The 115,343-nt window shown below is 49.7% G+C and carries 103 protein-coding genes, 2 tRNA genes, 2 pseudogenes and 1 riboswitch; of the genes and pseudogenes, 85 read left to right on the forward strand and 22 right to left on the reverse strand.

Annotated elements, in window-relative coordinates:
- The first annotated feature begins 822 nt into the window (after positions 1 to 822).
- From B5F07_RS09835 to B5F07_RS09845, 3 genes are all read left to right on the forward strand, one after another.
- Positions 823 to 1,284, forward strand: a complete 462-nt coding sequence (locus tag B5F07_RS09835; RefSeq protein ID WP_087161112.1) for an Hsp20/alpha crystallin family protein — start codon at positions 823 to 825, stop codon at positions 1,282 to 1,284.
- Positions 1,285 to 1,473: 189 nt separating this feature from the next.
- Positions 1,474 to 2,136 carry a YczE/YyaS/YitT family protein gene (locus tag B5F07_RS09840; protein WP_330397788.1) on the forward strand — a complete coding sequence of 221 codons (663 nt, stop codon included), beginning with the start codon at positions 1,474 to 1,476 and terminating at the stop codon, positions 2,134 to 2,136.
- The gene (locus B5F07_RS09845) at positions 2,129 to 3,556 is read left to right on the forward strand and encodes an MATE family efflux transporter (RefSeq protein ID WP_242972493.1); all 1,428 of its coding nucleotides are present in this window, start codon (positions 2,129 to 2,131) and stop codon (positions 3,554 to 3,556) included. The genes B5F07_RS09840 and B5F07_RS09845 overlap by 8 nt, the downstream gene beginning before the upstream one ends.
- A gap of 47 nt (positions 3,557 to 3,603) precedes the next feature.
- Here B5F07_RS09845 and B5F07_RS09850 read toward each other — a convergent pair whose 3' ends face one another.
- The 7 genes and pseudogenes from B5F07_RS09850 to B5F07_RS23570 all read right to left on the reverse strand — a co-directional run.
- A complete protein-coding gene (locus B5F07_RS09850; RefSeq protein WP_087161114.1) occupies positions 3,604 to 5,361 on the reverse strand; it encodes a hypothetical protein in 1,758 nt (585 codons plus the stop codon).
- 17 nt (positions 5,362 to 5,378) lie between these two features.
- The gene (locus tag B5F07_RS09855) at positions 5,379 to 6,284 is read right to left on the reverse strand and encodes an AAA family ATPase (RefSeq protein WP_087161115.1); all 906 of its coding nucleotides are present in this window, start codon (positions 6,282 to 6,284) and stop codon (positions 5,379 to 5,381) included.
- Between the two features lie 103 nt (positions 6,285 to 6,387).
- A complete protein-coding gene (locus B5F07_RS09860) occupies positions 6,388 to 7,263 on the reverse strand; it encodes a hypothetical protein (protein ID WP_087161116.1) in 876 nt (291 codons plus the stop codon).
- A 405-nt stretch (positions 7,264 to 7,668) separates the two neighbouring features.
- Positions 7,669 to 8,610 (reverse strand): zinc ribbon domain-containing protein, encoded by a 942-nt coding sequence (locus B5F07_RS09865; RefSeq protein WP_242972494.1) that lies wholly within the window; start codon positions 8,608 to 8,610, stop codon positions 7,669 to 7,671.
- Complete coding sequence (locus B5F07_RS09870) at positions 8,607 to 9,023, reverse strand: hypothetical protein (protein WP_087161117.1); 417 nt, start codon at positions 9,021 to 9,023, stop codon at positions 8,607 to 8,609. Before B5F07_RS09870 ends, B5F07_RS09865 begins: the two co-directional genes overlap by 4 nt.
- Positions 9,010 to 9,540 (reverse strand): RNA polymerase sigma factor, encoded by a 531-nt coding sequence (locus B5F07_RS09875; RefSeq protein ID WP_204248837.1) that lies wholly within the window; start codon positions 9,538 to 9,540, stop codon positions 9,010 to 9,012. The genes B5F07_RS09870 and B5F07_RS09875 overlap by 14 nt, the downstream gene beginning before the upstream one ends.
- A 204-nt stretch (positions 9,541 to 9,744) precedes the next feature.
- A pseudogene (locus B5F07_RS23570) lies at positions 9,745 to 9,843 on the reverse strand (Uma2 family endonuclease); the annotation flags it as partial.
- A gap of 285 nt (positions 9,844 to 10,128) precedes the next feature.
- Here B5F07_RS23570 and B5F07_RS09885 point away from each other — a divergent pair.
- From B5F07_RS09885 to B5F07_RS09985, 20 genes are all read left to right on the forward strand, one after another.
- Complete coding sequence (locus tag B5F07_RS09885) at positions 10,129 to 10,587, forward strand: hypothetical protein (protein ID WP_087161120.1); 459 nt, start codon at positions 10,129 to 10,131, stop codon at positions 10,585 to 10,587.
- A 256-nt stretch (positions 10,588 to 10,843) separates the two neighbouring features.
- Positions 10,844 to 11,521 carry a metallophosphoesterase gene (locus B5F07_RS09890; protein WP_162613100.1) on the forward strand — a complete coding sequence of 226 codons (678 nt, stop codon included), beginning with the start codon at positions 10,844 to 10,846 and terminating at the stop codon, positions 11,519 to 11,521.
- 83 nt (positions 11,522 to 11,604) lie between these two features.
- Positions 11,605 to 12,558, forward strand: a complete 954-nt coding sequence (locus tag B5F07_RS09895) for a leucine-rich repeat protein (RefSeq protein WP_087161122.1) — start codon at positions 11,605 to 11,607, stop codon at positions 12,556 to 12,558.
- Positions 12,559 to 12,722: 164 nt separating this feature from the next.
- On the forward strand, positions 12,723 to 14,057 hold the full coding sequence (locus B5F07_RS09900) for a VWA-like domain-containing protein (protein ID WP_330397789.1): 1,335 nt from the start codon (positions 12,723 to 12,725) through the stop codon (positions 14,055 to 14,057).
- A 26-nt stretch (positions 14,058 to 14,083) separates the two neighbouring features.
- Positions 14,084 to 15,595, forward strand: coding sequence for an AAA family ATPase (locus B5F07_RS09905; RefSeq protein ID WP_087161123.1), 1,512 nt, complete (start codon positions 14,084 to 14,086; stop codon positions 15,593 to 15,595).
- Positions 15,596 to 15,674: 79 nt separating this feature from the next.
- Positions 15,675 to 16,310 (forward strand): lactate utilization protein, encoded by a 636-nt coding sequence (locus B5F07_RS09910; protein ID WP_087161124.1) that lies wholly within the window; start codon positions 15,675 to 15,677, stop codon positions 16,308 to 16,310.
- An 84-nt stretch (positions 16,311 to 16,394) separates the two neighbouring features.
- Complete coding sequence (gene srtB, locus B5F07_RS09915) at positions 16,395 to 17,276, forward strand: class B sortase (protein ID WP_087161125.1); 882 nt, start codon at positions 16,395 to 16,397, stop codon at positions 17,274 to 17,276.
- Positions 17,277 to 17,376: 100 nt separating this feature from the next.
- Entirely contained in the window at positions 17,377 to 17,565 is a 189-nt protein-coding gene (locus tag B5F07_RS09920; RefSeq protein ID WP_087161216.1) for a DUF951 domain-containing protein, read from the forward strand.
- A 119-nt stretch (positions 17,566 to 17,684) separates the two neighbouring features.
- Positions 17,685 to 17,972 (forward strand): 30S ribosomal protein S6, encoded by a 288-nt coding sequence (gene rpsF, locus B5F07_RS09925; RefSeq protein WP_087161126.1) that lies wholly within the window; start codon positions 17,685 to 17,687, stop codon positions 17,970 to 17,972.
- A gap of 16 nt (positions 17,973 to 17,988) precedes the next feature.
- Complete coding sequence (locus B5F07_RS09930) at positions 17,989 to 18,435, forward strand: single-stranded DNA-binding protein (RefSeq protein WP_087161127.1); 447 nt, start codon at positions 17,989 to 17,991, stop codon at positions 18,433 to 18,435.
- A 38-nt stretch (positions 18,436 to 18,473) separates the two neighbouring features.
- Positions 18,474 to 18,740 (forward strand): 30S ribosomal protein S18, encoded by a 267-nt coding sequence (gene rpsR / locus B5F07_RS09935; protein ID WP_087161128.1) that lies wholly within the window; start codon positions 18,474 to 18,476, stop codon positions 18,738 to 18,740.
- A 416-nt stretch (positions 18,741 to 19,156) separates the two neighbouring features.
- Entirely contained in the window at positions 19,157 to 23,098 is a 3,942-nt protein-coding gene (locus tag B5F07_RS09945) for a DEAD/DEAH box helicase (RefSeq protein WP_087161129.1), read from the forward strand.
- 222 nt (positions 23,099 to 23,320) lie between these two features.
- Positions 23,321 to 24,598, forward strand: coding sequence for a phosphopentomutase (locus B5F07_RS09950; protein WP_087161130.1), 1,278 nt, complete (start codon positions 23,321 to 23,323; stop codon positions 24,596 to 24,598).
- 168 nt (positions 24,599 to 24,766) lie between these two features.
- A complete protein-coding gene (locus tag B5F07_RS09955; protein WP_087161131.1) occupies positions 24,767 to 26,101 on the forward strand; it encodes an ATP-binding protein in 1,335 nt (444 codons plus the stop codon).
- A gap of 177 nt (positions 26,102 to 26,278) precedes the next feature.
- On the forward strand, positions 26,279 to 26,905 hold the full coding sequence (locus B5F07_RS09960; protein WP_087161132.1) for a hypothetical protein: 627 nt from the start codon (positions 26,279 to 26,281) through the stop codon (positions 26,903 to 26,905).
- On the forward strand, positions 26,889 to 27,503 hold the full coding sequence (locus tag B5F07_RS09965) for a nucleotidyl transferase AbiEii/AbiGii toxin family protein (protein WP_087161133.1): 615 nt from the start codon (positions 26,889 to 26,891) through the stop codon (positions 27,501 to 27,503). The genes B5F07_RS09960 and B5F07_RS09965 overlap by 17 nt, the downstream gene beginning before the upstream one ends.
- 114 nt (positions 27,504 to 27,617) lie before the next feature.
- Positions 27,618 to 28,385, forward strand: coding sequence for an ABC transporter ATP-binding protein (locus B5F07_RS09970; RefSeq protein WP_087161134.1), 768 nt, complete (start codon positions 27,618 to 27,620; stop codon positions 28,383 to 28,385).
- Positions 28,375 to 30,354 (forward strand): FtsX-like permease family protein, encoded by a 1,980-nt coding sequence (locus B5F07_RS09975; protein ID WP_087161135.1) that lies wholly within the window; start codon positions 28,375 to 28,377, stop codon positions 30,352 to 30,354. The genes B5F07_RS09970 and B5F07_RS09975 overlap by 11 nt, the downstream gene beginning before the upstream one ends.
- Positions 30,355 to 30,359: 5 nt before the next feature.
- Positions 30,360 to 31,019, forward strand: a complete 660-nt coding sequence (locus B5F07_RS09980; protein ID WP_087161136.1) for a response regulator transcription factor — start codon at positions 30,360 to 30,362, stop codon at positions 31,017 to 31,019.
- Positions 31,016 to 32,023, forward strand: coding sequence for a sensor histidine kinase (locus tag B5F07_RS09985; RefSeq protein ID WP_087161137.1), 1,008 nt, complete (start codon positions 31,016 to 31,018; stop codon positions 32,021 to 32,023). Before B5F07_RS09980 ends, B5F07_RS09985 begins: the two co-directional genes overlap by 4 nt.
- Positions 32,024 to 32,045: 22 nt before the next feature.
- Here the strand turns inward: B5F07_RS09985 and B5F07_RS09990 are convergent, their stop codons facing one another.
- Positions 32,046 to 32,780: a lysophospholipid acyltransferase family protein gene (locus B5F07_RS09990; protein WP_087161138.1), complete on the reverse strand. Its 735-nt coding sequence runs from the start codon at positions 32,778 to 32,780 to the stop codon at positions 32,046 to 32,048.
- Positions 32,781 to 32,919: 139 nt separating this feature from the next.
- Positions 32,920 to 33,507, reverse strand: coding sequence for an HdeD family acid-resistance protein (locus tag B5F07_RS09995; protein WP_087161139.1), 588 nt, complete (start codon positions 33,505 to 33,507; stop codon positions 32,920 to 32,922).
- 269 nt (positions 33,508 to 33,776) lie between these two features.
- On the opposite strand from B5F07_RS09995, the gene B5F07_RS10000 reads away from it, so the two are divergent.
- The gene (locus B5F07_RS10000) at positions 33,777 to 34,313 is read left to right on the forward strand and encodes a TetR family transcriptional regulator (protein ID WP_087161140.1); all 537 of its coding nucleotides are present in this window, start codon (positions 33,777 to 33,779) and stop codon (positions 34,311 to 34,313) included.
- A gap of 19 nt (positions 34,314 to 34,332) precedes the next feature.
- Here B5F07_RS10000 and B5F07_RS10005 read toward each other — a convergent pair whose 3' ends face one another.
- On the reverse strand, positions 34,333 to 35,178 hold the full coding sequence (locus B5F07_RS10005) for a glycosyltransferase family 8 protein (protein WP_087161141.1): 846 nt from the start codon (positions 35,176 to 35,178) through the stop codon (positions 34,333 to 34,335).
- 236 nt (positions 35,179 to 35,414) lie between these two features.
- Here B5F07_RS10005 and ftsH point away from each other — a divergent pair, with 236 nt between their 5' ends.
- A complete protein-coding gene (ftsH, locus tag B5F07_RS10010; protein WP_087161142.1) occupies positions 35,415 to 37,238 on the forward strand; it encodes an ATP-dependent zinc metalloprotease FtsH in 1,824 nt (607 codons plus the stop codon).
- Positions 37,239 to 37,380: 142 nt separating this feature from the next.
- Positions 37,381 to 37,486, forward strand: a riboswitch (TPP riboswitch).
- Between the two features lie 48 nt (positions 37,487 to 37,534).
- Positions 37,535 to 38,200: an energy-coupled thiamine transporter ThiT gene (locus B5F07_RS10015; protein WP_087161143.1), complete on the forward strand. Its 666-nt coding sequence runs from the start codon at positions 37,535 to 37,537 to the stop codon at positions 38,198 to 38,200.
- Positions 38,201 to 38,302: 102 nt separating this feature from the next.
- Here the strand turns inward: B5F07_RS10015 and B5F07_RS10020 are convergent, their stop codons facing one another.
- From B5F07_RS10020 to speB (B5F07_RS10030), 3 genes are all read right to left on the reverse strand, one after another.
- Complete coding sequence (locus B5F07_RS10020) at positions 38,303 to 39,916, reverse strand: putative polysaccharide biosynthesis protein (RefSeq protein WP_087161144.1); 1,614 nt, start codon at positions 39,914 to 39,916, stop codon at positions 38,303 to 38,305.
- Between the two features lie 250 nt (positions 39,917 to 40,166).
- Positions 40,167 to 42,134 (reverse strand): agmatinase, encoded by a 1,968-nt coding sequence (gene speB / locus B5F07_RS10025; RefSeq protein ID WP_162613101.1) that lies wholly within the window; start codon positions 42,132 to 42,134, stop codon positions 40,167 to 40,169.
- A 13-nt stretch (positions 42,135 to 42,147) separates the two neighbouring features.
- Positions 42,148 to 43,137, reverse strand: a complete 990-nt coding sequence (gene speB, locus B5F07_RS10030) for an agmatinase (protein WP_087161146.1) — start codon at positions 43,135 to 43,137, stop codon at positions 42,148 to 42,150.
- Positions 43,138 to 43,502: 365 nt separating this feature from the next.
- On the opposite strand from speB (B5F07_RS10030), the gene B5F07_RS10035 reads away from it, so the two are divergent.
- The 17 genes from B5F07_RS10035 to B5F07_RS10115 all read left to right on the forward strand — a co-directional run bounded on the left by B5F07_RS10035 (position 43,503) and on the right by B5F07_RS10115 (position 61,235).
- Complete coding sequence (locus B5F07_RS10035; protein WP_162613102.1) at positions 43,503 to 44,450, forward strand: ABC transporter permease; 948 nt, start codon at positions 43,503 to 43,505, stop codon at positions 44,448 to 44,450.
- 26 nt (positions 44,451 to 44,476) lie between these two features.
- On the forward strand, positions 44,477 to 45,415 hold the full coding sequence (locus B5F07_RS10040; RefSeq protein ID WP_087161148.1) for an ABC transporter permease: 939 nt from the start codon (positions 44,477 to 44,479) through the stop codon (positions 45,413 to 45,415).
- Positions 45,412 to 46,407, forward strand: coding sequence for an ABC transporter ATP-binding protein (locus B5F07_RS10045; RefSeq protein ID WP_087161149.1), 996 nt, complete (start codon positions 45,412 to 45,414; stop codon positions 46,405 to 46,407). The genes B5F07_RS10040 and B5F07_RS10045 overlap by 4 nt, the downstream gene beginning before the upstream one ends.
- Before the next feature lie 4 nt (positions 46,408 to 46,411).
- Entirely contained in the window at positions 46,412 to 47,419 is a 1,008-nt protein-coding gene (locus B5F07_RS10050) for an ABC transporter ATP-binding protein (protein ID WP_087161150.1), read from the forward strand.
- Entirely contained in the window at positions 47,416 to 49,056 is a 1,641-nt protein-coding gene (locus B5F07_RS10055) for an ABC transporter substrate-binding protein (protein WP_087161151.1), read from the forward strand. The genes B5F07_RS10050 and B5F07_RS10055 overlap by 4 nt, the downstream gene beginning before the upstream one ends.
- 25 nt (positions 49,057 to 49,081) lie before the next feature.
- The gene (locus B5F07_RS10060) at positions 49,082 to 50,761 is read left to right on the forward strand and encodes an ammonium transporter (RefSeq protein ID WP_087161152.1); all 1,680 of its coding nucleotides are present in this window, start codon (positions 49,082 to 49,084) and stop codon (positions 50,759 to 50,761) included.
- Between the two features lie 76 nt (positions 50,762 to 50,837).
- Positions 50,838 to 51,854 (forward strand): agmatinase, encoded by a 1,017-nt coding sequence (gene speB / locus B5F07_RS10065; protein WP_087161153.1) that lies wholly within the window; start codon positions 50,838 to 50,840, stop codon positions 51,852 to 51,854.
- 15 nt (positions 51,855 to 51,869) lie between these two features.
- Positions 51,870 to 52,859, forward strand: coding sequence for an agmatinase (speB, locus tag B5F07_RS10070; protein WP_087161154.1), 990 nt, complete (start codon positions 51,870 to 51,872; stop codon positions 52,857 to 52,859).
- A complete protein-coding gene (gene speB, locus B5F07_RS10075) occupies positions 52,860 to 53,840 on the forward strand; it encodes an agmatinase (protein ID WP_087161155.1) in 981 nt (326 codons plus the stop codon).
- Between the two features lie 18 nt (positions 53,841 to 53,858).
- Positions 53,859 to 54,707 (forward strand): MerR family transcriptional regulator, encoded by an 849-nt coding sequence (locus B5F07_RS10080; protein ID WP_087161156.1) that lies wholly within the window; start codon positions 53,859 to 53,861, stop codon positions 54,705 to 54,707.
- Positions 54,708 to 54,730: 23 nt separating this feature from the next.
- Positions 54,731 to 56,137 (forward strand): MATE family efflux transporter, encoded by a 1,407-nt coding sequence (locus B5F07_RS10085; protein WP_162613103.1) that lies wholly within the window; start codon positions 54,731 to 54,733, stop codon positions 56,135 to 56,137.
- A gap of 13 nt (positions 56,138 to 56,150) precedes the next feature.
- On the forward strand, positions 56,151 to 56,843 hold the full coding sequence (gene ureA / locus B5F07_RS10090) for an urease subunit gamma (protein ID WP_087161158.1): 693 nt from the start codon (positions 56,151 to 56,153) through the stop codon (positions 56,841 to 56,843).
- Complete coding sequence (gene ureC, locus B5F07_RS10095; RefSeq protein WP_087161159.1) at positions 56,836 to 58,548, forward strand: urease subunit alpha; 1,713 nt, start codon at positions 56,836 to 56,838, stop codon at positions 58,546 to 58,548. The genes ureA and ureC overlap by 8 nt, the downstream gene beginning before the upstream one ends.
- A 28-nt stretch (positions 58,549 to 58,576) precedes the next feature.
- Positions 58,577 to 59,101 (forward strand): urease accessory protein UreE, encoded by a 525-nt coding sequence (locus tag B5F07_RS10100; protein ID WP_162613104.1) that lies wholly within the window; start codon positions 58,577 to 58,579, stop codon positions 59,099 to 59,101.
- Positions 59,094 to 59,777 (forward strand): urease accessory protein UreF, encoded by a 684-nt coding sequence (locus B5F07_RS10105; RefSeq protein ID WP_162613105.1) that lies wholly within the window; start codon positions 59,094 to 59,096, stop codon positions 59,775 to 59,777. The genes B5F07_RS10100 and B5F07_RS10105 overlap by 8 nt, the downstream gene beginning before the upstream one ends.
- Positions 59,778 to 59,836: 59 nt before the next feature.
- Entirely contained in the window at positions 59,837 to 60,445 is a 609-nt protein-coding gene (ureG, locus tag B5F07_RS10110) for an urease accessory protein UreG (protein WP_087161162.1), read from the forward strand.
- 4 nt (positions 60,446 to 60,449) lie between these two features.
- Complete coding sequence (locus B5F07_RS10115) at positions 60,450 to 61,235, forward strand: urease accessory protein UreD (protein ID WP_087161163.1); 786 nt, start codon at positions 60,450 to 60,452, stop codon at positions 61,233 to 61,235.
- A gap of 14 nt (positions 61,236 to 61,249) precedes the next feature.
- On the opposite strand, the gene B5F07_RS10120 is transcribed toward B5F07_RS10115, so the two are convergent.
- The gene (locus tag B5F07_RS10120) at positions 61,250 to 63,349 is read right to left on the reverse strand and encodes a glycoside hydrolase family 3 C-terminal domain-containing protein (protein WP_087161164.1); all 2,100 of its coding nucleotides are present in this window, start codon (positions 63,347 to 63,349) and stop codon (positions 61,250 to 61,252) included.
- A 293-nt stretch (positions 63,350 to 63,642) separates the two neighbouring features.
- Between B5F07_RS10120 and B5F07_RS10125 the strand changes: the two genes are divergently transcribed.
- The 10 genes from B5F07_RS10125 (at position 63,643) to B5F07_RS10170 (ending at position 74,991) form a co-directional block, all read left to right on the forward strand.
- The gene (locus B5F07_RS10125; RefSeq protein WP_087161165.1) at positions 63,643 to 64,539 is read left to right on the forward strand and encodes a helix-turn-helix transcriptional regulator; all 897 of its coding nucleotides are present in this window, start codon (positions 63,643 to 63,645) and stop codon (positions 64,537 to 64,539) included.
- Between the two features lie 268 nt (positions 64,540 to 64,807).
- Entirely contained in the window at positions 64,808 to 66,154 is a 1,347-nt protein-coding gene (locus B5F07_RS10130; protein ID WP_087161166.1) for an ABC transporter substrate-binding protein, read from the forward strand.
- Positions 66,155 to 66,278: 124 nt separating this feature from the next.
- Positions 66,279 to 67,193, forward strand: a complete 915-nt coding sequence (locus tag B5F07_RS10135) for a carbohydrate ABC transporter permease (protein WP_087161167.1) — start codon at positions 66,279 to 66,281, stop codon at positions 67,191 to 67,193.
- Between the two features lie 19 nt (positions 67,194 to 67,212).
- Positions 67,213 to 68,055: a carbohydrate ABC transporter permease gene (locus tag B5F07_RS10140; RefSeq protein ID WP_087161168.1), complete on the forward strand. Its 843-nt coding sequence runs from the start codon at positions 67,213 to 67,215 to the stop codon at positions 68,053 to 68,055.
- Between the two features lie 59 nt (positions 68,056 to 68,114).
- Entirely contained in the window at positions 68,115 to 69,698 is a 1,584-nt protein-coding gene (locus tag B5F07_RS10145; protein ID WP_087161169.1) for a glycoside hydrolase family 43 protein, read from the forward strand.
- A gap of 72 nt (positions 69,699 to 69,770) precedes the next feature.
- Positions 69,771 to 71,195, forward strand: a complete 1,425-nt coding sequence (locus B5F07_RS10150; protein ID WP_087161170.1) for an MGH1-like glycoside hydrolase domain-containing protein — start codon at positions 69,771 to 69,773, stop codon at positions 71,193 to 71,195.
- A 34-nt stretch (positions 71,196 to 71,229) separates the two neighbouring features.
- Complete coding sequence (locus B5F07_RS10155; protein ID WP_087161217.1) at positions 71,230 to 72,024, forward strand: polysaccharide deacetylase family protein; 795 nt, start codon at positions 71,230 to 71,232, stop codon at positions 72,022 to 72,024.
- 2 nt (positions 72,025 to 72,026) lie between these two features.
- Positions 72,027 to 72,641: a YesL family protein gene (locus B5F07_RS10160; protein ID WP_162613106.1), complete on the forward strand. Its 615-nt coding sequence runs from the start codon at positions 72,027 to 72,029 to the stop codon at positions 72,639 to 72,641.
- Positions 72,642 to 72,681: 40 nt separating this feature from the next.
- Positions 72,682 to 73,527 carry an AraC family transcriptional regulator gene (locus tag B5F07_RS10165; RefSeq protein ID WP_087161172.1) on the forward strand — a complete coding sequence of 282 codons (846 nt, stop codon included), beginning with the start codon at positions 72,682 to 72,684 and terminating at the stop codon, positions 73,525 to 73,527.
- A 138-nt stretch (positions 73,528 to 73,665) separates the two neighbouring features.
- Positions 73,666 to 74,991: a glycoside hydrolase family 28 protein gene (locus tag B5F07_RS10170; protein ID WP_087161173.1), complete on the forward strand. Its 1,326-nt coding sequence runs from the start codon at positions 73,666 to 73,668 to the stop codon at positions 74,989 to 74,991.
- 8 nt (positions 74,992 to 74,999) lie between these two features.
- On the opposite strand, the gene B5F07_RS10175 is transcribed toward B5F07_RS10170, so the two are convergent.
- Positions 75,000 to 75,863, reverse strand: a complete 864-nt coding sequence (locus B5F07_RS10175; protein ID WP_087161174.1) for an AraC family transcriptional regulator — start codon at positions 75,861 to 75,863, stop codon at positions 75,000 to 75,002.
- Between the two features lie 203 nt (positions 75,864 to 76,066).
- Here B5F07_RS10175 and B5F07_RS10180 point away from each other — a divergent pair, with 203 nt between their 5' ends.
- Positions 76,067 to 77,470, forward strand: a complete 1,404-nt coding sequence (locus tag B5F07_RS10180) for an alpha-glucosidase/alpha-galactosidase (protein ID WP_087161175.1) — start codon at positions 76,067 to 76,069, stop codon at positions 77,468 to 77,470.
- Between the two features lie 17 nt (positions 77,471 to 77,487).
- Positions 77,488 to 78,834, forward strand: a complete 1,347-nt coding sequence (locus B5F07_RS10185; RefSeq protein ID WP_087161218.1) for an MATE family efflux transporter — start codon at positions 77,488 to 77,490, stop codon at positions 78,832 to 78,834.
- A 132-nt stretch (positions 78,835 to 78,966) separates the two neighbouring features.
- Here B5F07_RS10185 and B5F07_RS10190 read toward each other — a convergent pair whose 3' ends face one another.
- The gene (locus B5F07_RS10190) at positions 78,967 to 79,977 is read right to left on the reverse strand and encodes a hypothetical protein (protein WP_087161176.1); all 1,011 of its coding nucleotides are present in this window, start codon (positions 79,975 to 79,977) and stop codon (positions 78,967 to 78,969) included.
- A 407-nt stretch (positions 79,978 to 80,384) separates the two neighbouring features.
- Between B5F07_RS10190 and B5F07_RS10195 the strand changes: the two genes are divergently transcribed.
- From B5F07_RS10195 to B5F07_RS10245, 11 genes are all read left to right on the forward strand, one after another.
- A complete protein-coding gene (locus B5F07_RS10195; RefSeq protein ID WP_087161177.1) occupies positions 80,385 to 82,094 on the forward strand; it encodes an ABC-ATPase domain-containing protein in 1,710 nt (569 codons plus the stop codon).
- 128 nt (positions 82,095 to 82,222) lie between these two features.
- On the forward strand, positions 82,223 to 82,792 hold the full coding sequence (locus B5F07_RS10200; protein WP_087161178.1) for a hypothetical protein: 570 nt from the start codon (positions 82,223 to 82,225) through the stop codon (positions 82,790 to 82,792).
- Between the two features lie 191 nt (positions 82,793 to 82,983).
- Entirely contained in the window at positions 82,984 to 83,931 is a 948-nt protein-coding gene (locus tag B5F07_RS10205; protein ID WP_087161179.1) for an SGNH/GDSL hydrolase family protein, read from the forward strand.
- A 151-nt stretch (positions 83,932 to 84,082) separates the two neighbouring features.
- Positions 84,083 to 85,087 carry an ABC transporter ATP-binding protein gene (locus tag B5F07_RS10210; protein WP_087161180.1) on the forward strand — a complete coding sequence of 335 codons (1,005 nt, stop codon included), beginning with the start codon at positions 84,083 to 84,085 and terminating at the stop codon, positions 85,085 to 85,087.
- Positions 85,071 to 85,937: an ABC transporter permease subunit gene (locus tag B5F07_RS10215; protein WP_087161181.1), complete on the forward strand. Its 867-nt coding sequence runs from the start codon at positions 85,071 to 85,073 to the stop codon at positions 85,935 to 85,937. The genes B5F07_RS10210 and B5F07_RS10215 overlap by 17 nt, the downstream gene beginning before the upstream one ends.
- 13 nt (positions 85,938 to 85,950) lie before the next feature.
- The gene (locus tag B5F07_RS10220; protein WP_087161182.1) at positions 85,951 to 87,456 is read left to right on the forward strand and encodes a Gldg family protein; all 1,506 of its coding nucleotides are present in this window, start codon (positions 85,951 to 85,953) and stop codon (positions 87,454 to 87,456) included.
- 87 nt (positions 87,457 to 87,543) lie between these two features.
- Positions 87,544 to 88,461 carry a DUF4340 domain-containing protein gene (locus B5F07_RS10225; RefSeq protein WP_087161183.1) on the forward strand — a complete coding sequence of 306 codons (918 nt, stop codon included), beginning with the start codon at positions 87,544 to 87,546 and terminating at the stop codon, positions 88,459 to 88,461.
- Positions 88,462 to 88,572: 111 nt separating this feature from the next.
- A complete protein-coding gene (locus B5F07_RS10230; protein ID WP_087161219.1) occupies positions 88,573 to 88,980 on the forward strand; it encodes a hypothetical protein in 408 nt (135 codons plus the stop codon).
- A 47-nt stretch (positions 88,981 to 89,027) separates the two neighbouring features.
- Positions 89,028 to 89,849: a J domain-containing protein gene (locus tag B5F07_RS10235; RefSeq protein ID WP_087161184.1), complete on the forward strand. Its 822-nt coding sequence runs from the start codon at positions 89,028 to 89,030 to the stop codon at positions 89,847 to 89,849.
- Positions 89,850 to 89,872: 23 nt separating this feature from the next.
- Complete coding sequence (locus tag B5F07_RS10240; RefSeq protein ID WP_087161185.1) at positions 89,873 to 90,154, forward strand: nucleotidyltransferase domain-containing protein; 282 nt, start codon at positions 89,873 to 89,875, stop codon at positions 90,152 to 90,154.
- Positions 90,126 to 90,545, forward strand: a complete 420-nt coding sequence (locus B5F07_RS10245) for an HI0074 family nucleotidyltransferase substrate-binding subunit (protein ID WP_087161186.1) — start codon at positions 90,126 to 90,128, stop codon at positions 90,543 to 90,545. Before B5F07_RS10240 ends, B5F07_RS10245 begins: the two co-directional genes overlap by 29 nt.
- A gap of 80 nt (positions 90,546 to 90,625) precedes the next feature.
- Here B5F07_RS10245 and B5F07_RS10250 read toward each other — a convergent pair whose 3' ends face one another.
- A complete protein-coding gene (locus B5F07_RS10250; RefSeq protein ID WP_087161187.1) occupies positions 90,626 to 91,507 on the reverse strand; it encodes a DegV family protein in 882 nt (293 codons plus the stop codon).
- 139 nt (positions 91,508 to 91,646) lie between these two features.
- Between B5F07_RS10250 and B5F07_RS10255 the strand changes: the two genes are divergently transcribed.
- On the forward strand, positions 91,647 to 92,246 hold the full coding sequence (locus B5F07_RS10255) for a TetR/AcrR family transcriptional regulator (protein WP_087161188.1): 600 nt from the start codon (positions 91,647 to 91,649) through the stop codon (positions 92,244 to 92,246).
- 99 nt (positions 92,247 to 92,345) lie between these two features.
- Here the strand turns inward: B5F07_RS10255 and B5F07_RS10260 are convergent.
- Positions 92,346 to 92,419, reverse strand: a tRNA-Val gene (locus tag B5F07_RS10260).
- A gap of 112 nt (positions 92,420 to 92,531) precedes the next feature.
- On the opposite strand from B5F07_RS10260, the gene B5F07_RS10265 reads away from it, so the two are divergent.
- Both B5F07_RS10265 and B5F07_RS10270 read left to right on the forward strand, forming a co-directional pair.
- Positions 92,532 to 92,861: a nucleotidyltransferase domain-containing protein gene (locus tag B5F07_RS10265; protein ID WP_087161189.1), complete on the forward strand. Its 330-nt coding sequence runs from the start codon at positions 92,532 to 92,534 to the stop codon at positions 92,859 to 92,861.
- Positions 92,846 to 93,247 carry a HEPN domain-containing protein gene (locus B5F07_RS10270; RefSeq protein WP_087161190.1) on the forward strand — a complete coding sequence of 134 codons (402 nt, stop codon included), beginning with the start codon at positions 92,846 to 92,848 and terminating at the stop codon, positions 93,245 to 93,247. Before B5F07_RS10265 ends, B5F07_RS10270 begins: the two co-directional genes overlap by 16 nt.
- Positions 93,248 to 93,328: 81 nt before the next feature.
- Here B5F07_RS10270 and B5F07_RS10275 read toward each other — a convergent pair whose 3' ends face one another.
- Together B5F07_RS10275 and B5F07_RS10280 are read right to left on the reverse strand one after the other, a co-directional pair.
- Positions 93,329 to 94,723: an MATE family efflux transporter gene (locus B5F07_RS10275; RefSeq protein ID WP_087161191.1), complete on the reverse strand. Its 1,395-nt coding sequence runs from the start codon at positions 94,721 to 94,723 to the stop codon at positions 93,329 to 93,331.
- Positions 94,724 to 94,853: 130 nt separating this feature from the next.
- A tRNA-Leu gene (locus tag B5F07_RS10280) sits at positions 94,854 to 94,938 on the reverse strand.
- A 267-nt stretch (positions 94,939 to 95,205) separates the two neighbouring features.
- Here B5F07_RS10280 and B5F07_RS10285 point away from each other — a divergent pair.
- From B5F07_RS10285 to B5F07_RS10305, 5 genes are read left to right on the forward strand one after another with little or no spacing between them, the layout of a single operon-like run.
- Positions 95,206 to 96,435: a helix-turn-helix domain-containing protein gene (locus B5F07_RS10285; protein ID WP_162613107.1), complete on the forward strand. Its 1,230-nt coding sequence runs from the start codon at positions 95,206 to 95,208 to the stop codon at positions 96,433 to 96,435.
- Between the two features lie 58 nt (positions 96,436 to 96,493).
- Positions 96,494 to 98,011 (forward strand): WD40/YVTN/BNR-like repeat-containing protein, encoded by a 1,518-nt coding sequence (locus B5F07_RS10290; RefSeq protein ID WP_242972495.1) that lies wholly within the window; start codon positions 96,494 to 96,496, stop codon positions 98,009 to 98,011.
- Between the two features lie 7 nt (positions 98,012 to 98,018).
- Complete coding sequence (locus B5F07_RS10295; protein ID WP_087161193.1) at positions 98,019 to 98,900, forward strand: hypothetical protein; 882 nt, start codon at positions 98,019 to 98,021, stop codon at positions 98,898 to 98,900.
- A 2-nt stretch (positions 98,901 to 98,902) separates the two neighbouring features.
- Entirely contained in the window at positions 98,903 to 99,241 is a 339-nt protein-coding gene (locus B5F07_RS10300; protein ID WP_087161194.1) for a PadR family transcriptional regulator, read from the forward strand.
- Positions 99,238 to 100,578 carry an FtsW/RodA/SpoVE family cell cycle protein gene (locus B5F07_RS10305; protein WP_087161195.1) on the forward strand — a complete coding sequence of 447 codons (1,341 nt, stop codon included), beginning with the start codon at positions 99,238 to 99,240 and terminating at the stop codon, positions 100,576 to 100,578. Before B5F07_RS10300 ends, B5F07_RS10305 begins: the two co-directional genes overlap by 4 nt.
- An 82-nt stretch (positions 100,579 to 100,660) precedes the next feature.
- Here the strand turns inward: B5F07_RS10305 and B5F07_RS10310 are convergent, their stop codons facing one another.
- Positions 100,661 to 101,575: an AraC family transcriptional regulator gene (locus B5F07_RS10310; protein ID WP_087161196.1), complete on the reverse strand. Its 915-nt coding sequence runs from the start codon at positions 101,573 to 101,575 to the stop codon at positions 100,661 to 100,663.
- A 646-nt stretch (positions 101,576 to 102,221) separates the two neighbouring features.
- Between B5F07_RS10310 and B5F07_RS23065 the strand changes: the two genes are divergently transcribed.
- From B5F07_RS23065 to B5F07_RS10350, 8 genes and pseudogenes are all read left to right on the forward strand, one after another.
- Positions 102,222 to 102,692: a hypothetical protein gene (locus B5F07_RS23065; RefSeq protein WP_242972496.1), complete on the forward strand. Its 471-nt coding sequence runs from the start codon at positions 102,222 to 102,224 to the stop codon at positions 102,690 to 102,692.
- Between the two features lie 36 nt (positions 102,693 to 102,728).
- A complete protein-coding gene (locus B5F07_RS10320; RefSeq protein ID WP_087161198.1) occupies positions 102,729 to 103,826 on the forward strand; it encodes an extracellular solute-binding protein in 1,098 nt (365 codons plus the stop codon).
- Between the two features lie 32 nt (positions 103,827 to 103,858).
- On the forward strand, positions 103,859 to 104,884 hold the full coding sequence (locus B5F07_RS10325; protein ID WP_087161199.1) for an ABC transporter ATP-binding protein: 1,026 nt from the start codon (positions 103,859 to 103,861) through the stop codon (positions 104,882 to 104,884).
- Between the two features lie 2 nt (positions 104,885 to 104,886).
- Positions 104,887 to 106,608 carry an ABC transporter permease gene (locus B5F07_RS10330; RefSeq protein ID WP_087161200.1) on the forward strand — a complete coding sequence of 574 codons (1,722 nt, stop codon included), beginning with the start codon at positions 104,887 to 104,889 and terminating at the stop codon, positions 106,606 to 106,608.
- Between the two features lie 22 nt (positions 106,609 to 106,630).
- Positions 106,631 to 107,299: a DUF1868 domain-containing protein gene (locus tag B5F07_RS10335; protein WP_087161201.1), complete on the forward strand. Its 669-nt coding sequence runs from the start codon at positions 106,631 to 106,633 to the stop codon at positions 107,297 to 107,299.
- Positions 107,300 to 107,384: 85 nt separating this feature from the next.
- Positions 107,385 to 108,171: pseudogene (gene udp, locus B5F07_RS10340) on the forward strand (uridine phosphorylase).
- Positions 108,168 to 109,340: a phosphopentomutase gene (locus B5F07_RS10345; RefSeq protein WP_087161202.1), complete on the forward strand. Its 1,173-nt coding sequence runs from the start codon at positions 108,168 to 108,170 to the stop codon at positions 109,338 to 109,340. The pseudogene udp and the gene B5F07_RS10345 overlap by 4 nt, the downstream one beginning before the upstream one ends.
- Before the next feature lie 17 nt (positions 109,341 to 109,357).
- Positions 109,358 to 110,053, forward strand: a complete 696-nt coding sequence (locus B5F07_RS10350) for an MgtC/SapB family protein (protein WP_087161221.1) — start codon at positions 109,358 to 109,360, stop codon at positions 110,051 to 110,053.
- Positions 110,054 to 110,119: 66 nt separating this feature from the next.
- On the opposite strand, the gene B5F07_RS10355 is transcribed toward B5F07_RS10350, so the two are convergent.
- Positions 110,120 to 111,412, reverse strand: a complete 1,293-nt coding sequence (locus tag B5F07_RS10355) for a 6-phosphofructokinase (RefSeq protein ID WP_087161203.1) — start codon at positions 111,410 to 111,412, stop codon at positions 110,120 to 110,122.
- A 186-nt stretch (positions 111,413 to 111,598) separates the two neighbouring features.
- Between B5F07_RS10355 and B5F07_RS10360 the strand changes: the two genes are divergently transcribed.
- From B5F07_RS10360 to B5F07_RS10370, 3 genes are all read left to right on the forward strand, one after another.
- The gene (locus tag B5F07_RS10360; RefSeq protein WP_087161204.1) at positions 111,599 to 112,615 is read left to right on the forward strand and encodes a glycosyltransferase family 2 protein; all 1,017 of its coding nucleotides are present in this window, start codon (positions 111,599 to 111,601) and stop codon (positions 112,613 to 112,615) included.
- A gap of 124 nt (positions 112,616 to 112,739) precedes the next feature.
- Positions 112,740 to 113,342, forward strand: coding sequence for a rubrerythrin (rbr, locus tag B5F07_RS10365; RefSeq protein WP_087161205.1), 603 nt, complete (start codon positions 112,740 to 112,742; stop codon positions 113,340 to 113,342).
- Between the two features lie 144 nt (positions 113,343 to 113,486).
- On the forward strand, positions 113,487 to 115,247 hold the full coding sequence (locus tag B5F07_RS10370) for a S8 family peptidase (protein WP_087161222.1): 1,761 nt from the start codon (positions 113,487 to 113,489) through the stop codon (positions 115,245 to 115,247).
- Positions 115,248 to 115,343: the final 96 nt, after the last annotated feature.

Here is a 115,343-nt window from a genome sequence, read left to right on the forward strand (position 1 = left end):
GCCATAACCTATCCTCCATAATTGTAGTGAAATAGTCTAAATATCTTTCGACTACAATTATAGGTAAAACTTGAGGATCAGGAAATCCGCAGGAATATTTGGCGCTTACCCATAATTAAAAATCCCCATATAAACGGGAGTATGGGCTGGCTAGCTATGTGCCTGTATGGTGGAAACAGATCTGGATATCAAGGTGGTCCAGTAGGTGATGGGACATGCTAACATCAGTGTGACGATGGATGTTTACAATCAAGTTACAGATCAGGAAAGGATCGTCCGGGAGATTGCCAAACTGGATGAGGTTCAGGTCATGTAATGCAGTCTGTCATGGACTTCATGAACTGCGTTCTTTCAGTTGCGGCTGTCGCCTTATAGGTCCCAAATTGAGCATGATTTTTCGTAAGCAAGCTCCCGAAAATCAACTCAATTTCGTCCCTGCATGGCTCGTAGTTTTCGCGGAAATGGTGTAAAAATGGCGTAGTAAGCCATTTTTCGGAAGAACTGAAAATTTGAAAACCCCAAGAAAGCCTGTAAAATCAAGCTTTTTTCAGGCTTTCTAAAAAAATCTTAAAAAAATTAGCACTCACCTCTTGACAGTGCTAATAATCATATGCTATATTACAGCTAGAACAAAGGAAGAGGGATAAAAAGAAGATCCCAGGGAATGATAAAGAGAAAATTCCGAAGAGCTTCGAAAGATTCCGAATCCCTAGTTGCCATAGCTTACAACACTTGAGATTACTTCAGGAGTGCTGATGGCAGCTGCGCAAGCAGCTCATAGATGATTTTCAAATGTTCAAGGATTGAAAGGAGAAATGACTTATGTTAATGCCGAGTATTTTTGGAGAGAATTTATTTGATGATGATTGGATGAACTTCCCGTTTGACAGATTTGAGAAAGATTTCTGGGGTAAAAAGAATCCGCTTTATGGTAAGAACGCGAAGAATATGATGAAGACAGATATCCGTGAGCATGACGCCGGATATGAACTGGATGTTGATCTTCCGGGATTCAAGAAAGATGAGATCAATATTGAGCTTGAGAATGGTTATCTGACCATTTCCGCAGCGAAAGGTCTCGACAAGGACGAGGAAGACAAGAAAGGTAAATATATCCGCAAAGAGCGTTATGCAGGAGCAATGCAGAGAAGCTTCTATGTTGGCGATGCCGTGACAGAAGAGGATATTAAAGCCAAATATGAAAACGGTATCCTGCGGCTGAGCATTCCGAAAAAAGATGCTCAGGCTGTTGAGACGAAAAAGACCATCTCCATTGAGGGATGATCTTACCCGACAGGGCATAAAGCATAAGAGTCAGGCCTGGTACACAAGTACCGGGCCTCTTTTTTTGAGAAATTTGATGTGGAATTTTAATGCATTTTTTCCTGATAGTGCTATAATAAGTACGTTTGAGTGTCAGGTGCTGCGGGTACGGACCCGGAGAGCTGTATTATAAAGAAAGGAATGAGCAAATTGAATAAGTTACCGGTCTATATTCTGAAACGTTATCTTCTTCTGCTGATCGGTCTGGCGATTATGGCGTTTGGCGTGGCTTTCTCGATCAAGGCGAGCCTGGGAACATCGCCGATCTCCAGTGTGCCGTACGTGGTCAGCCTGTTTACGCCGTTGACGGTCGGTACAGCGACGATCATTATGCACTGTGTCTTTATTCTCCTGCAGATTCTTATACTGCGTAAGAAATATCATCCGATTCAGATGATGCAGCTTCCGGTCGCATTTTTCTTCGGATACCTGACGGATTTCGGCGTATGGGCTGTGCGGGGAATCAGTTATGATACATACTGGCAGCAGTGGCTTCTCTGCCTGATCGGCATTTTCCTGGTGGCTGTGGGCGTGAGCCTTGAAGTCAAGGCCGGGGTTGTGGTGCTTGCGGGAGAGGGCGTGGTTCTTGCCATATGTCAGGTGCTCCCGGTGAAATTCGGCTACATGAAAGTCGGATTTGACGTGACCCTGGTCGTCATTGCCTGTGTGCTGTCCCTCTGTTTTACCGGTCAGCTTCAGGGCGTCCGGGAGGGAACGGTCGCTGCCGCAGTCATGGTCGGGCTGATCGCAAAACAGCTTGGAAGGCTGCTTTCACACTGGAAACTGGAGGATATTGAGAGAAAAGATGCATAAGACAAACGGGAAAATGGGAAATGAGAAGAAGGAAAACAAGAAAAAGACAAAGCGGGAAAACGATTTCGGCAGGGACTCCATTCCCCTGCTTGTACTGAAAATATCAGTTCCGTTCATGGTGGCACAGTTTGTAAATGTGCTCTACAGCATTGTGGACCGGATCTATGTGGGAAATATTCCTGTGATCGGCGCGGACTCCCTGGCAGGAGCGGGGGTGTGCGCCCCGATTATCACGCTGCTCTCCTCTTTTGGAACACTTATCGGGATCGGAGGTTCGGTTCTGTTTTCCGTGCGCCTTGGCGCAGGGGACGAGAAGGGCGCCCGGAGGATTCTGGCGAACAGCTTTTCCATGCTGATTATATTTTCAGCGGTTCTGACTGTGCTGTTTCTTCTGATAAAAGAACAGCTCCTGAACTGGTTCGGAGCCAGTGAGGTGACGTTTCCCTACGCGGATACTTATCTGACGATTTACACCATGGGGACTTTTTTTGCCCTGCTTTCCATGGGGATGAATTATTTTATTACAGCCCAGGGCTATCCGATGCTCGGGATGATGACCACATTGATCGGCGCTCTCATTAATATTGTGCTAGATCCGGTATTTATCTTTCTTTTCCATATGAATATCGCAGGTGCGGCGGTGGCGACGGTGATTGCGCAGATGGCGTCCTGCATTTTCGTGCTCTGCACCCTGCGAAGAAAGAAGATGAAGGTACCGCTCGGGATTGTGAAGCCGGAGAAAACGGTCGGAAAACAGATTCTGAAAATCGGATTTTCCCCATTCCTGATTCTGGCGACGGACAGCATTATCATTATTGCCCTCAATGCGGTCCTCCAGTACTATGGCGGAAAGGAATACGGGGACACGCTGATTACCGCGGCAACCATTGTGCAGAGTTACATGCTGCTGATCACTTCGCCCATGCTTGGAATCACGGGCGGTTCCCAGCCTCTGATCAGCTACAACTACGGGGCGGACAATCCGGGACGTATCCGGAAGACCGTCTTCTGGGTGCTTATGCTGTGTATCTGTTTTACGACGGTGATGTTTCTGATTTCACGGATTCTGCCCCAGTATTTTGTGCGGATCTTTACCTCGGATCCGGAGTACACGAAGCTGGCGGTGTGGGGAATTCAGGTGTTTACGCTGATGATTATCCCCTTAAGTTTCCAGTATGTATTTGTGGACGGGCTGACTGCGCTGGGAATGACGCGGACATCCCTGACTCTGTCGTTGATCCGCAAATCCATTTATTTCGGAGCAACGTGTATCCTGCCCCTTATTTTTACCGCGTCCGCAGCGTTTTACGCGGAGCCGCTGGCTGACGGTACTGCGGCAGTGATCTCCACGGTGGTGTTTTATCTGGTCTACAGAAAATATCTCCGCGGTGCGGGAAGGCTGAAAGACATCCGTTTATAAGGAAGCTGCAGCTTCATCGGAGAAAGTTCCATCCTCAGTTGGTGAAGTCACATTCTCATCTGTTCGATCTGCTTCTGGATCATCAGTCCTACCGCATTTGAGAGATCTTCAATCCGCCCGATCCGGGCAAAATCATCTCCGTAGATTTTCCGGGCAGCCTCGGTGCTGCCCTCCTCTCCGTTCAATACTGCCATGACATGGATGCCGCTCTTCCGGAGAGCGCGAACTTCTGCTGCAGTATCTTCGATCCCTGCTTCCCCCGAGTAATCGCGGCTGACATAATGTCCTTCTGACGGATTGGCAGGAATTTTCCGGTCGTCGTTGGGACTGGCGTCGGTGAGAAGGATGAGAAGGCGGTTCCTGGCGGGTGATGCCTGCATCAGATGGGAGGCGCCCCGCAGGGCAAGACCGTCCCGGTTCCATCCTGCCGCAAAATAATCGAAAATGCGCTCCTCCGTCTCATTTCCCGTATAACTGGAGAAAAGCCGCATCACCGTGTAGCCGCGCAGGCTTAAAAAGGAATATACCTGGGCGGGAATTCCGCACAGGTGAAGGCTTCTGGCGATGATGTATCCCTGGGCGGCGATGACCTCCTGGCTCTGGAGTCTTGAGGCGGAGCCGTCCAGCATCAGGTCAACGGAAAAGTCCGGTTCTTCCTCTTCGAATGTATCGGTAAAGACCCGCTCATCGCCCAGGCGGACGGCGCGCCAGATCTCTCCGGGGGCGAGCCGTCCCATCCGGCTCCGTACTTTGAGGGGCTGGGGATAGACCAGAAGGGCGTTTTCGATCTGGGCGGCAAGCTGCCGGATGCTGTTCTGATAAATCCGCCGTTTCTCCTGAAAATGCCTGCGGTTTCGCTCGGCCTGTAGTTTTGCGTCCGCGACTGTCTTGCGGATCAGGGCATCGGATATCCCGGAAGATCCGCGCTCTCCTGCGGTAAAGTAGAGGTGGCAGTTCTGGTGGTTCCCGGTGCAGAGTTCATGTTCGGTCTGAGCGCTGTCCATTTCATTATAGAGAGAAAGTCCGAAACAGTTTTCGATGTAAATGCGGTTGTTCTGTTCTTCGGCAGCGGAGAGCAGATGATCCTTCCCTTTACGCGCAGTGATCAGTCCGGAGCCGGTGATATCGGAAGCGCCGAAGGAGAGATCTTCCGCGCGCATTACTTTTGAAGGGAGCGCCCGGGAGAGGATATGATCTATTTTTCTGCGGACTTTCAGGAGCGGCGAACGGACAGCGCACTCTCTGTCAAAATGAAAATACCGCCGCAGGATATCGCAGAAACGGTTGGAAATTTCTTCGGCAGTCATATCCCCGTGAAATGCCAGTTCCCCAAAGAGACGGTTCTCCCGGGGATTTACCAGACCCGGCGCTTTCCCGAGGACTGTGCGCCACCTGGCTTCCTGCAGGGCATAGACCAGACTGTTCTGGGCCATCCACTGCTGGCGTGACCTGGTCAGCTGCTGCCGGAAAAATGTCTCTGCGCAGGAGGTCCTCAGCTCGGAGAGAACCGGGCGCTCCTTCACTTCCCGCTCGAAGGTACAGTTTTCCAGAGCGATCCAGAGCAGCCCGTCAAAGGTCTCTTTGAGCATGGACAGAGCCAGTGTGTCGAAAAGCTCTTCCATGACACTTCGGTCATACCATTTATGTACATATCCGATAATGGAATCCATATAAAAATCCGGTTCTCCGTCCTGTGTAAATGCCATGAAAACCGGATCAAATCCGTACTCTCCTGCAGCTGTCCAGATGATGTTCAGGGCACGGCGGCGGGCGGAGAGGGGATGAATATTCGTAGAATCAGCCATTTTTTCTTCCCTGCCTGTTAACAAAAGATTGCGTCGCGTCCGCTCTTTTTGGATATCCGCGAGGTAATAATATCCTTTACGAGAGACTGCTCATAGCTGTCAAAGGTCTTGTTTGTGATCCCCATATCCAGTGCCAGATAAGGGGCGAGGCCGTTTTGGATCAGCCGGATGGCATCGAGCAGTCCTCTTAAGTCAAGGACCTTGGCGGTGAGTTCACCGCTTTGGCATTTCTTCTGTATATCGGTGAAGAGTCCGGAAAACTGCTGTACATATTCCTTTTTCATATCCGGAAACTCACGGGTAAGCAGCTTCTCCAGGTTCTCGCGGGTCATTTCCGGCATATGGATCACCATGAAGCGGGAGGAGAGTGCCTCGTTCAATTCTCTTGTTCCTGCGTATCCGTAGTTCATAGTCGCGATGAATCGGGCTGCTCTGTGGACCGGGATGGTCTCATATCCGGGAACATTGATGACCCGGCGGAAATCCAGGACAGAATGCAGCACGGCGAGGGCTTCGTTGCGTGCCATGTTGATCTCGTCCAGAATACAGAAACCTCCCAGTTTGGCGCAGTCGTAGACCGGACCCGGGCGGAATACAACCTCCCCGTTCTGAAAGGTATCGGTTCCGATCATGTAGGAAGCGTCCATATTAATATGAAATGAGACATTGTAACTGGGACGGCCGAAGAGGGCGGCAAGGTTTTCCGCCAGGACATTTTTCCCGGTTGCCTTGGAACCTGCAAGCAGGAGATTCTCCCCGCAGAGGAGGGCCTGTGCTGCCTGCTCCCACACTTCGCGTCCATAGTATATATACCGGGGCTTCCGGCCAGGCGTGCCGCTCGGTGCCGGAAACTGCCTGCGGTAGTCCTCAATCCCCTGTATGATCTTTTCATCTACGTGTTCTTCTCTTAAAAATTCTATCATTGTGTTATCTCCCTGAAATTGCGGATTCTGTCCCTGCTTCTGTCCTTATAGCATGATTATTTCTGGTACACTGTCCCGGGCATGTTCCTGCCCACAGATACTGCTATTCAAGGATTGTCCGCACTTCCTCCGCAGAAATTCCGCATTTTGTGGCGATCTCTTCCTCGGAAACGCCCTGGGCAGAAAGTCTGAGGACAAGTTTTGCCAGACGGATTCCCTCGGTTTTGCCACGCTCCATTCCTTCGGCATGCCCGCGTTTTATCCCCTCAGCAAGACCTTTGTCGCCTGCCTCTTTGATCTCTTCTGCGAGAAGTTCTTTTAATGCATCACACACTTTATTTTCCACCTCCATCTGTTCCCAGTTTGCATGCGTGATCAGATTCATCACGGCAGCATAGTCTTTGGCATTTTTATGTGGCTCGTAATGGTTCAGCAGATTCCGTATCTCAGGCCCTGCTTTCAGGTCCAACCGCAGATTCTGAAGCCAGAAATTTTCCTCCTGTGTCAGTTCTGGTGTGATAAGAAGCTGCATGGGAATTGCATCTCCCTTTAAATAGTAAATTCCGTTATCCCGATATTCTGCTTCGATATTCCGCACTTCTCTCAAATGCCGGAGCAGTTTCCGGGGATACCGGCCGCACGCGAAAGTGATGGTCAGATCTTTTGGGTCGATCTCCTTTACACGGTCAGTATTTGACTGATAAAAACAGGTATATCCGTATACTTTATAAAAATCATTTATGCTCAGATAGTCGTCAGGGGCTTTGTATTCGATGATATTGTGACCCCGGAATATTTTTCCGATCGCTTTGTGCAGAGTGACATCCTGGATCTTTTTAATGATCAGTACATCGATCTGGGGCGGCTTTTTGCTGAGCAGGTATTCTTCGTACATCTCCAGATACTTCATCTCATCCTGCAGAGTAATGCGCAGAGCAGCGTTGAAGCCGGGATGCCACTGTAGTTTTCGTTTCTCCATGTTTCTCCTTCTTTAGTATAGCCAATTCGTTTTACGGTTGCAATATTTTATGCTTCTGCAGCGTATAATCAACGTGTTCTCAATGGCACCCCTCCTCTGCTGTTGGGACATGTCATCAGTGCTGTAAGTACTGATTGTTTACATCTCTGTGAAACGTGCTCTGAATATAGAGCGTGATCTGGTGATTGATTTATCCGTATCTCACGGTAAGATCCGGGCTGAACGCCCTTTCGCATGAGAGATTCAGATGAAGAAAGGATAGCATATCAGAAGGCGGTTGGCAAGCATCGATCTGTGGCATTTATAATAAACAACCTCTGATGAACGGAGACGGATCCGGGAGATCCTTTCCTTTCACCAGAGGCCTTTTTCGCTTGTAGATTCTGCCTTTGCCCGGAGCTTTTTTTACTTTGATACAATCTCAATATCCGACGACACATCTTTTACCCCGTTGATCTGCAGCCGGACAAATATTTTCCCGCTCTCAAATCCGTCGAGAGAATACTCAAGCGGTTCAGACAGATTTGTCACGTCTATGGATTCTGCCTTTTCTCCCTGAACGATCCAGAGCATCAGCGTGGCGCCGTCAGGTACGGTGCCGCAGTGGATGTCGGCAGTGAGCATCTCCTGTTCCGGTTCCTCGAGGATAAATGCTTTTTCTTTGATGAAGCCGTCTGAAGCACTCTTGAAATCAATACTCCACACCCCTCCGAAATTCGTTTCCATGGACATGGTAATAATTCCCGTATTCCATATGCGTTTGTCTGAAGTGACGGAAGTGTTCACACCCCCGTGCGCAACCGTGAAAATGAATCCGATAAAGCAGACGAGCATCAGTATAAGGCTGACAGCTCCGCCGGTGAGATATTTCAGGTGATGAGTTTTTGCAGGCATAACAGGAACCTCCTTTTGTTCGATACGTATTCCACATTCTTCACAGTATTTGGCCTTCAGGGAGATGCGGTGACCGCAGGCGGGGCAGTGCTGCGTGATCTCCGGGCGGCGCAGGAAATAGACGAGCAGCCCGATGAAGGGCGTTGTAAAGAATACAACCACTGCCCAGAGCGCGCCGTCTCCGCCTCTGATCCGGCAGTCCTCATATACCCAGGCGGCGATGAAGCCTTCCATAGCCAGGGCAAAGAAAACAAATCCGAAGAGCAGCAGGGGGACGAGGATGTCTATTCCGTCCAATCCTTCAGAAAAAAGTGCAAATACCAGAAGTCTTGCCGCAAAGCAGAGAAGAATGATTCCGATAATAAGAATGAGCGTCTTTTTCCCCGGCGGATTCTGCCGCCTTTTTATGATGCCGGAGCTTCTTTTTGGTGTGTCGGAATTTTGATTTTTCATGTCAGGGCACCTCTTTTCTCGATGTGAATGGCACATTCCTCGCGCATGTTCGTCCGTTTCATTCCGATTACCGTGAGTACAATTCCCGCAGCCGCGCCATAAGCGCAGCCGAGTACTGCAAAGACCAGCAGAAGCGGGTCGGAAATCAGAAGAAACGAAAGGATTCCGAGCAGTCCGAAGATAATGCAGTTGATGACCATAGGCAGATACCAGAGAGAAATTGTGCGGGTAGGAATTTCTCTGCGCGCGGCATTTTCCCGGGCATACAGTTCTGCTTTAAGAGCGTTTGTAAGCCGCGGCGGCGGTCCGGCGGTCTGACCGGATTTCGCAGACTCGCGGATGAGGGCATCGAATTCGTTTGAATCATTTAAATCATGCACCTTATGCAATTCATGTAACTCATGCTTCTTCATGGTATCCTGCCTCCTTTAATTTTTTTCGGATATGGTCACGTCCCCGCGACAGCCGGCTTTTGACCGTGCCGGCGGGAAGCTTCAGCGTCTTTGCGATCTGTTCCAGCGGAAAGTCAAACTGGTAGAAGAGCGTTACCGGAAGCCGCAGCCTGTCCGGCATGCCGGCGATGATCCGGCTGATCTCGGCGAGCAGTTCCTGTTTCAGAAAGTTTTCCTCAATGTTCTCCCCGGAGCCGATCACAGATGCAGTCTTATCATCAAGAGCGCCGGAAGGGGCAATCGCGTTTCGCCGGGCCGTTTTTCTCATTGTGGTTTTCCAGATGTTGCAGGCGATGGAGAAGAAGAAAGCTTTCGGATTCTGCTCCCAGTCCAGGGTAAGCGGACTCTCCAGCGCCTTGAGAAAGGTCTGCTGATAGAGATCGTCCGCGTCAGAGCGGTCGGCGCACAGCCGCATGCAGAAATGATACACATCCGTGCCGAAACGGTCGATACACTGTTCGATTTCTCTCGCTTCCAAGCGCTCACCTCCCTCGTAATCCATTCAAATGTTTTCGTCCTATATTCGCCGCGGAAAATAAAAAGGTTCCGCAATTTTTGAAAATTTATTTGAGAATAGGGAAAAGATTATAAACCACTGAAAAGCAGCCGTTGATCCCAATCAAATACGGGCGGCTGCTCTTTTGTTTACGATAGAGATATATTATTCGGTTTATCCGTGCTCAGCAGTTCTGTATTTAAACAACTTTATCTGGTAGTCCATACGCTGCCTGGATGGAGAGACGATTTTGATAATCCAGTCCGGAGCACCATTGCATCCTTCCTGAAGCTGTCATAAAAAGAATTCCCCTGATATCTGTGATTATAGAAATGACGCGGGAGCTTGTCAATAAAATAATTATTGTGAAGTGTTGGATTTTTTCTGTATTGAAGAGGAGTCACCCAAAATTGTCTCTCAAAAGCAGTCAGAAAGTGACTTTGACTTGAAAAACAAAGATAACTGCTTATACTGCTGATAGACAGCTTCCCGGCCAGTGCTTCCTGCGGTTGAACTGTTCATAGTTTTGAAGTACAATAAAAGTAAATCGAAAGTTGGTGGAGAAATTCTATGAGCGTATGCACATTTATTGCTTCGGATTTTCCCTTGACGGAAGTTTCACCCGTTCAGGACTATCCATTTGAAATAAATCTTGATAATGGCATAATGTATGACGGTGGCGCAGATGATAACTATTCTCTGCGTTCCTTTCAAGATGTTCAGAACTATACCGACAAGAAAAATGGAGTCTGTCTGGAATGGAACTACTTTACAGAGGGTAGGGCAAAACAAATTATTGAATATATGAAAAATGCCTTGCAGAATACGACTTCCATAGAACTCTGGCATGTGTGGTTAATGGACTACTATGAATTTGAGGACAGACCTGTAATTCATAGGCAGACAGTTTCCATTGATGAACTTACCACAAAACATATCAAGAAAATTGATGATGCAGAGATTTGGAATACTCCCGATAAAATGTATCCGAATAGACCATCATTCTATTGCCTGGAAATAAAACGATAATTACCACTTCCCATTTGTCTTTTCCTTTTCGCTCCTGTTCATGCCGTTTCCGGCGGTTTTCATGCCCTCCCGGATAGCGTCGGCTTGGAAGATAAGAACCAGAAGATGCGTGCAAATAAAAAAGAAAAGGGAGATAAAGGGGAAGGTATACCCCTCACACTTGCAGGTCAGAAAGAAAATATTTATAATAGACAAAACAGCAGGTGCTTTTTATCTGCAGAAAGATCTGTGTTTATGGAACAGGAGGAACATCGTGATGGGACGTACCTATGTGATGTCAGATATACACGGCATGGCGCATCTTCTGGAAGAGATGCTCGGCAGGATCGGCTTTTCCCCGGAAGACTGTCTCTACATTCTGGGGGATCTGATCGACCGGGGGCCGGATCCCGCAGGGGTGCTCGATCTGGTGATGGGAAAGGAAAACATCACAGTGCTCACCGGCAACCATGAGGATGCCTTTGCCTCCTGGTATGAAAGTGAAGCGGACAAGGTGGGAAATCCTTATTATTACAATACATATGAGGTTCTGATGGACAGCAGGAAGACGGAAGAAAAATTGCCGGAGTATGTGCGGTTTGTGAAAGGCCTCCCCCTGTATAAAAAGGTGAAACTGGACGGCATCTGCTATCTCCTGGCCCATGCGTCCACAGAGGAGGCACTGCGGGTGTGGAAGCGAAGGGATCCGTTTATCTGGGACAGCTCCATGGTGGACCGGCAGAGAGGAATCCCCGGCTATGTTTCCATTGTCGGACATGTGCCGACTTTCATTATCCGGGGCTATCCCCATGAGCCTGCGACAATCTGGAGAAGCCCGGACGGCCGCCTGATTGATGTGGACTGCGGAGCGGTATTTCCGGTTATGGGCGGCAGACTCGGGTGTCTCTGTCTTGAGACAGGAGAAGAGTTCTATGTCCAGGATAAGCGGCTTTAAGGACTCTGGCTCTAAGGTCCTGGCTTGCCTCCCATGGACATTCATGGTAAAATTACCGGGAAAGAAGGAAAAGGCGTGGATTTATGAAGATTCATTACAGGGAAAATCAGGGGAAAATCGAGATTGTGCGGTGCTTTGGGAATGACCCGGAGGTGGCGCTGCCGGAGAGCATCGGCGGAAAGCCGGTCGTCCGGACAGCGCCTTATGCATTTTCCGCTAGGAAAAATATGGAAGAGGAAGATGTCCTGGTCTTTGAGACAGAGGATCAGCGGATGTTTGGCGGCGGGGAGCGTCTTCTCGCCGGGGAAGCGGTAGAGAGTGTGATCTTTCCGGACACGATGGAAGAGATCGGAAATTATATATTTTACGGCTGCAGAAACCTCAGGCGTCTGAGCTTTTCGGACCGTCTGCGGGGCGTGGGAAGCGGCGCGTTTACCGGGTGCCGTGAACTGGGATCTCTCAGAGTAAACCTGACGGAGGGGAAAAAGACCTGCGTGAAGGAGATCCTGGGCGATCTCTGGCAGAGGATCGACGTGACATTTCTGCAGGGAGAGCGGGAGATCCGCCTGGTGTTCCCGGAACACTACGAGGAGGCGGTGGAGAACACACCGGCCAGGATTCTTTTCACCCAGCACCACGGCTCCGGCAACAATTACCGGCAGTGTTTCTACGCACGGGAGATGGACTACAGGAAATATGACGAGCTTTTCTATGTGGCAAAAGCCTACGACCGGGTAAATGTCCTCTCGGATATTGCTTTTTCACGGCTCATGTATCCGGAAGATCTGACGGAAAAGGCAGAGCGGGAATATGAGGCGTATATCCGGGAAAATGAAAATCAGGTCCTGGAATATCTGACGGATGCGGAGAAGATGGAAGAAATGCGGGAAATCTCCCGGCGGCGCCTGTGGGAGCGGGACGCTCTGGAGACCGCTGCAGACTATGCTGCGAGGACAGGAAAGAGGGAGATATTGAGCTTCCTGATGGAAGAACAACACAGGTTTTTCCCCGTAAGAAGGAAAAAGTTCGATTTATAGAGAAGAAAAGCAGACCTGGAGAAGAGAGTTTCGTAAATCGGGAAATCGTGATATACTGTCGCTGTGGCAGATAAGAGATCCTCTCATGGAGCATATACAATGCATGTGCAAGCGTTATAGGCAGTTGTATATAATTATATGAAGGCGTACAGGAGGTGCAGAGCGTGCGGGAGATAGAAATCGAGACGGAAGAGAGAAAGGTCCGGATCAGGGAGAAGCTGAACAGCATTGGCGTGCAGATCTTGCGGGCCGCCCGGGATGAGCTGTATTTTTCCATGCGCTTCCTGGATGTGGCGCTGAGCAGTTTTGTCTATGAGATGAACGCCGATGTTTCGCCGGTGGGGACGGACGGCAGGACGATCTTTTTCCATCCGCAGCAGCTCGGCGGACTGTACCGGGAAAACAGGATCCTGGTAAACCGGGCGTATCTGCACATGACTCTGCACTGCATTTTCCGGCATCCGGCGAAAGAAAATGTGGATCTGCGGTACTGGAATCTAAGCTGTGATATCGCCGCGGAGCATATCATCGACGGGTGCGACCTCCGTCCGGTTCGGTTTTCCAGAAGTCTTTTGCGGAGAGAGACGTACCGGAAGCTGGAACAGGAGAAGAAAGTGCTCAATGCCGAGCGCATTTACCGGCAGCTTTCTGACTGGCAGCTGGAAGAGAAGGAGCTCTCTGCTCTGGAAGAAGAATTCTACGTGGACGACCACCGATTCTGGGTGAACCAGATACCGGGAAAACAGCCGGATCCGGAGCTGAACAGGAAGTGGAAGGACATCGATGAGAAGATGGAGACGGATCTGGAGACATTTTCAAAGGAAGCCGCAGAAAAAAGCGGGGACTTCCTGGGGCAGCTCAAGGTGGAAAACCGGGAGCGCCATGATTACCGGGAATTTCTGCGGAAGTTCTCCGTGCTCGGCGAGGAACTGAGACCCGACCCGGATACATTTGACTATGGATTTTACAGCTACGGGCTGTCCCTGTACGGCAATATGCCGCTGATCGAGCCGCAGGAGACGAGAGAAGTTAAGAAGATCGCGGATTTTGTGATTGTGATTGACACTTCCATGTCGGTTTCCGGGGAACCGGTGAAGAATTTCCTGGAAGAGACATACAGCGTGCTGCGGGAGCAGGACAGTTTCTTCCGGAAAGTGAATATTCATATTATACAGTGCGATGAAAAGGTACATTCCGATGTGAAGATCACAGGCAGGGAGGAGCTGGATGATTATATGGAACATTTTCAGCTCTATGGGGAAGGCGGCACGGACTTCCGCCCGGCGTTTACCTATGTGGAGGAACTGATTGCGCAGGGAGAATTTGACGATCTGAAAGGGCTGATTTATTTTACAGACGGATTTGGAATCTACCCACAGAAGATGCCGCGGTACAAAACGGCGTTTGTATTTCTGGAGGAAGATTACCGGGATGCGGATGTTCCGCCCTGGGCGATCCGGCTGATCCTCAGGGAAGAGGATCTTAAGCAGGGAGTATAATATACAGAAAAACAGGAGGACGACAGTTGGATATCAGACGGGCAAAACAGGAAATTAAAGATTCGATAGAAGCGTACCTTGCAAAAGACGAGTTCGGAGAGTACCGGATCCCTGCGGTGCGGCAGAGACCGGTGCTGCTCATGGGACCTCCGGGAATCGGCAAGACCCAGATCATGGAGCAGATCGCCCATGAACTTGAGATCGCCCTGGTGGCCTACACTATCACCCACCACACTAGACAGAGCGCGGTAGGGCTTCCCTTTATCCGGGAAAAGGAATACGGCGGGGAGACCTATTCGGTTACCGAGTACACAATGAGTGAAATTATCGCGTCTGTATATGAGAAGATGGAGAAGACGGGAATCCACGAGGGTATTCTCTTTATCGACGAGATCAACTGTGTATCGGAGACGCTGGCGCCGACGATGCTGCAGTTTTTGCAGGGCAAGACATTCGGCAATCAGAAGATGCCGGAAGGATGGATCATCGTGGCAGCGGGAAATCCGCCCCAATATAACAAATCAGTGCGGGAGTTCGATGTGGTGACTCTGGACCGGCTCAAGAAGATTGATGTGGAAGCGGATTTCCCGGTCTGGAAGGAATATGCCTACCGGCAGGGAATTCATCCCGCAGTGATCTCCTACCTGGAGCTGCGCCGGGAGAACTTCTACCGCATCGAGAATACCGTGGACGGGAAGCAGTTTGTGACGGCAAGGGGATGGGAAGACCTCTCGGAACTGATCTATGTGTATGAACTGCTGGGCAAAACCGTGGACCGGGATGTGGCGTACCAGTATCTGCAGCATCCGACAGTGGCGAAAGATTTTGCAAATTATCTGGAACTTTACTATAAATATAAGAAGGACTACAGTGTGGGCGACGTTCTGGAAGGAAAATGGGAGGACGCTGCTGCAGCGAAGATCAGGACTGCGTCTTTTGACGAGCATCTGAGCATTATCAGCCTGCTGAACGGGAAACTGGGGGAAATGTTTTCCGAGTGCTACCGGATGGATGCTTATGTGTCCAGGCTGTATGAATACCTGATCTGTTACCGGGAGAACCGGGCCACGATGATGCTGGACGACGTGCGGATCATGGCGGAGAAAGATCTGGAGAAGCAGAAAAAGTCGGAACTTCTGACAAAAGAACAGGAGCATATATTCCGCAGAGTGACGGAGGCACTGACACGGTTTACGTCAGAACTGAAAGGAGAGCTGTTCATCGGCGATTCGGCGCTGGACGAGGTGCGCCGCATGTTTGCCGGAGAGACGGGCAAACTGGATGAACTCAAGCAGAAGACCGCGGAAATGCTTGAGAATGCGTTCCGGTTCCTGGAGGAAACCTTCGGAGAGAGCCAGGAGATGGTGGCCTTTGTGACAGAACTCAATGCAAATTATTTCAGTACCTGGTTTATCCGGGAAAACGGCAGCGATATGTATTACCGCTACAACAAAGGTCTCTTGTTCGACGACCGGCAGCAGGAGATCCTGGGCGAGATGGATGAAGCCGAGGGGCTTCTGAACCAGGGAATCAAATAAGCACTTCTTTCTTTCCGGAAAAGAGTGTGCTAGAATAGAACCATGGCAAAATTTCCAGACAGGAAGAGAGGTTGATAACATGGATGTCAGGACAATGAGAAATGAAGCGCTCGGGAAACGCGTGGTAAAGGCACTGGAATCCCGCAATATGGAAGCGTATTATGCAGCGACAAAAGAAGAGGCGGTAAAGAAGGCTCTGGAACTGATCCCGGAGGGAAGCACCATCAATATGGGCGGTTCCGCATCGGTGCGGGAAGTGGGGCTGATCGATGCTGTCTGTTCCGGAAATTATGTATTCTATGACAGGGATAAGGCGTCTACTCCGGAGGAGAAGAATGAGATCGCTCTGAAGGCATTTACATGCGATTGGTTCCTGGGAAGCGTCAACGCCATGAGCGAGGACGGCGTGTTTGTAAATATCGACGGAAATGCAAACCGTGTGGCGGCTTATGCATTTGGCCCGAAAAATGTTCTTCTGATCGTGGGAATGAACAAGATCGTCAAGACCGAGGAGGACGCGATGCACCGCGCCAGAAATGAAGCCGCGCCGATCAATACACAGAGGTTCGGCATCGACACGCCCTGTGTGAAAAACGGAAGCTGCTTTGACTGCAAGAGTCCGGACTGCATCTGCTGTCAGATTATGATTACCAGATTCAGCAGGATTCCGAAGAGATTCAAGATCATACTGGTGGATGAAAATCTCGGTTTCTGATGCCGCCCGGCACAGCGTTTTCAGGCGCAAAAGGGCGGCCGGACGGGGGATAAGCAGCCGGGAGAATAGAGAGGGCATGGAAAGATGGACAGAGACGAAAAGAAGCTGACCGGGAGGGAGCCCGGGAAGCAGACCGCGCACAGGCGCAGAAGAAGGAGCAGACCGAAGAACAAAAGCGCGGTAAAGGGAAGACGCAGCAGAGGTGCGCAGAGCGCGAAAGCAAGAAAAAGGGCGGGCTTTGATATCATCTCGACAACAGTTCTTATTGTTGCGGTATGCGTATTCGTTTTCTCCCTTTATCAGCTTGTCATGATGCTCGTCCCATATTATACGGGAAGCGAGGAATATGACGCCATCAAGGAATATGCTATCACGGAAGGCAGCGACGGAGAGGGATTCCGTGTGGATTTTGACGCACTTCTGCAGGAAAACCCGGATACAGTTGCATGGATCCGTTTCGATGAGCCGTCGGTGATCAGTTATCCGGTTGTCAAAAGTGCGGATAATAAGGAGTATCTGACGAAATCATTTTCTGCAAATGACAATAAGCTGGGAACAATCTTTGTGGATATGCGCTGCAGTTCGGATTTCTCCGACAGAAATACCCTTGTTTACGGTCATAATCTCCGGGTAAGCGGCAGGATGTTCTCAAAGCTTCTGGAATATGAAGACCAGTCGTTCTATGAGGAAAATCCGTATTTCTACATATATACACCGGACGGCAAGGTGAGGACCTATACGATCTTTGCAGCCTCTGTTGTGGATGAGACGGCGGATAACTACAATATCACTTATGCGTCGGACGCGGATTTTGAAGAATATCTGCAGCTGTGTAAGAGTTCCTCCCTGTACGATACCGGGGTGGAGGTAAATGCACAGTCCAGGATCGTGAGCCTTTCAACCTGTACCAACGGGGCGGAGACGGAGCGTTTCCTCGTGCAGGGCGTTCTGACGGCGGAGGATTAAGCCGGAGGGATCCGCATTTGCAGACAGAAACGAGACAGCAGGGATGAAACGGCAGGAGCAGGATTGGAAGGAAACAGGATTGCTGGAAAGGAATGAAGAAATGGCAGACAGATTCGACGTAGGAGACGTTATCAGGATGAAGAAACCGCATCCCTGCGGAAGCCAGGAGTGGGAGATCCTGCGCGTGGGGGCGGATTTCCGTCTCAAATGCATGGGGTGCGGCCACCAGATTATGGTGCCGCGGAAACTGGTGGAAAAAAATACAAGACAAATTACGAAAAAAGCTTGAAACTTGCGTCTCGTTATGGTATCATGGATAACCGTGACATACTGTTGGAAACAACAAATGATCCAATTCCTTGCTCCTGTGAAGGACAGGGGCCAGAGACCATAAGGAGGTGCAAGAACATGAATAAGTATGAATTAGCTGTTGTTGTGAGCGCAAAACTCGAAGACGAAGCAAGAGCAGACGTAATCGAGAAAGTGAAAGCACTGATCACACGTTTCGGCGGCAACGTGACAGACGTTGATGAGTGGGGCAAGAGAAGATTCGCTTACGAAATCCAGAAGATGAGAGAAGGATATTATTACTTCGTACACTTCGAGGCTGAGAGTACAGTTCCGGGCGAAGTGGAACAGCGTATCCGCATTATGGACAACGTGCTCAGATATTTATGCGTGAAACAGGAAGCATAAGCGGAAAGAGGTATATATGAATAAGGTTGTTTTAGTAGGACGGTTGACAAGAGATCCAGAAGTAAGATATTCACAGGGCGACAGCGCGACAGCCGTTGCGAGATACACGGTGGCTGTTGACCGCAGATTCAAGAGAGACGGAGAGCCGACAGCGGATTTCATTCCGTGTGTTGTGTTCGGACGTTCTGCTGAGTTCGCTGAGAAATATTTCCGTCAGGGAATGCGCGTATCCATTTCCGGACGCATCCAGACAGGAAGCTATACGAACAAGGACGGCGTGAAAGTTTACACGACGGAAGTGATCGTTGAGGAACAGGAATTTGCTGAGAGCAGAGCTGAGAGCGAGGCGAACAGAGCTTCCTTCCAGCGCCAGAGCGCACCCGCTCCGTCACCGAGCGTTGACGCAGGGGACGGTTTCATGAATATCCCGGATGGTATCGATGAGGAGCTCCCGTTCAACTAGACCGAAAGCACTTAAATTAAGTGAAAGGAGATTCCATCATGGCTTACGAAAAGGGAAGCAAACCAGAAGGCGGCTTCAAGAGAAGAGGCCCGGCACGCAGAAGAAAAAAAGTATGCGTATTCTGTGGTAAAGAGAATAACGAGATCGATTACAAGGACGTTGCAAAGTTAAAGAAGTATGTTTCCGAGAGAGGAAAGATCCTTCCGAGAAGAATCACAGGAAACTGTGCAAAGCATCAGAGAGCTCTTACAGTAGCAATCAAGAGAGCAAGACACATTGCACTGATGCCGTACGTTCAGGACTAATTGACAGGTTAAAAAATCAAGGCTGGTTTTCAGGGATGATACCCGGAGACCAGTCTTTTTTTGTATTATTCATAACAGTTCATTCCCATATGCTCTGGACCGGGAACTGGCACCGCTGAATGCGATTAACGATCATAATCCGAAATATCTGCTTACGATGGACTACGGTCCGATGATATCCCATAACGGGATCCGGCAGCTCTACGTCCTGGACTGGCTGATGAAGTAATATCTGCGGGAGCGCTTAAATATGGAACTGTTGACCAGACTGACAACGGACTGGGAGCTTTACTGGTGAGGGGAAAATGTTTTTCCCCTCTTTTTCCGTTTCCCCATGCGTGCTATACTGAATACAGTGCCGCGCAGCGGTAAATACAAGTGATTTATGAAAGAGATAAGAAAAGAGGGCTCCGATAATGTACGCATGGGAGAAAATGTTTCAGGATACAGCACTGGAGAAAGGAAAAACTGCCTATCAAAGTCACCGTGTAACGGACTTAAAGAAGGCGGGAGACGTATATTCGGCCGCGGTACTTGACCGGGAGAGGCATGAAGTGACAATCACGCTGCAGGACGGCAGACCGAAGAGGGGAAAATGTGACTGCCCCGTGGCGAAGAGCAGGAAACTGTGCGGACATATGGCTGCACTGCTCTATGTAATTGAGGATGAGAAAGCCAGACAGGAAAAGAAGCGGATCCGGGAAGAGGAAGAGAGGGAACGGAAGCGTTTGGTAAGAGAGAAAAGAAAGGAGGAGAGAAAGCAGCGGGAAATAGAAAAGCAGCAGAAAGAGGAGGCGAGGAAGCGGCTGGCAGCGGAGGAAGCGGCCAGGTTGGAGGAGAAAAAACGGGAACAGGAAGAGCGAGAAGCTGCAGAACAGGCGCGCCGTGCCGAGCGGAAAAGGCTGGAAGAAGAAGCACGGCGCAGAGCCGATGAGCGGCAGAAGGAGGAAGAGGAAAACCGCAGATATACCCTTCTTGGAGAGGCGTGGGAGGATGAGGATATCCAGCAGAGTACTTACAGTATCTCCAGCCTGGAACACTATCAGTATTTTGATGTCGGAAAGATCCGTAAATCAGTAAAATTTCCCGCTTCGTCATTGAAAAAGGGGAGACAGCTCTTCCAAAACGGCGCGGTGGAGATAACGGATGTCCACGCAGGATATGACCGGATTGATGGGGAAATCTGCGGGGAAATCCATGCAGTTACCAGAGATGGCGGGGGCGAGGTTACGCAGATTATGCAGTTCTCGCGTACGGAGGCTGTCCGGATGCGGTGCGGATGCCGCCAGTGCGCGCGGATGTTTTACAGCTTTTCATCCAACTGGAAGAGTACCTGCCAGTATTCTGCTGCTCTCATGGATGCACTGGAAGAATATCTGTCGTCCCACAACCTGGCAGATGCAACGGATCTGAAGGGCAGGATGGTACTGGAAGCCCTCGGAGGGCGCCGCAGCCCTGTGAAAGAACCCGGCGGGGCACAGGGAAAACTCAGGATAGAGGCGAAACTGACCCGGGGGTGGAATACGCTGGAGGCATCTTTCCGGGTTGGAAATGAGAAGCTGTATGTTGTGAAAGATCTGGACGAATTCTGTGAGCATGTAAAAAATGCAGAAGATGCGGTTTACGGGACCTCAACGAATTATAATCACGCAATTTCCAATTTTACCGAGGAGGGAAAACGCTGGATCGGTTTTATTACAAATGCGGTAAAAGAGGATGAACAGTTTGAAGCGAGGATGGAGGGAACCAGATATTATGATGACTGGAAATCGGTAAGCGGAAAGAAGATCGATCTGTACGGATGGCGCCTGGATGAATTTTATGATGTGGCTGCTGAAAACGGAGAGGTGCTGTATGACAGCGGAACCGGAGGCCGGGGGACAAAGAAACATCAGACCACGCTGAAAACCCGGGTGAAGAATCCGGAGATCACGGCGGATATCTCGGAAGAGACTTTTGATGATTCCGGGGAATTCCATGGCGTCTCCGTGGATATTTCGCTGCCGGAGCTGTATTCAGGGATGAAAGCCGATTACTATATCAAAGATGGATTCCTGAACAGGGCGGACAGCGGTTTTTCAGAAAAACTGGGAGCGCTTCGGGATCAGGAAGAGCACGGGCACATTCGTTTTCATGTGGGAAGGAATCATCTGAATACCTTTTACTACGATGTTCTTCCAAATCTGGAGGAGATTGCGCGGGTGAAGGAACACGATCCGGAAAAGATCCGCCAGTACCTGACACCGGAGACTAAGTTTACCTTTTATCTGGACGCCGATAAAGGGGACGTGTTCTGCAGAATTTTCGCCGGATATGCGCAGCGGGAATTTTCCGTGGTAGAGAGTTTGCAGCAGGGCAGTGTGGAGGAGCAGTACCGTGATATCGAAAGAGAAGCGGAAATCTTAAACCGGGTTATGAGCTGGATGCCGTATCTGGATCCTGAGAGAGACGCTCTGTGCACAGGCGGAGATGAAGAAGAAATTTACCGGGTAATGACGGAAGGAGTGGAAACGCTGCTCGGACTTGGCGAGGTCAGGTGTACGGACAGTTTCTTAAGCCGCAGGGTGATCCGGAAAGTAAAGGCGAGGGTCGGAGTGTCAGTGTCCGGCGGGCTTCTGGAACTGGAGATGTCCGCAGACGGTCTGGACCAGAAAGAGCTGATGGATATTCTCCACAGTTACCGGGTGAAAAAGAAATATCACCGGCTGAAAGACGGAAGCTATGTGGGTCTGGAAGACGGGTCTGTTGAAACACTGGAAGAACTGATCGAAGCGATGAACCTGAAGCCTGCGGATATGATAAAAGGTAAGGTCAACATTCCCCTGTACCGCTCGCTGTATCTGGATCGGATGCTTGCGGAGAACGATGAGATATACAGCAGGAGAGACAGTCATTTCCGGGAGATGGTCAAGGAATTCAAGACCATCGATGACTCGGAGTTTGAGGAGCCCCAAAGTCTCTCGGATATTATGCGGAACTACCAGAAAGACGGGTTTAAATGGATGCGTACCCTGGAAGAATGGAATCTGGGCGGAATCCTCGCGGATGACATGGGTCTGGGAAAAACGCTCCAGGCAATCGCACTTCTGCTCTCGGCAAAGCTGGAGGGAAGAGGCGGCAGCGCGCTGATCGTTGCTCCTGCAGCCCTCGTGTATAACTGGGAGGAAGAGTTCCACCGCTATGCGCCTGAGCTGTCTGTTGCCGTTGTGGCGGGAAACCAGGAAGAGCGTCGGGAGAAGATCGGACAGTATCAGGAATATGACGCTCTGGTGACATCTTATGATACGCTGCGGAGAGACATTTCTTTCTATGAAGATAAGGAGTTCCGCTATCAGATTATTGACGAGGCTCAGTACATCAAGAATCATACCACGGCTGCGGCGAAAGCGGTGAAAGTGATAAAGAGCCGGATCCGCTATGCCCTGACCGGTACGCCTATTGAGAACCGGCTCAGTGAACTGTGGAGTATCTTTGATTATCTGATGCCGGGATTCCTGTACGGGTATGAAGTATTCCGCAGAGAGATCGAGACACCTATTGTGAAAAATCAGGACCAGGCAGTGGTGGCGCGCCTGCAGAAAATGACAGGGCCGTTTATTCTGCGCCGCCTGAAAGAGAATGTGCTGAAGGATCTGCCGGAAAAACTGGAGGAGATCCGTTACGTCCGTTTCGAGGGAGAACAGCAGAATCTGTATGATGCGCAGGTTCTCCATATGAGGGAAACGCTTGCAGGGCAGGGAGAAGAGGAGTTTAACAAAAACCGTTTCCAGGTGCTTGCGGAACTGACCCGGCTGCGTCAGATCTGCTGTGCGCCGTCGCTGTGCTTTGAGAATTACTGCGGGGAGGCGGCGAAGGTGGACGCCTGTGTACAGCTGATCCAGAGCGCCATGGACGGCGGACACAGGATGCTCGTATTCTCCCAGTTTACCTCCATGCTGGAGATTCTGGAGAAAGAACTGGATAAGGAAGGCATAGAATATTATGTGATCACAGGGAGCACGCCGAAAGAAGAGAGGCTGCGTCTTGTGAGGATGTTTAACGAAGGAGACGTACCGGTCTTTTTCATCTCGCTCAAGGCGGGGGGAGTAGGGCTGAACCTGACCGGGGCTGACGTGGTGATTCACTATGATCCCTGGTGGAACCAGGCCGTCCAGAACCAGGCGACAGACCGGGCACACAGGATCGGTCAGACGAAGAAGGTTACTGTATATAAGCTGATCGCCAAGAATACAATCGAGGAGAAGATCCAGAAGCTCCAGGAGACGAAGCAGGATCTGGCGGATCAGATCATCGGCGGAGAGACCGGACAGTTGGCAGGAATGAGCAGAGAGGATATTCTTGCTTTGCTGGAGGCGTGATCTGCCTGGGGAGTCGGTTGGCCGTTAGGGTCCGTATTGCCCTGGCGGCCACGCTTGCGCTCGGGAGTGAAACGCAGCGGTACTAAAGCCGCAAAGGACGCGGCTTAAGGACCGGCGTTTCACTACGGGCCTTCATGGCAACACGGACCCTAACGGCCGGGGCGACTGGCTCAGGCAGGGAAAGTGGGAAAAGTTTGAGATGATGGAAGGATGGGTGAACGGATGGAAGTAAAGAGAGTTTTTCTGATCGTGCTTGACAGTGCGGGAGTTGGATGGGCTCCGGATGCGGAGCGGTTTGGAGATGTGGGGAGTGATACGTTTGGCTCCTGTGTGAGAAGCGGAAAGCTGCATGTGCCGAATATGGAGCGGATGGGCTTGTACCGGATACAGGGAACTTCATTTGAAAAAAGCGGGATCTCCGGGACAGCCCTGGCGCCGGCAGAGAAGAAAGCGACAGAGATGAATGAGGCAGAAGCAGGACGGTTTGACGGGGGAGCTGACTTCGGGAAAGAAGAAAAGTCTGCCGCGGTAACGGGATGTTTCGGCAAGCTCCGGGAGCAGTCCGCGGGGAAGGATACAACCATGGGGCACTGGGAGATCGCGGGCGTGATCTCGCCGAAGCCCATGCCTACATTTCCCCATGGATTTCCCAAAGAACTTCTGGACGAATTTGCCGCAAGGACCGGGCGAGGCGTGATTTGCAACGAAGTGGGATCCGGGACAGAGATGATCCGGCGCTACGGCGAGGAACAGATGCGGACAGGAAAGTGGATCGTCTATACGTCTGCGGACAGTGTGTTTCAGATCGCCGCCCACGAGGAAGTCATACCTCTTGAGGAACTGTATGCGGGATGCCGGACAGCGCGGGAACTGCTGACCGGAGATTATGCGGTGGGGCGGGTGATCGCAAGACCCTATGTGGGGAAAGCTCCTGATTTTACCAGGACAGTGAACCGCCATGATTTTTCCCTGGAACCGCCCCGGGATACCATGCTTGATATGCTGAAAAGTTCCGGACGGGATGTGATCGGTGTGGGAAAGATCTACGATATCTTTGCCGGAAGAGGTCTTACAAAGACGTTCCCCAATGAGGGAAATGAGAAAAATATGGATGTGGCGATCCGGCTCCTGGATGAAGATTTCCATGGACTGTGCTTCGTCAATCTGGTGGATTTTGATATGATCTACGGGCACCGCAGGAATGTGGAGGGCTATACGGAGGCATTGAACGCCTTTGACCGCAGGCTGGATGAATTTCTTCCGAAGATGCAGGATTCAGATGTGCTGATGATCACGGCGGATCACGGGTGCGATCCGGGATTCACCGGAACAGACCACACGCGGGAGTATGTTCCGATCCTCTGTTGTGGAAAACCGGTCAAAAATGGTGTGGATCTGGGGATAAGAGGCAGCTATGCAGATATCGCGGCGACGGTATGCAGGATGCTGGGAACAGAGTACTGTGGCGACGGGGAGAGCTTTTTAGAACAGATTCGCTAAGGGATGATGCGGGCAGGGACATTTATTCGCTGTAAAAAATGTATTTTTTTAAAAATAATCGCTCATAAAAATGTAATATTGATAAAAAGTTCGCTCATTTTTTTGTAATACAGATTGATATCACGAAAACAGAGGGATATAATATTACCATCGAAAGGAAGTGGTATCATGAAATATCTTAAGCGAAAGATTGATGAGTTCCTTATGGAGTGGAAAGTTGATCCGGGCAAAAAACCGCTGATCGTAAAAGGCGCCAGGCAGGTGGGAAAAACGGAGTCTGTCACGAGGTTTGGCAGGGAAAACTATCAGCAGGTTATTTACATTAATTTTGTTGAGGAACCCAAATATAAGATGATACTGGAAGATGGATACAGCACGTCTGATATCATAAAGAACATCTCAAGGATTGATCCGTCGAAGCGTTTTGTTGAAAATGAGACACTTTTCATTTTCGATGAGATACAGGAGATGCCGGACATTGCAACGTCTCTGAAATTTTTCAAGCTTGACGGGAGATATGATGTGATCTGCAGCGGTTCTCTTCTGGGCATTAATTACAGACAGATCGAGAGCAACAGCGTGGGATATAAGACTGATTACGAGATGAATTCCATGGATTTTGAGGAATTTCTGTGGGCGAAAGGCTATGGAAAAGAGTTTGCCGAAGATCTGCTGGCACATATGAAGGAAGAAAAGCCACTCAGTGAATTGACAATGTCTGTCTGCCGTGGGCTGTTTCTTGACTACTGTATACTGGGAGGTATGCCTGCTGTGGTGGAGCAGTATATTGAAAACGGGACCTTTGAAGGAACGTTGGATCTGCAAAGACAACTGCTTGCCGATTATAAAGAAGATATCCGAAAGTATGCGGAAGGGATGGATCAGACAAGGATTCTGAATGTTTTTAACCAGATCGCCCCTCAGCTCGCCAGAGACAATAAAAAATTTCAGCTTTCCAGAGTGGCGCGCGGAGCAAGATTTAAGGATTACAGAGGCTGTATTGAGTGGCTTGCTGATGCAGGGGTGGTCAATATCTGTTACTGCCTTGGTTTTCCTGAGCTTCCTCTGAAGGGAAATTATGATGATACGAAATTTAAGCTGTATTTTAAGGACACCGGTCTTCTGGTTGCGATGCTGGACGATGAATCTCAGGACGATCTTCGCGCCAACCGGAACCTGGGAGTATATAAGGGTGCCCTTTACGAAAATATTGTCGGAGAAGCTTTGGTAAAAGCGGGGTATGGACTCTATTATTATAAAAGGGAAGACTCTACGCTGGAGGAAGATTTTTTTGTCAGGACAAGGGAAAATCTTGTCCCTGTTGAGGTAAAAGCGTCAGGAGGCAGGTCGAAGTCTCTGCGCACATTGATTGACAGTGAGAAGTACGGAGATATCCGTTGGGGAATAAAGCTTTGCGAGGGGAATATCGGATACAGTGACGGAATTTATACATTTCCGTATTTCTGTACCTTCCTGCTGAAGGAATATCTGAGGGAGCGCTGAATTTTCTGCGCTCCCGAATTTGTGTGCATCGGGGAGCGAGCTTTATAGCGACAGGAAAGCGTACTGATATTAGTTGAGGAGTATCTGTAAAATAGTAGTTGCAAAAGAACTGCTAAAAAGATAAAATAAAATCGAAGATAGAGACTATAAAAACATTATCAGAGAGAAGGAAAGCAGATGCTGTATGAATATTTGAAAGAAACATATGGAGAAAACGAGCCGATTTTTATTTCGGAGATACAGTATGAAGGAATGTCGATGAACAGTATCAGGCAGCAGGTAAAAAAACTGACAGATGCGGGAAGGTTAAAAAGATATGATACAGGTATCTATTTTATACCGAAGAAATCTGTTTTTAAGTCCGGTTCCCAACTTTCCAGAGATAAAGTGATCGAACAGAAATATCTGAAAGAGGACGGTCAAAGATGCGGTTATATCAGTGGGGGAATATTCGCAAACCAGATGGGACTTACTTCACAGGTGCCGGCGAGTTGTGAGGTTGTTACCAATAAGGCGACGAATGACTACAGGGAGGTCAGGCTTGCCTCTTCATTGATAATACTAAGAAAACCGAGGGTGAAAGTGACAGAAGATAACTTCCGTCAGATGCAGTTGCTTGATCTTATCAAAGACATAGATTTTTATGCTGAAAGGGGAAAAGATGAACAGCTTGCACGGATCACAGCCTATATGAAAGCATATGAGATCCGTTTCAGCCAGTTGGAAGAGTACCTGCCCTATTATCCGGATAAGATCTATAAAAATATGTATGAAATGAGGCTGTTAAATGGTGTACTTGCATGAGGAGCGGGAACAGTTTATCGAGGCTGTTAATCTGGCTGTATATAAGACTGGTTTAGAGCCAGAGATTATAGAAAAAGATTATTATGTGACAATGGTGCTGAGAAAGCTGTCTTTGCAGTTCGATTTTCCTGTATTTAAGGGAGGAACTTCGCTCCAGAAGTGCCATCGGGTGATATCCCGGTTTTCCGAGGATATTGATATTACGATCGACCGCACTTTATCACAGGGCAATAAGCGAAAATTGAAATATGGAATTACAGATATCGCTGATGAACTGGGAATGACCATACCAAATATAGAGGATATCAGGAGCAGGAGAGATTATAATCGTTATGATTTGACGTATGATTCTGCGTTGGACAGTGCATTTTGTTCTCTTGTAAAAGAAGTCCGTGAGGTTCGTGCAAAAACAAATATCTGCCCATCGGCAACAACAGGAGTGAATGTGACGGGAGTGTTGAATGAGATAATGGAAAAGAATGTTTACAAAGAAGACTATAACGTTCTTACAAGCAAATTGTTAGAGGAGAAAGTCAGTTATGAGGATGCGCTTTCCGCTGTGAAATGTATTGCAGACAGCAAAGTGTTTGATGAATAAACCGAAGCGTTCATATTTCACTTACAAAACTGTAAGTGTATTTTCCCTCCCCTGCTGATATAATTCTTTCATAAGCAGCTTATGAAGTGTTATGCCGGCAGGGAAGGAGCATCTATGGAACACATTTTGACACTGGAACAGGTAAAGAAGTACTACGGAACGGGAGGCAATATCACCAAAGCGGTGGACGGCATTTCCATGTGTGTGGACGAGGGGGAATTTACGGCGATCATGGGAGCCAGCGGTTCGGGGAAGACCACGCTGCTCAACTGTATTTCCACGATCGATACTGTGACATCCGGGCATATCGTGATCGGCGGAGAGGACATCACGGCTATAAAGGAGAAGGATTTCGCGGATTTCCGGAGGGAGAACTTAGGATTCATCTTTCAGGACTTCAACCTTCTGGATACGCTGACCATCGAGGAAAATATATCGCTGTCGCTGATCATCAACCGGGCGGACTCCGGGACGATCAGCCGGAGGGTGCAGGACATCGCCGGGAAACTGGGAATCGGGGATATCCTGGGAAAGTTTCCTTACGAGGTGTCCGGCGGGCAGAAGCAGAGATGCGCCTGTGCCAGGGCGCTTGTAAACGAGCCGAAGCTGATCCTTGCGGACGAGCCCACCGGCGCGCTGGATTCCCGTTCGTCCCGGCTTCTTCTGGAGACGATGGCGGACATGAACAGAAAGATGAACGCTACGATCCTGATGGTCACCCACGATTCGTTCAGCGCCTCCTTCTGCGGGCGTATCCTGTTTCTGAAAGACGGGAAGATCTTTAACGAGATCCGCAGGGGAAATAAGACGCGCAGGGAATTTTTCAATGAGATCCTGGATATTCTCACACTGCTCGGAGGTGATCTGGAAGATGTTAAGTAGACTCGCCTTTCGCAATGCAAAACGGAGTATCCGCGATTACGTGATCTATCTGATCACCATCACCCTGTCCTTCTCCCTGATCTTTGCGTTCAGCCTGGTGGCGGGATCAGACGCTGTGGCAGAACTGTCCTATGGGATGAATACATTTAAGATAATCATGCAGTTTGTGAATGTGGTCATTATCTTTGTAGTCTGCTTTCTCATTAATTATACCGCAAAGTTCATGTTCGGCAGACGGAGCAGGGAGTTCGGAACTTATATGCTTCTGGGAATCCGGAAAAGAGATATTGCGAAAATGTTTCTCATGGAAAATGTGCTTCTGGGATTCACGGCGCTGATTCTGTCCATTCCGGCGGGATGGGTGGCAAGCCAGTTCTTGTCCTTTGTCATCACGGGGATTTTCGGGATTAAGGATCTGCTGCTGATTGGATTCGACTGGGGTGCGGTGCGCCTTCTGGGGATCTATTTTGCTGTGATCTATGTACTGGTTCTTTTCAGTATGGTGCGGCGGATGCGGAAAATGACGATTCAGGGCTTCCTCTACTACGAGAACCGGAACGAGAAGAAAATGCTCGCCTCGAAAAAATACCGCGCTCTGATCTGTGTGCTCAGCATTATCGTCACCGCAGGAGGGCTGTTTCTCTGGGATTCCCGTTTTGATTTTTCCGTTTCCGGGGCAGAGGAGACGATGTATTGTCTGATGCTCAGTATCCTTATGATGATCGTGGGAATCTACGGGATTGCCATGACACTTCCGGACATGATTCTGTCTCTGGTCCTGAAAAGTAAAAAGGCAAGGTACAGAAAGGATAACCTGTTCGTGGCGCGCACATTTTCCTCGAAGGTGAGGAGCATGAGCTTTACCATGGGAACCCTGGCCATGCTGATCATGCTGACACTGGTCGCCATGAACATCTCCTATATCACCAAAGGAATGTACGAGTACATGATCGATTCCGAAGCGCCTTATGATTTCAGTGTGTTCGATGACCCGGAGGTATTTGACGATTATATTGCCGTCATTGAGGAAGACTATACCATTGACGAGATATTTGCCTTTGATATTTATAAGGAGCCGAAAGGGCAGTTCCGCGCTCTGATCCCGTTCGATGGATCGGATACCGATTTTGATACTGTGATCCGGGAGAGAGACTATAATAAGATGCGGACCCTGCGGGGAATGGATCCCGTGGATCTTGGACGGGACGAGTATATCCTGACCGTGGGGGCGTCGGCGATCTATCTGTTCCAGAATGAGGACAGCCTGAAGGAGATCACGCTGGCGGACGGGACCAGACTTTCCCAGCGGGAGATCGAAAGCCGGACATACTGGTACAGTATATCCAACGAAGGGTATTTTGTCCTGGTGCTCCCGGATGAGTGTACGGAGGGACTGGAAGTGGCAGAGTCTCATCTGATCGTGGATACGAAGGAAGAGACAACACTGGCCCTGCGGGATAAGCTCCGGGAACGGATGGCATGGCATCTTGTGCGGACGGATGAAAACGGGGACAGGCATGAGCAGTTTTACCGTTTCCAGGTCAGAGGAGCCGCAAGGGAGGAGAGCAATACGATGGTGGCCATGGTTTCCTCCATCTGCCTTTACATTGCCTTTATCTTCATCTCCACAGTTGGGACGATTCTGGCGATCCAGTCGCTGAGCGACGCCTCGAAGTACCGTTACCGGTATACAGTCTTAAGCAGACTGGGTGTGGGAGACGGGGCGCTGCACCGGACGATCCTCAAACAGCTCGGGATCTTCTTCGGGCTTCCGGTGGTGATCCCGGTGGTCATCAGCTTCTGCGTGCTCACGTCCATCAACCGGCTCTACCAGGTAATCCTGCCGAACGGATATGCGTATCTGGGATACTTTTTCAGCGGGCTTGCGGTTTTCCTGATTGTGTATGGGGTGTATTTCCTGGCGGCGTATGTGGGATTCAAGAGAAATGTGGATGAGGGAAGGGTGTAACAACAGTGCTTATAGTGATCATAGAAGATGATAAACGGCTGCGCGGCGAACTGGCACGGTTTCTGAAAACGCTGGGCTACGACACCGCACAGCCCGATGACTTTGAACATATCACAGATGAGGTCCGCAGGCTTCCGGCGGATCTCATCCTCATGGATGTGGGGCTTCCCTTTGAGGACGGTTACGAACTGTGCCGGAAGATCCGCGGGGAAAAGCCGGTCCCGGTGATCTTCGTCACCAGCCGGGACTCCTCCCGGGACGAACTGGAGAGCATCCGCGCAGGTGGGATCGACTTCATCACCAAGCCCTATGACACCCTGATCCTGGCGGAGAAGATCCGGCGGGCGCTTGCCCTTACTGACCCCAATAATTTCCGTCAGATCGAGCGGAAGGGATGCGTGCTGGACCTGCATCTCTCCATTTTGCGGTGCGGGGAGCGGGAAGTGGAACTGACGAGAAACGAGTTCCGCATCCTCTACTATTTCTTTATGAATGATGGCAGGATCATCAGCAAGGAGGAGCTCCTCGACCAACTGTGGAATGAGAAGTTTTATCTGGATGAAAATGTGCTGATGGTCAATATGACGAGACTGAAAAAGAAGCTTCGTGAGATCGGTGTCACGGATCTTCTGGAAAATGTCCGCGGAAAGGGTTGGAGACTGTGAATTTTCTGGCATTTCTGGAGGAGAAGATATCGGTGCTCCTCCTCCATCTGGTCTTTCTTCTGTTTGTGATCATGACACTCATGTTCTCGCAGACTCATGGATTTTATATCGTGCTTCTCCTGGGGCTCTTTGTCCTGTGTGAGGGCGCGGTGCTTGTGGTCACATATATGCGGGAGAAAAAGGAGTATGACCGGATCGTTGCACTTACGGACGGTCTGGAGGAGAAATATTATGTTGCAGAGGTGCTGCCAAAGCCCCGGGATATCCGCGGAGCAGCCTATTACTATGCCTTAAAGGAAGCGTGCCGGGCGATGAACGGCCGCATCGGGGCACTGGAGACAGAACAGAGAGAATACCGGGAATATGTGGAGAGCTTTGTCCATGAGATCAAGATTCCCATCAGCGCTCTGTCCCTGACCTTTGACAACAACAGGGATTATGCCCTGAAAAAAGAGGCGGACCGGGCAAACCTGCTTGTGGAACAGATGCTCTACTATGCCAGAAGCGGGGATACAGAGAAAGACTATTTTGTGCGGAAGCTTTCCCTGGAGGAGGCGGTCCATGGCGCTGTCTTAAGATTCCGCCATTATCTGCTCGAACGGGGGATAAAGGTGGAAACTTCGGGTCTTGATGTGGATATCTATACGGATGAGAAATGGCTGGGGTTCATTCTTGCCCAGATTATTCAAAACGCGGTGAAATACAGTGATCCGGCAAAGCCCGGGAGAAGGCTTGCAGTCTCTGCCCGGGAGGACGCGCACCGGGTTCTCCTCTATATCGAGGACAACGGGCGGGGCATCCCGGAAGCGGATCTGCCGCGGATATTTGAGAAAGGATTTACAGGGGCGGACCGGAAAAAGAAGAATGCCACGGGGATGGGGCTGTACCTCTCGAAAAAGTTATGCCGGAGACTGGGACTGGAGATTTCTGTGGATTCGGTGGAAAAGGAATATACGAGAGTGTGTATCTGCTTCCCGAAGAGCGGGATGCGGGAAGAAGAGTGATGGAAAAAGAAAAACGCGGAGCTTAGATAAGCTCCGCGTTTTTGTGTATGGTTTCTTTTATGATATTTTCAACATAGTTTCCGATATGGCGTTTGGTGTCTTTGTCGAGCTGATCCGGATAGATCGGCTTTCCGTATTCGATCACCACATGCGTTTTCTTTACTTTCGGAAGATGATTCTCAAAAATCTCGGCGGTGTTGTTCAGGGATACGGGAATAATCGCACATCCCGACTTGGTAGAGATCTTAAATGCTCCATCCTTGAAAGGCAGCATGCTCAGCTCTTCGCCGGTGTTCCTCGTACCTTCGGGAAAGATGCATATTGAAATTCCCCGTTTGATGTACTCGATGGCCTGCAGGATCATCTTGAGTCCCTCTTTCGGATCTTTCCGGTCAAGGAAGAGACAGTAAAGCCTGCGCATCCAGGTGGAGAGGGAAGGCCACCGTTCCATTTCCTTTTTGGCGATGTAACCGGTCAGGCGTTTGCATCTCGCGTAAGTGAGCACAATGTCAAAATAGCTGCGGTGGTTGGCAATGTATACGACCGCTTCATCGGGAATGTTTTCCTCTCCGATGACTGTCAGCTGAACACCTGCCATTTTAATAATTACTTTGAATGCCCACTGGACAATGCGCAGGGAACTGATATCTCTTGCGTAGGGATTGAATTTCCCGACGATCCATTCCACGAAAAAGATGGGAATCGAAACAATCAGGAACAGTACAACAAATATAACGATACACAGAAAACGAATCATGACGCAACGCCTCTTTTTCTTCAGAATCGGTGTCCCGGACCGCTGGTTCCCTCTGGAAGTTCAGCGGAAAATATGGGAAAAAACACCACAATAAAGTATACCGCAGCAAGAGCGAAAAAGCAAGGGTGGCAGATCCGTATTATTCCAGCTTATGCATTCCCGCAGCCTCAATCAGAAGCGTAATGCCTCCCAGGATCAGATAAGCGGAGATAATATAGTTCAGGGTCAGCGCTGAGGTGAACGGAAGAAACAGGAAAATCACCGCCAGTATAATGTCCAGTACTCCGCTGAAAGTCAGGGCGCCGGTATGTCCGATCCGGAAATATTTCATCCGTGAGGCAAAGGAAATCTTCTGTGTCCCGCTGAAAATCAGCAGAAAGGCAAAAAGAAACGTAATGACCTGAACGGTCAGTACAACAGGCATAAACAGCAGAAGAATACCGAGCAGAATATTAAGGATACCCGTTACGATCAGCATGGGATCCTTAAAATGCCATGTCACGGATGCGTAAGAAACCAGGCGGTAGATACCCAGGATGATCAGTGCCGCGGCGGCAACATACTGTATGACAGCGAAGATACCGACCGGAAAGACGATTGTCAGAATACCGGCGATAATCAGAAGGATTCCGGCGATACAGCTTGCCGTGCGCACCTTTCTTCTCTGGCTGTTCCAATGTTCCATAAATTCGTGTACATAATCAAAATCAGAATCAAACCATCTCATAAAAAAGCCTCCTTGTCAGCTGTGACAGATATATTGTTCATTTTCATCTATGTGAACAGGAACTCCCCGCGGGGAAATCTCCTGATACTCCTAATATAGAACGCATTATCAGCACTGTAAAGAGAAGAGTGCTAATTTATTTAAAATTTAATATTTTACAGCTTCCGGGATGAAGAATCTTCCGGTGTACACAGAATTCTTTCCATGGTAAAATATAAGACAGATATTTACATCAAAAGGCAGATTCAGTTGATTGCAGGAGAGAGAAAATGGCTGTAGATATGAAAAAAGTGATAGCAGGTGCATTTTACAGGCTGCTGGAAACCAGGAGCATCGACAAGATTACGGTGAAAATGCTGATTGAAGAGTGCGGTATCTCACGGCAGACGTTTTATTATCATTTTCACGATATTATGGAAGTACTGGAATGGGTGTTCCTTCAGTCGGCAAAGCGGCTGACGGAGCGAAGCCTTGACGCGGCGAATCTGGATGAGGTACTGCGGATACACATTGAGTTTACCGAAAAAAATTATCAGAAGCTGCGCAGGCTGATGGAGTCAAGAAAAAGAGCGCAGGTGGAGGAGATGCTTGTGGAAGCGGTGTGTGTCTACCTGAAAGAGCTGGCAAAACATCTCCCGGCGGGCAGGAATATCAGTTATGCGGATATGGAAGTGATGCTCCGTTTCCATGCATGCGGTATGGTGGGGGTACTTCTGCGGTATGCGGGCAATCCGGAGACGGACCGGGAGGAACTGGTCCGGCAGCTGAAGCTGCTGCTCTCCGGGAAAATCTTCCCGAACCTCTGAGGCGAGCCGGGAAGGGGGCTTACTCCGGAGTATCGGCGAGATAGAAGCCGGTTCTGCGGGTAAGCTGTGTGTAGTGTTTGTAGAGTATCCCGAAACGATGTACATATCCGGCCTGCCAGGGCTTGGATTTTCCGCAGAAATGCAGGATGGAGGTGTGGCTTAATACCCAGTCCATATTGCATTTTCCGCCGCTTCTGAGCAGATAAGTATTGTAGTTGCGGGCATCGTAGTTCCAGAGATAGTCATCCACTTCCAGGGTACGGTTCCCGAACATGATATTGAGTATGTCCTGATCCGGAAGAAGAAGCTCCTTTGCATGCTCCCGGACAAAGCGGAACACGCCGTCTGCCGAGATTTCTTCCCGTCCCTGCTTAAGATCCATGAGGAGAACACCCGAATTAAAATAATTGTGATCTGTTCCGAGACGGACCTGGTTGATATTGTTTGCCAGGTCCGTCTTTCCCGTATGTGCAGCCGCGGCAAACAGGTTCCCCTGAAGGTCGGTTTCCCAAAGCGTGTCGAGCGGGTTGATGACCAGGGTATCCGGATCGAGATACAGGATACGGTGCAGTTCCCCCGGTAGAAGGAGAGGAGCCAGAAGGCGGTAGTACATTTCCCGGGGATACTGGCGGGTTACAGGGGCATCCCGGAAACAGCCGGGATCGATCTGAACCGGGCAGAAGCCGAATCCGAACCGGTCGCACTGGAGTCCGACCTTATCCAGCAGCGGTGCGGAGATTCCGTTGTGAATCAGGTAGATCTCGAACGGTTTCCCGGGATGGGTGATATAAATGGAAGTGAGAAGTACCTGAAGGCGGGGCAGATAATTCTGGTTGAGTGTGGTAAGAATTTTTATGGTTTCCATCTTAACGCGGTCCTCCAAAGGTTTTGAGTATATTTTATCATTATTATACTACAGGAAAAAGAGAATATTAACTACGGATAAAGAGAGAAAAATATCCTTACAGAATGGAGAATCTGTAATAAATACTGACATATTCTGCATTTTGTAAATACAGAATATGAAAGTTGATAATTGTGGAATGATTTATTTCCTGATATAAGAAAGAAATAGTATGCATATGCAAAGGAGGAAGGAAGATGCAGGAGATAAAGAAACCGCGGAAACCGCTGATTTTCTACTATGTGATCGTCATGATCATTCTGCTTCTGTTCAATTTTCTGCTGATGCCCTGGTTCGCGGAACGCCAGATTGTTGAAGTGGGGTATGAACAGTTTATAAAGATGACGGAAGAGAAAGATATCGGTCAGGTGGAGATCCAGCAGGAGGAAAACAGAATCCTGTTTACAGACAAGGACGGCACCCGGATCTATGAGACCGGGATGATCGATGATCCGGATCTTACACAGAGACTGGTCGATTCAGGGGCCAGTATTTACGGACAGATTGTCAAACAGACATCGCCGTGGCTGACCCTCATTCTTTCGTGGATTCTGCCGATTCTGATTTTTGTGGGGATCGGGCAGTATATGTCAAAGAAACTGATGAACCGGGCAAGCGGCGGACCGGACTCCATGATATTCGGTATGGGGAAGAGCAATGCGAAGGTCTACGTCAAATCCTCAGAGGGAATCCGGTTCTCGGATGTGGCAGGAGAGGACGAGGCAAAGGAAAGCCTGGCAGAGATCGTAGATTATCTTCACAATCCCGGGAAGTACAGAGAAGTGGGGGCGAATATGCCCAAGGGAGTTCTGCTTGTGGGACCGCCGGGAACAGGAAAGACCATGCTTGCCAAGGCTGTGGCAGGTGAGGCAAACGTGCCGTTCTTCTCCATGTCCGGCTCTGAGTTTGTAGAGATGTTCGTGGGAATGGGCGCATCCAAGGTGAGAGATCTGTTTAAACAGGCAAAAGAAAAGGCGCCCTGTATCGTGTTTATCGACGAGATCGACGCCATCGGGCAGAAGCGCGACGGCAGAGTGGGAGGAAATGATGAGAGGGAGCAGACCCTCAATCAGCTTCTCACGGAGATGGACGGATTCGAGAATAACAACGGCGTAATCATTCTGGCGGCAACGAACCGTCCGGAGTCTCTGGATCCGGCGCTGACCAGGCCGGGACGTTTTGACCGGAGAGTGCCGGTAGAACTGCCGGATCTCAAGGGCAGGGAGGAGATTCTGAAAGTTCATGCCAAAAAGGTAAAACTGGACGACAGTGTGGACTTCAACAAAGTGGCGAGAATGGCCTCCGGTGCATCCGGCGCAGAGCTTGCCAATATTGTAAATGAGGCGGCGCTCCGGACGGTGCGCACCGGGAGGAACTGCGTGACACAGGCGGACCTGGAAGAGAGCATTGAAGTCGTTATCGCCGGGTATCAGAAGAAGAACGCCATCCTTACGGATCAGGAGAAGAAGATTGTGTCCTATCATGAGGTGGGACATGCCCTTGTAGCTGCCATGCAGACCCATTCGGCTCCGGTCCAGAAGATCACTATCGTTCCCCGGACATCGGGTGCGCTGGGTTACACCATGCAGGTGGATGAGGGAAATCATTATCTGATGAGCCAGGAAGAACTGGAGAACAAGATCGCCACGCTGACCGGCGGACGTGCGGCGGAGGAGCTGGTGTTCCATTCCTCTTCCACCGGAGCCTCCAATGATATCGAGCAGGCAACCAAGCTTGCCCGTTCCATGATCACCCGCTACGGTATGAGCGAGGAATTCGATATGGTGGCAATGGAGACGGTGACGAACCAGTATCTGGGAGGGGACACTTCACTGACCTGCTCTGCCGAGACACAGGCGGAGATCGACCGGAAAGTAGTGGAACTGGTGAAGAAGCAGCATGAAAAAGCCCGGAAGATTCTAGAGGATAACCGGGAGAAACTGGATGAGATCTCGGAATATCTTTATGAGAAAGAGACCATAACCGGAGATGAGTTTATGAAGATACTGGAGAAGAAATAAAGAATATATCGTTGCGTCGCCGGGGCGGTTTTGTTATGGGCTGCCCCGGCGGTTATGCCGACTCTCTTTGCAATTCAATTTTCCCCTCTTGACATTTCCGCCCTCCGGGTTTACTATAATACCCGGTACAAAATTACATATGATTGATGACAAGGGGAGCTTGTGCGACAGGCTGAGAGGAAGTTAAAAACTTCGACCCATAACCTGATTTGGATAATGCCAACGTAGGGATATGAACCATCTTTATTTTTCGAGCCCCTTTTGTTTTCAGTCGGAGAAACAGGAGGGATTTTTTTATGTTTGATTTTCTGGTGACAGCTGACGGCGGACTTACCACTGCCGGATATGTGGTGAGTGCTGTGGTCGGAATTGCACTGTTTGTCGGCGCTGTATTCCTTGCAGGAAAACACTCCGAGAAAAAGAAACTGACAACCAAGCAGCTTGTATTCTGTGCTGTGGCGCTTGCGTTGGCGTTTGCCACGTCCTATGTGCGTGTTGTGAAGATGCCCTGGGGCGGAAGTGTGACGCTCTGCAGTATGCTTTTTATCGTCCTTGTGGCGAACTGGTACGGCGTGGCAACCGGAATGATGGTAGGATTTGTGTACGGTCTTCTTCAGTTCCTTCAGGAGCCTTATGTCCTGTCACTTTTCCAGGTATGCTGCGACTATGTGCTTGCCTTTGCGGCGCTGGGACTTGCCGGACTGTTCGCAAAGAGCAGACACGGGCTTGTGAAAGGATATATACTGGCTGTGTTTGCGCGGGGAGTATTCCATGTACTTGGAGGATATCTCTACTGGATGGACTATATGCCGGAAAACTTCCCGAAATCGCTGGCAGCGGTATACCCGATTCTCTATAATTACAGCTATCTGCTGGTTGAGGGAATTATCACTGTGATTATTATTTCTCTGCCGCCTGTGGTGCGGGCGCTTGGAAAAGTAAAGCAGAGCGCGACAGAATAACGCTTTTGTTACCGACGAATATGTGAATGAAAAAGCCGGGAATCCGCAAAATGGCGGATTCCCGGCTTTTTGCGGATTCCCGGTTTGTGTTTATGCCGTATGTTACTGCCTCAGAATCTTCAGAAGGATATTTCCCATGGGCATCTGCTGCAGTTCCCGTCTGGTTACAGTCTTAAAGGCGATGATCAGGAACAGGTAAAGGACGAATCCGAATACTGCCGCCACGCACACTGCCAGGGTATTGGACGGGACCAGCGCATGAATTCCCATGTAAATCAGCCTTGCCGCTACAGCCATGATTGCGGAGGCAGCCAGCGGAAGCAGGAAGGTTGTCCTGATTTCCTGATGGTAATGCAGTGTCTTGCCGATGGCGATCCAGTTCAGAATACACACCACCAGGGCAAAGGTCAGGTTGCCGATGACAAGTCCGTACACTCCGAGATTCAGGTGCTGCAGCATGATGTAGACCAGGACAATGTGGATCACCAGGGAGATCGCCGAGTGAGTGACAGATTTCCTCAGCTGGTCGATGCCCTGAAGCACCGCATTGGTCACAGTGGATAAAGAGAAGAAGATTACAGCCGTTGAACCCATCATCAGAAGGTTGGCAGTCATCTCTCTGCTGTCTCCGAATACAAGCTGCATGATCGGACCTGCCAGGGAAAGCATGGCAGCCGCACAGGGGATGGCAATCAGCATGTTGAATTTGACAGTCATATAAATCTTGTTCTTTACTTCCCGTTTTTCCCCTCTGACACGGGATGTCACGATACTCGGTATCATGGATGCGCCCAGGGAAGAGGCGATTGCCACCGGCACGTTTGTCAGAAGACGGTATTTTCCGCCGTAAATGCCGAGCAGGGAAAGACGTTCGCTTTCATCCAGGCCTTTTCCTCCCATGATCAGACCGAACATGGAATTATCCACAGAGCCGCTGAGCTGATAGACAAACTGGCTCAGAATGATCGGTGTAAACGTAAGGATCAGAAGCTTCATGATATCGCTGTAGGAAGATGCCGGGGCAGAACTCCGGCGTTTCCGGGAATGCCTCTGGTATATGTACATCATCCAGGCGAGAATCAGAAATGCCGCCAGTGCGCCCACAAGGGTTCCCAGTGTTCCGCCGGCCGCGCCGTAGGATGCCGGATTATCCATATCTGCAAAGCGCTTCATAAAGTACCAGGACGCCCAGATACTCACTGCCGCATGTACCACCTGTTCAATGACCTGGGACAGGGAAGTGGGCATCATATTGCCGCGGCCCTGGAAGAATCCGCGGAACACGCCCATCACGGCAAACACCAGGATCGTAGGAGCCATGACCCGGAGCGGCAGAGCGCTTCCCGGGCTGTTGAAGATCACGGAGGCGATCCAGTTCGCGCCTGCAAGCAGCAGGACAGTCATAAGCCCGCCGGTAAAGACTCCGATCGCCAGTCCGCAGTGGAATACTCTTTTTGAATCGTTGTAATTGTGTTCTTCCTCCTTGGCAGCGATCAGTTTGGAGACCGCCAGGGGAAGACTGTATGAGGAAAGAATAAGACCGATGTTGTAGATTTCGTATGCTGTATTGTAGTAGCCGATGCCCTCGTCCCCGAGAAAGCGGGTCATCGGGATCTTGTAAAACAGTCCGATCAGGCGGACGATGATGCCTGCTGCGGCCAGGATCGTTCCCTGGATCAGATAATTGTTATCTGCCTGTTTTTTTCTTGTGCCCATTTGTGTACTTGCCTTTCTTTTCTGTCAGGAAAATCTTTCAAAATAATCATATAGATATTTTACGTTCTTATGCTGTCCTTTGTCAACCGCTTCGGAGGGATGCAAGTATGAAAAGAAAATAAATTCTGTCATTAAAACAGCGCGGAAAGTACACATGGGCAGATCGTTCGTTTTTCTTTTATAAGTGCAGACGTGCAGGCCTGCGGATATAAGTACAGGTGCGCAGACCTGCGGATGCAGGCGCAGGGGTTCAGCCTTGCGGAGACACCGTCTGCTTGAGCACATTCTTATTATATGAGGCAATGCTCAGAAATTCGGAAATAATCCGTGCGCCTGCCAGTGTTGTAATATTCCCTGTATCATACTGCGGGGCCACTTCGACGAGATCAAATCCTTTAATGTTCAGCCCGGGAAGGGCAAGCCGCAGAAGTTTTAACGCCTCAGCGGTGGTGAAGCCGCCGGCAATGGGGGTCCCGGTGCCGGGAGCGTAAGCGGGATCGATAAAATCGATATCAAATGTCACGAAAACAGGGCAGTCACCGACTGTGTCCCGAATACGCTGCGCAGCGCTCTCCAGGCTGATCTTGTGGAGTTCCTGTGCTTTTATGATTTTCATGCCGTGACTGAGGGCAAAGTCATGATCTGTTTTGCCGCCGGAGCGGAGACCGATCTGAATGCCGTGGGCGGCATCCAGGCTGCCGTTGTTGATGGCGAGCCGGAACGGGGTCCCGTGAGTGATCAGACAGTTCCCGTCGCCATCGGGAGCGTCCCAAGTGTCCGTGTGGGAGTCGAAATGGATAAATGCCATGGGACCGTATTTCTTTTTCATGGAACGGAGTTCGGCAAAAGTAAGTGCGTGGTCTCCTCCTACGCCGATGGTAACGCCGTCTGTCTCGCTTAAGATCTGATCCAGCTGACTGGTGACGGCGAGTATAGTCTCGTGTACATTCTGGTAAGGAATATCAAAGTCTCCATAATCTATTCCGGTAAAATTCTCTCTGGCGTTAAACTGGAATTCAATGTCATAATTGGAAAATCCCCAGCATTTCCGGATCTCTCTCGGGGCGAAACGTGTCCCTGGGCGGTTGGACGTGGCACAGTCATAAGGCATGCCGTAGATGACCGCATCGGCGCCGGATATATCTCTGGAATGAGGAAAGCCCATAAAAGTATGGATTCCCGTGCTGGGAAAAGCAGGAATATCGCCCTGTTCTGCTAGATTTTTCTCTTCGAATTCTTTTGTCTTTTCCTCGGTGTCCGGGAAAAGCGGAACACCGCTGCCACGGCGGAGAGTGCCAAGCTCTTTTCTCTTCGCGATGGAACCGATCATGTCTACCAGGATGCCGTCCGCAGCCTGGCAGGTGAGTCCGCCGCTGTCAAGATCGGGTGCAACTTCTACGATGTCAAACCCTTTGATGTCAAGAAGCGAAGCAATGCCGCGTATGATCTGTCTGGCCAGGGTTGTCTCCGGACCTCCGACTACCGGCGTACCGGTTCCCGGTGCAGCTGCGGGATCGAGAAAATCAATATCAAAGGTCAGAAAGCAGGGGGCATTGCCGACCTGTTTGAGTATTGTGTCTATGACGGCATCTGCCTTCATATCGAGAAGCTCATAGGCATGAATGACTTTCATGCCCCTGTCTTTGGCAAAATCATAATACTCTTTGCTGTGAAAGCCGCCGCGCATTCCGATCTGGATGGAATGTTCACAGTCGATCAGACCTTCTTCCACAGCACGGGAGAAGGGAGTTCCATGATCGTATTTCGTTCCGAAACAGCGGACGTCCCTGTGGGAATCAAAATGTACAAGGGCAACCGGTCCGTAGTATTCTTTGATGGCACGAAGTTCGGGCAGGGTAACGGAATGGTCTCCGCCAAGGATTACCGTGACGACGCCATGAGAGAGGAATTCTTTCATAGCTGATGTTATCATATGGAAAGAAGGCAGGATATAACCGTGTTTTACCTCGATATTTCCATAATCCGTACCGGAAGCAAGGGAGGTCTCAACCTCAAGATTCTGATTGTATCCCATGTGTTTCCAGTAGCAGTTGCGGATGGCGTCCGGGGCAAAACGTGTGCCGGGTGAACCGCTGGTGGCAGAGTCGAATCCGATGCCTGCCACAACATAATCACAGGTGTCAAGGTCTGCCCGGTAGGGAAGATTTTTATAAGTATTAAAACCGGTTTCCGGTTGCTTTTTTACTGTTTCTGTCATACCTGTATTCCTCCTATATTCCAAAGTCTTCATATGATGTAATGCCGGCTTTCCTGCAGGCAAGCAGCGTCAGGAATTCATAGATAAGCCGTTTCCCGGCTATCGCTGTCTTATCACCGGAGTCATACTGCGGATTTACTTCCACAAGGTCGAAACCGATAAAATTCTTGCCGATCAGGCAGCAGCGGAGAAGTTCGAGAGCCTCCCATGTTGAAAATCCGCCGCCTTCCGGTGTACCGGTACCGGGAGCATAAACCGGATCGAGAAAATCAATGTCAAATGATACAAAGACCGGGGCGTCTCCCAGAATACCGCGGATTTTTTCCGCTGCAGTGTAAATATCCATTTTATGAAGAGCTTCCGCGGTAATGACCGTCATGCCCGATCCCCTTGCAAAAGAATAGTCTTTTGCAACAGCTCCGGTAAGGCCCCGCATTCCGATCTGAACGGAATGGTCTGTAAGGATGCAGTCATTTTCGATGGCGTCCTTGAAAGGAGTGCCGTGATCTCTCGGGGCATCGGGTGCCATCTCATGGTATCCGGTATCAGAATGACTGTCAAAATGAAGGATGGCAACTTTGCCAATGGCTTCCTTATATCCGAGAAGTTCCGGAAATGCGATGGAGTGATCTCCGCCTACCAGGACGGGGATGATTCCGGCTCCTGCCATTTCTTTCACTGTATTCGTAATGTTTTCGGCAGACGGTTCCGGGAATCCGCACTGTACGGGAATGTCTCCATAGTCGATCCCCTGTATATGGTCGAAGAGAGTCAGGTCGAAGGCATCGCTGTAAAGCTGTGCCCCGTAGGCATTACGGATGGCGTCGGGACCGAAGCGGCAGCCGGGACGGAACGTCACCAGTGTGTCGAAAGGAACACCGGCTATGGCAAAATCGATTTCTTCCAAAATCTTTGCATCCTTTGCATATGGAAGATCGAGAAAAGTTGAGATGCCTGTACATGCCGGACCAAGTCTGCGTTTTTTCTGTGGAACGTATTTCATAGTACCTCATTACCTCTTTTCTTTTTTATAATGTCTAAACACTAAATCTTTGCGCTGCACAAAAGTCAAGCGCTGATCAGAAACAGGCGGACAAACGGAAAATGTCGCAGAATGAGTGAATGTCGGAAGCAGTAAAACTTTTTGTGACATAAAACTCGGAAAGTGAAATTTCCAATGATAAACCTTTGTGTAGAACAAAAGTCAATTAAGAAAATATAAAATAAAAAATATTAAAAAAAAGCATTGACAGCCTCCAAAATTGCGCGTAATATGCACAGCAACAAGAATCACGACAGGATTCCAACGAGGGAATGGCAAAAAAGCCATCCCTTTTTTTATTTCCCGAAAAGAGAGGAGAGGATAATATGCGGGACTACGTGAGGTATATCGCAAAGAGAATTCTTATGATGATTCCGATTCTGCTGATTGTTTCATTTCTGATTTTTTTCCTGCTGAGGATCACAAACATCGATGAGGCAGCGATCATAATCGGCGAGCGACAGTCTACACCGGAGGTAAGGGCGAGGGTCATTCAGGAATATGGCCTGGATCAGCCGAAGCTTCTGCAGTATTTCGACTGGCTCAGGGGAGTGGTCACCGGGAATTTCGGAATTGACTACACGAGCGGTCAGGATGTAGGAGAACTGATTTCTTCCAGAATCCCGGTTACACTCGGACTGGTGCTGATCAGTTCGGTTCTTGGTATGGTGTTTGCCATCATCCTTGGAGTGATTGCAGCACTTCACCGGAATAAACCGATCGATACCGCTATTTCCTTATTTATGTTGTTCTTTTCCAGTGTGCCGAGCTTCCTCGTCAGTATCTTCGTACTGATTATACTGGTTCAGTTTGTACCCGGTTATTCGTTTGTCGGAAGCTTCAGCAATACGGCGGAGTTTTTCCAGAGGATCAGCGTACCGGCATTTATCATGGCGCTGGGGCATCTGGCACTGCTGGGCCGTGTCACCCGGAGCAGCATGACTTCCCAGTTGCAGTCGCCCTATATTGTGACTGCAAAGGCGAAGGGAATCCCTGACCGGCAGATTACATATAAGCATGCGTTTCACAATGCAGTCATTCCGGTACTTACCGTCGCAGGTATGAGTTTTGCATCCGCCATAGGAGGTACCGTGCTGATCGAACAGATCTTTTCACTGCCGGGCATAGGAGGTCTGCTGATCTCCGCAGTACAGGCACATAATTTCCCGGTAGTACAGATTCTGGTTATGTTTATGCTTCTCGTTTACCTGGTTATGAGCCTCGTGGTGGACATCATGTATGTGATTGTGGATCCCCGGGTGAAACTGAAATAGATGTATAAACAGGGAGGTAGAGAGAAATGAAAAAGGAGAAAGGAAGAAAATCCAATAACGGAACTTTTTTTACCGTACCGGTTATTGTCAGCGGAACGATCCTGCTTATTATTCTGCTGTCTGCGGTTTTCGCCCATGTGATAGCACCTTATTCGCCGGAGGCGACAGATTATAACGCTTCTCTTGCCAGGGCTTTCAGTCCGGGACATATTCTGGGAACCGACCGGATCGGAAGAGATCTGTTTTCCAGACTTCTCTGCGGGGCGCAGACTTCCATATTTAATGCGATCCTGATCGTAGCGTTCGAGGTTGTCGTCGGCGTTCCCATCGGAATGCTCTGCGGATATTACGGCGGAAAGCTGGATGACCTGGTCATGAGGATCTGGGATATCGTCTGTTCCATCCCCAGCCTGCTTCTGGCATTCATCATTGTGGCTGCATTTGGAACGGGAACCTATTCCGGCGTCCTTGCCATCGGCATTGTATATACACCGCTGACGGCCAAGCTTTCAAGATCACTGATGATGACGGAGAAGACCGCGGTTTATGTGGAAGCGGCAAGATCGCTTGGATACTCGGATGCGCGAATCATCTTTATCCATATTCTTCCCAATATTATCACGACAATGATTGCCCAGTTTACACTGGATATCGGATCTGCCATCACGGCAATGGCCACTCTGAGTTATCTGGGACTTGGAGTGCAGGCGCCGGGGGCAGACTGGGGAACCCTGCTGAAGGATGGCATGGATATGCTGTATCTGAATCCGGTTCTGCTGATAGCGCCGGCGCTGGCGGTTATGATCACTGCGATCTCTGTGAATATCCTGAGCGACGGCATCCAGGCATACATTGATCCGGAACAGAGAAAACTTCCTTCTTTCAAAAAGTACCGGAAGAAATTTCTGGTGCCCCAGAAAGCAGGATTAGCGAAGAATGTATCAGGCGTGGAGGGAAAAGCATGAGAGAAGAGAATATTTTAGAGACAGAAGATCTCTGTGTCAGCCTGATGACCGTCCGCGGAATCATTTATGCAGTGCAGGGAGTGAATCTGACAGTAAAAAGAGGTGAGGTACATGGAGTCGTCGGTGAGAGCGGATGCGGAAAGAGTGTATCCACAAAGGCGATTCTGAGACTCCATGATGACGAGAAAACGGAGTATGGCGGGCATATCAATTTCGCTTCCGGGGAGGGAGAGGTAGACATTCTCTCTCTGAATAAAAAGCAGATGACCGCGCTTCGCGGAAAAGAGATTGCCATGATCTTCCAGGATCCCATGACCGCGCTGGATCCCATTATGAAAGTGGGAGAGCAGGTGGCCGAGCAGCTCCGCGCAAAGAAAGGTCTGGACAAACAGGGGAGCAGGGAGGAGACGCTGAAACTTTTTGAAAAGGTGGGAATCCTGCCGGCGGAGAAACGATATGAGCAGTATCCCTTTGAGATGAGCGGTGGAATGCTTCAGAGGATTATGATCGCCATGGCACTCTCCTGCCAGCCCAGACTGCTGATTGCAGACGAGCCCACCACAGCGCTTGATGTGACGATTCAGGCACAGATCCTGGATCTGATCAAGGAGCTTCAGCGGGAAAGCGGAACATCGGTTATCTTTATCACGCATGACCTGGGAGTGATCGCGGAGGTCTGTGATTCCGTATCCGTCATGTATGCGGGCCGTGTGGTAGAGAGCGGAAATATTCTCGAAATATTCGACCATCCGGCGCATCCTTATACGCGGGCTCTGCTGGAGAGCAACCCGAAGGAAAGCGACCGGGGGGAATATATGAAGACGATCCCGGGTACGCCGCCCCTCTTGTATGAGCAGTTTACCGGATGCCCCTTTGCACCGAGATGCAGTTATGCTACAGAAAAGTGCAGAAGCAGCCTTCCGGAGTATGTGATGATAAGCGCAACCCATTCCGTTGCCTGTCACAATTTTGAAAAAGGGGAGGAGGAATAAGTCTATGGCAGAGAAATTAATCGAAGTGAAAAATATCCGGAAATATTTCCGGGTGGACGGAGGAAAGCTGGACAAGGCGAAGGCCCGTTATCTCCACGCGGTGGATTATGTCAGCTTCTCGGTGAGAAAAGGAGAGATCTTCGGGATCATCGGGGAGAGCGGCTCCGGGAAATCTACCATAGGACGATGCCTCCTGCGGTTTATTGATATAGATTCCGGTGAAATCTGGTATGAGGGAGAGAAGATCAGCGACCTCTCCGTAAAACAGATGAAACCCTACCGGAAGAAGATGCAGATGATCTTCCAGAATCCATTGGCATCCTTCAACCCGAAGAAGACGATCGGTGCGAGTTTCCGGGAGATCGGGAAGGTGTATAAAGTGTCGAAAGATGAGATGGAGGCGAGGATCAGCGAGTGGGTGAATTATATAAATCTTTCGGAAGATGTGCTGAGCAGACTTCCAAAAGAACTTTCAGGCGGACAGCTCCAGAGACTTGCGATAGCCAGAGCGCTTCTGGTACAGCCGGATTTCCTTCTGGCGGATGAACCGGTATCGGCACTGGACGTATCGGTGCAGGCGCAGGTGCTCAATCTCATGATAAATCTGAAAAAAGAGAAGGGCCAGACGATTGTGTTTATCTCACATGACCTTACGGTAGTAAGGCATGTCTGTGATAAAGTTGCCGTAGTCTATCTCGGCGTGATCGTTGAGATGGGAAAAACAGAAGACGTGTATAAGAATGTACTCCATCCCTATACACAGGCGCTGATCTCGGCAAAGCCAAAGGAACATCCTCTGGAAAAGAAGGAGCGCATCCTTCTGGAAGGGGAGATTCCGAACGCCATAAATGTACAGGAGGGCTGCAGATTTGCCAACAGGTGTCCCCGTTTTAAGGAGGGACTCTGCAGCAACCGGACGCCGAAACTTAAGAATATGGGCGGCGGACATTATGTGGCATGTCACTATCCGATTGGATATGAAAAAATGATGAAAGAGGAGAGGATGTTATGAAGAAGAGACTGGTAAAGACACTAATGGCAGCAGCACTTGCAGTTTCCCTGATCACCGGATGCAGTTCATCGGGCGCAGGAAATCAGGGACAGTCTTCATCCGGAGGCAGTTCCGGAAGTGACGGGGACGAGGTGGTATTTACGATCGGCTTCGGCACGGAACCACCGTCCATGGATCCGAAGGATTTTAATACATCAGCCTGTACCCTGATCAGTTACGACTGCTATGACACCCTGCTGAATTTCAGCATGGACGGCCTGGATGTGGAGCCCTGTCTGGCGGAGAGCTGGGAGCAGGTGGACGATACGACCTATACATACAAGATCCGTGAGGGAGTCAAGTTCAGCGATGGAAATGACATGACCATGGATGATGTGCTCTATTCCATGGAGCGGGTCACAAATGAGGCGTACTCCATGAGTTATCTTTTCAACAGTGTGGATTACTGGGAGGCAGATCCGGATACCTGGACGCTGACGGTCCATCTGAAACAGCCGGATGCCACATGGAAATATGTTCCGGCGACTTCGCCCTGTACGGTAGTGGAGAAAGCGGTAGTAGAGGCGGAAGGCGACAACTACGGACAGATCAACGGATCCTGCGTAGGCACCGGCCCGTATATGCTGGAGAGCTGGGATTCAGGCTCTGAGATCGTCACAGTGAAGAATCCGTACTACTGGAATGATCCCGATTCCCTGGATGTGGACAAAGTTGTCTATGAAGTGATTGCGGATGACACTTCAAGAGCGCTGGCGGCCCAGAGCGGACAGATCGATTACACGAGAGGTCTTACTTCGGCAACACTTCCTACTTATGAATCATGTAAGAATATGACGATTACCAATTATGATGCGACAACGACATCCTTCCTTGCATTTAATACCGCAAGGGCACCCTTTGATGATGTGAATGCCAGGAAAGCCGTGGCTTACTGCATAGATAAGAGCGCGTTGACCAGTCTCATCGGCGGAAAATATTCTAAAGAGCAAGGAGCCTTTATCCTTCCGAGAAGTATGTTCCTGTTGGATGAGGATGCATGGAATGAGGCAAATGATACTCTGGAATCCTATCAGCAGGATTACACAAAAGCAGCAGAGGCACTGGCGGCGTCCAACAGCCCGGATGGATTTGAGTTTAACATGTACACTACTCCGACTTACAAGGCAGGATGTGAGGCAATTCAGTCCATGATCAAGGAATCCGGACTGCCGATTACCATGAATATTGTTGAGATACAGAATTCCGATTCATTCTCTATCCGGTATGGATATACAACGGATGAAAATGGATATCGGGTATACGATATGCTCTATACCGGCTGGGTATCTGACTGGCTCGATCCTACGGGATATATGAGAAATATGCTGTGGGGCGGAAGTAATTACCAGGGCGGAGCCAATTATGCAGCCTACACAAATGAGGAATTTGATTCCCTTCTGGATCAGTCCTACCTTGAGACGGATGATCAGGTTCGTTCGGATCTGATGCTTCAGGCAATGAAGATAGCAGTGGACGACTGTCCGTATGTTACGCTTTATGAGACCAATGATACCTATATTATCAACGACCGGTTTGACTATGAAGAAGGTCCGAACTTCTTCTGGAACTTCAGTGTGGCGAATGTACATCTGAAGTAAGGATGGTGAGTAAGGAGGCGTTGCAATGTATTCAGCAATAGACACATTGTGGATGATGGTTGCCATTGTGCTCATCTTCATGATGCAGGCAGGATTTACCATGCTGGAGACAGGCTTTACGAGGAGAAAAAATGCCGGCAATATCGCCATGAAAAATCTGATGGATTTTGTGGTCGGCGCGCTGGTGTTCTGGATTGTCGGATTCAGTCTGATGCACAATGATGCTGTCCACGGAATTATCGGGAAACTGGATATCTTCTCCCGGGGAGATTACTCGAGAGTGGATTATCCGGGAAACGCATACCTCGTATTCCAGATCATGTTTTGTGCCACATCATCAACGATTGTTTCAGGAGCCATGGCAGAGCGCACGAAGTTCAGCGCTTATCTGGTGGTCGCTGCTGTGATCAGCGCCATTGTCTACCCGATCTCCGGATGCTGGATCTGGAATGAGGGAGGATGGCTCCGGGAACTGGGATTCCATGATTTTGCCGGATCTACGGCAGTCCATGTGGTGGGCGGCACCGCCGCGCTGGTGGGAGCAAAGATCCTGGGACCCAGGATCGGAAAATATACGAAAGACGGAAAATCCCGGGCAATTCCCGGACACAGTATCTCTTTCGGAACACTGGGAATCTTTCTTCTCTGGTTCGGATGGTACGGATTCAATGCAGGTTCTACACTGAGCCTGACCGGAGACGAGGCGATCCAGACGGTAAGCAATATCGTTCTGAATGTTACAATCTCTGCTGCCGCAGCATGCTTTGTGGCGCTGATGGTGAGCTGGAGACGTTACGGAAAGGCGGATCCGACCATGACGATCAACGGCGCCCTGTCCGGTCTTGTGGCCATCACGGCAGGATGTAACGAAGTCAGTGCATTCGGAGCTCTGTGCATCGGATGTATCGCAGGATTCGTAGTCGTATTTGCAGTGGAGTTTGTGGATCAGAAATTAAAGATCGATGATCCGGTGGGCGCGGCAAGCGCCCACGGAGTCAGCGGAATGCTCGGCACGGTCCTGACCGGAGTCTTTTCGCTGAGAGCGGGTTTCCTTCACACCGGAAGATTTCAGTTTTTTGGGGTGCAGATACTTGGAACACTTGTCGTTTTCCTCTGGGTGCTTGTCTCAATGACGATTGTATATATGATTATCAAAAAGACCATGGGGCTGCGTGTCAGCGAGGAGGATGAGATCAAAGGCCTGGATGAGTCCCAACACGGGCTGGTTCAGATCCATACCGGCGTGACCGCAGATTACGGAACCATTCCTTCTCCTGCGAAACTGATCGATCAGATTGACCTTGACAGTGATCTGGATGATCAGGAACCGCTTCCGGAGGAGTATATGAAAGCCGACGGCAGGATGCACAAAGTGGTTGTTATCATGAACTCGAACCGCCTGGAGGCACTGATGCGGGCGCTTGACCGGATCGACATTACAGGAATGACAGTGACGAATGTAAGCGGATGCGGCATGCAGAAAGGAAACCGCGAATATTACAGAGGAACGGAACTGGAATCCCATCTGCTTCCGAAAGTGAAGGTTGAGATTGTAATCTTTACCGTGCCTCTCGGGCTGCTGATCAATACGATCAAAAAGACAATCCACACCGGACATATCGGTGACGGAAAGATTTTTGTATATGATGTGGCTCAGGTTATTAAGGTACGTACCGGAGAAGAGGGCAGGGAAGCGCTTGAATAAAGCGTTCCCTCCCTGATGTTCCGGATATGCAGGGAAGCTGCCGTACAGTTTCCCGTTCAGGAAAGGAGAGAGATAAATGGACAATAATATGGAAGAAAGAAAGCAGCCGAAGTATACGCCTGCCGACTGGCTCACGGGAAAGAGCGGTGACATGGATGTGGCGCCGGGAACTTTCGGAAGACTTCCCTATATGAGAACGCTGGAAGATGTAGATTATGTTGTGGTCGGAATCCCGTTTGACACACTGACCAGCAACCGGCCGGGGACACGTTTCGGTCCGAAAGCCATCCGTGAGGCATACGGTGGAATCAACTATGTATACGGCACGGATGTGTATGCCGCTGAAACACTCTCCGGAGTGGACTACGGCGACATTCAGGTGCAGAACGGAGACACAAAACAGAGCTTTGAGAATATTAAGGCAGAGATCGGGAAAATCCTTGAGGCAGGCGTGATTCCGGTAGCGCTCGGCGGGGATCACTCCATTACCTACGCGGAACTGCTCGCTTACCGGGATGTCTATGGTCCCGTATCTCTGATCCATTTTGATTCCCATACGGATACATGGGGCGGTGAGGAGTCCCTGGATTTCCCCACACATGCCAATCCCTTCCGCAATGCGATTCTGACAGGATGTATCGATCCGAAGACTTCCATCCAGGTGGGAATGCGGGGCATTATGAAGAGCGAGCATGATTACGATTTCGCTCACGAGAACGGCCTGGAGCAGATCTTTGCGACAGACCTTCACAAAATGGGGGTATATGAGGCGGCGAAAAAGATCCGGGAAAAGGTCGGAAACAACAAGGTTATGGTGACATTTGATATTGACTTTGTCGATCCTGCCATCGCGCCGGGAACCGGGACTCCGGTGCCGGGAGGATTTACTTCCTGGGAGACACTGGAACTTGTCAGAACAGCGATTACCGGACTCGACGTTGTCGGATTCGATCTGGTGGAAGTGGCGCCGAATTATGACCCCACAGAAAATACACAGCTTTTGGCGAACAAACTCGTCGGTGAATTTATTACGGCGATCGCAGCGAAAAAAGCAGGAATCCGGGAATATACATACATGGAAAAGAAGCAGTAAGGGGGCAGACAAAAAATGTGGAATGAAACAATACCCGAAGAAATCAGAAAGCAGATTGACGAAAATACATACGGGCTTGCTATGGCGTCTTTCGGCGGCATTCCGTTGAAGAGAGAGTTTGACAATGAAGATTTCTGTGTTGTGGGGATCCCCTATGACACCTGTACATCCAGAAGGGCAGGGGCAAGGTTCGGCCCGCGGGCAATCCGTGCAGGAGTCCACAGTATTGCCGGGATCAATGAAAAGGGCATCTATTCCCAGGATGCACACTATGTGATCAGAAACCTGAAAGGAATGGATTACGGCAATATCCCGGTGAAAAACGGATACACGGAAATATCGTTTCAGGTCATCTATGAACATATGAAAAATATCCTGGATCACGGATGTACGCCGATTGCGCTTGGCGGCGACCATTCCATTACATATCCGGAGCTGAGGGCGTATGCAGAGAGTGCGGGGAAACCCGTAGCGATCATTCATTTTGATTCCCATAACGATACGACGGATACTCCGGAAAACCGTAAGTTTACCCACGGTACGCCGTTCCGCCGGGCGTTTGAAGACGGATTCCTCGATGCGGCACATTCCATTCAGATCGGGATCCGCGGCTACATGGACAGCCACCGCCTTAAATTCGCAGAGGAGAACGGGATGGAGGTCATTACGGCAAGGGAGCTCCATAAGATGAGTCCTGAGGAGTGTGCAGAGAGGATCCGCGCACAGGTGAAGGATGCGCCCTGTATTGTGACATTTGATGTGGATTTCCTCGACCCGGTCTACACCCCCGGAACCGGAACACCGGTGGCGGGAGGATTTACCTCCTATGAGGCATATGAACTGGTCCGCCAGGGGCTGACGGGACTGGACATCAGAGGGTTCGATATTGTGGAGGTGACCGAGGACTATGATCCGGCGCAGATAACCGGACTTTTTGCAGGATATCTTGTCGTACAGTTCCTGGTTGTACTATCGAAGAACAAGGCAGAAAAGGAGGGCAAATAAATGTTGGAGAGAATACCGGAAAGATTTCAGCCGAGAAACATTTCGGACGGAAATGCGCTGAACAGTTTCCTGAATCTGGACTACTGCACAGATCTTGAGGGAGTGGATATTGCTCTTGCCGGCATCCCGTTTGATCTTGCGACCAGCAACCGCCCCGGGACGAAAATGGGACCGAAATATTTGAGAAGCAGAGTTTATAAAGGCTGTAAGGTTGACGAAGTGCTGGATATCAATATCGGAGACAAACTGAAGATTGTGGATACCGGAGATTTCAAATTAATGGGTGGATATCTGCTGGATGATTTTGCACTGATTACCGAGCAGACGAAAAAGATCCTGGATGCAGGGGCAACTCCGGTAATTGTGGGAGGAGACCATTCCATCACGTTTCCGGAACTGGCAGCCTACTATCAGGTATACGGTCCCATGGCAATGATTCACTTTGATTCCCATCTGGACACGGGAATGTATCACATGAGTCCCACAAAAGAGATCTATACCCACGGTAATCCGTTCAGCAATGCCATGAGGAAAGGGTTCCTTGACGGAAACCATACGATACAGATCGGGATAAGGACCGGCTCGCCGAAGATGAATGATGAGTATACAGAGAATTACGGCAGAGAGATCCTTTACGCAAAAGAACTTCACGCCATTTCCTATGAGGAAGCGGCAGAGCGGATCCGCAGAAAGGTAGGGAATATGCCGTGTCTTGTGACATTCGACATTGATTTCCTGGATCCTGCGTATGCACCGGGTACAGGAACACCGGTAACCGGAGGATTCACAGTGTATGATGCCATGATGATCCTCGAAAATGCTCTGCCCGGGCTGAATATCGTGGGTGCTGACATGGTGGAAGTGGAGCCGTTCTTCGATCCGTCGGAGACGACGGCAATCTCGGCAAACAATGTGCTGGCAAAACTGGTGACATGTATTGCATATAACAAACTGACGGAGAAGGAAAAGGAACAGGACTAAGATGTGAGGAGGGATCTTATGGATAAGAAAGACAATCTTCTGTCGATTTCCGAGATGGCGAAATTGAGGAAAGTTACGACAGAGACGCTGCGCCATTATGACCGGATCGGATTGTTCAAGCCGGCATACACGGATCCCTCCAGCGGATATCGCTACTATACGATCAGCCAGTACGAAAAACTCGGCACGATCAAAGAGTTAAGGCAGCTCGGCATGGGGCTTACCGAGATAAAAGAATATTTCAATAACCGGAATGTCCGCAAATCCATGGAACTGCTGAAGAAATATCATGAACAGCTGGTAAAGGAAATTCAGGAAAAAAAGGCGGTCGAGAAGGTAATTGCCGAAAAGATCGCCTTTATGAACAGTATTAAGGACATGCCTCCGGCAGGCAGAATATTTGAGTCGGACCTGCCGGAACGTTATATGGTGACTTACGGGCGGATGGAGCCGGAGAAAGAGGATATCAGTTATGCCCTGACAAGACTGGAGGCTTCCATGGATGAAGTGGCGCCTGTTCTGGCGTCGAACCGCCTCGGAGTATACAGCGGCATGCAGCTGTGCCGGATAACAGAGGAACTGAAGCCCGGCGAGCGCTTTGAGGCCGCTCCGTTTATTCTGTGTGACAGGAAATACAGAAAATCAGAATATTTCAGGAGAATACCTGCCGGGCATTATGTATGCGCGTATTACAACGGATTCTGGGCGACATGTTCGGAATTTTTTGAAAAGATAGAGGACTACATGAAAAAGAACCATCTGGAACAGGAAGGGTTCTTTTATCAGATTTATCAGATTGACATTACACTTACGGATCATTTTGATGAAACGCTGGTCGAGCTGCAGATTCCGGTAATGAAATGTTGACTGAAAGAGAAAGGTGGAGGTTTATGGAAACTGCAGTAAGCTATAATGCGAAGGCAGAAAACAGACAGTTTTTCAGAATGATTTTTGCCACAGTTCTGCCGCTGCTGATCCAGTCGGTTTTTACACAGAGCAGCAATTTCGTCGATCAGCTGCTGATCAGTTCGGTTGGCACGGAGGCGATCGCGGCCATCGGAGCGTCCAACAAACTGATGACCCTTTATAACGGTTTCCTGTATGGAAGCTGCAGCGGATGTGCGATGTTCATGGCTCAATACTGGGGAAAAAAGGATTATAAGAGCTTTCAGAAGATTTTCGGGGTACTTGTGACGGTTACGGTTGCGGCAGGCGTATTCTTTTCCGCCATCGTCATCCTTATACCGGAGCGGCTCATCCACTTTTTTGCGGATGATCCTCTGGTTGTCGATCTTGCGGTGGAATATATGCGCACGGTAGTTCTGGCGTATTTCCTGATGAGCGTCATCTTCCCGCTGGAGCACATGATGCGGAGCATGAATAAGGTGAAAGTCACAATGATAGAAAGTATTATCTCTGTCATTGTGAACTGTGTGATCAGCTATATCCTGATCTACGGGAAACTGGGATTCCCGGCAATGGGAGTGGCAGGAGCCGCGATCGGTACAGTGATCTGCCGTATCGTGTCGCTGATTATCCTTATCGTTTATATCAAGGTATCAGGCAATGTGATCTTCCGGGATGCAAGAAATATTTTTGTCTATAACCTTACCTTTGTGAAAGCGTTCTTTAAAAAGGCACTTCCGCTTATTGCAAATGAGATGTTATGGCAGCTTGGAACGACGATCTACTTCATTATATACGGACGTGCCGGTACGGATGCACTGGCAGCCATGAGTATCATGCAGACTCTGCAGCAGCTTTCCAAGATCTTTTCCGGTTCTTTCTGCGGAGCCAGCGCCATCATCGTGGGCAACGAGATCGGAAAGGGCGATGTGGGAAGAGTCAACCGTTTCTGCAAAAAATTCCATGCTGCGGCAATGGTTGTCGGAATTGTATCCGGACTTGCTGTTCTCGCTGTCAGACCGCTTATGCTCTACATCTATTCAATAGAAGGAACAGAGGTGGGAAATTATGTTTCCCAGTGCATGCTTGTGCTGAGTCTCTATATTCTGCTGAATGTAAATAACAGTATCAATGTGGAAGGAATATTCCGGAGCGGAGGCGATACGTCATATGTAACACTTATGGATATGGGAAGTATCTGGTTTGTCGGCATGCCGTGGACACTGATCACCGGTCTGCTGCTGCACACGAATGTGGTGGTCATTTACTTTGCATATATTGTACTTGAGCTGTATAAGCTGCCCCTGGGGTATTTCCGTTTCCGCTCCGGAAAGTGGCTGCACATGCTGTATAAGGAAACGGATCAGGCTCAGGCTGTAACGGGCGAGTAAAGGAGGATGAAAGATGCGCTTGACACCAAGAGAGACAGATAAGCTGATGCTTCATCTGGCAGGGAATCTCGCAAAAGAAAGAAAAGACCGGGGACTGAAATTAAACTACCCGGAGGCGGTTGCCTATATCAGTTCCGAACTTCTGGAACTGGCAAGAGAAGGGCATACGGTTGCGGAACTCATGAGCATGGGGGCAAAGATGCTGGATTGTGATGAAGTGATGGACGGTGTGCCGGAGATGATCCATGAGATTCAGATCGAGGCCACGTTTCCGGACGGGACAAAACTTGTGACGGTACATAATCCGATCCGTGGAAACGGCAGGCTGAAGCCGGGCGAACTTATCACTGAGGAGGGGGAGATCGAGCTGAACGCCGGAAAAGATACGGCGCAGATCACTGTGACCAACACGGCGGACCGCCCCATCCAGGTCGGTTCCCATTTCCATTTCTTTGAGGTGAATAAAGCCCTTGATTTCAACAGAAACCTGGCTTACGGCATGCGCCTGGATATTCCGGCAGGAACGGCGGTACGCTTTGAGCCGGGAGAAACCAGGCGGGTCAGTCTGGTGGAGATCGGAGGCACCCGGGAAGGCTACGGCCTGAACGGCCTCGTGGAAGGGAAGATGGATGATCCTTCAGTGAAGGAAAAGGCGCTCAAAACAGCGAAAGAAAGAGGTTTCAAGGGGGTGGATCAGGATGAATAAGATCAGCAGGGCAAAATATGCGGATATGTACGGGGCGACCACAGGCGACCGCATCCGTCTGGCAGATACTTCTCTGATAATTGAGGTTGAGAAAGATTATGCCACTTATGGTGAAGAGGCGAAATTCGGCGGAGGCAAATCTACCCGCGACGGCATGGGGCAGTCCTGTACGGTACCTGACAGCCGGTGCCCGGATACGGTGATCACGAGTGCCGTGATCGTGGACTACTGGGGAATCGTAAAAGCGGACATCGGGATAAAGGACGGGAAGATCTGCGGCATCGGGAAAGCCGGCAATCCTGCCATCATGGCCGGTGTGGATCCGAACCTGATCATCGGTGCCGGAACAGAGGTGATCGCCGGGGAAGGTCTGATTGTGACTGCCGGGGGTCTGGATACCCACATCCATTTTATCAGCCCGACTCAGGTGGAAACGGCTCTTTACAGCGGGATCACTACCATGATCGGAGGAGGAACCGGACCGGCTGACGGGACAAACGCCACCACATGTACGCCGGGGCGGTTTAACATCGAAAAGATGCTGGAGGCATCTGAGGAGCTTCCGGTGAATCTCGGATATCTGGGAAAAGGCAATTCCTCCAGTCTGGAAACCATTGCAGAGCAGATCGAGGCGGGAGCCTGCGGCATGAAACTTCATGAGGACTGGGGTTCCACGCCTGCGGCAATCGACTACTGCCTGACCATGTGTGACAAATATGATGTGCAGGCGGCGATTCATACGGATACGCTGAATGAGGCGGGTTTTGTGGAGGATACGGTAAATGCATTTAAGGGCAGGACGATCCATACATACCACACGGAAGGCGCGGGCGGCGGACATGCACCGGACATTATCCGGGCAGCATCATTTCCGAATGTCCTTCCGTCTTCTACGAACCCGACCATGCCCTATACGAGGAATACACTGGACGAGCATCTGGATATGCTGATGGTCTGCCATCATCTGGACAAAAAAGTTCCGGAGGACATTGCATTTGCGGATTCCCGGATCCGTCCGGAAACCATTGCGGCGGAGGATGTGCTGCACGACATGGGGATCTTCTCCATGATGAGTTCGGATTCCCAGGCCATGGGACGTGTCGGCGAGGTCATCACGAGAACATGGCAGACTGCAGACAAGATGAAAAAGCAGCGTGGACCGCTTCCGGAGGACAGCGAGAGGAATGACAATTTCCGTGTCAGAAGATATATCGCAAAATATACGATCAATCCTGCCATCACCCACGGCGTCTCGGAATACGTCGGGTCTGTGGAGATTGGAAAGATGGCGGATCTTGTCCTCTGGAATCCCGCCATGTTCGGGGTGAAGCCGGATATGATCATAAAAGGAGGCTTTATCATGGCTTCCAGGATGGGGGATGCCAACGCCTCCATTCCGACGCCGCAGCCGGTGGTATATACGAAGATGTTCGGCGGCTACGGTCTGGCAGAAAAGAGAAGCTGTATTACCTTTGTGTCAAAAGCGGCATATGAGAGCAGGATTAAGGAGCGCCTTTCCCTGCAGAGACAGGTACTTCCCGTGAAAAACTGCAGGAATATCGGGAAAAAAGACATGAAGAACAACGACGTTATTGCAGATATCCGGGTAAATCCGGAGACATATGAGGTGCGCGTCGACGGGAAGCTGATCACCTGTGAAGCAGCGGAGGAACTGCCGCTGACACAGAGATATTTCCTGTTCTGAGAGCAGATGAATGGAAGGAGAATATGAGATGCTGGTGAAAGAAATACTGGGAAATATATCAGATTACCCGATGGAGGGAAAGGAGACGGACCGCTTTTTCCTGGAATGGTATGAACTGGACAAAAAGCTGCTGCGCAGGGCGTCAGAGAGCGGCGAAGAAGTGGGAATCCGGATCGATCAGCGGCTTCATGACGGAGATGTCCTGTATGACGATGCGGGACGGGTTCTGGTGGTAGAGGTTCTGCCCTGCGACCTGACCCGGGTGAAGGTGCATTCGATGAAGGAGATGGGACGGCTCTGCTTTGAACTCGGGAACCGGCATCTCTCTGTATCCATCGGAGAAAATGTGGTCCGTGTGCCATATGACAGGCCAACTTTTGAATATCTGGAAAAGCTTGGATTTGCCCCGGAAAAAGTAAAAGAAAAGTTCACGGACTTTACGGTCTGCCATGCGCACGGACACTCGCATGAAGGCGGTCATGTACACAGCCGTCTGCATGAAGGCGCTCATATGCCGGAACATTCTTACGAAAGCAGGTATGCGCATGGATAAAAGGAATTTTCTTAAGATCCTCCAGTCTGTAGACGCTTTCTTCCCTGTTGGCGCCTTTACTCTCTCCAACGGGCTGGAGGATTATGTCCTGCGGGAACGGATCGGATCGGAGGAAGACCTGGGCGAATATCTGAACAGTTTTCTGCAGACATTCCCTTATCAGGATCTGGGAATTATGTCCCTGGCATACCGCAATGCCGGCAACCGGGAATATCTGTCGGTTCTTGACGCTGTTGCCGCAGCAGTGAAAGGCGCGAAGGAAATCCGTCTCGGGAGCATACGTATGTGCAGCCGTTATGTCAAGGCGCGCGAGGCGATGGGGGACTGCACGGGAGAACTGCGGTGGTACAAAGAACAGATAAAAGAGAAAAAGCTGCTGGGCTTCATGCCGGCAGCTCTCGGTCTTTATGCGGCTGAACTCGGTTTCCCCCAGGAGGAAGCGCTTACGATGTACGGATACAGCAGCCTGTCGGCAATCGTGAATAATGCGGTGAAACTGGTCCCCTTAAGCCAGATGGCAGGACAGCGGGTTCTCTTTGAATCACTGGAAAGACTTGAGCATGCAGTGAATCAGGCTGTGGCTGTGGAGCTGTCGGACATCGGGATATCGGGGACTGCGTATGAAGTACACTGTATGAATCATGAGCATTTGTATTCCAGACAGTATATGTCTTAGCATATATCATAAAAGGCTTATAGGGCAAAGACGTACATATCACAAAGGAGGAGATCGCAATGTCATATGTAAAAATCGGCGTGGGAGGTCCGGTGGGATCCGGGAAAACGGCTTTAATCGAACGGATTACGAGGAAAATGTCACAGGACTATTCCATCTGTGTTATCACAAATGATATCTATACAAAAGAGGATGCGGAGTTCCTGATCAAAAATTCGGCATTGCCGGCAGAGCGGATTATGGGTGTGGAGACCGGCGGCTGTCCGCATACGGCCATCCGGGAGGACTGCAGCATGAATCTGGAGGCTGTGGAAGAGATGGCAGAAAAATTTCCGGATGTGCAGATTATTTTTATCGAGAGCGGCGGGGATAATCTGTCCGCCACATTCAGCCCTGACCTGGCGGATGCAACGATCTACGTCATTGATGTGGCACAGGGAGAAAAAATTCCAAGAAAAGGCGGACCGGGAGTGACGCGTTCGGATCTGCTTGTCATCAACAAGACGGATCTTGCGCCCATGGTGGGGGCAAGTCTGGAAGTCATGAAACGGGATTCCGAGCGCATGCGCAAAGGCCGGGATTTCCTGTTTACGAACCTTATGGAAGGAAACAGCGTGGATGCTGTGATCAGCTGGATTAAGAAAAATGTTCTGATGGAGGATCTGTAAAACAATGCTGACAGAACTTAAACTGCAGATTGTCAGAAAAAACGGGAGAAGTATAATCGGGGACAGCTATTTTACCAGTCCCCTGAAGCTGGGGACACCGGACGCAGAGCGGGACAGGCTGAATGTTGTCTTTATGATGGCATCCGCCGGAATTCTCAAAGGGGATGAATTTGTATATGATATCCGCTGCGGAGAGGGAACAAAGACGCTGATGACAGATCAGTCCTACACGAAGATATTTGATACCGGTCCGGAAGGAGCGAAGAAGTCCCAGTATATTCGGGTGGAACGGGGAGCCTCCCTGTATTACAATCCCTGTGCGGTGATTCCCTTTGCCGGGAGCAGCTATGAAGGGGAACTTCATGTGGAATTAGACCGTGACAGTGAGTTCGCCTGCACGGATATTCTGGCAGCAGGCCGCACGGGAATGGGGGAAAAGTTCGCATTCCGGAGCTACCGGAACCGAATCTGCGTGGAGATGGACGGGATCCCCGTGTGGATGGATCACTGCTTTCTCCATCCGGCACATATGGAACTGGAAAGCATGTTCTTTTTTGACGGTTTTACACACCAGGGGACGTTCTATTATTACGGCCCGGAGGAAAAGCAGCGCCTTTTCCTGGAATGGTATCAGGAAAAGCGGGAAAAGCAGGAATCCGGCATGGGCCGGACTGCCGGGGGAATCACCGAGGCACGGAAGGGGATCTGCCTCAGAGTTCTTGCCCGGACAGCCCAGGATATCGAGGAAATCTTTGCCGGGGCAGCGGGGGCGCTGGGGATGGAGCAGTGAAACTCAGGGACTGCCTACCCTTCGTATTCGATCCTTACCGGTTTCTTTCCGGTCAGTTCCGCGCTTCTTTCATCCGGCTGGGAGAATCCGGCGAAGATCTCATAGCGCTTTCCGTCCCGGAACCGTTTCCCGTTTTCATCTACCACGGTAAAGCAGTCCGCGCGCAGGGAAATATTTGTGCAAAGCTGCCCGTTTCCGTTCAGGTGGACGCGCCGGAATGCCGCAAGATGGGGATGGGGCGTCTCGAACGGAGATTCCAGGTCGCGGATGTAGATCTGGAGCACGTCGTCCGTGGGTACGGAGCTTCTGTTTTCCATCTGCACTTCCAGGCAGAGTGCATCTTTCTCTTTCCCGCTTACTTTTACGGAGGTGACCTCGGTATCCGCATAGGTCAGACCGAATCCGAAGGGATACTGTGCCTTCCCTTCCATATACCGGTAGGTGCGTCCCTTCATGGAATAATCTTCAAAGTCCGGCAGCTGTTCCAGAGATTCGTAGAAGGTCACGGGCAGTTTGCCGGAAGGAGAGCAGTCGCCGAAGAGAATCTCTGCAGCAGCCATTCCGCCCCGGGCGCCGGGGTACCACAGATCGACAATGGCGTCGAAATGCTCTGCGGCGAAGGAGAGATCGATGTCGCTTCCCGCCATCAGACAGAGGATGACCGGCGTGTCTTCCATAGCCACAGCCTCCATCAGTTTTCTCTGGGATTCCGGAAGCTGCAGATCTGTCTTATCGCCGGAGGCATAGCTGTTTCCGGTATCGCCTTCCTCCCCTTCCAGAGTCTCGTCCAGTCCCAGACAGAGGATCACAACGTCGCTGTTTCTTGCCACCGTGCGGGCTTCGCTCAGACGGTCGAAATCCCAGGCAAGCCCTTCGGTTTTGTTCAGGAAGAGATGACTGCCCTCGGAGTAGAGGATGCGCACGGTGTCTCCCGCATATCTGCGGATCCCGTCCAGAACAGTGATATACTCGGAAGCAGTTCCGTGGTAGTTGCCGATCAGGGAAGCACGGCTGTCCGCGTTTGGTCCGATTACCCCGATGGTGCGGATCGTTTCTTTTTTCAGAGGCAGGATGCCGTTATTTTTCAGGAGAACGACGGACTCTCTGGCAGCCCGTTCACTCAGAGCCAGATGTTCCGGGCATTCTACCGTGTCATAGGGGATGGAGTCGTACTCCGTCTTGTCAAAGAGACCAAGCAGATAGCGGGTTGTGAACAGGCGGACCGCTGACTCGGTGATCTGTTCCTCTGTGACCAGCCCCTGTTTGTGGGCGTTCACCAGATGGAGATAGGTGGAGCCGCAGTTCAGATCGCATCCGGCGTCGATAGCCAGGGCTGCGGACTGTGCAGCTGTGCCGGTCACCATATGATGTTCGTGAAAGTCTTTGATCGCCCAGCAGTCAGAAACGACATGTCCCTCAAAACCCCATTCCCCGCGGAGAATATCCCGCAGAAGCATATAGCTTCCGCAGCAGGGCTCGCCGTTTACCCGGTTATAGGCGCCCATGACAGATTCCACGTGGGCTTCTTTCACACATGCCTCAAATGCAGGCAGGTATGTCTCGCGCAGGTCTTTTTCTCCGACCTGTGCGTCGAATTCGTGGCGGCATGCCTCAGGGCCGGAGTGTACGGCAAAGTGCTTGGCGCATGCAGCCGCAGTCATAGTCTCCCCGTCTCCCTGCATTCCTTCTATATAAGCTACCCCGAGACGGCTGGTCAGATAAGGATCCTCCCCGTAGGTCTCGTGTCCACGTCCCCATCGGGGATCGCGGAAGATGTTGACGTTGGGCGCCCAGAAGGTAAGCCCTTTGTAAATGTCTCTGTCATCCAGGGCGGATGCGGCGTTGTATTTTGCCCGTCCTTCTCTGGCAATGACTTCGCCGGTGCTGTGCAGCAGTTCTTCATCAAAAGTGGCTGCCATGCCGATCGCCTGCGGAAATACCGTAGCTGTGCCGGCGCGGGCAACCCCGTGGAGCGCCTCGTTCCACCAGTTGTATGCGGGAATATTAAGACGCGGGATTGCCGGTGCGTCATAGCGGAGCTGGCTTGCCTTCTCCATAAGCGTCATCTGCCCGACGAGGGCTTCTGCCTTTTTTCTTGCTTCCTCTCTGTTCATGATTATTTCCTCCTTGGATGTAAATGTAATAATTCAGAAAAACTTATATTTAGTTTATCAGAACAGAAGTATTCTGTCCTTTTAATTCTTGCGAACCGGTGAGCGGATCTTGCGATTTTTTTCTGTGCTTTTGTTTGATGGGGCTGCACAGAGAAAATTGTGGAGTGAATAAAATAACTGCAGGGGAAAAACAAATTATATCTTCAAAAAAATGCGATTTTGCAGTATGATGGTTGAATAAAAAATGCGATTTTGCAGGAAAAATCAGATATAGGGAAATTAGTGTAATAATTATGGAAAGAAAAGCAGAGCAGGAACAGCCTTTTGAGCCGGTAAAATTCCAGGACAACGGACATGTGAAGGTTTTTATCAATTCAATAACAGATGATTTTGCAGCCCACTGGCATATTCCCCTGGAGGTACTCATGCCTCTGGAAAATGAATATACCGTGGAGTGTGGCAATATCCGCCGGACAGTCGGAGAGGGGGAGGTGGCGCTGATTGCCCCGGGGGCAGTGCATGCCCTGGAGGCGCCTCCAAGAGGAAAGCGGATGTTTATCCAGGCGGATATTTCCTGTTTCCCTCAGATCCGGGAGCTTGATATCCTCTTCTCGGTTCTGCCACCGCTTACTGTGATCGGAAGAGAAGCGCCGGAAGTGATGTGGAAAGAAGCTGCCGGGACGATGGAACAGATCCGGGCAGACTATTTCGGGGAAGAGCCATTTTCGGAAATCGCAGTTTATGCGGGGCTCTTCCGGCTGCTCTCTCTGGCAGGGAGGATCTTTGCCGCGTCCCGGGAAGAAAAGGCGGTGACCGGGAAGAACGGTGAGGGCAGGTGTCGGACGGAAAGGGACAATGCAAACAGGGAAAGGATTACAGCGGTATGCGAATATATACGGGAGCACTGCACGGAACAGATCACTCTGGAACAGACCGCGAAAACAGCGGGATTCAGCAAATATCACTTTGCCCATCTGTTTCGGGATTTTACAGGCGTGACCTTCTATAAATATCTCAACCGGCAGAGAATCATGTGTGCCCAGCGTCTTCTCGCCGACCCGGAACGCACGGTGGCGGAGACGGCGATGCTCTGCGGGTATGAGTCTCTTTCGGCGTTTAACAGAATGTTTAAGCAGATGAGAGGATGTACGCCAAGTCAGTTCAGAAAAATACATAATTCTCCTTTTTAATTCCGGCATCCTGTACGGCAGTATATGACCCTGAACAAAGCGTTGTGAAAGTGCTGCGGAAGTGTTGTGAAAGCAGTTACAAAAAGGTTCAACAGTACAGTTTTTTTGCTTTGGATGATTTGAATACGAAAAGACAAAAAAACAGCGGTTTGTTTGTCAACATATACATAAACAACGTATTATTGCCGGTGGCGGGTTGTTAAAATACTTACATGAGGTGACACGGATGAACAAAAATCACTCATTAAGAAAAAAGGAGGACAAAGGTATGAAGAAAAAGAAAATTTTAGCTTTGTTGATGGCGGCAGCCATGGTTGTGGGTCTGGCAGCATGCTCCAGCGGCGGAGATGCAGACAAAGGTTCTGACAATGCGCAGACAACAGAAGACAACGGCGAGCAGAAGACACTGCGTATGGCGTGGTGGGGCTCCCAGACAAGACATGACATCACAATGCAGGCGATTGAGCTCTACGAGAAAGAGCATCCGGATATCAACATCGAATATGAATACTACTCATTCGATGACTACTTCACAAAACTGAAAACACTGGTTGCTTCCGATCAGGTATGGGATATCTTCCAGCTTGGAGGAAACTTCCCGGAATACATGGACAAGATCCATTTCCTGAATGAGTATGTGGATTCCGGAATTGTCGATACTTCCGATATCTCCGACGCATATCTGAAGACAACAGAGGATACCGAAGGAAATCTGATTGGACTTTCCCTTGGTGTAAACGCTTACGGAATCGCGTACGATCCGGCGATCTTCGAGGAGGCAGGAGCGGAGCTTCCGAAGGACGGCTGGACATGGGATGACTACTATGAAGCAGCGACAAAGATCCATGATGAACTGGGAATCTTCGGATGCTCTTCTTTCGGATCATCTGAGTTTATTGCAGGATGTTCTACATACATCGCACAGTATGGCGAGCATGCAGGAGACTATAACTTCTTCAACATCGACCTGACAGGTATGGGATTCGACGACCCGCAGATGCTGACACCGTACATCCAGATGAGAGCAGACATGATCGAGGAAGGCTCCTATCCGGATTCCGGAGCTGCGGCAGAGATCACAAACATCGAGAACGACTTCCTTGTAACAGGCGAGGCAGGTATGACATGGGTAGCTGTCAACCAGTTCCCGACCATCTATGATGTATGCGCGGCAGACGGACGTGAGCTTGCACTGGCTCCGCTTCCGAGAATCAAGTCAGACGGTCCGACAGGTATCGTAACACAGTCTTCCCAGATGCTCTGTGTATCAGAGGACAGCGAGTACAAAGAAGATGCTGCAGAGTTTATCAACTGGTTTGTAAACTCTACAGAGTGTAACGATATACTTCAGGGAGAAAGAGGTATCCCGATTCCGGATTCCGTAAGAGAGTCTCTGTCTTCAAACGCGACAGACGGACAGAAGATCATGTATGACTACATGGATCTGATCAGCACATATGAAGTACCGGAGGAATTCAACGTATTAAGCCCGGCAGGACAGGATCAGGTTGTAGACAACTACAGAAACTACATCGACCAGGTTGTGTTCGGTGAGATCACTGCGGAAGAAGCCGCTGACAAGACTTATGCGGATGCAGAGGCACTTTTCAAGTAAAGATAAGAACCGTTCAGTGATGAATGCTGCGGCGGATTTTATGAAACTGTAACTTAAGGTGTGGCGTTCATAATCAGAACAGAGTGTGGACGCCACACTCACATTGTAAAGGAGGAACTTTGAAATGGGTAAAGCAGCAGGCACCGGTAAGTTCCGAAAATTTTTATACCACGATACGACAGTGGGATACATCTTCGCCCTGCCGTTTATTTTCGGATTTATCTGCTTCTCTCTGATTCCGATGGCGACTTCTCTGTATTATTCATTTACCGATTACGGAATGGCTGTAAAAGTACCGGAGTTTATCGGTCTGGATAACTTTAAACAGCTTTTGACGGACGAAGTTTTCCATAAATCACTGCTTGTAACAATTAAGTATGTAATTATTTCCGTACCGTTAAAACTTGCATTCGCGCTGCTTGTCGCTTTTGTGCTTACAAGAAAGAGCAAGATGGTGACGCTGTACAGATCTCTGTACTATGTACCGTCTCTGGTCGGCGGAAGCGTTGCGGTAGCACTGGTGTGGAAACAGCTTTTCGCAAGAAGAGGTCTGTTTAATGAAGTTATGACATCCATGGGACTGGACAGAATCAACTGGTTCGGAGATCAGGCGCTTGCGCTGTATCCCCTGATTCTGATGGCGGTATGGCAGTTCGGATCATCAATGATTATTTTCGCGGCAGGTTTAAAAGAGATACCGACAACATATTATGAGGCGGCAAAGATCGACGGAGCCAACGGTTTCCAGTCCTTCTTCAAGATTACGCTGCCCTGTCTGTCTCCGATCATCCTGTATAACCTTGTCATGCAGACCATTCAGGCGTTCATGACATTTACACAGGCATTCATCATCACCGGAGGCGGACCGAACAACAGCACCATGCTCTATGCGCTGAATGTCTACAACCAGGCGTTCCAGTATGATCATATGGGATATGCCTGCGCAATGTCATGGGTAATGCTCGTTGTGATGGCTGTCGTTACTCTGGTAATCTTTAAGACATCCAAGATGTGGGTGTTCAGTGAAGCAGATTCATAGGAAACGGGGAGGGAAAGCTATGAGAAGAAAAGCACAGGCAAAGAAAGCTGCCTATCATGTTTTTGTTATCCTCTTCGGTTTCGTGATGATCTACCCGGTACTCTGGATGATCAGCGGATCCTTCAAGGACAATGCAGAGATATTAAGAGGAAGCTTAAGTCTGATTCCGGAAACGCTGAAGCTCAGCAACTATTCAACAGGATGGAGCGGATTCGCAGGCACGACCTTCGCTACGTTCTTCCGGAATTCTATTGTGATTACGGTAGTTGCCACATTCGGATGCGTGATCAGTTCCGCGCTGGTGGCCTACTCATTTTCAAGAATCAAATACCGCGGAAGAGGTATCTGGTTCGCATGCATGCTGGCGACAATGATGCTCCCAAGCCAGGTTATCATGATCCCGCAGTTCCTGCTGTGGTATGACCTGCACCTGGTACCGGGACCGATCCCGCTGATTCTCCCGTATTACTGCGGCCAGGCATTCTTCATCTATCAGATGATGCAGTTCATGGCGGGTATTCCGAGAGACCTGGACGAGGCGGCGACCATCGATGGCTGCAGCAAATATACCGTATTTACAAGAGTTCTTCTGCCGCTGATGAAACCGTCCATCGTGACCACGGTTATCATCCAGTTCTATTGGAAGTGGGACGACTATATGGGACCGCTGCTTTACTTAAGCACGCCGAATTCCTATACGGTATCCCTGGCAATCAAGAACTTCGCGGATGCAGCATCCACGACAGACTACGGCGCAATGTTCGCCATGTCAACACTGTCCATGATTCCGGTGTTCCTGATCTTCCTCTTCTTCAACAAATATCTGGTTGAGGGAATCAGCACCAGCGGACTGAAAGGATAAAAAATAAATGAAAAGGGGTGTGTTACACCCCTTTTTTGCTAATGGAGGGAAATTCAGAGATGATACAGAATCCGGTACTTCGCGGTTTCTGCCCGGATCCAAGCATTATCCGGGCAGGGGAAGACTATTATATTGCAGTGTCCACGTTCGAGTGGTTCCCCGGTGTGAAGATCTTTCATTCCAGGGATCTGAAGAACTGGGAACAGGTCGGGGCGGCGCTTACGAGAACCTCCCAGATCGATATGAAGGGAGATCCCACCTCGGGCGGCGTGTGGGCGCCCTGCCTGACTTACGACGGCTCCAGGTTTTATCTGCTGTTTACGGATGTAAAGACAAAAAAAGGACGTTTCTACAATACGCACAACTACCTGATCTGGACAGATGATATTCGGGGAGAGTGGTCGGAACCGGTCTACCTGAACAGCATCGGGTTTGATCCGTCTTTGTTCCACGATACCGATGGAAGAAAATATCTGATCAATATGGTCAACGGCTTCAAGGGAATTCTGGTTCAGGAACTTGATCCCAGGACCTGGCAACTCATCGGGGAGAGAAAGAAAGTGTATTCCGGTTCCGGAATCGGCTGTACGGAAGGACCCCATATGTACCATATCGGTGACTGGTACTATCTGCTCACGGCAGAAGGAGGGACCGGATACAGCCATTGTGTCAGCATGGCTCGGGCAAAAAGTGTCTGGGGACCGTTTGAGACGGATCCGGAGAATCCTTTCCTTACATCTGATACAGAAGATCCGGAAGAACTGCAGAAATGCGGGCATGGAGATCTGGTGCAGACACAGGCCGGGGAGTGGTATATCGCCCATCTGTGTGCCAGGGCGCAGCAGAAGCAGAGCCTGCTTGGAAGAGAGACTGCTCTCCAGAAAATCGTGCTCACGGACGACGGCTGGTTCCGTCTTAAATCCGGGGGACGTTTCGGGCAGAGACAGACTGAAGAGCCAGAGGGAGTTTGTTCCGAAGCAGGGAATGCAGGCGCTTCGATAATGGAGGGAGCTGCCCTGATAAGAGATGATTTTGACACGGGAAAAGCATGGAATCACTGGCAGAACGGCTATGTCTCCCCGAGAATTCCGCTTGGGGAATATGCGGATCTTACGGCGAGAAAAGGATATCTGCGGCTGACCGGGCAGGAGTCCATGAATTCTCTTCACAGGGTTACTCTGGCGGCAAGGCGGCAGCAGGAGCTCCACGTACAGGCAATGACGAAGATGGATTTCCATCCCACCTGTGAACAGCAGCTTGCAGGGCTTGCCTATATGTATGATGCCATGAACTTCTATATTGCCGGAAAGACGACGGACGAGGAAGGCAGCCCGGTGCTGGTGCTTCTGAAAAGTGATGCCGGAGTGATCACAGATGAGATCGAACCGGTGCGCCCGGAGACGGACGGAGAGATTATTTTTCGGGCCCGGACCAGCGAGGACGGAATGAAAGTAGAATTTGCATATTCCGGGGATAACGGTGTAAACTGGCATGTGATGAAAGAGGAATGTACGACAGAGATCCTGACAGATGAACACTGCCGGGGATTCACCGGAGCCCATTTCGGCATGTATGTACACGATATGGCGGGACTGTCGGCATATGCGGATTTTGATTTCTTTGCCATAGAGAATCTTGCATGAAGAAAACCTTACCGGACAGGAATCTGATTAAAAAACTGACCGGAGCACAATCAATTACGAGGGAGAATAAGAATGGGAAATGTGAAATTTACAAGCAGCGATCCTCTGGAGAGCAGGCTGTTTCAGAAAGCGGAAGAAAAATCCAGGCTGAATCTGAAAGATTTTGCGGGGAGAAAGGTCCTTATCGAGGGCGGCGGATATGAGAAGATCTGGCTGGAAACACAGCCCATGGGCGGAGAGATGTACGCCATGAGGGATATGGAGGCGGCGCTGAACAATCAGCTCCTCTTTATGGAATGCCGTAGGGAGGACGGAAGAATCCCGGGAAGCATTGCCATGATTGACGGGAAGATTACGCCTCAGTTCAATAAATTCCAGGGCTTCTGTTTCCCGGACCCCGCCCTGAACATGTACTATCTGGCAGAGCAGGGCAATGACTATCTGGATCAGCTCTATGAGACACTGCGGGGGTTCGACGAGTATCTCTGGAAAGTGCGGGATTCCGACGGGGACGGATGTCTGGAGACATGGTGCAAATATGACACCGGGGAAGACCACGCCATGCGGTATATGGACGCGCCGGACGGATGGGAAGAGGAAGTTCCGCCGGAAGGATGCGAGGCAGTGCCGATCGCATCCATGGATATTATGAGTTACTCCTATGCCTGCCGTACTGTGATGGGCGAGATCAGCCGGATCCGGGGCAGGGAAGAGGAAGCCGGAAAGTGTGCGAAGCGGGCGGATAAGGTGCTGGACAAGATGAAGTCCTACCTCTGGGATGAGGCGAAGGGAGCTTACTATGACCGCGACAGAAATCACAACGTAATGCCTGTGCTGACTCACAATAACCTGCGCTGCATGTACTGGGGCAGCATCACGCAGGAGATGGCGGATCGCTTTGTGAAAGAGCATCTCCTGAATCCGGATGAGTTCTGGACGAAGATGCCGCTGCCGTCTGTGGCGGTAAATGATCCTCTTTTCCGGAACGTGACCACCAACAACTGGAGCGGTCAGGCGGAAGCACTCACCTATCAGAGAGCCATCCGGGCTCTGGAAAAATACGGGTATTTCACCCTGATCCCGGTTCTCGGAAGAAAGCTTTTTGAAGCCATCGGAGAAAAATGTGTGTTCGTACAGCAGTACGATCCGTTTACAGGTGTTCCGTCAGCAGTTTCCCTGGAGGGTGAGCAGGACGCCTACGGGCCTGCCATGCTCTCCGTACTGGAATATATATCGAGAATGCACGGCATCCATGTGGAGAGAAAGGAAATCTTCTGGGGCAGCTTCGGTGAGGCGCAGACCGAGTTCGAGCAGAGCTGGCGTGGAAATACCTACCGTATTGTGAGCAGCGGGAAGAAGGCGGAGGCCTTTCTCAACGGGACAAAGATCTTTGAAGCGCCTGCGGGGAGCCGGATCATAACCGATTACAGCGGAAGAGTGCTGCGGGCGGAAAAATATGATGAGAAGGCAGATGCCAGAGAAGTACGATCCTTCTGAATCAACCGTAAAACAAGACAGAGAGGAGCAGATTATGGAATTTTTATATCCGGACTGGAAAAAGAAAGCGCTGACATTCAGCTATGACGATGGGCAGATCTATGACCGCAGACTGGTTGAGATCTTTAATAAATATGGCCTGAAAGGGACATTTCATCTGAATTCCGGTACAGTCGGAAAGCCGGAGTTTGTGGAACCGGGGGAACTTTGCAGTCTGTATGAAGGGCAGGAGATCGCCTGTCACGGCGTGGAGCACAGGCATGTGCTTCAGCTCTGCTCTTCCCAACAGCTTCGGGAAGTGTGGGAAGACCGGGCTGCTCTGGAGAAGATGACAGGGAGGATGATCCGCGGGATGTCCTATGCGTTCGGGGAATACTCGGAAGATTTTATCCGGACAGCAGAGGCGGCGGGCATCCGCTACAGCAGGACGGTGCGTTCCACCCACAGTTTTGCCCTCCCTGCTGATTTCATGCAGTGGCATCCCACTATGCACCACAACGAGGGCATCCTGGAAAAGCTGGAGAAATTCCGCAGCATTCCCGGATATGAAAAGATGCCGCTTTTCTATGTCTGGGGACACAGTTTTGAGTTTGAGAGGGAGAACACATGGGAACTGATCGAGACCTTTGCCCGGGAGGCTTCCGGTGATCCGGATACCTGGTATGCGTCAAACGGGGAGATCTGTGAATATGTGACAGCACTGAGAAATGTGGAGATGAGCGCCGGGCTTGACAGAATGTATAATCCATCGGCTCTGCCCATCTACTATACGGCTTCCGGAAAAAACTATGTATGCCGGCCCGGAGAAGAACGCAGGACGGAGGAGTAAAAATGGGCAGATTTTTTAATGTAGATAATCCCGTGTGGAGATTCATCGGAAACCTGGCGGACGTCTTTATCGTCTCGGTCCTCTGGATCGTGTGCAGCCTGCCGGTTGTCACGATCGGCGCGTCCACGACAGCCATGTATTATGTGACGCTGAAACTGGCTTCCAACCAGGAAGGCTATACGGTCCGCTCGTTTTTCAAGTCTTTCCGGCAGAATTTCAAACAGGCGACCGTGATCTGGATCGGAACGGCTGCCGTAGGAGTTGTGCTTTACCTTGATGTAATGTGGTGCCTGACCAGCGGGACCTCTCTGGGACGGTCGGTAATCATAGCGGCGCTGATCATGTGCGTGATCTATCTTCTGTTCCTGACGATGGTCTTTCCGCTTCTTGCACGCTGTGAAAATACAGTCAGCGCCCTTGTAAAAATGGCGTTTGCCCTGTGCATCCGGAATGCGGTGCTGCTGTTCTCTGCAGTCGTGATTACGGCAGTGATCTTCTATGTGGCGTTGTTCCATGTGTGGATTCTTGCCATCATTGCACCGGGGCTGTCTGCATTTTTGAACTCATACATTATCAACAGAATTTTTGAGAAATATCATCTGAATCTGCAAAGCTGACATCGGACGGTTACGACAGGAAGAATTACGGAGGATTCTTATGTATAATACAAATCGGGACAGGGGTATTTATATTGAGAGACAGGCGCGGGAACTGGGATTTTCCATGGACTATGAGCACTCGCACAATTATTATGAGATTTATTATCTTCTGAAAGGAAAGGTACTTTACTCAGTCAACAACTTTGTATACCAGCTTATGCCGGGGGATGTGTTTATTGTGCTGCCCAATGAGAAGCATTACACACATTATGACGGCAACAGTGAATGCGAACGCATCAACGTCTATTGTTCCCGGAAATCGGTGCCTACCGATATGTTCGGAGGAATACCGTGTATTCTGGATACCATGATGCATTCCGGCAAGATTATCCTGCCGAAAAAGACCCAGGTCGATATGTCACAGCTGCTGATGACAATGCTGAGGGAGAATAATCATCCCGACCAGTTTTCCAGTGCGTTTCTGACCCTGAAACTGGCAGAACTTCTCCTCCTGATTCAGAGAAACGGTCAGCTGGTAAATTCTACAACACAGGAAGGACGGGACAATACCATCGACAAAGTACTGAAATATATAGAGACTAATTTCAACCAGCCTATCACGCTGGAGGATATTGCCGAGATCGCAAACCTGAGTCCGGCTTATTTCAGCCGGAAATTCAAGAAGGAGACCGGCATCACATTTAAGGATTATCTGAACTTCATCCGCAATAAGAGAGCCTGCCAGGCTCTCATTACCACGGATGATTCGGTTACAAAGATCGCTGCGGACTGCGGGTTCAGCAGCAGCAACTACTTTAAGGATATTTTCCGCAAGATGAACGGCGTGTCCCCCCGGGAGTACCGGAAGAGGATGGCGGAGAATTCATCCGTTAAGCGGAGGTGAAGCGGGGATATGTTCAGAAAAGTATACATGTGAAAATGTGCCGCAGTACTTGTGTTTACGCGCATTTCATGGTAAATTAGAAATAGTTCATCCTCTACACCTCAATGAATCCGTATACGGATTACAGGAGGTTTATTTATGTTATACAATGTTCTTGACTTTGGCGCCTGCGGCGACGGCAGTACGAACGACGGGGCTGCGATTCAGAAAGCAGTCGATGCCTGCCATGCAGACGGAGGCGGCAGAGTGTACCTTCCGGGCGGAAAGACGTATGTCTCCGGCTCGGTAATTCTCAAATCCCATGTAGAACTTTATCTGGAATCCGGGGCTGTACTCCGGGGGAGTGCAGATCTGAAAGACTACGCCAGCCTGTCCGAAGCGAAGATCGACACGTCGGTGAAGGTTCCCACGTATGAAAACTGTGAATATGCGGGAGAACCCCTGCAGTTTTTCATTTTCGCAAAGGACGGAACGGATATCTCCATTACGGGTCCCGGGACGATTGACGGCATGGAAGAGATCTACTACGGGACAGTTACACCCTGGCATATTGACGGATCATTCTATCCGAGAATCCCGCTTCTGTTTTTTGAAAACATCGAACACCTGACCATCCGGAATGTGACTCTGCAGAGAAGCGCTTTCTGGACAACACACCTTGTGGGGTGCCAGGACGTTCTGATCGACGGCGTGAGGATTCTCAACAATCTGCGGCTGGCAAACTGCGACGGAATCGATCCGGATCACTGTAAGAATGTGAGGATCTCAAACTGTCATATCGAATCCGCAGACGACTGCATTGTATTTAAAAATACAGAAAAAGCAAATGCATACGGGGCATGCGAAAACATCACGGTGACAAACTGCACGCTGATTTCCACCAGCGCAGCAATAAAGTTCGGCACCGAGAGCGAGAATGTGTTCCGCAATATCATCGTCTCAAACTGCAATATCAGCCGGTCAAACCGGGGAATTTCCCTGCAGCTGCGGGATAAGGGAAGGATTGAGAATGTCATTTTCTGCAATCTGAATATTGTCACAAGAATGTTTTCCAAGCAGCACTGGTGGGGAGCGGCGGAACCCATCGCCATCACGGCTGTAAAGAGAAAAGAAGATTCGCAGGTGGGAACCATACAGAACATCCGCTTCCAGAATATCAACTGTGATTCTGAAAACGGAATCCTGATCTACGGTGATGAGAGCAGAAATATTTCAGACGTTGTCTTTGAAAATGTCTTCCTGAAAATCAGGAAAAAGACAGACTGGCCCAAGGAGGGACACGACCTGAGACCCTGGCCCGGAGAAGCGGTTGCGGCGGGAAAACTTGCCGGCTATTACTGCAGAAATGCGGAAAAGATCCGGATCCGCGGGGGACAGGTGGATGTGTCGCCGGAGATGGCGCCCCATGTGCCGGAGAAATACGACATCGCCGACTGCGGAAGAATGGATATTTCAGAAGACTGAGCATACTGCTAAACGTCCGGAATGCGGTGCTGTTTCCGGTACTTCAGCGGGGAGGTCCCTGTGTGGCTGCGAAAGATTTTTTCAAAGTAGGTGATGCTCTCGTAGCCCACGGCCTCGGCAATCAGAGTTACACTCAGATCACTTTCAATCAGGAGTCTTTCCGCCTCCTGGACCCGGCTGACATTAATATATTCATTTACCGTGTAGCCGGTCGCCTGTTTGAAAATCCGGCTCAAATAGCTTTTGCTCATGAAAAAGTGCCTTGCAACGGTGTCAAGAGAAGAGGCCTCTGCAAAGTGGGAAGAAATATAGGAAGCCACCTCGGAGACTTTCTGATGTGTCACTGACGCAGAAAGAGAGCCGGAGATATCAGTGTCTCTATGCCTGCGGTAACGCTGGCAGAAGATGAGCAGGCGTGTAAGTTTGGTGAGGATCATCGCGCGGTATCCGGTGCCCTGCGTGTTCATCTCCGCAGCGATACCGTTGAGCAGGGAGAGAACATACTCCTGATCCGGAGGATTCAGGCAGAAAACACCCTGGTTCTGCCGGAAAAAGGCGGGAAGCGAGAGCTCTCCGGTGACGGCGAGAAAATCGGAAAGGAAATTACCTCCGAGCATGACTGCAATGCGCTCATGGCTTGAGTCGCCGAACTGGACGGTCTTATGGATCTGGTTGCGGTTGATGAGCACAAGGCTTCCTTTTTTTACATGGTAGATCTGATTTTCGATAAAGTAGTAGCGCTCCCCATCTATGAGATAGTAGATCTCGTATTCATCGTGCATGTGCCGGATCGGCATGGTAAACTCATAATCCCGGACGACGCGGCTGATAGCCAGTCCCGGGATTGTCTGGTTATAGATGATTTTTTTCATGCTCCGTTCTCCTTAAAAAGACAAAATAGTTTGAAAAATATCCTGAAAAGGAAAAATTTTATAAGAATATTATACACTTGCTTTTTATAATGTCTATAGAAAGGTTACAGAAAATGTAACGCTGAAAGAATAAGAAGAAAGGAAGAAGCTGCAGTCACGTAAAGACCCGGTACGGTGCGGCGGGCGGCAGTGGGAAGAAAGCTATGAATTACAGAAACGGAAAAGTAACGGACGTGCAGATTGCATATATCGGAGGGGGCTCAAGGGGGTGGGCATGGACCTTTATGACAGATCTCGCCATGGAACCGGATATGAGCGGTACAATTCGGCTGTATGATATTGACAAGGCTGCGGCGGAGGCAAATGAGATTATCGGAAACCGCTTAAGCGCAAGGGAGGACGCTGTGGGAAAATGGGAGTACAAAACGTACGACAGTCTCCAGAGTGTTCTTACAGGAGCTGATTTTGTCGTGATTTCCATTCTGCCGGGGACATTTGACGAGATGGCGGTCGATGTACATACGCCGGAACGCCTGGGCGTGTACCAGTCCGTAGGAGATACGGCGGGACCGGGCGGAATCATCCGTGCGCTGCGCACACTCCCAATGTTTGTGGAGATCGCAGAGGCGGTGCGTGACCATGCGCCGGATGCATGGGTGATCAATTATACGAATCCCATGAGTCTGTGTGTGAAAGTGCTCTATCATGTGTTCCCGCAGATCAAGGCGTTCGGATGCTGTCATGAAGTGTTCGGAACGCAGAAAGTGCTGAAGGGAATTGCGGAGAGAACGCTGGGCATCGAGAATATTGACCGCCGTGATATCCATGTCAATGTTCTTGGAATCAATCATTTTACATGGTTCGACTATGCATCCTACAAGGGATATGATCTGTTCCCCATCTACAGAGAGTACGTGGACAGTCATTTCGAGGAAGGATATGAAGAGAAAGACGAGAACTGGATGAACTCCACATTCGCATGTGCCCACCGGGTGAAATTCGATCTGTTCCGCAGATACGGACTGATCGCGGCGGCAGGCGACCGTCACCTGGCAGAGTTTATGCCGGGAAATGAGTATCTCAACGATCCGGAGACAGTGAAGAGCTGGAAGTTCGGGCTGACCACAGTTGACTGGAGAAAAGAGGATCTGAAGAAACGTCTGGAGAAAAGCCACCGGCTTGTATCCGGCGAGGAGGAAGTAAAACTTGAGCCGACCGGCGAGGAAGGAATCCTGCTGATTAAGGCACTGTGCGGACTCGGCCGCGTGGTGAGCAATGTGAATATCCCGAATACATCCCGTCAGATCGCAAATCTGCCGGAGACAGCGGTTGTTGAGACAAATGCAGTATTTGAACGCGACGCTATCCGTCCGGTAGTGGCAGGCAGTATTCCGGAAAATGTGCGCAGCCTGATCATGCCCCATGTGGAGAATCATGAATATACGCTTCAGGCAGCACTGACCTGCGACCGTGAGCTGGTAGTGAAAGCATTCCTCAACGATCCGCTGATCAAAGGGAAAGGATGCAGTGAGGAAGACGTGAGAAAACTTGTGGACGATATGATCGCAGGAACGGCAAAATATCTTCCGGAGGGATGGAAGAAATAAAGAAGGTGTTTTTTCGGATGATGAAGAAACTGGATGACGAAAAGCGCAGGCAGATGATTCTGGGAGGGGGAATCGGAAAGATACTTATCACACTGGCAGTGCCGACGTTGATGATGAGTCTTGTCCAGTCGCTGATCCCCCTGTCAGACGGCCTTTTTATCAACAATGTGGCGGGAACCCTTGTGGCGAGCGCTGTGACATTCTGCAATCCGGTGATCAGCCTGGCGACCGCGCTGGCAGTTGGCTTAAGCGCGGCCGCCATGGCCGTTATCGGACAGACATTCGGACGAGGGGATTTCAGCGAAGTGCGCCGCGTCAGCACCCAGACAGTTGTGTTTGGGTTTTCGCTTGGGCTGTGCATTATTCCTGTGATGATCGTGCTGGCATTTCCCATCAGCGCCTATGTGACGCCGGAGATCTCGGACAATGTCAGACTTTATATTATGCTTTATGCATTTGTACTGCCGTTCTCCTTTATGGAGAGCATTTACAATGGTATTATGAACGCCACGGGCAGGCCGGAAAAGCCATTCGTGAGAATGGTGATTATGCTGGTGCTCAAAGTGGCGTTTAATGTCGTTTTTATTGTGTGGCTGCGCCTGGGAATTGTGGGCTGCGTGCTGGCTACATTTTCAGCCAATGTGGCGGTCTGCATCTGGATGTTCTATGAACTTTTCCTGGTGAAATCTTCCATGCAGCTTACCCTGAAAGAATTCCGGTTTGACAGGCGCATCATACACCGGCTGGTGAAAATCGGTGTGCCCTCCATGCTGACCCAGATGATTATGAGTCTTGGATTCGTACTGATTAATAATGAGACGCAGAAATACGGAGCCATCGTGCTCAACGGACAGGGAATCGCCAACAGCATTACAAGCGTGTGCTATAATGTTCCATCGGCTTTCGGTTCTGCTGTGACAACGATGGTGAGCATGAACATGGGATCCGGCAATGTGGACAGAGCCAGAAAAAGTACGTTCTGGGGATGCGGATTTGCCGCTGCTGCGGCAGTGGTGATTATTGCGGTGGTCGTTCCCGTCTCCGGTCATCTGACCGTTCTCTTTACAAGGGAACCGGAGGTTCTTGAGATTGCCAACCGGGCGCTGAAACTCTATGCCTATTCCGTGGTAGGATTCGGTATCTGTGCCGCCGTCCAGGGAGCCATGATCGGACTGGGAAGGACGAAAGTGCCGTTGGTTCTGGGCTTCCTGCGGATCTGGCTTCTGCGGTACGTCTTTATTCTGTGTACGGAGAGTTTCCTGGCATACTATTCTGTGTTCTGGGGAAATCTTTTCTCAAACTGTGTTGCAGCCGTGATCTTCCTGATTTTCCTGGCAAAGATGCGGTGGAAGGTGGTAAACTGAGGACGGATGGAGAGATGTGGAGGAAGCGCAGAACTAACTGAATGAAAAAAGAAACAGAAACAGAGTTCTTTGGCAGGCATGCGCAAAGAACTCTGTTTTTCTCTTATATTAAATATGAGTTTTTAAATAAGCTTAATGCAATACTGCGGTCTTGGCGTTTTCAATCTCTTCGTCCGTAGCATCTGTATATTTTTTTATTGTTGAAACCGGAAGGTTATCCTGCATCATTTTTACTATGATTGCCAGTTTTTCCTGCGTGCGTCCGGTCTTTTCACCGTCCTTTACTCCATCCGCATAAATATCCTCTAACGCCTGACACATATCGATCCGCTCCTTTCCCTGTGAAACTTTTACTTCTTTCATGATCTTCTCTGAGTGCAGAAATGACTGCAGCGCATGATAGGTTTCCACATCCACCTGCCCGAAGTAATCCCGGTTTTCCAACATATAACTGCGCAGTTCTTCTTTCTTTCCCCTGTATTGTAACACGCCAAAAATCTGTTGTAAATCGGTGTGGAAACGGTTTATATTTTCCATATTTCCGGCGTCGATGAGATTGATCCGGTAATTTGGCAGATAAGTGCGCAGAAGGTTAAAGATTTCCGCTTCTGTATCTGTCCGGCTGTCGAAGTGGAACATATCATAAAGCTCCACGGCTCCGTCCCATTTCTTCAGATCATAATAGAATACCAGTGTGATAACGGGAAAGATCCGGTCTGTTTTCCGGAAACGGGAGAAATACTCCTTACTGGTCAGGCGGGGATGGGAAGCCTGTCCATCGGCAGGATTTGACCGGCGATATTCGTCTTCTTTCCAGACTGTCCGGATCTGTTCTGTGTATGACAGACCGTCATACAGCATGTTCCGCACCGGCATGGCATAGTGGATCTTATCCTGTGATTCGCATGCAAGTACTGCGAAAAAAGGCCCCTTCTTCCATTGTTTTACGATATCCCGGTAGCGCTGCAGGGCCCTGGAAGTGTTGTCCTTATCAGTGACAATAATGTCCGTTTCCCGGTCGAGCCCGTCCAGATCTTCCGGCAGTATAACCTGTTTTCCTTCGAAAACGGTTCCGTTGAACAGGTCTGCGAAGCGTCTGTTGTCGCTCAGCCAGGTGTTTACCGCTGTGTTTGCTTTGCCCATAGGCATGTCCTCCTTGTGTGTTTCTGAGAGTTTAATAAGTGACAGTTCATCAAAATGTGGTATCTCCGGCAGAAATGCCATGATATCTGTAAAAGAACGCTGATATTTCGGGAGAATGAGGTGTTCCTGCGGGGCAATAGGTGATCGGGGAATGCCCGGAAACAGGAACAACGGTGATTTTGATGTTTTGTTTACAGGAATAATAGAACGCTCTGCGTTTCCTGTCAAGAAGTAAAGGGAAGAAAGTATATTTTTGTAAATATGTGCCAGAACATGGATTCGGAAAAAAGACCAGATATGAGTTTAAACTTTGTTCGCGCTTATTGCTTTACCGCAGAATCATGGTAGAATAGTAGTGTTTAAAAACAGGATTTTGACATTATTCTGACAGAAGGAGGCTTTAAGCAATGCAGTTATCTGCTGATTTAAGAAATCTGTTGAACAGGATCGACCACCGGGGTTATCCTGCCTACAAAGATACAAGGGGAATGTACCAGTTCCCGGGATATGTTCTGTCAATCGACCATGTACAGGGGGATCCGTTTGCATCGCCCTCAAAGGTAAGCGTACATGTGAAAGGAAAGACAGCGGGATTTCCGCAGGAGCTTTATAAAGGAGATCATCAGCGCATCGCGCTTCAGGATGAGCTGACGCGGCAGTTTGGCAGGAGGGCGGAGCAGTTCGCATTCAAGGCAAAAGGTTCCGGGAAAAGCGGGCTGATCTCAGTGAGCCGCTGCGGACAGGAGGTGTTGGAGCGGACTGCCTGCACGATGGATCCGGCGACAGGGGACATTGTCCTGCGCATGGAGATCGGTTTCCCGGCAAACGGACGGACCATCAATGCACGGGAACTGGAGAAGATCCTCTTTGATTTTGTGCCGGAGTGTGTGAAATATTCTCTGATGTACAAAAATATGGATGCTAAGCGCCTGAGGGGGATTATTGATCTTGCGGAGGATCAGCAGTATATCCGGGAGATGCTTCCGAAGATGGGGCTGTGCGCTTTTGTGGCGGACGGCAGCATTCTCCCCAGAGAGTCGGGCGTCTCATCCAGACCGATGAAAGAGGGCGTGAAGTTCCAATCGCCGGAAGAACTGAAAGTGACTATAGAACTTCCGCATAAGGGTGCGGTCACCGGCATGGGAATCCGGAAAGGAATTACTCTTATCGTGGGAGGAGGCTATCACGGAAAATCCACCCTGCTGAAAGCACTGGAACTGGGAGTGTATAACCATATTGCAGGGGACGGGAGAGAATATGTGATCACGGACGATACTGCCATGAAGATCCGCGCTGAGGACGGAAGAAGCATTCAGAGAACGGATATCTCCATGTTTATCAACGATCTTCCGAACGGTAAAGACACTGTGCACTTCAGCACGGAAGACGCCAGCGGCAGTACATCCCAGGCGGCAAACGTGGTGGAGAGCATCGAAGCGGGAACGTCCCTTCTCCTGATCGACGAGGATACGAGTGCAACCAACTTCATGATCCGGGATGAGCTGATGCAGAGAGTGATTCATCGGGATATGGAACCGATTACGCCGTTTATTGAGAGAATCCGGGAACTTTACGACAGATATGGAATTTCCACAGTGATCGTAGCCGGAAGTTCGGGCGCGTATTTCCACATCGCGGATACGATTATACAGATGGACCGCTATGTGCCGAAAGACATTACAGAGTACGCGAAAAAAGAAGCGGAAAGTTTCCCCATGATCAGTGTTCCGGAACAGGACGGCGTTACTCCGGATTTCGGCAGATGTCCCCGGCCGAACCAGGCGTTTAAGGGAAATGACCGTATCAAAATGAAAACTATGGGGCGTGAGGCGGTTATGATTAATAAAGAAACGATCGACCTGCGTTATGTAGAGCAGATCACGGACAGCGAGCAGGTAACTGCCCTGGGATACTGCATGCGGTATGCGCAGAAGCACATCATGGATGGGAGAAAGAATCTGCGCCAGATTGTGGATGAACTGGAAAATGTAATCCGTAAAGGCTCGCTTGCCGCACTCTGCGAGAGCAGCTCCAGCATTTCCTGCATGGCAATGCCGCGGAGGCAGGAGATTTTCGCATGTTTTAACCGTTACCGGGGAAACATGGGAATGAGATAGAGTGCAGCGATTCCCAAGTACAGCGATTCCCGGTTGCGCTTCCCGCCGATTGCCGATATAATAGAGTCAGCAGGATATTAACCGCTATAATGGATCACGTAAGAGGAAAAATAAGAGGAGAAAGAACCGTGTCTGAAGAAAAAAGAACCGAGAATAATGGCAATTTAAATAATGAGAATGAAAATAACGCTATGAGCCATGCTGACAACGGCGCAGGCAACATGAAAAACGAGCAGCCGGTGACTCCGGCGGACTACACCGGCCCGGGCTATGAGGAGGCGGAAACAGCGTTCTCTGCGGCAGCGGAACAGCCCGCAGACAGCCGCAGCGTCGGAGACGGCGTGACACCGGAAGAACCAGAAAAAGCACCAGAGCCGGAAAAATCCCGGGGAAGATTCTTCCGCTCCAGAAGAGAAGAAAGAGAATTCTCCCGGGAAGAGTGGATTCTCACCCACATCGGCGATGAGAATCTGATGGAATACCTGGAACTGGAGCAAAAGCGCGAGGAGTTAATGCAGAAGACAAAAGAAGCCCGCCAGAAGCGGATTCTCTCTGCATTTCAGCTGGCGGTATCCCTTGCGGCGGTTGTGGGAATTATCTGGCTGCTGCGGGATAATCCGACGGTGATGGTAAATATTCTCTATATCATCGGGATTGTGGGTGCGCTCTGGATCTGGAAAAATCCAAAATCAAAGTAAAAAGGAGCCTTTATTACAGGTTATTCCCATGTATGGCGGATATGCCGGATGGGCAATATAGATGTTAATATCAGAACTGGGGGGACAGCCTGAGCGGGCTGTCCTCAGCATTTTGAAAAAGACGGGAGACGAAACGGAATGACGGAAAACAGTCCGGAATTTTCGGAGAACAGGATAAGGATGTGGAAATTATGAAGAGATATCTCAGGGCAGCAGCGGCATTATTGTTTGTCTTCATAATAACAGTGTCGGCACTGCTGACAACTCCGTACGGCCTGACAGGAGACGGCGAAGGATCTGCAGGAGCGGGAACATATGGAGAGAACGGTGCAGGGACGGCAGATGCATCCGCCCCGGTACGTGCGGAACAGGAGGAAACAGAAGACGGTTTTCTGGATCGGAGACTGTACTGCACAGTTCTGGGGGACAGCATTGCAAAGGGATACTCCGACGACAAGTCCGTTCAGATCGCATGTTACGGAGAGCTTGCGGCCCGGGAGATCGCGGCGGAAAAGCAGGAGCCTTTTACGGTCAGGAATTATGCCAGAAACGGTCTTGCCTCTAAAGGTATGAATGAAAAAATCCTGACTCAGAGGCAGGTGCTTATGGACCTGGAAAAATCGAATCTGATTCTCATCACCATAGGGTCAAATGATCTGCTCAACGAATGTAAGCGGGCAGTTCAGGAGATCCTGAAAACGGATGCAAAGTTCAGGAGCGCAGATGAGGCGCTGAGTGTCCTGGAGGATGCGGTGAAGTCAAATCCGCTTCTCATTATCCGAATTATTGACGCCATAAGCAACTGGGATTACCAGTCTTTTGAAGTGCAGTGGATGCAGATGATGGAGACGGTGAATTCCGTGAGGAGGGATACGACGCAGGTGATCGTTACGGATATCTATAATCCGGTAGTGAATATGAAGCTTCCGTCTACGATGAATCAGGTGGTGGAAGATATTATAGGAAATATGAATTCGGTTATTGAAAAACATGCGGGAACCTACGGCTATTCCGTGGTCCGGGTCTCGGAATCAACGATTTGCGCCCATGTACAGTCGGACGGTCTCCATCCGGATCAGATGGGACAGCAGATTATCGCGGAACTGGTGACGGAGCAGTACCGCGCAGAAAGCGAATAAAGGACAAGCACAAAACTCTGTCACATTTGTAACACAGAAACTTCACACAACTCTGATACCCTTTAGTCATATTTGGCGGACCCCTGTGTGATGGAAAGCGCGGACGCAGGGAACCGCCTGGGAAAAATATATCTCAGGGAGGGTTAAGACCTTGATAGAAGTAAGGAATTTGGTGAAGAAATACGGGAATCATCTGGCCGTAGACCACCTGAACTTCAAGATTGAAGCCGGGCGGATCTATGGCTTTTTAGGTCCCAATGGCGCCGGAAAATCCACCACCATGAATATCATGACCGGATATCTGGGCGCTACGGAAGGGGAGGTGCTCATTGACGGGCACGACATCCTCAGAGAACCGGAGGAGGCAAAAAAACACATCGGGTATCTTCCGGAGATTCCGCCTCTTTATATGGAGATGACAGTACGCGAATACCTGGATTTTGCTGCGGAGCTGAAGAAGATACCGAGGCAGAAACGGGAGGACGCGGTGACGGCTGTGGAAAAGCTGGTGAAGATCAAAGACGTGGAACACAGACTGATCCGGAATCTCTCAAAGGGATACCGGCAGAGAGTCGGGCTTGCCCAGGCGGTACTGGGGTTCCCGGAGATCATTATCCTCGACGAGCCTACCGTGGGTCTGGACCCGAAGCAGATCATCGAGATCCGTGAACTGATACGCAAACTGGCGAAAAATCACACGGTTATCTTAAGTTCCCATATCCTGGCGGAAGTCCGGGAGGTCTGTGATTATATTCTGATTATTTCCAGAGGCAGGCTGGTTGCCAGTGACACGCCGGAAAATCTGGAGAGACTTCTGGGCGAGTCAGAGACCGTTGAGATAGAAGCAAAAGCATCGTCGGCGGAGATACGGGAAATTCTGAAAAATGTACCCGGTATCGAGCAGATTACCATACGGCGGGGAACGGAAGAAACGACATATGCAGATATCCTGCAGAAGAAAGGCGAGGATATCAGAGAACGGGTATTTCTTGCATTTGCCGACAGGAAAATTCCTCTTCTTATGCTGAAGACGACAAGACCAAGCCTTGAGGATGTATTTATGGAACTGACGCAGAAAAACACAGTTCCGGATGCATTTGCAAGAAGACTGATTCAGGAGAGAGAGGAGGACAGAGAGAATGCTGGCAGTTTATAAAAGAGAGCTGAAAGCCTATTTTCAGTCCATGGTCGGATGTGTGTTTATTGCATTCCTGACCGCGTTTACAGGAATTTATTTTATGGCGTACAATCTGATTTCCGGATATCCGTACTTTTCCTATACACTTTCCGGGTCGCTGGTCGTATTCCTTGTGGGAATCCCGCTGATTACCATGCGCAGCTTCTCGGAGGAGCGCAAAAACAGGACGGACCAGCTTCTTCTGACGGCTCCGGTAAGTCTGGGGAAGGTTGTGATGGGAAAATATCTGGCGATGGTGACGGTGATTGCAATTCCGAATCTGATCTTCTGTCTCTATCCGCTGATTATTATGTCCCAGGGAAATGCTTATCCGCTTGTGGACTACACTTCGATTGCAGTGTTCTTCCTGCTGGGGTGTGTTTACGCGGCTATCGGCATGTTCATGTCGGCCCTGACGGAGAGTCAGATCATTGCATTTATCAGTACTTTCGGCATCCTGCTGATTCTGTATCTCTGGGATGGGATCCTCTCCATGATGCCGGACGGAGCTCTGAGCGGCCTGGTCTGTGTACTGGTGATTCTGACGCTGATCGCGGTGTATGTTTACCGGATGACAGACAATCTTGTGATTGCAGGCGGAATTGAAGTCATCGGCATGATTGCGGGGATTGCCGTGTATGCTGCGGATTCTTCCCTGTATGAGAATCTCCCTTCAAATCTGCTGGGAAGGCTGGCACTTGCCAATGTATTTTCGGACATTACCTCCAACAGTATTGTGGATGTAACGGGAATCGTGCTGTATCTGTCGGTGATCGCCGTATTCGTATTCCTTACGGTACAGGCGATTCAGAAGAGACGCTGGAGCTAGGAGGGTGAGAACTGTGGAAAGAATAAAAAAGACAAAACAAAATCTGATCCGGCTTTTTCGCTCAGCCGGAACGCGCAGCGGAGCTTACAGCGTGGGGCTGACCGCGGTTGTCATTGCGATTGTAATCGTATTTAATCTTCTGATCGGCCAGATTCCGGAGGCATACCGGAACATTGACGTCAGCAGCACGAAGATCTATGAGATTTCGGATACCTCAAGAGAGCTCCTTGCCGGTCTGGACAAAGAGGTTGATATGACGGTTCTGGCGGTGCAGGATGAGACGGATGAGAGAATCAGCACATTCCTGAGCAGGTACGCATCTCTTTCCGGCAACATCCACGTGGAATGGGTTGACCCGGTGCTCCATCCTTCGGCACTGACGGATTATGATACATCGGAAAATACGATCGTTATCTCCTGCGATGACACAGGAAAATCAACCACGGTCTCCTTTGACGACATCCTTGTTATGGATCAGTATTCCTACTATTATTATGGAACTACTTCCTACACGGAATTCGACGGGGAAGGACAGCTGACAAGCGCGGTCAACTATGTGACAAGCGATACGGAGCAGATCATTTATCAGACCACCGGACATGGCGAGGGCACGCTTTCCTCAACCATCACGGACCTGATGTCCAAGAACAGCTACACCCTTTCCGATCTCAACCTGCTGATGAGCACTTCTGTTCCGGAGGACTGTGATCTGCTGCTGATGTATGCACCGACCGCTGATCTTACGGAGGAGGAGGTGAATATGCTTTCCGATTATCTGGGCTCGGGCGGAAAGGTGATGATCCTCCTTGGAGACATGGGAATATCCGATCTGCCGAATCTGGGCGGACTTCTGGCTGAGTACGGGATGAACGGCGTGGACGGCTATATGGCGGATCCGACGAGATGTTATCAGGGAAATTATTACTACATCTTCCCGGAACTTTCACTTTCCGGAGATATGGCGACGGGAATCTCTTCGCGGATGGTTCTTCTCGCCTATGCCCATGGAATGACTCTGACAGATCCGGAGCGGGATACGATCACGACCACGGATTTTATGTCCACATCCGCTGACGCCTATGCGGTGACAGAAGAAAGCCAGGAACAGGGTGAATATGTTCTGGGCGCTGTGGCAACGGAGTCGGTGACTTCCGACAGCGGTGATGCAGACAGCGGTGATGCAGACAGCGGTGACGCAGATGAGGGTTCTTCAGACACGTCGGAAGACGCACAGTCAGAAGAGGTGGAGAGCCGCCTTACTGTAATTACGGCAGCGAGCCTGATTGACCAGAACATTACGGATGCTTTCTCGACTCTGGAAAATACTACGGTATTCATGAACGCTGTCACAGAAAACTTTGAGGGCGTGCAGAATCTTTCCATTGAGGCAAAGAGCCTGTCAGTGGAATATAACACCATGCAGCACACAGGGATTTTAAGTTTCCTGGTGGTATTCGGTGTTCCTGCAGTCGTTCTGATCGGAGGATTTATCGTGTGGTTCAGAAGAAGAAAAGCTTAACAGGCAGCATGCGGACCCGGAGAAAGATTCGGGTTCAGAGGCGGAATGCAGATTCATAGATGCAGGTTCAGAGAAAGAGGTGGATCAATGAAGAAAAACAGAGGACTGATGATCGCCCTGGCGGTTCTGGTGGTTCTGCTTGCCGCTTACTTCGGCATGCGGGCCTGGAATACGGCGCAGGAAGAAGAAAAGCAGGCACAGGAAGATGCGGAGAAGGTCTATGTGACTGATACCGATCCGGATGAGATCACAGCCATCAGCTACAATGTGGGCAGCGGGGACATGGCGTTTGAAAAAGACGGGGATACCTGGTATTACACGGCAGATAAGGATTTTCCGCTCAGCCAGAGCTATCCGGAAAATATGGCAGAGACTCTGGGCAGGGTAGAAGCAGACCGGGAGCTGGAAGACGGAGATGAGCTGGCAGATTACGGTCTGGATGACCCGGCGTATACGGTGGAGTACACGGACAGTGAAGGAAATACAACAACACTTTATTTCGGGGATGTGACCGGGGATTACTATTATGTTACGGCAAATGATGACGGCGTTGTCTATACGGTTTCCACAACCGTCATTGAAGATCTGAATTATACGCTGGATGACATGGCGCAGCTTGACGATTATCCGAGCATCGGAAGCGGCAATCTTGTGCGGGAGACGATCACGCAGGACGGTGTGACCACGACCTATGATTCGGAAAATGAGGACCAGTCCGAGGATATCGCGGCGGTGGCAGGCGGACTGGGAGCGGTATCGCTCTCCGATGTGGCCGACTACTCCGTGGCGGATGCGGATCTTAAGACTTACGGACTGGATGAAGCATCGCGCATTACGGTGGAAGCCACATACACCCAGGATGACGAGGAACAGGTGCTTACGCTGTATATCGGAAATGATGACGGCAGCGGCGACCGGTATGTGATGATCAATGATTCAAGGATCGTATACCTGATTTCTGATACAGTCTGCAATAATATTATGAATGTCAGCGATGATGAATGATAATGTTTATTTTTAAAATTTATAAGATTTTAATTGACTTTGTTCGGAAAACAGAGGAAAATAGATAGCATATTACAGATTTCAGGTAAAGGATGGATACATATGAAGGATATGAAGGAAAAATTCATACGGTTTATGCAGGGAAGATACGGGATTGACCAGTTTTCCAAGTTTCTTCTGATCCTCGGTGTTGTGGTAGTGCTGCTCTCATCGTTTCTGAGCAGGAACCCGGTGGGGCTGGTGTTCTATCTGATCGGCTGGGCGCTGGTTATCTACTGTTATTTCAGGATGTTCTCGCGCAACACATCGAAGCGCTATGCCGAGAACCAGGCGTTTCTGGCAAAGACCTATAAGATCCGGACATTTTTTTCACAGCAGAAGAATATCTGGAAGCAGAGAAGGGTATATCATATTTATACCTGCCCGAACTGCAGGCAGAAGATCAGAATCCCGAGAGGAAAGGGGAAGATCGAGATCCGCTGCCCCAAGTGCAGCACCACATTTATTAAAAAGAGTTGATGCCGGTTCCCGCATAGAAGGGATCTGGCACGGAGAGGAAGAAGAAAATGTCAGATCCATACAGTGTGTTAGGCGTTGACAGAAACGCAACAGATGAAGAGATAAAGAAAGCGTACCGGAGGCTGAGCCGCAAATACCACCCCGATGCGAATATCAATAATCCCCATAAAGATGAGGCGGAGGCGAAATTCAAGGAAGTGCAGCAGGCTTATCAGCAGATTATGGATGAGCGCAACGGCTACTCTTCCCAGGGCAGTTACGGCGGTGCCTCCGGCAGCTCCGCAGGAAGCCGGGGCGGATACGGCGGTTACGACGACTACGGCCCCTTCGGTGGTTTCGGAGGATTCGGGGGATATGGTCCCTTCGGCGGCTTCGGTTCGAATGAATACGGCGGCGGTTATGGTTCCGGAGGATACGGCTCCGGCGGCTCTCAGGGTACAGGACAGAGCGAGGAGGATATCCATCTTCAGGCAGCGGCTAATTACATACGCAGCGGTCATTACAGAGAAGCGCTGAATGTTCTGGATGGCATAAAAGAGAGAAGTGCGCTCTGGTATTTCTACAGTGCGTCAGCCAATTCCGGCGTGGGAAATAATGTCACTGCACTGGAGCATGCTCGTGAGGCGGTTCGCCTGGAGCCGGACAACAGCCAGTACCAGATGCTCCTGCAGCGCCTGGAGAACGGCGGGACCTGGTACGAACAGCGCCGCAACATGTACGGCTATCCGGGCTCCTTTGACAGCAGCTGCTGCGTGAAGCTGTGTGTCGCCAATCTTCTGTGCAATCTGTGCTGCGGCGGAGGCGGACTCTGCTGCGGCGGTTATGGAGGCGGCTATGGCGGCTACGGCGGGTATGGAACATATATGTAGACCATAATAAGGGGAGTTGGAGTATGCAGGCGGAAGAAGTTATAGAGCTGGTTACAGCACTCTGCCGGAAGCATCTGGCAGACTATGCGGTGCTTTACGGATCCCGGGCAAAGGGAACAGCCCGGGAGCGCAGCGATATTGACATCGCAGTATCAGGAGTGGAAGACTTTGACTCGCTTAGTGAGGCGGTAGAAGAGATCCCTACGTTGTATACGGTGGATCTGCTTAATCTGGATACGTGCAGAAATGATTTGTTATTGGAGGACATCCGGCAGTATGGACGCAAAATTTATGAGAAGATATGAGTCCTTTCAGAGGTCTCTCGATTCGCTGGCTGAGGCAAAGGACCGTGACCTGTCAGATTCATTTGTGCTGAGCGGGACAAGCGCCAAGTTTTCTATTACATTTGATCTGGCATGGAAGGTGATGAAGGACATTCTGGTTCAGTATTATGCCATTACGGGATTTATATCAGGTTCGCCGCGGGAAGTGCTGCGGCAGGCATATAAGGCAGAGCTGATCAGCGATGATGTGTGGATGGAAATGCTGAAGGTGAGAAATCAACTGTCACATGATTATGACGGTGATATCGTAAAAGAATTCTGCGGCAGGATCGTGAATATCTATATAGAGCGGTTTTATGAATTTAAAGATACAGTGGAAAAACTGAAAGAAAACTTCCGGTCAGGGGAATAAAATCTCCGACCGGAAGTTTTTTCGGGTATTACTGGTGTTCATTCGTTCCGAGCGCTCGCCCGAGATCATCTTCCGAGCGCTCATTCGAGTTCATCGCAGCGGACAGTTCCGATCCCCAGTGCCCCGGGACCGGTGTGGGTGCCGATGCTCATGGTGAGAGGAAGATAGAACAATTCTTTATCCGGGAAATTGTTCTGCAGCTCTTCTTTGAAGCCTTCCAGTTTTTCTTCATCCATTATGGTGTTGGCAATGCCGACTTTCAGAATCTTCCGCTCCTCCAGATGGGAAAAACGGGAGGCGATGTCGTGGCGTACCGCTTCCACCATTGTTTTAAATGCAGATTTCATCCCTCTTGTCTTGGCAAAGGAATCCAGCTTGTCCCCCTGGATTGTGAGGACCGGTTTTAATTTGAGCACCGTGCCGATGGCAGCGGCGGCTGGAGTGATCCGTCCGCCTTTTTTCAGGTATTCCAGAGTGTCGACGGCGATGTATATGCTGGCGTCAAGCGCCTCCTTTTCGAGGATTTCTTTAATCTCCGAGGCATTTTTACCACGTGCGGCGAGGGTCTGGGCATCGAATACAGACTGCGCCTGGGTGACGGAGATCCGGTGGTTGTCCACCACAAAGACACGCCCGGCAAACTCTTCCTCCCTGGCAAGCATGAGCGCGGTCTGGCAGGTGTTGCTCAGCCCGCTGGACATGGGGATAAAGATTACCTCATCGTGTGTGTGAAGAAGCTCTCTCCACATGGAAACGGCGTCCCCCGGAGAGGGCTGGGATGTGGAAATATCCGCGCCGGATATCTGTTTGTGATAAAATTCGTCCACGCTGATGTCCACTCCCTCATAGTATGTCTTTCCGTTGATGATGACAGGCATCGGAAGTACATGGATCCCAAGCTTTTCGCCCTCCGCCGGCATAATTCCGCAGTTGCTGTCTGTCATAATAGCAATCCCTGACATAATATCCCTCCCTACAAAATCCGTTCATTGACCGTTGTTTTAACACGTGTTAAAATTATAGCAGAACACGTATAGAATAACAATGTACAATAATCGGGAATTGTTAGTTATTTATACAGAAAGGGGAAAGTGTCAGTTAATGGAAGACAAACGGATTACAAAGACAAAAAAATGTTTGAAGAATACTTTGATCCGTATGCTTGATAAAGAGGACTTCGAGCACATTTCAATCACGGATCTCTGCCGGGAGGCGGATATAAGCAGGATCACTTTTTATTCCCACTACGGTGACAAATATGCCCTTGTCAATGAAATATTCAATGACATGCTGGAGATCGGGAAAGAAAAGTATTATCGGAGACAAAGTGAAAATAATCCGAAAAAGCATCTTGTGACAGGGTATGTGAATATTCTCAACAGCATCCTTGACGTATATTACGAACGCTATGATTTCTTCCGGCATACGGATCCGGAGAAAAATCCCTATCTTGCGTCAAGGCTGTGCAGTATTATACTGGAGATGGTGGAGCTTCATACAGATCATCTTCAGCGGCGGCTGAAACTGAAATATTCACCCAAGAGAATTGCCGGATTCATGTGTTTCGGTCTGCTTGGGTTTGTCAATGAATCTCATGAGGAAAAGATCCCTCTTGATAAGATACGGGAGGAGGCGGAGCAGCTTCTTACAGATGTGCTCCGGTCGGGAGTGGTTACTGAAGAAGGAAAGGGAGAGAAGTAGCTCTGGAACAGATGCGGTCTGAATCCACGAAAGTTTCGGGATGGAGTTCTGCTTTATATGGCCCTGAGGATGATGTGAGATGAAAGTATAACAAAAAAATGGAAGCAATGGGGCTCGAACCCATGACCTCTCGCGTGTGAGGCGAACGCTCATCCCGGCTGAGCTATGCTTCCATGACAACTATTATAGCACTTTGCCGGGAAAATGCAACTGCCTTTTTGCTTTGCTAGATTGATTTCATTTTTTAAATAGGGTAAAATAACAGCAGGTGGAAGGAGGGACAAGATGGAACGTTATACAGATATTCTGGGGAAATTAATTCCCGGGCTTGTCGATATTTTTCGTGATAAAACGATCAGCATTATCCTGTATGGCTCGGTTGCCAGGGGGACACAGACAGCTGAATCAGATGTAGATATTGCGGTACTTGTTAAGTCTTATACAAAAGATTTGCATGAGCGGATGATAGATCTTGTTGTAGACCTGGAATTAGAATATAATATAGTCCTTTCTGTGCTTCTTATTGAATATGAAAAATTTGTGGAATGGGAAAATGTAATGCCATTTTATAAAAATGTGAAGAAGGAGGGAATTATATTATGGCCGGCAGCATAAAAGATTTATCGAAATACCGGTATGAACGGGCCTCTGAAGAACTGGAAAATGCGAAGTTAATGTTAGATAACGGTAAATATAAACTTGCGCTTAACCGTTCTTATTATTCCATTTTTCATGGAATGCGCGCAGTAAATGTGTTGGATGAATTTGACAGCAGTAAGCATAGTGGTGTCATCGCTCATTTTAATCAATATCATGTTAAAACGGGTGATTTTTCCAAGGAAGCCTCAAAAATCATCCGAACATCCTCAGAAATGCGTGAACATGCAGACTATGAAGATTTCTTCGTTGCCTCCCGACAGGATGCTGAGGAACAGGTTCAGAAAGCCCAAATATTTCACAAATTTATTACAGAATATCTTCAGAACAAAGGAATATTATAAAATAGGAGAAACTGCTCAAAATAGATGAGCAGTTCCTTTTTATAAGGAGGTTTTTAAGAACACCGCCATTTCACGCGACCGCTAATTTCCCTCAGAAGCAGAAACGCTGTGCCTTCCGGAATCAGCTCCGTACTTGCGGAAAATATGTCTCAGCATTATCACTGCACAGATGGCAAGAACCAGTTCTGCCGTGCACTGTGCATAGGCAAGCCCGTAGAGCGGGAACAGCCAGTTCAGGATAAAGAGCGCCGGGATTTCCAGGACGATCTTTCTCATGATAGCAAAGATCAGGGAGTATTTTCCCAGACCGAGTGCCTGGAATACGCCGACTGCAAGGAAATCCACACAGAGGAAGATCAGTCCGAGTCCGAATCCCTGAAGGAATTTCCCACCGTAGGCTACGATGGCGTCGTTGTTCATGAAAAGACGGATCAGAGCGTCAGCGCCAAAGTGGTACAGAACCATGACCACTGCAAGAACCGGAACCATCAGTTTCAGGGCGAAGAGAATGGTGCCTTTCATTCGTTTCCGGTTGCCGGAGGCAAAGTTATAGCTTACAAGGGGCATGATGCCCTGGGAGAAGCCGAGCGTGACCTGCATGGGAACCATGTAGATCTTGTAGGCAATACCCATGGCCGCCACGGCGTCCGCTCCATAGGCGGCAGTAAAATTGTTCAGAATCGTCATTCCCGTAACGTTCAGCAGGTTCTGGATGGAAGCGGGAATTCCCACGCCGCACACTTCCATAACGATCTGCCTGCGGAAAGAAAATTTTCTCGGGTCGATACAGACGAAGGTTTTTCCTCTCTTCACATAGAGAAAAACGAAAAAGTAGATACACGCCACACAGTTTGAGAGGAAGGTGGCAAGTCCGGCGCCTGCGGCTCCCATGTCGAATCCCCAGGGCAGAATAAAGATGGGATCCAGAATGATATTGAGGAAGCAGCCGCTCATCGTACCGATGCTCGCATGCATTGCCGCGCCTTCGGAACGTACCAGGTATGCCATGACGACGTTGAGAATCGCCGGGGCAGACCCCAGGAAAACGGTCCAGAAAAGATAGCCATGTGTAGCCGTGCGCGTTGTCTCATCCGCACCGATGAGTGTGAGCAGCGGACTCTGGAAGATCGCGCAGAGAATACCGAAGAGGAGCCCGCACACCAGCGAACAGTAAAAGCCGAATGCGGAACTGCGGGACACGGTATCATAATCCTTCCGTCCCAGGGCCCGGCTCATCATGCTTGATGTTCCCACACCGAACAGGTTGTTCACCGCGTTGAATGCGAGAAGCACCGGAGCCGACAGCGAGACGGCGGCATTCTCCACTGAGTTGTTGAGCATTCCCACAAAATATGTATCCGCCATGTTGTAAAGTACCATGACCAGAGAGCTGAACACCATGGGGATGGACAGCTTGGCTACCGCTGCGGGGATGGGCGTTTTTTCAAATAATAGGGTTTTTTGGGCGTCTTCCATTGTTACAGTACCTCCTGAATCTGAAAATTCTGTTCTATAATAAATGGGTTAATTGAATATGGTAAATAAAAGACATAATGAGTGAAAAAAAGAGCGAATCCTTAAATCAAGGATTCGCTGAGTTTCGCAATGCGGAAGAAGAGACTTGAACTCTCACAGGATAAAACTCCCACTAGAACCTGAATCTAGCGCGTCTGCCATTCCGCCACTTCCGCTCGACAAAAGATATCTTATCACATCAGGATATATTTGTAAACCCCTAATTTTATTTTTTTTCAAAATTTTCCCGGGAGTTTCCCCGGCATTTTTCCCGGGATTTTTTGGTGGAGCTTTTTAAGATTTTTTTAGAGCTTATTTTGCGCCGGTTCCACGTTCCGTAGACCCGGGGATAACAGGCGTGTATTGTAAAATCTGTTCATTCTGGTATGATAGAGTACATAGGAAAACGGCGGGATTGCAGATTACAGGAGGCATGCGGCAGCGTGAATGAGACAGGACAGTTCATTTCAAAGAAGAGAAAAGAAAAAGGAATGACACAGAAGGAACTGGCGGAGCAGCTCGGAGTGACGAACAAGGCAGTATCAAAATGGGAAACGGGGCAGGGGCTACCGGATGTGGGAGTCCTCCCAAAACTTGGAGAGACACTTGGCGTATCAGTTGATGAGATCCTGCAGGGCGGTGAAAAACCGGCAGAGGAAGAACCGGCAGAAACAGGGAAAACGGCAGAAACAGGGGAAATGGCAGAAACAGGGAAAACAGTGGAACCATGGAAACAGGCGGAAGACGATGTCAATATGCCCCGGTTTATCTTCGATTATTATAGAAGGAAGCTGAGGAAGATCCGTATCTGTCCGGGAATGATTGCGGGAATACTGTTTTTCTTTCTGTCCGCTGCCTGTGCGGCACTGCAGATCTGGTACGTCCTCAGGGGGAGAAACAGAGGATGGGAATATCTGGCGTCATGGATGCCGTTTGCTGTGAATGGTCTTTTTATATTCGGAATATGGACCGGTGGCATGTGTATCGCCGGACTGCGGAAATGGTGGCTGAAAGCCGGAAGCGTGGCGGCAGCGGCGGTTCTGTTTCTGACGAACATCGGAGCGGGAATTGCCTTTTATCCGGGCGGAAAGGAGATGCTCAGCCTGTCTCCGGATTTCTCTTCCGTGATGTGCCTGAAAGTGGATGAGAACGGGAGAGCAGTATTCTACCGGCAGAGGGGGATCCTTTTCGGCACGGAGGCGGATGTATTCCCGTTTACCGTAGAGGCGGATGTGAAAGTACAATGGCTGACCGGGGATGTCTGCGCGCTGACCTATGAATCTCCTGATGATGGCGGAGTACACCAGTATGTCGCAACTTACGGGGACCGGAACGAATATCCGGCGTCCTCTTACTATTACGTATACAATGCGGTTTACGGAAACTGGCAGGGAGACAGCAGCCATGGCGGATATAGGCTGTCAGCGGGAACAGAGCCTTATGGCGGGATACTTATCGAAACGCCGGAGGGAAGCGAATACTACAGGGAACAGGACTGTCTGCAGTACGGGACGCTTGCCCTGGTGTTCCCAAAAGAGAATCCGAAGTGGACGCTGGTTCTTAACGAGGACTGTGTGATTCAGAGAGGAGAATCATCTGTATCAGAGGGCGGGACGCTGACTCTGTGCAGAGTAGGCATGGATAAGACGGCGCCGGTGATCCTGAGCCGGTAAATTATTTGAAGAGGAGAAAAGTAAAAAGGAAATAAATGAAATTAAAGGATAAGCAAAAATGGAAGAGAATGAACTGAGAAATCAGAAAGAGAAGCAGGAAGAGAATCCGAACAGGAAAAACCGGGCAAATTTTCTGATCCTTGCGGCGGTGCTGCTGGTTGCTGTCGGGGCGGCTGCACTTATATTTTCCCGGAGAGAGCAGACGCTTCGGCAGACCGGGACAGGCGTGTTCCTGGAAGAAGATGGACTGGCCGGGCTGAAGGTGTTTACCGCTCAGGAGGGGGGAAACGGGGATTTCCCGGAGCATGCCACAGTTTCCTGGCTCCGGGCGCAGGTGGATGAAAATGGCGAGATCGGCAGCTTTACACTGACTTTGCAGGAATATGACGGGCAGAACGAATATGTGAAGGATGTCTCCTATCAGTATGACAGCGTAAAAGGCCAGATCAGCCGGACAGAAAATGAGAACACTCTGACCGCATCGTGGTATAATCCAAATGCGGACTTTGATTATCTGGATGAACAGATCCGGAAGATCCCTCTGGCAGATGAGATTGCTCTGCTGGACTTTGACCGCTATTCTGTGGAGTATTCTCCTGATACGCAGATTCAGGAAGGAAAACCGGTGATGGATGGCAGGGAGCGGGAGAGTTTCCCATTGCTTACCTACGAAGAATATCTGCAGGGCGCCGGAGGCGGCAGCGACGGATCAACTCAGGTGGTTATCTCCCTGACAGACGGCAGCGGAGCCACCGGAGAGCGGATTGACTACGTGTTCTCTCCGGCAGAGGAGGAGAGCCTTTCCGGGCACCGGGACACTGTGATGGAGACAGATTACTGGTTTTCCGGCGGAGAACTGATGCTGACGGATGACTACGGAGAAAACTGGATCTCCGCAGGACTTACGGAAGAACAGATCCGGGAAACGGAAGAGGTATACCGGCAGTCCGGGTATCTTCCGGAGAACAGCATCTATGCCGATGGAGATGGAATGTTCGCCCTGATCTATGGAAAAACCCCGACCTTCCGCCTGACACTGGATGGCGGAGAAACATGGACGGATACGGCTTTTGACCTGGATTTTCCGCGCACATGTACGGCCCGTGTGATCGGCTTTCTGGACCGGTCGGAGGGGTATGCGGGACTTGGAACGGACTGGTCCATGGGAACCGGAGGAGCCACGTATGTGTGCCGGACCCATGACGGCGGGCTTACCTGGGAGAGCCGGACAGTTGACATCGGAGATGCACGGATCCTGACAGGGCTTGCATTTGCAGACCGGATGACAGGGATTCTTTCGGCGGAAGATCTGTATGAGGATAACCTGTGGCCCTGCATTTTCCTGACGTCAGACGGCGGGGATAGCTTTTCGGAGATCACCCTTCCCTGGGAGTCGCTTCCGGAAGAGGTGCAGTTCCTGAACCGGGTGGACAGTCTTGCTCTGGAAAACGGTGTGTATACACTGACACTGGGGCAGGGCGATTACGGGAACAAAAAGGTGGAATTTACATCCGGCGACGCTGTTACATGGACTTATGTAAAAAATTATACAGGCACGGTACACACAAGGGGGTAACGGAGAAATGATGAAAGCAAAACACTGGGCGTTATACTGGATTGGAACGATCATTATTGCAGGCGGTTTCTGGGGAGTCGGCTGGTACGAAAGGACGCAGTTCTTTTCCGTGATCAGCGGTGAGATGGGAACCAGAAAAATGATGGCGGCAATCCTCTGTCTTATAACAGCGGTCTTTGCAGCGTTGGTCTGTCTGTTGGGCGGGTTCATTAACCGGAGGAAGAACAGAAAGTATGGAAAGATCAGAGAGTATGCGGAGAATTATCTGAAAAGGCAGGAAGAAGCAGGGACAGTAATCGAAGAAGGCTGTAAAAAATGGATGGAAAAAGAAATGGACCGGAATGCGCTGGCGCAGGCGCTGTGCCTGCTCTGGATGTTCCTGTGGCTTGGCATTTACATCGTGTGCAGCGGGCAGAGATGGAGATTTCCCTCATTTATCATCGCAGTTGTGGCGGGTGTTGTCTTTTACTACTGGAGGCTGATTGCCGTGCAGCGGAAGATCGGGCAGGTGTGCTCCGGCAAGGATACCGCTCTGGAGGGATTCTGGTGCTGTCTGCGGCTGCACAATTTCGGCGGGAAAATGGAGACGAGAATGACAATCCTGGATATGAACATGGCGGTTTGTCTGGCGAATTTGAAGGATTATGAAGCGTCCCGGGAACTTGCGGAACTGATATGGAGTGCGTTTGGCAGAAAACGCAGCAGGGGAGTTTACTATGTCCAGTATCACTTCCTCCAGTGGCGGAATGCATTTGCGCTGCAGGATGAGCAGGAGGCGCAGAGGCATATGGGCTGCGTGGAGAGCGAACTGTCCCGTGTCCCGAAGAATAAATTCTATATCCGGGTAAATGAAAGAATCCGGGAAATCAAAGGTCAGCAGGAGGAATAACAATGGCGGTTGATAAAAGTCTGGTTTCCGGCAGTACAATGATGCTTCTTCTGAAACTGCTCTCAGAGAAGGATATGTACGGCTATGAGATGATTGAGACACTGCGGGAACGGTCGCAGAACGTGTTTGAGCTGAAAGCGGGAACTCTGTATCCGCTGCTCCATACGATGGAGGAAAAAGGAATGCTGGAAGTCTATGAGAGAGAAGCGGGCGGAAAGATCCGCAAATATTACAGCATTACAAAGCAGGGAAGAAAAGTCCTGCGGGAAAGGCAGGAAGACTGGAACACGTATGCCCGTGCCGTCAGAGCGGTGCTGGGATTTGCAGGAGGGGAAGCATGAAGAAAGAGGAGTATCTGGAAATACTGACGGAACAGATCCGCTGCAAAATGGCGCGTGGAGCAGTGGCGGAGGAAATTCGCTGGCATATTGAGGATCAGACAGAGGCGTTCCTGAGCGAAGGGATGGAGAGAAAGGAAGCGGAAGAAGCGGCGGTCCGGGAGATGGGGGATCCTGTGGAAGTGGGGCAGGACATGGACCGGATACACCGGCCGAAGATGGCATGGAGCATGATTGCGCTGATTGCGGCGGTGTCTGTGGCAGGGTATCTGCTGAAGTTCGGCATTGAGCGGGCTGTGGGCATCGAGGGTTCGGGCTGGCTCAGATCCGGCAGGCAGCTTCAGTTTCTGCTCCTCGGCCTGGCTGTCATGGCGGGGATCTGTTTTGTGGATTATACGAGGATTGCACTACGGGCAAGGGAGATTCTGATCGTTTTTTATCTCTGCCTTGTGACAGGAGTTCTCTTTCTCAGGATCAATGTGAATGGCCTGCATTTGTGGATCCGCCTGGGATCTTTCGGCTCCGTGGGGATTGTTCCTCTGCTGTGCCTGACAGTTCCGCTGTATGCGGCAGTCCTGTACCGGTATCGGGGACAGGGATGCGTTGTGGCTGTAAAGGCACTGCTCTGGATGCTTCCGGCTCTTGGTATTGCACTTGCCTGCCCCAGCCTGGCGGCGCTGGTGACGGTGTTTTATTCCTGTCTGATCGTTTTTGCCGTGGCAGTATACCGGAAATGGTTCCGTGTGCCGGTGAAAATCTTTCTCGCCGGGACCGCTGCCGCAGCGGTACTCTGCCCTCTGGCGGGATGCGGATATATCTGGTTTCTCGGAGATACCTATCAGCAGGAGAGGCTGCGGGTGCTTCTGCAGTTTGATTTTTCAGATGGAAATTACCGGATGGAGCTGGTGAGAAATATTCTCGGACAGAGCCGAATGGTGGGAGAAAGCGCGGTGTTCGCAGAACAGGCAAAGGGGCTTGCCATGTCCGAGATTATGATCACCGGAATTGCGGGATATTACGGGCTTGCGGCTGCGGTGCTTCTCGCAGCTGCAGTGCTGGCTCTTTTCCTGGTGTTTCTGCGGATTTCACTGCGCCAGAGAAACTGCCTGGGGATGCTGATGGGATGCGGGTGTACGGCGGTACTGCTTGTACAGACACTGACTTATCTGGCGGTAAATCTGGGGCTGTTCAGTCTGGGAAGCGACTGTCCCTTCGTGTCGGCGGGAGGCAGTTCTACGCTTGTAACGTACATCCTGCTCGGAATTCTGCTGAGCATCTGCCGGTATCAGAATACTGCGCCGGAGATCCGGAAGTTCGCGGGGATGTTCCGGGCGGCGTGAATTATATCAGGAAGGACAAAAGAAAATCAGGGGTATGTCGCACAACTCCGGTCGGAGTCTGGCGGTATGCCCTTTTTGCTTTTTATCTGTCGAAGGCTGTCCCGGATGTTTTATATTTCTGGGGAGACTGTCCGAATTCTGATTTAAAAGCTCTGTAGAAGGAGGAGTAGTTTCCGAAACTGTATTTTTCCACAACTCCCTGGATACTCATACTGTCGGAAAGATCCTGCTTTGCCAGGAACAGCTTCTTCTTTATAATATACTGGTGAATGGACATCCCAAGTTCCTGGCGGAATTTTGCAGACAGATGGGAACGGCTTACATAAAAATAACTGCAGATGTCATTTACAGTAAGAGGATCGCAGATGTGTGTATTGATATAGCTCAGTATCTCGAAAATAAGCAAGCTGTCTTCTTTGGATACTGGTGAAGAGTCGAGAAGGATGGCGGGCTCTACCTCTGTGTTTGTATAAAACAACTTAAATTGCGCCAGATTGACAAGTAATTCAATTACTCCGGCATTTGCCAGGAGATCTGCCCCGTATTTTTTTGAGGAAGAGTTGATGAATATTTTTTCAAGCAGATTGTGGAGAACAGTATATGCAGCAGAGGGAAGCCGGATCTGGGCACTGCTGATTCTTGTGTTCTGAAAGATGGTGGACAGATTTGATTTTGTGGAAGATAATTTTTCAAGATAGGCAGGATTCAGCCACAGGACATATCTTTCGTAGGGATTGTCTGTTGTGGCGTCGATGTGGGCGTAGTGGTTCTGCTCCGGAGAAATGAGTATAACATCGCCAGGAAGAAGATGGTATTTCCTGTTGTCAATAAAATAAGTTACATCTCCGGAAATCAGAAAATAGAATTCGTAGTAATTGTGCTTGTTTGGTACAATTTGTGTAAGCGAATAATCACGGTTGTAATAGATTTCGTAATCTTTAAAACGCATGGGCTGCTTATGATAATAAGGGGATGGTTGGGGTCTGTTCTCGTTCATTTTATGTTCTCCTTTCAAAACCGATATCGGAATTCTGCTGTAATAATATCATAAATATTGCAATTTGTATATACAGATAAAAATGAAAGAAATTGTTGAATTAGCTTAAAAACTTGAATTAATCAAGTGAAAAGATAGATAAAATTATGATTTGAGGTTTGTTAAAAGTATGTGAAGTAAGTTATGATTTTGTAAAAATCAATAATAAATCAAAAGAATGAGAATACAAAACGCAATATATTGAGGACAAATGAAACTAGTAAATCATTTTGGAGAAAGGTACAATTATTTGTGAAAGGAGGGAAACGCCATAGAAATTATAGAAAAGTTTATAAAAGGAAAAATCACGGACGAGTTGTGTGAAGATTGTTATTTTATCTCTGAGAATTTTGTAGCGGTAATCGATGGTGTTACATCAAAATCTGATTTTACGTACAAAGGGAAAACCACAGGAAAACTTGCTGCGGAGATAATAAGAGATGTTTTGGGGAAAATGAAGCGGGAAGATTCCACAGACTGTTTCCTTCGTATGGTTAATCAGAAAATCAACCGATTTTATCAGGAAGTAGAGTTCCCTTATTCCAGAAAAGAGAAGGGACTGCAGGCTGTTTGTGTTGTGTATTCAGACTTTGAGAGGGCCATATGGATGATTGGGGACTGTCAGGCTGCCGTTGACGGCACAGTTTATCTGAATCCCAAGAAAAGCGATGAGATCCTGGCAGAGATGCGAAGCCTCATTCTTCATGTTTTGAAGATGGAAGACGGAGACTGGACGGAAGCACAAACACGTGCGAGAAGTTATATCGAACCATGGATACTGAGAGCCAATGCCTTTGCTAATCGGGCGGATCCGGTATATGGATATGCAGTACTGAATGGAGATGAAATACCGGTGGCTCTTATTAAAAGAATTGAACTGGATGAACGTCCGCATGAAATCATACTTACAAGTGATGGATATCCGAAGGTGAGGTCAAACTTGAAAAAATCGGAGGAATATCTCAGTACAATACTGGAAAAAGACGAGTCATGTTACGAATTGTATCATTCTACAAAGGGAATCAATAAAGGACAGAAAAGTTTTGATGACAGAACCTATATAAGATTTACCGTTTAAGGAAAAGACAGCAGAAAAGAAGAAAGGAAGTCAAAAATGAAAGGAAAGAAAGTATTTGCAGTAAGTTTGACAACATTTTTAGCAGCCACAGCTTTATTTGGCTGCGGAAATTCGGGAAACACACAGACAGAGCAGACAGAACTTAATATGGAAGAGGTGCTGTCAAAAGATCCGACAGGAGAAAAAATTGTAGTGGCTACGAATAATGCGGCGAACGGCAGAGATGTGTGGCTTCTGGAGAATGCTCAGGCAGCAGGTTTTAATATTGAGATTGTACAGCTTGGCGGTGGAGATGTGACGGCGAGAGTTATTTCGGAAGTGAATAACCCGACCATTAATGTGGTGTGGGGGCCTTCAGAAGACCAGTTTACATCTATGATTGATGCGGGGGCACTTGTCAAATTTGAACCTGACTGGGCGGAGGAAGTTGCCGGTGCATCAGAGGAAAACGGTTATTCTTGGCCTTATGAGATACAGCCGAAGGTACTGGTGTGCAATCCGGACGTCTATACAGAAGAGACTGCGCCGAAGCGTTGGAGCGACCTTTGGGAAAAGGAAGAGTTCCATGGGAAATATGCAGTCCCTACATCGTTCGACGGCAACACCAACAGGGCAGTTATCGGCGGCATCCTCGGGCGGTATCTGGATGAGAACGGAGATCTTGGCGTGTCTGATGAGGGATGGGATGCAATACAGCAGTATTTTGACAACGGATATAAGACTCCGGACGGCGAAGATGATTTCGGTAATATGGCATCAGGAAAGGTGCCGATCACATTTACTTTTGCTTCGGGTCTGAAAGACAAGTGCGAGAGCTTTGACATTGATCCCCTGATTATCTATACAGAGGAGGGAGAGCCTACCAATACAAATCAGATCGGTGTTGTTGCAAATTCGAACCAGGAGCTTGTTGAAGAATCCATGAGGTTTGCAAACTGGCTTGGAAGCACTGACGTGATTGGCGCGTATGCACAGGAGAATGGGAATATGGTTACAAACTCGGCGGCAGAGGACAGCATGGTTCCGATCATAAGAGAGGTAAAAGAAAATTATAAGCCGGCAGATGTGGACTGGACATATATTAACTCCATGATGGATGAATGGGTGGCAAAAATTCAGTTGGAAATTTACTAAAAACCGGCAATGCTCAGATGGGAGATTTGCAAATGATTAAATTTAACAATATAGAAATCAGATTTGGCGATTTTGCTGCAATCAGAGATCTGTCGCTGGAAGTGGAAGAAGGCGAATTCTTCACGTTCCTCGGCCCATCCGGCTGTGGAAAGACAACAACGCTTCGTGCCCTGGTAGGATTTATTACTCCTGCCAGAGGCACCATAGAAGTAAATGGAGAAGATATTACCTATAAGCCGATCGAAAAGAGGGGGATTGGCATGGTTTTTCAGAGTTATGCCCTCTTTCCGACCATGACAGTGGAAGAAAACATTACATTTGGCCTTAAGGAAAATAAATGGGAAAAAAGGGCGATTGCGGAACAGTTGAAAAAAGTTACAAATATGGTAAATCTGACAGAGGAACAGCTGAAAAAGAATGTATCCGCCCTTTCAGGAGGACAGCAGCAGAGAGTAGCCATTGCAAGAGCGCTTGCCCTGAATCCGAAGATTATTGTACTGGACGAACCGCTTTCTAATCTGGATGCAAAACTGAGAAAGTCACTGAGAGTAGAACTGAAGAAAATACAGAAATCATCAAACACGACGATGATTTATGTTACCCATGACCAGGAAGAGGCCCTTACCCTTTCGGACAGGATCGCGGTATTTAACAACGGCTGTATCGAGCAGGTAGGGACGCCCCGGGAAGTCTACTATTCTCCACAGTCAGAGTTTGTTACCAACTTTATCGGTGATACAAACCGGCTCAGTGAGGAGATTATACAGGAAATCAACAGACAGAATCCGGGCGCAGATCTGAATCCGAAAGATCATATCTACGTCAGAGTGGAAAATGTAAAAGAGGCTTCTGAGAGGACGCCCGGAGAAAAGTATTATCGGATCCCTGCCGTTTTTGATATGGAAGAGTTTTACGGGATTACAACGAGAAAAACATTTCTGTCAGGCAGATCAGAGATAAAGAGCATGAGCCTGAAAAATGATGAAAAACTGGAAAGAGGAGTGCAGATGGATCTGTTCGTCAATCCGTCCGATTTCATAATATTTAAGGAGCGGTGATTATGAAAAACTTATCGAAAAACTACAGGTTAAGAAGAAATATCGGTTTTGTAATCATTGCTGTGATACTGATCTGGGCGATTTTTACATTTCTGGTTTATCCGAATCTGTCCCTGCTTCGAATCACTCTTTTCCCGGATGGCACATTTGATGTCGCTCCGGTGATCCAGATTCTCAGTTCGGACAGAGTGCTGACAGCCTTGAAAAATTCATTTATTCTGGCAGTAAGTCTGACAATAACGGTAAACATTCTTGGGATTTTTCAGATTTTTGTTCTGGATTACTATGAGATAAAAGGAAATAAGTGGCTGAATATCGCTTACCATTCCCCGCTCATCTGCAACGGAATGGTTCTGGTTACCGCCTATAACTTTATTTTTGGAAGTCAGGGATTCCTGACGGCAAATCTTATGGAACTGTTTCCAAATATGGATCCGTACTGGTTTAGAGGTTTTGGTGCGGTATTGATAGAAATGACATTTGCCGGAACTTCAAACCACATCATGTTTGTAAGAGATTCTTTGAAAAATATCGATTATCAGACAATAGAAGCGGCAGAAAATATGGGTGTGAAAGGCAGGAGAATTCTCACAAAAGTTGTGCTTCCGGTTCTGAAGCCATCTATTTTTGCAGCGTCGATCCTTACATTTATTGTAGGTGTATCTGCATTTGCAACACCACAGGTATTGGGCGGGGAAGAGTTCGAGACAATCAACCCGCTGGTAAGGTCCTTCTCGAGAACGCTGACGACAAGAAATTATGCCGCTGTACTGGCACTGCTCCTGGGAATTATTACAATACTTGTTCTGGTGATCACAAATCATATTGAGAAGAAGGGAAATTATGTATCAATCTCGAAAGTGAAGACACCGTTGAAGAAGACAAAGATACAGAATCCTGTTCTGCGGTGGATCGTTACAGTAGCTGCACACATCATTGCCCTGATCCAGACGGTTCCGCTCCTGTTTGTATTCATATTCTCCTTTATGACAGCAGGCGATCTGTATGCCGGAGAGATGAACATTAAAAACTTTACTTTGAACAATTATCTTATGGTGATTAATTCCACGACAGGTTTGAGACCGGTGCTTACAAGTATGGTATATTCCGGGTTATCAGCTGTTCTGGTTGTCGGTTTCATGTTGGTGATTGCCAGAATTATTACGAAATATAATAACAAACTGACCGGAACTCTGGAGCTTTTCCTGCAGATCCCCTGGTTTCTGCCGGTAACACTGATTGCTCTGGGGCTGATAATGACGTTTGACCGTCCTAATATCCTGACATTTGGTCTGACTCTGACGGGAACGGTCTACATTATGCTGATCGGCTATATTATTATCAGGCTGCCCTACACACTTAGAATGATAAAGGCAGCCTACGCCGGGATTGACAACTCTCTGGAAGAGGCGGCAAAAAATCTGGGCGCTTCTACGGTCAAAACATATATAAAGGTGATTTTTCCGATCATCTGGCCGGAGGTACTGTCGGTATTCCTGCTGAATTTTATCCAGCAGCTTTCAGAATACAATGTGTCTGTATTTCTGTTCCATCCGATGTTCCAGCCCCTCGGCGTAATGCTGAATGTAGCTACCGGTGCTGACTCTACACCGGAATCTCAGATGATGTCTTTTGTATACTCTGTGATAATTATGGTTGTATCGATTGTTATCATCAGTTTTGTATACGGAAGGAAAAGCGCGACGCTGAAAAAGAGACAGTAGAAAAAAAGTAAGGGAGCAGAAAATGGTTAATGATACAGTTTATAAATTTGACGAGCAGTGCAGACCTCTGCCTTATTATGGAAATACGGTTATCAGTTATCTGAATCAGGAAGAAAGTCCGGTATTCCGTGCGGCTGTTGAAGTACAGAACCGGATCAGAACACTGGACTTTTCCGGACATCTTGCATTTCTTCCGCCGGATTCTTTCCATATGACTGTACTGACTCTCTGCCGGGAGATTGACCGGCACACAAAGTATTGGCCTCCGATGGTGCCGGAGGAAGCAAGGTTTAAAGAGGTGGACAGGATTCTGAAAAACATTGTGGATCAGGTACCCTTTCCGGAAGAAATTCTTATGGAGCCGGAAGAGTGTGAGATAACGAAAATTATTTTAAAGCCTGCGGATGAAAAGAGCAGACAAAAGCTTGCTGATTACAGGGATGAAGTTTCAGCAAAAACTGGTATCCGCCATTCCTGGCATGATGGCTTCCGCTATCATCTGTCTCTGGATTATCTGGTAAAGCCGCTTGACCTCAGGCAGGAAAAAGAAAAGGAAAGAGTCTGTGCGGAATTTACGGAGAAGCTGAAAAAAGAAGTAAAGCCGTTTATACTGCCAAAGCCTGATTTTGTTATATTTAATGACATGATGAGCTATGAGACGGATCTGAATCTGAGAGGCGAGAGATACTGACACTGTGGACAGAGGCTGTTGGTCAAAGAAGAATTTGATTCGGCAGTCTCTGCTGTATTTTACCAAAAAAGAGGAGGAAGCAACAATGGCACTGGTATATTCCAAAGACAAAGAATTTCATATTCATGTGAAAACAGGGGAAGTGGGAAAGTATGTAATTCTCCCGGGAGATCCCGGAAGATCCCGGAAGATGTGAAAAAATTGCACGATATCTGGAAAACCCGGTAAAAGTGGCAGAGAACAGGGAATATGTGACTTATACAGGAGAACTGGACGGGGTGAAAGTAAGCGTCACATCAACCGGGATAGGAGGTCCGTCTGCGGCGATTGCCATGGAGGAACTGATTCACTGCGGAGCTGACACTTTTATCCGGGTAGGAACTTCAGGCGGCATGCAGCCGGAGGTAAAAGGCGGAGATGTTGTGATCGCCACGGGCGCTGTCCGCTTTGAGGGGACGACCAGAGAGTATGCGCCTCCGGAGTATCCGGCAGTGGCAGATTTTGAAGTGGCGGATGCCCTGCGCCGGGCTGCAAAAAACGTCGGTGTGACTGCTCACATGGGAGTGGTTCAGTGCAAAGATAATTTTTACGGGCAGCATGATCCGGGCAGTATGCCGGTAGCCTATGAACTGAAAAATAAATGGCAGGCATGGATTGACTGCGGCGTACTAGCCTCGGAGATGGAATCCGCAGCACTATTTATTGTAGGACAGGTGAGAAGAGTAAAAGTGGGGACCGTACTGCTCGTATTGGCAAATCAGACCAGACGGGGGATGGGACTTGAAGACCCGGAAGTTTATGATACGGAAAAGGCTGTGGAGACGGCGGTTGAGGCAGTTCGTGTTCTGATCAGAAAAGGAGGGGACCGGTGAGAATATTTTTAATTGTGATAGACAGTTTTGGTGTGGGATGCAGTCCGGATGCCGATAAATATGGCGATGAAGGAAGTAATACACTGAGATCCCTGCGCCGGTCGGAAAAACTGTATATTCCCAATATGGAGCGGATGGGGCTGTACAACATTGATGGCGTGGAACGGGGATTGATAAAGACGCCGTCAGGCGCATACGGACGCCTGCAGGAGAAATCGCAGGGGAAGGATACGACGACAGGACACTGGGAAATCGCGGGAGTTGAGACAGAAACGCCTCTTCCGCTGTATCCTCACGGATTTCCCCGGGAGATTATTGAAAAGTTTGAAAGAGAAACTGGGAGAAAAGTGATATGTAATAAGCCCTATTCCGGAACAGATGTCATAAGGGATTATGGAGAACAGCATATGAAAACAGGGGCGCTGATCGTGTATACGTCAGCGGATTCGGTTTTTCAGATAGCTGCACATGAGGATATCGTACCGGTGGAGGAGTTGTACCGTTACTGTAGAACAGCTAGAAATATTCTTACAGGGAAAGACGGTGTTGGAAGAGTGATTGCCAGACCGTTTACGGGGGATGTACGGAATGGATTTGTGAGGACGTCCCGCAGACATGACTTCTCTCTGGAACCACCTGGAGAAACGATGCTTGATATTCTGCAGAAACACGGGGCTTCTGTGGTGGGAATAGGGAAAATATATGATATATTCGCCGGAAGAGGACTGGATAAAAAATATACCTCTCCGACCTGCAGTAATGATGACGGTATGGAAAAAACATCAGCTCTTCTGCGGGAAAATTTTGAGGGGCTTGTATTTGTTAATCTGGTGGAAACAGATATGGTTTACGGACACAGAAGAGACGCGGACGGTTATGCCGGGGCGGTGAGCAGGATAGACCAGTGGCTTACGGATTTTATGGCAGGTATGGAGAAGGATGACATACTGATGATAACCGGAGACCACGGCTGTGATCCGGGGTTTACGAAAACGACAGATCACACAAGAGAATATATCCCGCTTCTTATCTGGGGATCAGGGATAAAACCAGGCGTTAACATCGGAACAAGGAATACATTTGCAGATATTGGAGCAACTATTGTGGATCTGCTTGGGGCAGAACCGGGAAAGAATGGAAAGAGTTTTAAGAAGGATATTTTAATTTGAAAGTGGAAGATGCAGTAATGGAAAATTTTTCCAGATTCAGAGAACTGGGAGAAGGACTTACGCCTTTTGCGGTGATTTTGAGAATCTGTCTTGCTGTGCTGTGCGGCGGTGTACTGGGAATAGAACGAGGGAAAGCAAATCAGGCGGCAGGCATGCGGACATACATCCTGGTATGCCTGGGAGCAGCACTTGTCATGATGACAGGGCAGTATATGTTCGTGGAATTTAACAGTGGGGATCCGGCCAGACTGGGAGCTCAGGTTGTGAGCGGAATCGGTTTTCTGGGGGCAGGAAGCATTATTGTGGAAGGCCATACGAAAGTCAGGGGGCTGACGACTGCGGCGGGACTCTGGACAGCTGCCTGTATCGGGCTGTCGATCGGAATTGGTTTTTATCTGGGAGCAATTATATCTACTGCGTTTATTTATCTGGTTGTTTCAAAGTTTAAAGTGATTTCGAATCATTTCACGCATAATGATATGTGGCTCAGGCTGTATGTGGAATTTAAATCGGTAAATAATCTCCTGGACTTATATTCTTTCTTGGACGGCAGCGGCATGCAGATAGGGGATGTTGTGATCAACGATGAGCATAGCAAAAAGAATTTTAATGCGATTATTTCAGTAAAAAATATGCAGAACAGAAGAGAAGAAGAAATAGTCCAGTGCCTTCAGGAACTGGAGGGGATAAAGACGGTCAAAATAATTTACTGAAAAATGAGAGCGTCGCGCAAGGGACTCTTCTCGGTTCTATTACCGGTCACTTGCGCGGCGAGTTTCTCATTTCCTGTATGCAAATTTCGGCAGTCCGTTCTCCTTCGGCACGTTCACCTCTCCCTGGATCAGCGGGAGCGCATAGTCGATGAACGCCTGCCCTACATCAGAGCCGTCGTTGACGATCCACTCCAGCGGAACGGTCTTTTCCTGATTGCAGATCCGGTCCACATCTTCGACGGCATAGTCGATCCGGTAATCCCGGCAGTCCGGACTGTTCTGACTCTCCTGAGCAATCCGGTCATTTTGACCATTCCGGGTGCTGTCTGTTTCCTGCGGTACCCGGCGGAATGCCACCATCTTTCCGGTCTCGCCTTCCAGAGCGCATTTGACGCCGTATGCCCCGGAAGCGATGGCTTCCTTCTGGTCTGTGGCGGAGAGCATGGCGGAAGAACATCGCTGGCAGACGTTGAGCTCGATGGAGCGGACCTTCACGCCCAGGCGGGCCTTCACCAGATTCTCCAGATATTTTCCGGAGCCGGTCAGCATCTTGTGTCCGAATGTATCTACGCCCACGTCACTGGCAAGTTCGCAGATGAAAGTCCCTTTTCCGTCGTTGATCCCTTCGGAGATGCAGACAACCAGATTCGGCGTCGTCTCCAGAGCCTTTTCCACTTTCCTGATAAATGCCTCCTGGTCAAAAGCCGCCTCCGGGAGATAGACCAGAACAGGGTTGTCCCCCTCGAATTTTCTGGCAAGGGCGCTGGCGGCAGTGAGCCATCCGGCATGCCTTCCCATGATCTCCACGATGGTTACGGATTTTTTGTTGTCATAAACCGATGCGTCCACGGCAATCTCCCGGACAGTAGACGCCACATATTTTGCGGCGCTTCCGAATCCCGGTGTGTGGTCGGTCAGGACCAGGTCGTTGTCGATGGTCTTCGGAATCCCGATGAAGCGGATGTCGCTTCCCGTCCTGGAAGCGTAGCGGGAGAGCTTGCTCACTGTGTCCATGGAATCGTTTCCGCCGATGTAGAAAAAGTATCCGATATGATAACCGGCAAGTTTTTCAAAGAGAAGCGGATAGACCGGATCTTCAAGATCTTCCGGGAGTTTGTATCTGCAGGAACCGAGATAGGAGCCGGGCGTTGTCCGGATCAGCTCGAGCTCGCCCGATTTCTCCAGGGGTTCCATATCCATCACGTTTCCGTTCAGGAAACCTTCGATGCCGTTTATCATGCCGTATACTGTGCCGAAAGAGTCCTCACGGTTCAGCGCTTCGTATACAACTCCGTACAGACTTGCGTTGATGACTGCAGTAGGGCCGCCGGACTGGCCGACGATTACATTTTTTTTCATAAATTTTCTGCCTCCTTACATGCTGCATTACAGTGCGGCGAGTAGATTATAACATACAATGGGGAATCTGTGCAAAAAAGTAATTTTGTCATGGCAACCGGGGAAGAATAGTGATATAATAAATCCGCATTACGGACGAATCAGCGGAAAATCAGAGGAAAAGAGATTTCAGGAGGAAAAAACAGCATGAAATACATTTCATTTGCCATCCCGTGTTACAATTCAGAAGCGTACATGGAGAAGGCGATCAATTCGATTCTTGTCGGCGGCGAGGATGTTGAGATTATCGTGGTCAACGACGGATCGAAGGACGGAACCCAGGCGATCGCAGAGAAATATCAGGAAAAGTATCCGACTATCGTCAGGGCTGTCAGGAAGGAGAACGGAGGACATGGAGACGCGGTGAACTGCGGTCTTGCACATGCCACGGGAAAATATTTCAAGGTCGTGGACAGCGACGACTGGGTGGATGAGGAGTCCCTCCACAGGATTCTGGACGCGGTGAAGAGCTTTGAAGAGGCCCAGACGCAGGTGGACATGATTATTGCCAACTATGTCTATGAAAAGGTGGGCATGACACACAAGAAAGTGATCCGCTACGACAATGTGCTGCCGGAGAATCAGATCTTCCGGTGGGATGATATCGGGCGCTTCCGTCTGGATCAGTATATCCTGATGCACTCCGTTATCTACCGCACGGAGATGCTCCGGCTGTGCCAGCTGGAACTGCCGAAGCACACGTTCTATGTAGATAACATTTACGTGTACTATCCGCTTCCCCATGTGCGGACGCTGTACTATCTTAACGTGGATTTCTACCGGTATTTTATCGGAAGAGAGGATCAGTCGGTGAATGAAAAGGTGATGATCGGAAGGATCGACCAGCAGCTTTTTGTGACCAAGACGATGATCTCCATGTATGAGCTTCGGATGATTACGAGTAAAAAGCTCCGGAAATACATGATCAACTATCTGGCTATCATGATGACGGTGTCATCGATTCTGTGCATCCGCTCCAAAAAGCCGGAGAATCTCGAGAAGAAGAAGGAGCTCTGGGCGTACCTGAAAAAGAAGGACTACAAGACTTATATGAAGATCCGCTACGGCATTCTCGGACAGACCATGAATCTGCCGGGGCGCTCCGGCAGAAAGGTGTCTTCCCTGGCTTACAGTGTGGCGAGACGTCTGATCGGATTCAATTAATGTCAGCGGCCGGAAAAGGCGGGATCTGTCCGGAATTTTAAAATAATATGCATATTTCTGACAGCCATGGAACATAATTCCTTTTGAGAAAGCAAAATTGCAGAATTGAAAGGAGTATGTTACCATGGCTGTTAAATTTTCAGAAAGTAAGACGAAAGAGAATCTGATGCGGGCATTCGCCGGGGAGAGCCAGGCGAGAAACCGTTATACCATTGCGGCGGAAAAAGCGCGGGAGGCGCAGTTTTATGCGATTTCAGATATTTTTATCTACACGGCAGAGCAGGAGAGAGCCCATGCGGAGAGATTCTATGATCTGTTAAAGGAACTTGTCGGGGAGACGATCCATATCGACGGATCCTATCCGGTAGATCAGCAGGAGAGCCTGGCGGAACTTCTGCGCGCGGCAGAGCACAATGAGCACGAAGAGTACGAGGACGTCTATCAGGCATTCGGGGACACGGCGAAGCAGGAAGGGTTCCTGGAAGTGGCGTCAGCATTTTACCAGATCGCGGAGATCGAGCATGTTCATGAGAAACGTTTTGCAGCTCTCGCAAAAATGCTGGAGGACGGAACTTATTACGGAGGAGAGAATACGCAGAAGTGGATCTGCACAAACTGCGGATATATCCATGAGGGTGTGAAAGCGCCGGCTGTCTGCCCGGTGTGCCGGCATGCCCAGGGATATTTCCTGCCCTATGAATTCGCCTGCTATAAAGGGGAGGAATAACGGATATAGCCGGAAATTGCTGCATATGCTGTTAATATGAGAATTGCCGGGAGAACGGCGGACAGGAGCGGAATCATTTCCGGAAGCGGGAGTTCCCTGTATTCTGAAAGTTTCATCCCGGCGGCAGAGTCAGGAGGACGGCATATGAGTCAGAAGATGGAAAATCTGCTTAATCTTGCCCTGGATGCAACCCGGGAGGAGAGGATGCGTTCGGAGGAACTGGAAGTGGGGTACGATCCCGGGGGAAATGAGTGGGAGCTGATTCTCAAATTCTCCGGGGATCTGGAAAATATCAGGCAGATCACAGTGTCGGCCGCGGAGCTGTTAAACGGCTATGCAGTCGTTTTGGTGAAAGAAGAAAGAATTGAGGAGCTTGCAGCGCTCCCGGAAGTGGAATTTATCGAAAAACCGAAAAGTCTCTATTTTGAGGTGGAGAACGGACGGCAGGTGTCCTGTATTGATACAGTGCAGCTGCCGCCTTTTTCTCTGACGGGGACAGGGACTCTTGTGGGGATCGTGGACAGCGGGATCGACTATGAAAACCCGGATTTCCGCAACGATGACGGGACGACGAGAATCCTGTCCCTCTGGGATCAGACCTCAGCAGGGACGCCGCCGCAGGGGTATGCGAGAGGTGCGGAATTTACGGCGGAGCAGATCAATGAGGCGCTAGAAGCTGCGGACCCGGAGACGCGCAGGCGCCTTGTCCCGAGCCGGGATATCAGCGGTCACGGGACAGCGGTGGCTGGTATTGCGGCGGGAAACGGCAGAGGGAGCGAGGGGCGAAGACTCCGGGGAGCTGCTCCGGATGCAGGGCTGATCATCGTGAAGATGGGAAACGCAAGGGCGGAAGGGTTTCCGAGGACAACAGAACTGATGGAAGGGGTGGACTATGTGATACGAAAAGCCATGGAACTGCGCAGGCCTGTGGCTGTGAATATCAGCTTTGGGAATACATATGGCTCCCACGACGGCAGTTCCCTGTTGGAGCGTTTCCTCAACGACATCTCCGGCGTGTGGAAAAATGTGATCTGTGTGGGGAGCGGAAACGAGGGCAGCACCGCCGGGCATACCGCAGGGACGGTCCGGGACGAGGAGGAAGAGACGGTCGAGCTGGCGGTTCAGCAGCGGGAAACGGCGCTGAGTGTACAGATCTGGAAATCTTACGTGGATGATATGGAGGTGTCCATTGTGAATCCTTCCGGGGAGCGGGTCGGACCCTTCCGGGAGATCCTGGGATCGCAGCGCTTCTATCTCGGGGGGACGGAACTGCTTGTCTACTATGGAGAGCCGAAACCCTACAGTGTCAGGCAGGAGATCTATATTTCCTTCCTTCCGCGGTCGTCCGGGACTCCGCAGAACTATGTGGATGCGGGGGTCTGGCAGATCATTCTTACCCCCAGGCAGATTGTGGACGGCAGATATCAGATGTGGCTCCCCAGCCAGAATGCCCTGCAGATCGGCACGGCATTTCTTCTGCCTGCCAGTCTTGCCACTCTGACGATCCCTTCCACGGCTTCCCAGGTCGTTACCGTTGCTGCCTATGATGGGCGTACTTTCTCCTATGCGGATTTCTCCGGGCGGGGAGCAGATGAAGATCCCGAGCGTGCCAGCGGGATCAAGCCGGATCTGGCGGCTCCCGGCGTCCGGGTGACGGCGCCTGCCCCGGGAGGCGGATATATGGAGATGACGGGGACTTCCTTTGCCGCGCCCTTTGTCACCGGAAGCGCAGCCCTTCTCATGGAGTGGGGAATTGTGCGCGGGAATGATCCTTATTTATATGGAGAGAAGGTGAAGGCATACTTAAGAAGAGGCGCGCGGGAACTGCCCGGCTATGAGGAGTGGCCGAATGTACAGCTCGGCTACGGGGCGCTGTGCGTGAGGGAGAGCCTGCCGGTCGGATGAACGGAAATTTCAGATGGAACTGACTGCGAAGAAATGAAAGAATGTGAGAAATGTAATCCTGCTCTTTCCGCTTTCCCGGAACAATGCTATACTATA

This window comes from Lachnoclostridium sp. An169, from assembly GCF_002160525.1.
Classification (GTDB): Bacteria; Bacillota; Clostridia; order Lachnospirales; family Lachnospiraceae; genus Mediterraneibacter; species Mediterraneibacter cottocaccae.

Coding starts and splice junctions, on each gene's coding strand:
- B5F07_RS23065 (WP_242972496.1), top strand. CDS start 102,222: ATGATTGGGGACTGTCAGGCTGCCGTTGACGGCACAGTTTATCTGAAT.
- B5F07_RS09910 (WP_087161124.1), top strand. CDS start 15,675: ATGGATGTCAGGACAATGAGAAATGAAGCGCTCGGGAAACGCGTGGTA.
- B5F07_RS10175 (WP_087161174.1), bottom strand. CDS start 75,863: ATGAAAAAAATCATCTATAACCAGACAATCCCGGGACTGGCTATCAGC.
- B5F07_RS09945 (WP_087161129.1), top strand. CDS start 19,157: ATGTACGCATGGGAGAAAATGTTTCAGGATACAGCACTGGAGAAAGGA.
- B5F07_RS10190 (WP_087161176.1), bottom strand. CDS start 79,977: ATGGGCAAAGCAAACACAGCGGTAAACACCTGGCTGAGCGACAACAGA.
- B5F07_RS10310 (WP_087161196.1), bottom strand. CDS start 101,575: ATGAACGAGAACAGACCCCAACCATCCCCTTATTATCATAAGCAGCCC.
- ftsH (WP_087161142.1), top strand. CDS start 35,415: ATGCAGGAGATAAAGAAACCGCGGAAACCGCTGATTTTCTACTATGTG.
- B5F07_RS10300 (WP_087161194.1), top strand. CDS start 98,903: ATGGCGGTTGATAAAAGTCTGGTTTCCGGCAGTACAATGATGCTTCTT.
- B5F07_RS09885 (WP_087161120.1), top strand. CDS start 10,129: ATGAGCGTATGCACATTTATTGCTTCGGATTTTCCCTTGACGGAAGTT.
- B5F07_RS09995 (WP_087161139.1), bottom strand. CDS start 33,507: ATGAGATGGTTTGATTCTGATTTTGATTATGTACACGAATTTATGGAA.
- B5F07_RS10040 (WP_087161148.1), top strand. CDS start 44,477: ATGAAAAAGGAGAAAGGAAGAAAATCCAATAACGGAACTTTTTTTACC.
- rbr (WP_087161205.1), top strand. CDS start 112,740: ATGGCTGTTAAATTTTCAGAAAGTAAGACGAAAGAGAATCTGATGCGG.
- B5F07_RS10185 (WP_087161218.1), top strand. CDS start 77,488: ATGATGAAGAAACTGGATGACGAAAAGCGCAGGCAGATGATTCTGGGA.
- B5F07_RS10160 (WP_162613106.1), top strand. CDS start 72,027: ATGGGCAGATTTTTTAATGTAGATAATCCCGTGTGGAGATTCATCGGA.
- B5F07_RS10230 (WP_087161219.1), top strand. CDS start 88,573: ATGAAGGAAAAATTCATACGGTTTATGCAGGGAAGATACGGGATTGAC.
- B5F07_RS09835 (WP_087161112.1), top strand. CDS start 823: ATGTTAATGCCGAGTATTTTTGGAGAGAATTTATTTGATGATGATTGG.
- ureA (WP_087161158.1), top strand. CDS start 56,151: ATGCGCTTGACACCAAGAGAGACAGATAAGCTGATGCTTCATCTGGCA.
- B5F07_RS10085 (WP_162613103.1), top strand. CDS start 54,731: ATGGAAACTGCAGTAAGCTATAATGCGAAGGCAGAAAACAGACAGTTT.
- B5F07_RS10240 (WP_087161185.1), top strand. CDS start 89,873: ATGCAGGCGGAAGAAGTTATAGAGCTGGTTACAGCACTCTGCCGGAAG.
- B5F07_RS10215 (WP_087161181.1), top strand. CDS start 85,071: ATGCTGGCAGTTTATAAAAGAGAGCTGAAAGCCTATTTTCAGTCCATG.
- speB (WP_087161153.1), top strand. CDS start 50,838: ATGGACAATAATATGGAAGAAAGAAAGCAGCCGAAGTATACGCCTGCC.
- B5F07_RS10060 (WP_087161152.1), top strand. CDS start 49,082: ATGTATTCAGCAATAGACACATTGTGGATGATGGTTGCCATTGTGCTC.
- B5F07_RS10305 (WP_087161195.1), top strand. CDS start 99,238: ATGAAGAAAGAGGAGTATCTGGAAATACTGACGGAACAGATCCGCTGC.
- B5F07_RS09975 (WP_087161135.1), top strand. CDS start 28,375: ATGTTAAGTAGACTCGCCTTTCGCAATGCAAAACGGAGTATCCGCGAT.
- B5F07_RS10270 (WP_087161190.1), top strand. CDS start 92,846: ATGGCCGGCAGCATAAAAGATTTATCGAAATACCGGTATGAACGGGCC.
- B5F07_RS10120 (WP_087161164.1), bottom strand. CDS start 63,349: ATGAACAGAGAGGAAGCAAGAAAAAAGGCAGAAGCCCTCGTCGGGCAG.
- B5F07_RS10170 (WP_087161173.1), top strand. CDS start 73,666: ATGTTATACAATGTTCTTGACTTTGGCGCCTGCGGCGACGGCAGTACG.
- speB (WP_087161154.1), top strand. CDS start 51,870: ATGTGGAATGAAACAATACCCGAAGAAATCAGAAAGCAGATTGACGAA.
- B5F07_RS10205 (WP_087161179.1), top strand. CDS start 82,984: ATGAAGAGATATCTCAGGGCAGCAGCGGCATTATTGTTTGTCTTCATA.
- B5F07_RS10130 (WP_087161166.1), top strand. CDS start 64,808: ATGAAGAAAAAGAAAATTTTAGCTTTGTTGATGGCGGCAGCCATGGTT.
- B5F07_RS09890 (WP_162613100.1), top strand. CDS start 10,844: ATGGGACGTACCTATGTGATGTCAGATATACACGGCATGGCGCATCTT.
- B5F07_RS10165 (WP_087161172.1), top strand. CDS start 72,682: ATGTATAATACAAATCGGGACAGGGGTATTTATATTGAGAGACAGGCG.
- B5F07_RS10050 (WP_087161150.1), top strand. CDS start 46,412: ATGGCAGAGAAATTAATCGAAGTGAAAAATATCCGGAAATATTTCCGG.
- B5F07_RS10225 (WP_087161183.1), top strand. CDS start 87,544: ATGAAGAAAAACAGAGGACTGATGATCGCCCTGGCGGTTCTGGTGGTT.
- B5F07_RS09850 (WP_087161114.1), bottom strand. CDS start 5,361: ATGGCTGATTCTACGAATATTCATCCCCTCTCCGCCCGCCGCCGTGCC.
- B5F07_RS09970 (WP_087161134.1), top strand. CDS start 27,618: ATGGAACACATTTTGACACTGGAACAGGTAAAGAAGTACTACGGAACG.
- B5F07_RS10135 (WP_087161167.1), top strand. CDS start 66,279: ATGGGTAAAGCAGCAGGCACCGGTAAGTTCCGAAAATTTTTATACCAC.
- ureG (WP_087161162.1), top strand. CDS start 59,837: ATGTCATATGTAAAAATCGGCGTGGGAGGTCCGGTGGGATCCGGGAAA.
- B5F07_RS09950 (WP_087161130.1), top strand. CDS start 23,321: ATGGAAGTAAAGAGAGTTTTTCTGATCGTGCTTGACAGTGCGGGAGTT.
- B5F07_RS10265 (WP_087161189.1), top strand. CDS start 92,532: ATGGAACGTTATACAGATATTCTGGGGAAATTAATTCCCGGGCTTGTC.
- B5F07_RS10105 (WP_162613105.1), top strand. CDS start 59,094: ATGGATAAAAGGAATTTTCTTAAGATCCTCCAGTCTGTAGACGCTTTC.
- B5F07_RS09870 (WP_087161117.1), bottom strand. CDS start 9,023: ATGAAGAAGCATGAGTTACATGAATTGCATAAGGTGCATGATTTAAAT.
- rpsR (WP_087161128.1), top strand. CDS start 18,474: ATGGCTTACGAAAAGGGAAGCAAACCAGAAGGCGGCTTCAAGAGAAGA.
- B5F07_RS09845 (WP_242972493.1), top strand. CDS start 2,129: ATGCATAAGACAAACGGGAAAATGGGAAATGAGAAGAAGGAAAACAAG.
- B5F07_RS09955 (WP_087161131.1), top strand. CDS start 24,767: ATGAAATATCTTAAGCGAAAGATTGATGAGTTCCTTATGGAGTGGAAA.
- B5F07_RS10080 (WP_087161156.1), top strand. CDS start 53,859: ATGGATAAGAAAGACAATCTTCTGTCGATTTCCGAGATGGCGAAATTG.
- B5F07_RS10015 (WP_087161143.1), top strand. CDS start 37,535: ATGTTTGATTTTCTGGTGACAGCTGACGGCGGACTTACCACTGCCGGA.
- B5F07_RS10145 (WP_087161169.1), top strand. CDS start 68,115: ATGATACAGAATCCGGTACTTCGCGGTTTCTGCCCGGATCCAAGCATT.
- ureC (WP_087161159.1), top strand. CDS start 56,836: ATGAATAAGATCAGCAGGGCAAAATATGCGGATATGTACGGGGCGACC.
- B5F07_RS10180 (WP_087161175.1), top strand. CDS start 76,067: ATGAATTACAGAAACGGAAAAGTAACGGACGTGCAGATTGCATATATC.
- B5F07_RS10320 (WP_087161198.1), top strand. CDS start 102,729: ATGAAAGGAAAGAAAGTATTTGCAGTAAGTTTGACAACATTTTTAGCA.
- B5F07_RS10195 (WP_087161177.1), top strand. CDS start 80,385: ATGCAGTTATCTGCTGATTTAAGAAATCTGTTGAACAGGATCGACCAC.
- B5F07_RS09860 (WP_087161116.1), bottom strand. CDS start 7,263: ATGGAGAAACGAAAACTACAGTGGCATCCCGGCTTCAACGCTGCTCTG.
- B5F07_RS10235 (WP_087161184.1), top strand. CDS start 89,028: ATGTCAGATCCATACAGTGTGTTAGGCGTTGACAGAAACGCAACAGAT.
- B5F07_RS10355 (WP_087161203.1), bottom strand. CDS start 111,412: ATGAAAAAAAATGTAATCGTCGGCCAGTCCGGCGGCCCTACTGCAGTC.
- B5F07_RS10155 (WP_087161217.1), top strand. CDS start 71,230: ATGGAATTTTTATATCCGGACTGGAAAAAGAAAGCGCTGACATTCAGC.
- B5F07_RS10115 (WP_087161163.1), top strand. CDS start 60,450: ATGCTGACAGAACTTAAACTGCAGATTGTCAGAAAAAACGGGAGAAGT.
- B5F07_RS10255 (WP_087161188.1), top strand. CDS start 91,647: ATGGAAGACAAACGGATTACAAAGACAAAAAAATGTTTGAAGAATACT.
- B5F07_RS10325 (WP_087161199.1), top strand. CDS start 103,859: ATGATTAAATTTAACAATATAGAAATCAGATTTGGCGATTTTGCTGCA.
- B5F07_RS10370 (WP_087161222.1), top strand. CDS start 113,487: ATGAGTCAGAAGATGGAAAATCTGCTTAATCTTGCCCTGGATGCAACC.
- speB (WP_162613101.1), bottom strand. CDS start 42,134: ATGACAGAAACAGTAAAAAAGCAACCGGAAACCGGTTTTAATACTTAT.
- B5F07_RS10055 (WP_087161151.1), top strand. CDS start 47,416: ATGAAGAAGAGACTGGTAAAGACACTAATGGCAGCAGCACTTGCAGTT.
- B5F07_RS10250 (WP_087161187.1), bottom strand. CDS start 91,507: ATGTCAGGGATTGCTATTATGACAGACAGCAACTGCGGAATTATGCCG.
- B5F07_RS10245 (WP_087161186.1), top strand. CDS start 90,126: ATGGACGCAAAATTTATGAGAAGATATGAGTCCTTTCAGAGGTCTCTC.
- B5F07_RS10330 (WP_087161200.1), top strand. CDS start 104,887: ATGAAAAACTTATCGAAAAACTACAGGTTAAGAAGAAATATCGGTTTT.
- B5F07_RS10035 (WP_162613102.1), top strand. CDS start 43,503: ATGCGGGACTACGTGAGGTATATCGCAAAGAGAATTCTTATGATGATT.
- speB (WP_087161155.1), top strand. CDS start 52,860: ATGTTGGAGAGAATACCGGAAAGATTTCAGCCGAGAAACATTTCGGAC.
- B5F07_RS10335 (WP_087161201.1), top strand. CDS start 106,631: ATGGTTAATGATACAGTTTATAAATTTGACGAGCAGTGCAGACCTCTG.
- B5F07_RS10005 (WP_087161141.1), bottom strand. CDS start 35,178: ATGGAAACCATAAAAATTCTTACCACACTCAACCAGAATTATCTGCCC.
- B5F07_RS09990 (WP_087161138.1), bottom strand. CDS start 32,780: ATGATTCGTTTTCTGTGTATCGTTATATTTGTTGTACTGTTCCTGATT.
- B5F07_RS10000 (WP_087161140.1), top strand. CDS start 33,777: ATGGCTGTAGATATGAAAAAAGTGATAGCAGGTGCATTTTACAGGCTG.
- B5F07_RS10350 (WP_087161221.1), top strand. CDS start 109,358: ATGGAAAATTTTTCCAGATTCAGAGAACTGGGAGAAGGACTTACGCCT.
- B5F07_RS09895 (WP_087161122.1), top strand. CDS start 11,605: ATGAAGATTCATTACAGGGAAAATCAGGGGAAAATCGAGATTGTGCGG.
- B5F07_RS09855 (WP_087161115.1), bottom strand. CDS start 6,284: ATGATAGAATTTTTAAGAGAAGAACACGTAGATGAAAAGATCATACAG.
- B5F07_RS09930 (WP_087161127.1), top strand. CDS start 17,989: ATGAATAAGGTTGTTTTAGTAGGACGGTTGACAAGAGATCCAGAAGTA.
- B5F07_RS10275 (WP_087161191.1), bottom strand. CDS start 94,723: ATGGAAGACGCCCAAAAAACCCTATTATTTGAAAAAACGCCCATCCCC.
- speB (WP_087161146.1), bottom strand. CDS start 43,137: ATGAAATACGTTCCACAGAAAAAACGCAGACTTGGTCCGGCATGTACA.
- B5F07_RS09965 (WP_087161133.1), top strand. CDS start 26,889: ATGGTGTACTTGCATGAGGAGCGGGAACAGTTTATCGAGGCTGTTAAT.
- B5F07_RS10100 (WP_162613104.1), top strand. CDS start 58,577: ATGCTGGTGAAAGAAATACTGGGAAATATATCAGATTACCCGATGGAG.
- rpsF (WP_087161126.1), top strand. CDS start 17,685: ATGAATAAGTATGAATTAGCTGTTGTTGTGAGCGCAAAACTCGAAGAC.
- B5F07_RS10140 (WP_087161168.1), top strand. CDS start 67,213: ATGAGAAGAAAAGCACAGGCAAAGAAAGCTGCCTATCATGTTTTTGTT.
- B5F07_RS10290 (WP_242972495.1), top strand. CDS start 96,494: ATGGAAGAGAATGAACTGAGAAATCAGAAAGAGAAGCAGGAAGAGAAT.
- B5F07_RS09865 (WP_242972494.1), bottom strand. CDS start 8,610: ATGAAAAATCAAAATTCCGACACACCAAAAAGAAGCTCCGGCATCATA.
- B5F07_RS10295 (WP_087161193.1), top strand. CDS start 98,019: ATGATGAAAGCAAAACACTGGGCGTTATACTGGATTGGAACGATCATT.
- B5F07_RS10125 (WP_087161165.1), top strand. CDS start 63,643: ATGGAAAGAAAAGCAGAGCAGGAACAGCCTTTTGAGCCGGTAAAATTC.
- B5F07_RS10020 (WP_087161144.1), bottom strand. CDS start 39,916: ATGGGCACAAGAAAAAAACAGGCAGATAACAATTATCTGATCCAGGGA.
- B5F07_RS09960 (WP_087161132.1), top strand. CDS start 26,279: ATGCTGTATGAATATTTGAAAGAAACATATGGAGAAAACGAGCCGATT.
- B5F07_RS10150 (WP_087161170.1), top strand. CDS start 69,771: ATGGGAAATGTGAAATTTACAAGCAGCGATCCTCTGGAGAGCAGGCTG.
- B5F07_RS10360 (WP_087161204.1), top strand. CDS start 111,599: ATGAAATACATTTCATTTGCCATCCCGTGTTACAATTCAGAAGCGTAC.
- srtB (WP_087161125.1), top strand. CDS start 16,395: ATGGACAGAGACGAAAAGAAGCTGACCGGGAGGGAGCCCGGGAAGCAG.
- B5F07_RS10045 (WP_087161149.1), top strand. CDS start 45,412: ATGAGAGAAGAGAATATTTTAGAGACAGAAGATCTCTGTGTCAGCCTG.
- B5F07_RS09920 (WP_087161216.1), top strand. CDS start 17,377: ATGGCAGACAGATTCGACGTAGGAGACGTTATCAGGATGAAGAAACCG.